We start from the raw sequence: 115343 nt of genomic DNA, 5'->3' as shown, positions 1-115343 counted from the left end.
CCATTAAGTGGCGAAATAGTCTGTGACATGATTGCCGAGGTGGACGCGACATTAGCTGAACAAAAAGCCAAAGAGTTTGGTTTTGCCCGTTCAACTGGCGATTGGCGCGATCTAGTAAACGACCCAAATATTGATGTCGTGGATATTTGTGCTCCCAATCATCTTCATAAAGACATGGCGCTTGCGGCCATTGCCTCAGGCAAACACGTTTATTCAGAAAAGCCTTTGGCACTAAACGCTGAAGACGCATTAATCATGACGCAGTCTGCAGAGGCAGCAGGTATTAAAACGCTGGTAGGCTTCAACTATATCAAGAACCCAACCGTACAGCTCGCCAAAGAAATTATCCAACAGGGGGAGATTGGCGATGTTGTGCATTTCCGTGGCACCTTCAACGAAGATTATCTTGCCGACGCCAATAGTGCTTTCTCTTGGCGCTTAAAACGAGAGTTTTCCGGTTCTGGCACCTTAGGTGATATGGGCTCGCACATTATTAATATGGCCCATTATCTGGTTGCTCCCATCACTCAAGTCTGTGCAGACTTACAAACCGTGCACACACAGCGTCCCTTGATGGGAGAGACTCACAGGATGGGAAAGGTCGAAAACGACGATCAAGTACACATGATGGTGCGCTTTGCCAACGGCGCTATTGGCACATTGGAGTCCTCACGTATTGCTTGGGGCCGTAAAAATAGTTTGTGGTTTGAGGTCACTGGGACCAAAGGCACCTTGATTTACGATCAAGAACGTTTATCAGAATTGCAGCTATACACCGCTGACGATGCCAAAAACCGACAAGGTTTTCGGCGTATCCTAACGGGTCCAGAGCACCCTGATTACGTGAATTTTTGCGTCTCAGCTGGTCACGGTTTGGGCTATAACGATATGAAAGCAGTAGAAATCCGCGACCTTATAGAAGGTATTTTAACGGATGCCCCACTCTGGCCGGATTTTCGTGCCGCTTATCAGGTTAATCAATTATGCGATGCGGCAGAGTTATCCTATAAAGAAGCCCGTTGGGTTGACATAAAACACTAAGCGTTGGGTACCACTGTTGGCGCAAATACTGGCACCCCCAACTCACTAAAATCTAATGTCATATGATGAAATCATCATCCGGTGCCAGTTTAAGCAAGACGGCTTGATTATATGATCAAAATAAGCGGGACTTATATTAATCAAAACCTACTCCTCCAATGAAAAAAGCATTTGATTTTCCCATTTAAAATCAAAATGTTAAATAGGCTTCTCATATTATCGTCAGAGATTATCTAAAGCAGGCACGTCTTATGCTTGCTCAAACAAGCAACCTTTTTTACTTTTGAAAATGACCGCAGATAATAACAATAAATCGGAGGATAATATTTTGCCACAAGACCAGTTCATCTCAGTTAATGGCTGCAATATTCGTTATCAGGACACGGGGGGAGAAGGGCCAATCCTACTGCTAACACACGGTATCGGCGCCTCCTTAGAAACTTGGCAGGAACCCTATGCCCTATTGGCAAAAGACAATCAGCTTCGTGTCATTACTTGGGATCTTCCTGGACACGGCTTATCGGATTTCGGAAACCAGCCTTATGGTGTTGAAGACTTTGCGCAAGCCGCTTGGCATTTTGTAGACGCGCTAAACATTGACCAGCCGATCACTTTAGGAGGTAACTCCCTCGGCGGTGCCATCAGTATCCATATGATGAACCTTCATCCAGATCGTGTTAATAAAATGGCTCTGCTTAATGCCGCCTCACTAGGGAAAGAATCACCTTTTCCCTTTCGTTTGATGTCACTTCCCCTATTGGGAGAGTTGATGAATAAACCGGGTAAGCAAGCCATCGATCAACAAATTCAGTCGATTTTTTATGAGCCAGAAAAACAACGACCAAAAATAGAAGCGGTCATCACCCGCAATGTGATGCGCCCAGGCGCGAACAAAGCATTTTTAAGCACTCTAAGATTCATGACAAACTTTTCAGGCCAACGCCCCGCCTTGTATAAAAAAACACTGTCCATGCTGAAAACCTGTCCTGTGCATGTGCTTTTTGTACATGGTACTCATGACATGGTCGTATCCATTGAACATAGCAAAAACGCTCAATCCATCACCCCCAAGTCGTCTTTATTGATTATTGAGAAATGTGGACATACGCCACAAATCGAGGCTCCAGAGAAAGTGGCCAATGTATTAACCGATTTGATCTTTAACAAATAAATCAATGATCTACACGGATGTAGATGATGGGCCACCATATCCGTAATAAAACCCTAAATAACTAAAGCAAACAATGGCGAGCCTATTACCATCGCGATCCCAGCAAAAATCATCGTTAAACTGGCAATCACGCCTTCCTCACTGCCAATTTCTCGGGCTTTAGCCGTCCCTGCCCCGTGGGATGCCGCCCCTAAGGCAATGCCTTTTGCTAACGTGGTGCGAATGCCAATATAGCGAAACACGGGCTCACAGATCACCATACCCACAATGCCCGTCATTAATACCAACATGGCCGTAAGGTCTGGGATACCACCAAAACTCACCGTGGCTTGCATAGCAAAGGGTGTCGACACAGAGCGCGACAACATGCTGTTTGCCAATTCAGGCGGCATAGGGAAAATATGCACAAGCACCCAAGACGATAGCATGCCCATCATTAATCCGGTGATCACCCCAATAAGTAGCGTTAAGGGGTAGCGTTTAATAATCGACCTTTGTTGATAAATCGGTACCGCAAAGGCAATCGTCGCAGGCCCTAACATCATCACCAAAAAATGGGTGTACAAAAAGTAATCGTCTAATGGAATGCCCACTAACAGCACAAAACCAATAATCGCCAACGGTGCCAATAAAATTGGCGCAAGGAAAAATACCTTTTTGCGGCGATAGGCCCATTTCGTCAAATAATAAAAACCAATAGTGGCGGCAAAACTGAGACAGGCTAACAGCGTATCAGACATGATTTTGCACCCCTATGCGATTCTTGCCATTTTCCCGATGACTGGCTCGAACGAGACGTCGGTCATTTATGCCTTTTTCAAGGGTATACACCCGATCCACTACCCAAGCGGTCACAATCAAAGCCGATAGAGTGCCCAATACAACGGTACCAGCAATCATCCAGCCATCGTCACGGATAAACACCTGATATTTCAAAATCGACACCACAGGTGGGATAAAAAACAGCAGCAGCTCACCCAAGAGCCAAGAAGAACCCGCTTGTATGGCTCGCTCCGGCACAACATGGGTTAACAGTAACAACACTAAAATACCTAACCCCAGCACACTGCCGGGAATGCTCCAATGCAAGAACGCAACCACTTGATTGCATAGCCATAACAAGCCACACAATGCCATCAATTGCATTAAACAATAAAAAAACACATGTTTTTTCAGAAACATAGAATGAAAAAAAGAACTGGGTAGCGTTCGCATGATATCTCTGGTTTGCACCTATAAAAGCATCGAAGAAGCATTCAGTATAAACTTGCTAAAAACATAGTTATAATGAATGTTAAATATTTAATTGATAACTAATAGTTAAGTAGTTACAAATAGATCTTCCTAGATCGTTAATAAGGGCATAACACAGTGGATCTTAGAGTGTTGCGTTATCTGGTTGCCATTGTCGATGGCGGCAGTTTTGGCAAAGCCGCCGATCAGGTACATATCTCCCAACCGGCGTTGAGTAAAGCCATACAGCAGTTAGAAGAAGAACTCAGCGCGACCTTATTAGAACGAGGCAAACGCGGTACTGCCATCCGCCTCACACCGGCAGGGAAGGTGGTCTATCAACATGCCCAGAGCTTGCTTGAGGGCCGCCAAAAAATGATTCAAGAGCTGAAAGCACTCAAACGTTTGGAGCGAGGCCATCTAAAAATCGGCCTATCGCCACTGGGCAGTGCCGAGCTACTGGCCCCCATCATCGCCAAATTTCGCGCCCGACATCCACAAATCGAAATAGAACTATTAGAGCGAGGTGGGGCAGAACAAGAAGCCGCATTACGAAATGGTGATATTGAACTGGCCACCAGCTTGATTCCTGACGATGAAGACCTCGCTTGGCTCACAATCCATGACGACCCTCTGAGGATTGTGTTACCCAATGGTCACCCATTAGCGCAACAAGCCAAAGTGAATTTGCGCGATTTAGCAGGCAGTGCTTTAGTCACCTTTGAGGCCTCTTTCATACTCAATAAATTGATTCACCAAGCCTGTCTTAGTGCGGGGTTCGAACCAACGGAAGTCACCTACGTCAGCCAACCGGATTTCGGCCTTGCTTTGGTCGCAGCGGGAACAGGAGTGATGCTATTGCCAGAACTGATTGCCGAACGCCATCTCACCCCAGGAACGATTATTAAACCTTTGGATAATAAAGACTTACGCTGGCAGCTTTCCATCGTTTGGCGTAAGGAAGCGGTGCTGTCTTTTGCGGGACAAGCCATGCTGGAGTTAATCAAAGAGCGTTTTGCCCGCGTCTTAAAATCGCCCTTGTAACGTGTAAAAAAACAGCACCTTTACTGCATAGAATATCAACAAAAAGTCGCTTGCTGCGATGCTTATCTAGGTCTATATTGCGAACATCCTGGCGATACTCTTATCGCCATTTCTCGCCTCTATGAAGCGCTTTTCCGTGTGAGGAATTTCATCGCAATGACAACAGACTCCTGTAGGCCCGTGGCGCCATTTGGCACCTTGTTAGGCATGGCCCCTGGCAATGTGCCCATTTACTCATCCGATTACGACTCCGCCGATGAAACAGAACTGCCCAACCGGCACGCCTACCGCAGTTATGTGGATGGTATTTTTATGGGCTACAAGTGGCAGTGTGTAGAGTTTGCTCGACGATGGCTGTATCTCAATAAGGGCTATATTTTTGACGATGTGGCCATGGCCTATGATATTTTTCGTCTCAACTCAGTGCGCCTAATTGCCGATGAAAGCCGCTTGCCGTTGAAATCATTTCGCAATGGTTCTTTACGCCATCCTGAGGAAGGCGCCTTGCTCATTTGGAATGAAGGGGGTGAGTTTGAAATCACGGGGCACGTGGCGATTGTCACCAAGGTATTAGCGGATCGCCTTTACGTCGTCGAGCAAAACGTAGGGCACCAAGTTTGGCCCGAAGGCCAAGACTATTCCCGTGAACTGGAAGCGCGTATTAGTGACGACGACGGCTATTGGCTACGTTGCTCCTATGGCGACGCTTCGATTCTCGGCTGGGTCATGCAAACCGACGACGATACACACGCCGAGATCATTGAACCAATCGACTCTGCACTGTTCAATTTGCAGCTACGTCACGTTAAGAAAACAGGCCAAGAAACACGTGCCTGGTTGAATATTGCCAACCCAAGCGAAGAAGCCTATGTGGCGATGATGAAAGGCCATAAACTCGCTTCACGCAAGGAAGACGATCACCAATACATGGTGATAAGCGAAGCCGCTGAACGTGAATTGAAACGCGCGACGAATGAGCTACACGCCTTATTTATGCACGCCACGGATTATGTTTTACAAAACGACGAGCTACTGTCTAGCTTCAATATTCCACCAGCATTATGGCCCAAAATACACCAGTCTTGGGACAACCGTCGCAACCAAATGATTACCGGTCGCTTTGATTTTAGCTTGTCAGAAAAAGGCATCAAAGTTTACGAGTACAACTGTGACTCTGCTTCTTGTTATATGGAAGCAGGCATTATTCAAGAAAAATGGGCCAAACATTATGGTTGCCAAGACGGTGAAAGCTCAGCAACAGAACTGGTAGATGAATTATTAGAAGCGTGGAAAAACAGTTCGGTAAAAGGCGTGATTCACATCATGCAAGATACAGACTTAGAAGAGAACTACCACGCCCTCTTTATGAAAAACGTCATGGAGAAAGCCGGACTGACGTGCAAAGTCATCAAAGGCGTCGGCAGTTTACGCTGGGATGAAGACGGCGACGTGGTTGACCAAGATGGCACCAAAATCCGCTGGGTATGGAAAACCTGGGCATGGGAAACCGCACTGGATCAAATTCGTGCCGAGTGCGACGACGATGAACAACGACTGCGTGATTACCAAACCGATATCCCCCGCAGCGCAGCGCCCCGTTTAGTGGATGTATTATTGCGTAAGGATGTGATGGTCTACGAGCCACTTTGGACACTGATTCCAAGTAATAAAGCCATTTTACCTGTGCTATGGACGCTATTTCCTAACCATCCCTATCTATTGGAAGCGTCTTTTGACTTGAGCGATTCGTTAAAAAATCATGGTTATGTGAGCAAACCGATTGCTGGACGCTGTGGTTTTAACATCAGCTTATACGATGGAAGCGATACCTTGATGGAAGAAACGGAAGGGCGTTTCTCCCATCAAGATCAAATCTTTCAGGCCCTATGGAAGCTACCGGATATCGAAGGTTACCGTTCGCAAGTCTGTACTTTCTCCGTGGCAGGACACTATGCGGGCAGCTGTATCCGAGTCGATCCCAGCTTGGTCATCACCAAAGACAGTGATTTAATGACCTTACGGGTCATTGAAAACGACGACCTCATGGATAAAAAATAATCCTCAGCACCAATACCCCAATGCGGTATTGGTGTTTCATGTGCAACATTGAAGGGAACATTGTGACCACTCAGCCTCGTATTGCCTTAATTCACGCCCTAGAAGAATCCATTGCCCCCGCCCGTGAGATCTTTGCTAAAGAGTGGCCGGAAGCCTTTTGTTTTGACCTACTCGATACTTCCCTTGCCATAGATTTAGCGGAGACGGGAACCCTTGATGACAACATGATGAAACGTTTTAGTGACCTGGCAGACTACGCCGCTCGAACCACTGGCAAAGCCGATACAACCGATGCCATTTTATTTACTTGCTCAGCCTTTGGCCCGGCCATCGACGGGGTGAAAGGTCAGTTATCCATTCCCGTATTACGTCCCAATGAATCGGCTTTTGCCGAGGCCATTGCCATGGGCAGTCGTATCGGCTTAATGGTGACCTTTGGGCCGTCATTACCCGCATTAAAAGCTGAATTGGAAGCCATGGCCGCCGAACAAGGCAAAGTTATCAGCATTTATCCGATACTCGTCGAAGGCGCCCTTACTGCGCTAAAAAATGGCGATGAAAACACCCACAACCGCCTAGCGGTGGAAGCTTGCTCCCAACTGCCCGATATCGACGTACTGGTATTAGGTCAATTTTCTCTAGCGAAAGCCGCCCCAAGTCTCCGCAAACAACTCACCCTTCCCGTATTAACCACGCCACAAAGCGCCGTCAATGCATTGCGAGCATTAGTCTGTGACTCTTTGAATTAAGCGATCTTTTTCGGAGAGTCAGTTTTCTATTTTATTTAACACTTGACTCGTTTGGAGTAGCCCCTTACATTTGAAAAAATAAATATAACACGTGTAACATTTTCTATGATTGCTAGAATGGTTCATCAAACCGAGGAAACTCGGGACAAAATCATCCATGTCGCAGAAGCACTTTTTATTGCCAACGGCTTTGCTGATACACAAATGAAGGACATCGCCAGTGCCATTGGTATGAGCCGCAATACGCTCTATCGCTATTACCAAGATAAATACGATTTAGGTTTCGCCATTCTGGTCGTGGTGCTGAAACGTAAAGCGGTCGTTTACGACAAAATCATGGATCAAATCGAGGCGGGCCACTACGCCAGTATACTGGATGGGCTTCAGGTCTTGATGAAAGCCTACTGCGACATTCAATACCAAGACGATGACCGTTTTATCGCCGAATTTGATGGCTACTACGCAGGCTCACGCATTCCTTCAGAGTTTCGAGCGAAACTCGCACAACGTTTACCCAATACCATCAACCACCGTCTTACCAATATCGTGTTATTGGGCCAAAAAGAAGGCTCTATCCGCGTGGATATTCCAGCCAATCAATTAGCCATCACCCTATTAAACGCCATACCCACTTTCTTCCGTCGCATGTTGCTACGTCATGATGCCCTAATGGAAGCCGATAATGACACGATCCCCTTGCTAACCCCTGTGCTCATTCAACTGTTACTGGATGGCATGAGGCCAGTGCCTACCCCCTAAAAATCAAGCTAAATAAGGATGGATATATGAGTGAAATAAAAATAACAGAACTCTTAGCCGAATTGACCTTGGAAGAAAAAGCCACCTTATGCACAGGAAAAGACTTCTGGCATTTACATGGTGTTGAGCGGTTAAATCTGCCTTCCATTATGGTAACGGACGGCCCACATGGCCTACGCAAACAAGCGGGAAAAGGCGATCATGTCGGCTTAAACGCCGCCGTTAAAGCGACCTGTTTTCCAACGGCTTCAGGCCTAGCGGCGTCTTGGAACCTCCCATTAATTGAGCAAATGGGCGTAGCCTTAGGCAAAGAGTGCCGCGCCGAAAACGTCTCGGTACTACTCGGCCCTGGCACCAATATCAAACGCAATCCGCTAGGGGGACGTAACTTCGAATACTTCTCAGAAGACCCTTTCCTCGCAGGTGAACTCTCCAGCGCTTGGATCAGGGGTGTACAGAGTCAGGAAGTCGGCACCAGCCTCAAACATTTTGCAGTCAACAATCACGAGCATTGCCGCATGACGGTGGATGCCGTCGTCGATCAACGTACACTTCGCGAAATCTATCTACCAGCCTTCGAAAAAGCCGTCAAAAACACTCAGCCTTGGAGCATTATGTGCTCCTACAACAAGGTCAATGGCACCTACGCCGCTGAACACAAGCAATTGCTCGACGATATATTGGTCAATGAGTGGGGCTTTGAAGGCATTGTTGTCACCGACTGGGGGGCCAATAACGATAGAGTGGAAGGCATTAAAAATGGTCAACACCTAGAAATGCCCAGCTCTGGTCAGTTAAATACGCAAAAAATCATTGCCGCCGTTAACAACGGCAACTTATCCATGGAAGCATTGGATCGCTCCGTTGGCCGAGTCTTAGAATTGATCATAAAATCTCGTGATGCCTTGCAAAGTGACCCAGTTCAGGTGGATTTACAGGATCACCACCAACTGGCCAGCACCATCGCTCAAGAAACCTGTGTACTGTTAAAAAATGACGGTTTATTGCCTGTCACAACGGGGAAAAAAGTCGCCGTCATTGGGGCGTTGGCAAATAACACCCGTTACCAAGGCGCGGGCAGTTCTAAGATCAATCCGTTCACATTAGAACAGCCTCTAGACGAAATCAAAAAGCAGTTTGGTGCCGAGAATGTCAGCTATACCCTAGGCTATCACCTAAACGATACGCATGACGGCAATGAAATCAGCAAGGCCGTGACTCTTGCCGAGCAAGCGGATGTGGTCTTCTTATTTGCGGGGTTAACACCTAAATACGAATCTGAAGGCTTTGACCGTCAGCATCTCAATCTGCCACAAGTTCAGCTGGATCTCATTCACGCCCTCGGTGAACAATTAGCGAAAACCGTGGTCATCCTACAAAATGGCGCGCCAGTTTTACTGCCTTTCGCCAACCAAACAGCCGCAATTCTAGAGGCCTATTTAGGTGGACAAGCGGGTGCCTCCGCTGTTGCTAAGGTCCTATCGGGTAAGGTCAACCCAAGTGGCAAATTGGCCGAAACCTTCCCGGCCCATTTAGACGATGTGCCAAGCCAGCCTTACTTTCCAGGTACCTCCAAGCAGGTGCAGTATCGTGAAGCCATTTGGGTAGGTTACCGTTACTTTGATACCAGCAATACGCCTGTACTGTTCCCATTTGGTCATGGCTTATCCTACACCACCTTTGACTACAGAAACCTACAAATAAAAGGCGACACTCAAACCATTTCTTTAGGTGAAAATGACACCCTCACACTCGCGGTGACCATTACCAACACAGGCAAGCGCGCAGGAGCAGAAGTTGTGCAGTGTTACGTTGGTCAGACCTCACCTTCCCAGCCTCGTCCAGCAAAAGAGCTCAAAGCTTTTAGTAAGGTGTTTCTCGAAGCCGGAGAAAGCAAAGAGATTGAACTGGCATTGGATTATCGAGCTTTCGCTTATTGGCACACAGAAAACGCGGCTTGGGTGGCAGAAAGTGGTGAGTATCTGATTCAGATTGGTGCCTCCGTCGCAGATATTCGCCAAACAGCTACTCTCACTTTGGACACGGGCACACCTCGCCAAGCCACCAATGAGGCGTTATCGACTTACTTTGAGCCCGCTAAACGAGACTTCCACGATGTGGCGTTCAGTGCATTGCTTGGTTATGACATTCCCACAGCAACCCCTCTCATCCCCTATACCCTGAATTCCACCTTGGGGGACATTGCTGAAACAACCTTAGGCAAACCTTACTTCGAGACCATGATCGATACGTTTACCAATATGATGGGCGGAGATAAAAACGACTCGGCGGCTGAAGCCGATCGTTTGATGGCTGCAGCCATGGTTAATGATATGCCACTGCGCAATCTGCCTATTTTTAATGCGGCCCACTATAGCGAACAAGAGATTCTTAACCTAGTCAGCTCTCTCAATAATCAGAGCGAAGCGTAACTTAAAAGTAACAAAAAAAACTGTAACCACGGATGGCAAGCGAATCAAACCAAGAGAACCTTGATCAACATTGTCATAAAGACTTGTGAATAAGAACAATAACGAGGAAAGCATCATGTCTCAGGATAGGTATGAAACCGGCCGTAAAGAACGGCTCAGTTACTACACGTTTTTTACCGGACAGAACATTATTTTTATGTTCGTAACCATTTTTATCAGCATTTACTACACCTCCGTCTTAGGTTTATCCGCAGGTGTGGTTGGCATCATCTTCCTGATTGCCAGAGTATGGGACACCATCAATGACCCCATGCTCTCAGTGCTGGTGGAGCGTAGTCGTTTTAAAGGAGGAAAGTTCAAGCCCTGGATCAATGCCATTGCATGGGCGGTGCCATTAGCGACGGTGCTTATTTTTGCCTTTGGTGACGAGATCGCTCAATTGCCAATGTGGATGCGAATTACCTACGCTTTCGTCACCTACGTGGGTTGGGGCATGCTATATACCATTTCAGACGCCCCCTCTTACGCGCTGGGCTCTGTGATGACAAAGAACAAAGAAGAGCGCAACGTCATCTATTCCTTTGTTCGCTTTGGTGGCTTTGTCGGCATGGTGATTGCCATGGTCGGCGCGCCACTCTTAGTCGATAAATTGGGAGGGAAATGGACGATGGCCGCCGTCATCATGTGCCTACTCGCCATGATGCTGATGCTAACCATTCGCACAGTGAAAGAGCGTCATGTGGTCGAGCAACAAATACCAACACTCAAACAAATCGTCAGTGCTGTAGCGAATAACCGATACTTGTTGCTGTTTATCCTCGCTTTTGTGTTTATCTCTGGCTCCAATTTTGCGTTTACCTTAATGCCATACGTTGCCCGTGATGTGTTTAACGACGCCACCCTGTCCAGCTTATTTCTATTTGCGATGATAGGACCCGCGATGCTGGCCTCTCCGCTTGTCCCCTTTGGCATTCGAAAGATAGGAAAAATCGCCACCTTTGCGTGGGCGGCTGTGGCGATGGCGGTGTTATCGATCATCACTTGGTTCGTCGGCTATGAACACATTGAGTTCTTCGTAGCACTCACCATGATCAAAGCCATCGCCCTAGGCGTGATTCTAATTATGCCCAGTATTTTTATTGCCGATTGCATCGAATACAGCCATTTGCAATCAGGACAACGCCTTGAAGCCGTCGCCTTTGCGACGCAAACCTTTGCCAATAAAGCATCTACGGCTTTAGGTGGTGCCATGGCCATGGGTTATTTAGCCATGGTGGGCTTTGTACAATCCACCGCAGGCGTCGTCGTCAAACAACCCCCAGAGGTTACCCAAGGCATGTGGGACGTGCTCAATCTCGGCAATGCCATTGGCGCAGTGATTGGACTGGTCATCTTTTTATTGGGTTATAAATTGACTGATCAGGTCCTACTCAATATGAAAGAAAACGCATTACCACAAGACAATACCTCAACTCACTTAGGCTTAGCAGCTAAATAGATCCCCATCGGCTATGGCTCGTATTTATGAGCTATAGCCGACTCTGTGAGACTTATCTCAATACAAGCCAATATCCTGCGAAAATGCTACACTGCTCTCTATGCAACTCCCTAATAGCCATTCCCTTAATAACACCCCTTGTATGAAAAGAGACCACACATGAGCTTTGCGTCGCTAGGACTTCACCAAGATATTGTTAACCGAGTCAGTGAACTGGGTTACGAGGCCCCCACACCGATCCAAACCGCGGCCATTCCGGCGATTCTTGCTGAACAGGATGTTATGGCTGGCGCGCAAACGGGCACGGGAAAAACGGCCGCGTTTGCCTTACCATTGCTACACCGTTTATTGACGCAAAAATTGTCCGACCCGACCGATTCAACGGTTATTCGAGTACTAGTGCTTACGCCTACTCGTGAGTTAGCGCAGCAAGTCCATGCCAGTTTTATCAACTACAGCCAAGGTTTACCCGTAAAAGCCGTGGTCGCTTATGGCGGTGCCAGTATCAATCCACAGCTCGATGCTCTGCGCCGAGGGTGTGATGTGCTGGTGGCCACGCCGGGGCGCTTGCTGGAATTGATTATGAAAAACTTGATCGAGTTAAGTGGCTTACAAACCTTGGTATTGGACGAGGCAGATCGCATGCTGGACATGGGTTTTATCATCGATATTCAGCGCATTTTGAAAAAGCTTCCCAGTGAACGTCAAACACTCTTCTTTTCCGCCACCTTCAATGACGAGATTTTTGCCCTGAGCAAAACCTTATTAAAAGACCCAGAATTGATCGAAGTAAACAGCCGTAACACCACGGCAACCCAAGTGGAACAAACCATCTATGCAGTGGATAATGATCGTAAAAGCGCGCTTTTATCTTACCTAATTGGTTCCAAAAACTGGCAACAGGTACTGATCTTCACCCGTACAAAACAAGGAGCGGATGAACTGGCGAAAGAAATGGGCAAAGATGGCATCGCCACTCAATCCATCCATGGAGATAAATCCCAAGGGGCACGTGACCGCATCTTGGCAGAATTTAAAGAAGGAAAAGTACGCGCATTGGTGGCCACTGATGTGGCGGCTCGTGGCTTGGATATTGAACAGCTTCAATATGTAGTGAACCACGAATTGCCTTACCATGCGGAAGATTACATCCACCGTATAGGTAGAACGGGACGAGCGGGGTTAACGGGCTTAGCCATTTCTCTGGTATCAGAAAAAGAAAACTATTTACTCACCGACATAGAGAAGCTAGTCGGGGAGCACTTTGTGCCCCAGTGGTTCCCAGGGTTCGAGCCGGATTTAAACAAACCGGCCCACACCCAAAAGCGACGTGAGCCTTCCAAAAAAGAATTAAGAGCCAAAGCCCTGGGTATCGATCTTAAGAAAAATAAAAAGGCCAAGCCGCGTCGTCGTTAGGATTTCGCGGCAAGGTCCACTTTATCGTAGCCACGCAGACGATAATTCACTAAAGAAACCAGCCAGCACACTAACATAATCGCGATAACCGCAAAGCCCGCGTCTCCTAAATTATCATTGATGGCCTCGACGCCATTCCAGAAGACACCACTTAAATTCAGCTGATCGCCGATCAACCCAAGGGCTTCTAAGCCACCAATAAACAAGGCCACCACCACAGAGGTCGCGGTAATCGTCATATTGTAATAGAGCTTACGTAATGGTTTTTCGAAGGCCCAACCATAGGCTTTCACCATCAGCAAATTATCCAGAGAATCAACAAAGGCCATTGCCACAGTAAATAGAGCAGGGAAGACCATGATCGACCAGGCTGACAAGCCACTGGATGACCCCGCTGCCGAAATGCCCAATAAGCCGACTTCGGTCGCCGTATCAAACCCAAGACCAAATAAGAAACCAACGAAATACATCTGCCAGCTTTGCTCAATCAAACCAAATAAACGACGATACAAGCGACTCATTAAGCCCCCAGAGACCATTAAGTCGTCGTTTTTGGTGGCATGAAGATGGCCCTGTTTAATCCCATGAAAACGTCGATACACATCGCGCAAAATGTACAAATTCACTAACGCCAATGCCAGCAAAAATAAGGCCGAGACACTGGTACCAATCAAACCGCCCACATGCTGAAACCATTCACCTTTTTCCATTAAGTGGCTGGTGGCCAGAGCAATGGCTAAGGAGGCGAATATCACAATCGTCGAGTGGCCCAAGGAAAAAAACGCTCCCACGGCAATGGGCCTTTTTTCTTCCTGCATCAGTTTACGGGTCACATTATCGATGGCCGCAATATGATCCGCATCCACCGCGTGGCGCAGTCCGTAAGTCCAAGCCAACAGGGCGGTGCCCATTAATGCCACATGCCCATGAAACGCATAAAATGCCCAACCCCATGCCGCAATATTGGCTAACACCAATAGGGACATCATCACCATTGCATGCCGTCGAGTGGATTGCCACGTAGATCGAACCATATCTTTTTCCTTATCTCAAAATCAGAAAATAAATTAAACCCCATAACCGAGCAGAAAAACATCAAATGTGACTCAAGCGCTCCGTCGCATCTTTCAAGGTGATGTCCTCTTTGGCAAAACACAGACGAATTAAGCGTTGACCAACAGGTGGTGTTTGGTAAAACACGCTAATGGGAATCGCGGCCACCCCTACTTCATCGATCAATCGCTTGCAAAAGGTCACATCGTCTTCATCACTGATGGCGCTGTAATCCAATAATTGAAAATACGTGCCTTCACAAGGTAGTAGGGTAAAGCGGCTGTCTTTTAACCCATTCCTCAATAGATCACGTTTACTGCGATAAAAAGCCGCTAGAGCGTCACAAGCTTCTGGTGCCTGAATAAGGTAATCACTTAGGGCTTTCTGCAGAGGGGTGGTCGTGCAAAATGTCACATACTGGTGAACTTTACGCAGCTCTGTACTGAGCGCTTTTGGTGCGACGACGTATCCTACTTTCCAGCCAGTGAGATGAAAGCTTTTGCCAAAAGACGAGACGACAAGGCTACGCTGGCGAAGTCCCTCATGTTTATGAACACTGACAGCACTTTCGATAAAGTGGATAAACTCATACACTTCGTCAGACAAGACAATAATAGGATGATCTTTAATGGTTTGCCAAAGCGACTCTAGATCCTCATTTCGCCAGCAACTCCCTGTTGGATTATGGGGCGTATTGATCAACACCATACGAGTCTTGTCTGTGATCAATTCTCCCACCGCTTGCCAGTCAGGGCGAAAATCCGGAGCGGTTAAAACAGCTCGACGACACACACCACCGGCTAATGTGACAGCAGGCTCATACAGATCATAAGCAGGATCAAACAAAATCACCTCATCGCCCACCTGAACTAGGGCGGCAATGGCATCGAAAATGGCTTCTGAGGCACCGCTGGTCACGGTGATGTCATCTTGCGGATCCACCGTGCGCTGATAATGACGATAAATCAACTGAGCAATCGCCTCGCGTAGATCCAGTAAACCTGTCATGGGTGAATACTGATTGCTACCGTTGAGTAGCGCATTCGAGGCAGCCTCGAGTAATCGAGCGTCAGGTCTAAAATCAGGAAAGCCTTGCGAGAGATTAATGGCGCCTTTTTCCGCAGCAAGAGCAGACATTGTCGTAAAAATTGTCGTCCCCACAGAAGGTAATTTTGAAGAGAGTTGCACAGCACTGACCTTTTAAGAAAATAAATAAATGAAGCCTCTCAAAGAGCACTTCTTGGTGAGCAGATTCTAATGCAAAAACCACCCCAACTTAAGAAAACAAATTGAGATAAGCCATTTGGGAATCCTATTACTCAACAGCTCTTTCCTTAACTTCATCTCTATTTAGCGAGCCATCTAGCTCTTTACCAAGTCTCTCACCAAAAAATCACAACATTCCGAAAAATTGAACAGCGACTCCCAGAACAACAAAAAATGCCTATTTATTTGTTTTGTAAAGTTTTTTAAGACAACACTATTTCTATGCAAAATTAAAATTAGAAAAAGTGTAAATTATTACTGACAAAAAACTAACAATTTATGGACAAACCACGAAAATACACGCTAAATTTACGTAAAATACTACACAGTAGTTAAATACCAATAATGTACGTTTTAATAGGAAATTTAAGATGATGTTAATTGGAGAGAACGTAGGGTCGCTTGAAGCAGCATCGGACCGAGAATGTGAGTTTTATATTCAGTATTTGCTGAGCCATGCCAAAAGTGTCTCGTTACGAAACTTGCGAGCAACCTCGAAAGAAGAACGCATGGAAAGGGTTAATGAAGAAATTCAATTATTGATTCGTAAAAATCGAGCGCCTAAAGATGTGATCTACCAAATGCAAGCCGCTTTTGAAGCGACTCAGGTGTCATCCGGTGACTTCAAATGGGTAGACAAAAGAAATGATCGCATGATGATATGGATGTGGCATTTTTTAAAACGCCAGACGGAATTGGCCCCCAGCACGCTGATTTTTCTCAATGAAGAGGAAGAAGCCCACTTTACGTTACTGTCTCCCTACCCTTTTAAAACCGAACGCAACACGCACTCCGAGCGTTTCGCTGATATCATGGCCGCTTTTCACTACTCCGAGGCGGAGCCAGAACAACAACAAGCCTTGATCAGTCTTTTAAAAGAAGAGTGGCAAACCGTCTTATTGGATAAAAGTGTGGTTGATTGGCTCGAAGAGGATAACCTTGCCCAATGGAAATGGGCATGGAAATACCTTGAAAATGTGACTCAACGCCCTTTAAAAAAGGCATGGGAACCCATCGACGATCAGCAATTGTATATGGCGATTATTGCCACCTTTGACTTAGCCGATAACCCTGATAGAAAGGCCTTACTGGTCGATAAAATGAAAAAAGCCTGGAGCCAAAAGAAATTTCGCGAAAAAACCAATGGAAAAAAGCCTTATAGTATTAGTATGACGTTGAGCACAAAACAACAACTTGACGTGATTGCGAAAGAAAAAGGCCTTAAAATCAATGATACCATCGAAGAATTGATTAAAAAGGAATATGCTAAACGAGGTGTTTAGAACGATGTTTCGTTTCTGTTATTTCTTCTCTACGCTAATCCCTGCATAAGGAGCAGCATGAAAATCCCGAAAAGAATCCAACCACTTATTGAAGATGGTTTGATTGACGAAGTACTGAGTCAATTAATGAGCGGCAAAGAAGCAACCGTGTATGTGGTTCGCTGTGGCTCAGATATTCGCTGTGCAAAGGTCTATAAAGACGCAGGTAAGCGCAGTTTTAAGCAAGCGGTGCAATATCGTGAAGGACGAAAGGTACGTAATACTCGTCGTGCTCGCGCCATGGAAAAAGGCTCTAAATATGGCCGAGAAGAGCAGGAAAGCCTATGGCACAATGCCGAAGTAGATGCCCTCTACAAACTCGCTAACGCCGGTGTACGCGTTCCTCAGCCTTATGGTTGCTTTGATGGCGTGTTACTGATGGAACTTATCACAGATGAAGACGGTGGTGTCGCTCCACGTCTTAATGACGTGACCATGTCGGCCGAGCAGGCCAGAGAAGATTTTCAGGTCATCATTCGTGATATTGTCAGAATGTTATGCGCTGGCTTGGTTCATGGCGATTTATCTGAATTCAACGTTCTGGTTGATGAAGACGGCCCTGTGATTATTGACCTGCCACAAGCCGTTGATGCCGTGGCAAACAACCATGCTGAATGGATGCTAGAACGGGATGTGAATAATATGCGTAACTATTACGCAATGTTTGCCCCCGAACTGCTAGAAACCCAATACGCAAAAGAAATTTGGGCCATTTACGAAGAGGGTAAATTAACCCCGGATACAGCCTTAACCGGGATATTTGCGGAGCCGGAGAGTGAAGCGGATGTGGACTCCGTGCTGTTGGAGATCAAAGAAGCTTTTGACGAAGAGCAAGCTCGGCTGGCGCGTATGAACCACTCCGACCAAGACGATAACTAGTCACCGTTTCCACTCGATGGGTACAGATTCTCCATCTTAGGCTAGGAGGGAAGCAGCCAATACTTTTGCCCTCTTAGCCGCTTCAAGGTCACCTGCAACATAAGCCTGAGCAATCGCCCCTTCTTTTAATAAACTGATACTGTGTGCCACTTCGGCAGACCGTCCTGGCACATTGGCTTGAATAAAGGTCGTCAGATTTTGCTTATGTTTTTGACAAATAGCATTAACGGGATGATCCGAAAACTCCCCATTGGCTTTGACAAAAAAACAACCTTTAAAAGGCAATAGCTCGGGCACTTTATTGTGAAACCAATCATCTAACGCATCAAACAAGGCTAAAATGGCGCTGTTCCCCTCCCCCGCTTGCATCATTCGCGATGTGAGCCAGTCGGTAAAAATCTGATCTCGATAGACCAATACCGCTTCTACCAGTGCATCTTTACTCGCAAAATGGTGGTAGAGGGTTTTTTTCGCTACGCCCGTTTCCGATAAAATGCGATTAATCCCCACCGCATGAATGCCATGTTTATAAAACAGTTCGAACGCTGTGTGTATCAATAAGTCGGGTTTCGACATGCCAAGCTCCGCTTCTAGAAAGCCCCTCTTTTAGAGACCATTTATAGGAATCACTTTTTATTGACGATCATATTGACACAAGTAGACCAGTCTGTCTATTCTAAAAAGAGACAAATTGGTCTACCATTTAACCCAGACAAACAGCGAGCTACAGCATGACAACTACTTTTTTGAAACGTTTTTATCAGTCACGTCTATTCACTATTGGGCTTGCGGGAGTAGGCGCCATGTTGTGTATTTTAGCGATTTCCACAGGCGCTCAGTTGGCGCCAAATTACCTTGGTATCATGGCGCCATTTGGCGCCACCATGGTGATTTTATTCGCGCTGCCGAAAAGCCCATTGGCTCAACCTAAAAACATTATCGGTGGTTATCTTATAACGACCCTAGTTGGCTTAATCACACTGCATTTTTGGGGCGTGACCCCCATGAGTATGGCGGTCAGTGTTGGACTCGGTGTGTCCTTGATGATGTTGACCAATACATTGCATCCACCAGCCGGGGCCAATCCGTTGTTAGTCTTATCGATCCATGCGCCTTGGGGATTTTTGCTCACACCGGTACTGTCTGGGTGCTTACTGATTGTTCTCTTTGGCTGGGTTTACCATAATGGCATCTCCCGCCAAGGTTACCGCTTTATGGCAAAATAGCTTCTATTCTAAAAGGTTTAGCAAGCAGTCGAGACAAAAATGGGAAGCCGATTTCAGCTTCCCATTTTCCTTTAAGAACAATGATATAATGCCTAGTTCATTCGTTCTAACAAACTACTTCAACAATGCCATAAACTGCGCCAACCAAGCCGGATGAGCAGGCCACGCAGGTGCCGTAACAAGGTTACCACTGGTAACGGCTTGATCCACGGGGATATCAGCGTATTCACCACCCGCTTGCTCAACTTCGGGGCGACAGGCTGGATAGGCTGAGCATTTTTTGTCTTTCAATACCCCAGCGGCACTCAAAATTTGCGCACCATGACAAACGGCAGCAACGGGCTTATTGGCAGTGAAGAAATGGCGAACCATGTCCAACACCGCTGGATTTAACCGTAAATATTCTGGTGCACGACCGCCAGGAATGACCAATGCGTCGTAGTTTTCCACTTGAATAGCGTCGAAATCAGCATTTAAAGCAAAGTTGTGCCCCGGTTTTTCAGTGTAGGTTTGATCTCCTTCAAAATCGTGAATGGCAGTCTTTACCGTCTCGCCACTTTTTTTATCTGGACATACAGCATGCACAGTATGACCTACGGCCTGTAGGGTCTGAAACGGCACCATGGTTTCATAATCTTCAGTGAAATCACCAGTAATCATTAATATTTTTTTACTTGTCATGACGGTCTCCTTATCTTCCAATAGAGAATATCTCCAATGGTATGAATAACGATAAACCTGCCGATATCAAGTGAAAAGCCATTCGTTTCACTTTCTCTGCGTTATTGTTAAATGGCGTTAACATTAACAAAAAAAATCCCATTGCCTCTTTTTTAACCAGATGTTTAATGTATAATCTCGCCCCCGCGATCACATGATTCCATGCGACACGGCATATAGACAATCAATATTGTCCGCCTAACCAGTAGTAGGTAATAGAACACATTTGATTTGGGTTCCCTCACCCCAAACTGACACTAAACGAATTTAAAAAAAAGGTCTGACATGAGCACTTTCACATCGGCACAACAAACCAAAGCTCTGCGCTACTTGGTGGCGTTTCATATACTCATCATTGCATCGAGTAATTATTTAGTTCAAATCCCCTTCACCATTTGGGGTATCCACACCACATGGGGGGCGTTTACCTTCCCATTTATTTTCTTGGCAACGGACTTAACGGTGCGCATTTTAGGAGCGCCTTTAGCACGTAGAACGATATTTTTAGTGATGATTCCATCACTGTTCATTTCCTACGTGCTGTCAGTTCTGTTTGCCCAAGGACAGTTTCAAGGATTGGCCTCCCTGACGACCTTAAGCTGGTTTGTTGCCCGTATTGCTATCGCCAGTTTAATGGCTTATTTGCTTGGGCAAATACTTGATGTACAGGTCTTTAATCGTTTACGCCAAATGAAACAATGGTGGGTTGCGCCAACGGCCTCAACCTTATTTGGTAATGGTTTGGACACACTGGCCTTCTTTGGCATCGCTTTTTATATGAGTCCAGACGCCTTTATGGCGCAACATTGGCCTGAAATAGCACTAGCCGATTACGGCTTTAAGCTCATTATTAGCCTCGGGTTATTCGTGCCTATGTATGGGGTTTTGTTGAATGTTTTGGTGAAGAAAATTACCGAAATAAAGCCGGATTTCCAATTGACCACCGCCAGAGTCTAATCAGCGTTACTCCAACAAACACTTAATGTTAGCCACCAAGCGCCCCAAAATGACCTTGGTGGCAAAGATAAAGTCGCAAATTAAACTCTAATCTAGGATAATTTTCTTCCATATGTAAGCAGAGTTTGTTATTGGGTTTTAATTCATTTTCCTATTTCCATGAAATAAGTGTGCGTACGCCAAGGGCTCCATTAATAACATGAGTTTTATCGTCATAAAGCACTTTACTAATTGGAGGAAAATTTTAATATGAGTATTTTCACAGCAACTATTCTTCTGTGTTTTTACCTTTGTAAAAACACCTAACTCATTGTTTTAATTATGAACAACATTCACTTAGATAAAACAAGTCACATCTCTTTTAGTACCGCTTAAAATCCATTGCCTACTGTCTATATAGCATACATCTCATCCCGTTTTTTATTAGATAAAAGGTTATATAAATAGATAAAAACCTTGTTCCCTCCTGTCAATAACGTCAAGTTTTAAACTAGTTTAAAGGCGAATATGAAAACTTGAGTAAAAGACGTAAGTTTTCGTTTAGATGACCAAATAACCGATAGATATATGTTAGCGTTAGTTTAATCACTGAATTATTAATTAAAGGAGACAGAGTCACTGCTGTAAAACAAATCGTGTGTTAGGACTCAGCGACAATGAAAAAGTTTTATCCAAAAACAACATGCAGTTTGTTGACTCTAGTCTTGCTTGCGGTACCCAACGTCAATGCACAAGATGACGGTGATTATTCGTCTAATGAAACAGGATTATGGCAAGGCTCAGCAGAATTTGGGGTCAGAAAAACCACTGGAAATACCAATATCAGTAGCTTCAATGGCAAGCTTAACCTTGTCCAAAATCTCACGTATTGGCGAAACACTTATACTTTCCAGTCTAACTACGCAACCACCAACGATTCGACCACCGCAGAACAGTACCGAGGCTCCATACAAAGTGATTATAAGTTTACTAATAAAGAATTCTTATTTGTCAAAGGGGAGGCCGAAAAAGACCGCTTTTCTGGTTATCGCTATAAAAGCAGCGTATCGACGGGGTATGGGAATCGGTTATGGCAAGGCGCAGACGGCTCTTATTTCGAAGCGTCGGCAGGTATTGGCTATCAACGTGAGCAACTGATACAGCCGCAAGCAAACAGCAGCGACTTTGATAATGGTTTGACGACTAATTTCGCGGCCAAGCTGGAAAAATATGTCTCAGACACCACCACATTCAAACAACATCTGAGTACACAAATTGATATGGAATATGGCAGCAATGAAATCGAATCCGTTACCTCATTACAAACCGATATCATCAGCGATATCGCAATGAAGATGTCTTATCGTGTGACCTATGATTCGCAAGTCCCAGTCGACAAAGCGCATACCAACACGGAAACATCCATTACTTTTTTATACTCTTTTTAAGACATAAATAGACTATTAGGGACAGATCTATGCCTTTAAAACACTCACTTTTAACTCTCGCTTTGCTAAGCGCTCCCTTAGTTTTTGCGGCCGATACGGACAACACATCGAGCACTTCCCCTAAGACAGAACCTTGGAAAGCCAGTGTGGAACTCGGTTTTCTGATGAATTCAGGAAACACCAACAGTACGAACTTTAATACAAAAGTCAATGCTACTCAGGATCTGCTCCATTGGCGCAATAATTACACCCTAGCTTCTCAGTACACCCGCTCAGATGATCAGAAAACAGCGGAAAACTACAATGGCTCAATCGAAGGTAACTACAAGTTTAATGATTCAGAGTTTTGGTACATTCGTGGTGGCTACAAAAAGGATTTATTTTCCGGATACGATTTCCAAAGCAATGTAGCAACCGGTTATGGTGATCGTTTTTGGCAAATGCAGGACGGCTCCTATCTAGAAGCCTCAGCGGGTGTGGGTTATCGTTACAATAAATTAGCCGAAGGGGCCACCACAACCGACATTGGCGCCGCTAAAACCCCCATTATTCGCTTTGCCTTAACAGGCCAAAAGCAGCTATCGGCGAGCGCGGTGTTCATCCAGACATTGGATTCCAGTATTGGTACAAAAGATGGCTCCTCTATATCGAAATCCGTCTCCTCACTGCAAGCCAATATCCGTAACGACTTGGCGATGAAGCTGTCTTACAGTGCGGAATACTCATCTACCGTCCCCACCGGCAAAGAACATACGGATACGGAAACCTCTGTGACCTTGCTTTACTCTTTTTAAAACGCCTTATCTGACGTCTCACTCTCGCTTTAGGCATTCTGTCAGCTTAAAGCGGACTCGCTGAAGGCGGCGGCCATGTAATTAATAAATAATCGAACCCTTAAAGGCATGTTCTTTCTATCTCGATAGAGCATGCTTAGGCGTCTGGGTTGACTCCCCCAATTCGGCAATAATTGCACCAGAAGCCCTGATTTGATCATTGGCTTAGCACTGTAGTCAGGTATATAGCCAATTCCTAACCCCGATTGAACCACTGGGAACAAAGCGCGCAAGTCATCGGTTTCGAAACGTACATTACTCCCTGGTGCAAAGTTGTAATGGGCATGGTTCTTTTTACATACCAATTCCCACTGCCTCATTGGGTAACATAAGACAATCGGATAATCGGCTAGCTGAGCGGGTTTGGTTATTTTCGACGTATCCAACGAGGGGCTTGCACAGACGATAAATTGGATGTCTGTCAGCGATTTGGCAATCCAATTATCCTCATTAACGTCGCCAACACGAAAGGCAACATCAATCCCTTCTGCTTCGATATCAATCAAATAATTAGATAGCTTCATCTCCAACTGGATATCAGGGTAATCCTGCATAAAACCACTGATCTGGTCACTTAATAGTTCAGACATCACATTTATAGGGCCGGCAATACGGATTCGCCCTCTGGCTTCATGCTTGTCCTTATGAAGATCGCTCGCCACCTCAACCAACGACTCAAATAAACCATGGGAGCGCGCAAAGTACTTCTGCCCTGTCTGCGTCAAGGTCACTTTATGGGCATCTCGGTTCAGCAAACGTATCGACAGATCCTGTTCTAATTTAGAAATACGACGGCTTAACGTAGAAAGTGGTATGTCTAACGCAAGGGCGGCGGCTTTAAAGCTGCCGTATTGGGCAACCGCACAAAAACATCGTAGATCGTCGAGCGAATAATTAAGTTTCATTTTTGGAATATTAGTTCTTTATTTTGCTTATGGTTTTCAATTTTAGAATCTATACACTAGCGAGTATTCCCTCATTTTACTAGAGAAAGATCATGACAATACCTTCATATACTAGAGCCGTTTTACTGCTTATTCTCTGTACTTTTTTTTGGGGAAGCAGTTTTCCTGTCGGTAAACACATTCTGACAGAAGTCCATGCCTACTCCATGGTGCTATGGCGTTTTGTCATCGCAGCCCTTTGTCTTCTTATTTATGTCAAGGTCGCACGGATTGCTTGGCCGAAACATTTGGCCACGCAACAATGGCTCTATGTTGTCATTGTCAGCATCATCGGTGTTGGAGGGTTAAACTTGGCGTTATTTTCGGGGCTAACCTATACCTCTTCCACCGATGGTGCTCTAATTATGGCGTTAAGCCCACTCTTCACGTCGCTTATTGCCTCCTTGTTCCATCGAACTATTCCTAGTATGGGCCAATTTATTAGCCTTGCCATCAGCTTATTGGGGGTACTGTTAGTCATCACCAATGGTCATTTGTCGCTCCTGCTTGGCCTACAGATCAACTATGGGGATAAATTGATTTTTTGCGGTATGTTAGCCTGGAGTTTATATACGTTTTTCACGCAAGGGATCAGCAAATGGATGCCGTTAATCCCTTATACTCTGGTTGGTATGATCTCTGGCGCCAGTGTCATTGGTTTGGTTTGTCTTTTTTCTCCCAATATCCATCCCTGGCATGAAGTCATTCACAGTTCCAGCAGTGTTTTTTATGGGGTCATGTACATTGGCATGTTCGCCACAGTAGCGGGCTATCTATTATGGATCAACGGCGTGAAGCAGTTAGGCTCAGCAAAGGCTTCGTTATTTTTCAACTTTGTCCCCGTGTTTGCCGTCCTAGTGTCCTTCCTATTTGGTCAACCTGTCACCTTGTTGCAAGTGATTGGCATGGTAGTGGTGATCTTTGGCCTTGTATTGCCCAACCTATGGTCATCACTGACATTCAAAACAAAGAAAGCTTATCCAGCCTGTAAAGTGACAAAGTAAGCCCCATCAAGTAATGCCATGAAAAAGGGCGCTAACCAAAGGTTTGCGCCCTGCTTTTCAAAGGTTTTTGCTTTGCCGCCTTCTGACTAAGACGTCGTCTTTTGTTGATGGAAAGCGAACATATCATCAAGCGAGTGAGCGAAACGGTCAGCCGTGTGCTTGCCAAGACGCCCTAGTTGCCAGTTGTCTTCAATAAAGCGCAGTACCGACCCTTGATCCAACATTTTATGCTCCACATAGTTATGTTTTGCCAAAGGAGACACAATTAAAAAGGGTAAGCGTGGCCCGTAACCCAAACCGATCATGCCTTTGGGTGCCTCCGGTGGCGTAATGTGATCATACCAACCATCTGAATTATTCCAAACCAACATCACCGCCGTATTTGCCCATTGAGGACTCTTCTGTAATCGGCTTATGAGGGTTTGTAGGAAGGTTTGTTCATCCAAAGGCGACGAGTTGCCCACATGACCATTTTGACCCGTTTTGGGGATGACAAAACTCACTGCAGGTAACTGCTGGTTGCGAATTGCCTTCCAAAATAAAGACAAGTCATATTGATGATTTGCTTGGTCACTCAAACCAATCGTCTTATCGGATAACGGCGGCAAATGGTGAGGGTTGGCCGTTGATTTGAAATATTGAAAGGGTTCATTGCTTGGTATGTAGTCTGGCTCAATAGAACCTTGCTGATTCAAAGAACGAGAAGCCATCACAGCACGGCCTGACACATGAGACGTTGGTGCAAAGCCGCCCACAAACGCCCCCCAGCTCACCTTATGTTGGTTCAGCAAGTCGCCAATGTTGGCCCGTGTCAAATGCACTAAACCTCGCCCTGAGCTGCCATCATCATAGAGAGGGTAATTATTACCGATCAGATCATCATGGTAGTCCACACCTGGCACTCTTTTCGGTAAGACGCCTTTGGTTCCTCCGGCGATTTCATTAATCAGACCCGACGCCGTCGAGGAATAATCACTGGCAAAAAAATGATCGGCTAAGGCGTAGTGCTGAGCGTACTCCCACAAGGCGTGAACCGTATTACCATCGTAATAGCCCATAACAGATTGTGGGAAACAACCATCATCATTGATACTGTTACTTGGTGCTTCGCTGTCCAACCAAATAAACATGTTGTTTTGACCATGATTATAAGAGGCTTTTTGCGCCAAAGGCCCATATCCTAAATCACAGGTTGGCTCCGCAGGCGCTAAGCGAAAAGGGTTGGTCAGGTTGGGGTTGTGAGTCATGACTTGTTTCGTAAAACCCGCCACTTTAGGTGTATTCGCCTTTGCATGAAACGCCACTTCACCAGGTTTGTTTTCCGCAATGGGATAGCGTCCAAAATAGCGATCAAAACTTTCATCCTGAAGCATCACCACAACCACATGTTTCACTGGTGTGGTTGGTACCTGTTGAATCGGTGCACTGTGTGCCATGGCACTCAATAAGCCGATTGATAAGGAGAGAATATGTCTAATAGCCACCGTTTTTTCCTGTTCCAAAAAAGTCGAATTGATAATGACGTACAAACGGTTTCCACCAAGGAAACACTCCAGGCCCTGCATTCTTAACAAGGAATAGGCCATTGACAGGAGGCGGGGAGTATTCGTTTGTCACAAAGTAGTGCCCAGGTCCATCCAGCTTTATATTACGCCCATAATGGGTGCCGCCTTGGGCCACCATGGGCAAATAATCCGCTTCATAACGCCAGTTACTATTGGCTTTGGTCAGAATAAAATGAATCTTTAGCCCAGGAATCCAGTCTGTCGCAGGAAACCCCTGCGGGTTGCCTGGTAAAGCATGCACATCGGTTTCCAAGTGTATGTCGGCGTGCTTGGGAGACCCCGCCATTTTCGGCGACATGATAATCCCTTGGATATAACTGGCTCCCACTTTCATACCATTGATACCGACATCGGGGCCGAAGACCACATCCAATGCCCACACTCGCATACTTAAACACAGGCACAAAGCCAGTAAACAATATCGCATCATGACGTTGCTCCTTTATGTATCTTACCCTGTGAATCCAGAGAGAAGGAGTAATTTAAATCAAACGGTTTCCACCAAGGCGCTACACCGGTTGCTTTATCGATATGACGATAAAAGCCATTTGCCCTAGGGGATTGGTAATGCACCGTCCACTGATATTGACCCGCCCCATCCAATACGGTGGCTTGACCATACTCAGGGCCGGTTTGTGTGAGGCGCATCGGCGCAATGAAGGATTGGTGCCAAGAGGTCCCCACCTTCTTTACCTCAAACGTCACCTTACAAAAAGAGACAAAATCGTTGGTAATATACCCATTGGGATTATACGCATTGGCCTTAGCGCGACTCCACAAAACCAGCTTCTTGCCTTCTAAACGCACGCCACTGGAAAGATTCATTCCATCTTTATCCATTGAAGCCAGCGTCGTATTCACCACCTCTTCAGCCTGTGCCGTGACACTTATCAGGCACGCACTCAATAACCCACAAAACACAATATATCGCATAATCTGATCCATTTAATGAAACAGTAAAGTTGGAAAAATACTCCAAAGGGTGGCAACAGACAGTAATGCACACCCAATCAAGAGCAAACCGTTTAATAGTATTCGGCGCGCCAAACTCACATCCTGAGCCGCTGTCCAGCGCCATGCGCTCACCCCATTGAACAGCAGCGCCATGACCAACAAGCCCAGTTCCAAAAACATCACATCATTGCCAACCGCCTGTTTTAGAGTGGCGAATAACGTACTGCCTAGGCCGAGCAAAATGCATAACATCGCCATCGGCGCAAACTGATAGCCAAAGGCCGCCATGCGCTGGCTTCGACGACTCTGATTAGCATGAAAAGCATAACTGGCCAGCCAAGAGCACAACAGCAAAGGCACTGCCAATAAAAGCGCAAAGCCCAACATGAATCCGCTGATCGAAAAGAAATCAAGCCACAGGTAATGCTGATTCAATGCCGCATTTTGATTCATTAACCAGCTAGGCCCAGCTTGCAACCAGCCATACCAGTGCTGAGATAGGGCAAATTGGCCCAGGGCTTGTCGAAAAGACACATACAGCGGGGTCTGAGCCCATACAAATCCGGCCACCGCCAACCCTGGCGCAAGCCAAATAAACCAGAGTTCAGACAAACAGGGAGCGTGACGATCAATCTCAATGATTTCTGTACCAAGCTGGCGTATCTGAACGGTCAAGCCGCCTTTAGACTCTGGGTTCACACATCGAGCGCACTTAATACAGTGACGAGCGGTTTGCTTGGTCGCCAGATCAATACTGGTTGGACATAAGCCGTTATCGCGATACCCTTCGCTAATGCGAGGAGTCTGATTCTTTGCTTGTTTGCGAACCAAGTTGACCACCCCTAAGCGGGAAAATACCCCAAGAATGGAACCAATAGGGCACAAGTGGCGACACCAAACACGCCGACCCTGTTTATGTTCACTGCCAAATAACAAGCCACATCCGACTGCCAGGGCGAAAATAAGCGCAAACAGCAACAGAGCAGCCCGTAAATCGTCGCGAACATCTAAGGTTTGCGCCCAAATCGTTACCCAAATAAAGCTCATGGCGGTCGTCATTGGGTGCTTGATAAAACCAGGAATCGGAACGCGGGCACCAATATGGCTGAACCATTCACTCATGGCGCCCAGTGGGCACAAGATGCCACACCACAAACGCCCCACCAGCAACACCGACAATAACGTGCCGGGATACCATATCGCCCACAACACCCATTCACTAAAAAGCTGACCATTATTCCATGGTGTTTGCCAGTGATATTGGGGAACGGCTCCAAACAAGGGGAGGACAAGTAAGCAAACCAACCCAATCAGCATAAATACTTGCCAGTAAAGACTGCGACGACCAAGCCGAACTAGGCCTTTGTCTAGCCAACGCCCAAGACGCGCTTTTTGAGTCATCCTCATTGTCACCCTCACAATTTAACCCAATAAAAATGTTAAATCGTCTTATTAACAAAAAAACGAAACGAGTGTTTGACTCGTTTCGTCCGTCCGACTCCTCCTTGAGACAATGCTTATTTTAAGAAGAAACTACTTCACCTGTTTTAGGGTTAAGCATCAGAGCATGGGTTCTGTGACCATGACCAAAGTGCAACATGTGATCCAAGGTACCCGAATGGGCATCCATAGAGTGGCCAGCTCGACCCAGTCTCCAGTTGTCTTCAATAAAGCGCATAATCGAACTTTGATCGGTCACATTGTGATCAACAAAGTTTCGTTTTGCGTAAGGAGAGATCACCAATAAAGGTAAGCGCGGACCATAACCATGACGGCCAGTGACATCAGCAAAGTGGTTTTTTGGCGGCATGACATGGTCGTAGTAGCCATCGGAATCGTCATAAGCAATGACGATTAAGGTGTCTTTCCAAGTAGGCAGTTTTTCAAGACGGTTAATCGTCTTAACCAAGAAACGCTGCTCATCTAATGGGTTTGAGTAACCAGCATGACCATCTTCAATGCCTTTCGCTTTCAAGAAAGCCACCGCTGGAAGATGACCTGAATCCGCCGCTTTCCAGAAAGTTTTCAAGCTGTACTGGTGATTCGCTTGATCTGTCTTACCCACCATTGCAATGCTAGAAGGTGGTAAGTGGTGAGGGTTGGCAGTGGATTGAAAGTATTGGAACGGTTCATGGTGAGGAATATAATCGCTTTTCACGCCACCGAATACATTGGTACTTTTCGCGCCACACACGGCAAAGCCGTTTTGGTAACTGGTTGGATCAAAACCGCCTTCAAACCAGCCCCAAGTGACGTGTTTCTTATTCAACAAATCACCAATGTTTTTCCCCGTCAATGCCACGCGTCTGTGAGGATCCACCAAATTTAAGTTCGTCTCAAATTTTTTCGCATTGGCAGCATTTTTATAAGCACAATCGTCTAGGCGAGGGTTATCATCGCTCACGAGATTGCCCCCTTCTACACCGGGCGTCGCCTTCTCGATCACAGGACCTGTGCGACCCGCTGCTAGGTTTAATGCCCCTGGGGTAGACGGACCAAAGATGGTACCGTAAGAGTTATCGCTCATCGCAAAATGTTGCGCATAATTCCACAACGCCGTCACACTATTACCATCGTAATATCCCATCACCTGACGCTGACCAACTTTGGAATATTTGTCCCCGGTTTTTTCATAAAACTGGTTCATCAAACCACCGTTGTAAGCATCTTGTTCCGCTTCATAACCGTGGTCTTGGTCAAATGGCTCTTGGTTGCGAGGCAGCAAGAATGGATTAAGCGCGTTAGGATTATGTGTCAGCAACTGTTTCGTTAAGGTGTTCACCGCAGGCGTGTTGGCTTTAGCATGGAAAGCGGGCTCACCTTTTGGATTGGTCGCATGGGGGTAAGTACCAAAGTAGTGATCAAAAGACACGTTTTCTTGGAAAATCACGACAACGTGTTTAATCGGTGTTTTCGTATGATGAGACATACTGGACGCATGGGCCACAGTAGATAAACACAAAGGCAGAGCGAGTGCAGTACACGCACTTAACAGCGATGGTTTGAGCAAACTCATTGGACGACCCTCTGATAGGCATTGATAGATAATATGAACAAGAGTAAGTAGGAATACTTACTTGGGGGTGAGACTAGAGAGGATAAATGACAGTATCATGTCATAAATGTGACCTAACGCCAGCTTACAGATAACTTACTATTATCCGAAAAAATCATGACGATAGGCCTATTTATATACACTTTGTAAATGATTCTTATGTTTTTTTGACTATTAATTTTCCATCATTAGGAACTTTTTCTAGGGAAAGTGTCGCCTGCTTTAATCCTTTTTATACACCACTTTAAAGGCTAATAGTTGCGTCACTTCCGATGCATTGAAATTATTATCAGATATGAGAACCAGTGTTCGTTGGCCATTCGCTAATTTGGGCCCAAATGTGATGCCTTCAATGTTATCGAGCTTCGGCAGATGCTTGTCATCATTCAAATTCAGCAACAAGTGTTTTTTCATCGGCTGATATTGTCCCGGCACCAAGGTTTGCACCCCAATAACGTTGGTCGCGTTATCAATATCCGCCTGATAGATGCGAATATAATCATGATAATGTCCTGCGGCATCCTGAATGCCTGCACGCTCCACGACCAATAACTGTTGGCTGTTCAACGCCAAAATTTCTGACACACCATTATCGGCATGTTTACCTGGCCCAGGCTTCGCCGGCAGCGGATCAATCGGATACACATATTCACCAATAACATCCCCCAGCTCGTCATAACGAATCACTCGGGAATACGCGCCCTTCGTTAAAGAAGGCAAGGCGCCATCTTGTTTTAAAGGCGCCTCCATTGCGGCAAAATACATTTTTCCATTAGGGGTAAAACTACTGCCTTCTAACGCAAGATTATCGCGAAAGCCCACTTTGCTATTGTGCGGATCATATTGGTAAGGTTGGGGGATAGGCAACTGATCAATGTAATAACCATCCATAAACGCATCACGGATAAACGGGTTCATCCCCAGAGCACGATCTCCTTCACTGGTATAACGAAAACCTGTCGTGAAGGGGTTAAAACGAATGGACTCAAAATCTGGCACCATTCCCTTATGGTTTTTCTCATAGCTTTCCTTGCTCGGATAAGGAGTGTCATTTGGCTGATAAAGGGAAATCATTTTCGTTAACGTCATCGGGCCGACTTTGTCTTTGGTAATCGGCATGCTCCCCAAATACGCACGTGCTGGCCCTTTACTGGCTCGGTCATCGCTGATCATCAACCATTGCTTGCGATCCGCACTGTAATCAATCCCTGACAAACCACCCACTAAAACATGATCAAACTTTGTGTCATTAGGAATAATGTATTCCCCAATATAGTCCAGTCGAGCGATGGGAAAATTAGACGAATTGTCATCCAACGCAGAGTCAGTATTAGAAGCAGCCTCTGCGGTTAGTGACATGCAACCTAGCAGCAAACACGCCGCTATATACGATTGTTTCATTGTTACTCCTTTCACTCTTACTCTTTTAGGATATTTCTCATTAACAACAATGTGTACTTGCCACTATCGACGGGCACAGTGTGACTCATAACAAATAGTGACTCATAAATAGAAACACGCAACAGCGCCTATTCATCAATGGATCTGCGCTTTTCGAACCGCCTCTTTAAACTCTTCGGTCTGCCTTAATACAGCTAAAATACGTTCGTACAACCAATTCAAGTGCCAGGGCAAACGACGCTTCACATCCAGTAATAACACCACCCGAGTCGATGGGGTAAAGTTAGACGCCCCATGGGGGAAGGCATCGTCCCACAACAGCCCTGTTCCTTCTGTTAAATCCACGCGCTGACCATTAATAGTAAGAAAACACTCACCAGAGTCCACAAACAAAGGCAAATGATAACGCATCACACCTTTATTGGGCCCTTTGTGAATGGGGACATCTTTTCCTGCTTCCATGCAGGAAATCAACGCACTACTAATGGTCTGGTCATTCTCACGCACCAATCGTACCAGAGTCGGACTGATGGACTCATTCATGTACACGCCATACATTTTGACAATGGCGGTTTTCCACTTGTGTGAGTCGGTATTGGCAATATCATATTGATGAGCATCTACTTGGCTAAATTCCGGTACCTGTTGCCATTTCGATTCTAGATAGTGCCCCACTTCATGTCTAATCTGTTGCCAGCTGTCTTCAAATGCCTGACCTTGCGGGAACAGCTGTGATTTATCTAATATTGGTTCATTACGAATCCATAGTCTGAAATACTTATCAACACAAAAAGCCAGCACACGCTTCATACAGCAACCTCCCAGTTACGCCCTTCAATGTAGTTAGACTAGTCCTAAATCATTACTGTTTTTTGAGGCTCACTATCGATTGCTCATCATCAATCATAGCTCTCATAATGCTTTCAACTGAGTCATAGTGTTTCGCAGGAACCTGTCGAACTTTTAAAATGAGTTCACGATCCACTACCATACTATGGCCTTTCAAATGATAGCTCGCCACATAATCGCCAACAGAATTACGCACATTCACATTTGGTGGCAAATCGTCAAAGCGATAACCTTTAGGTGGCGTGAGAGTAAAGTGCCAATACAAGTCTTTAGGCTGTAACATCACAGGATAACGACGCACCGCATCTTCCCGCAAGTATTGCTGTGGCGGATCTTGTGGGGCGAAGTTTGGCATATCCGGCAAGACAAATGCACGTGTTCCCACATGCAATGCTTTGCGCGATATCCAATCCATCGAAAATCTAAAAGGTACATCCAAATTATGAGGGTCCGTTGTTTTAATATGCCCAAAACCGTAGTGGGGTAACAAGGACAATGCCTGCTTCAATGCATCTTGTCGGTTCTCTTTATTCGACAACTGATAGCGTAAATAGGAGGCCAATATAGGCGACATGCTAACGTACGCTTTGCCTTTAATGGTGCCATCGCGACTAATTTTAATGTCGCCATTGGTGACAAAACGCGCCTCTCTAGGGGTCACTTTTGGCGTACGAGTCAGCTTTGGATGCTTGCCCACTAACAGGACTTGTTTATTACGCAAGCCATAATCCAGCACCCCAAACGGGGCACTTTGATCTGTCGGGTTAGCGTATAAGTTAAATTCTGGTAAATAGATAATCATGTGGTTAAAGGCTTCCACAGAAGGCGCTGGCCAATCCACATTGCGGTTACTCCAATTGATTATGGCAGGGTCGGACTTAATGCCTTTTGCGGTTAACAGGGCCTGCAATAACACCACATGATCTTTGCAATCGCCATAACCATTTTCCAATACTTGATTGGCGCTATGGGGAATCCAACTTGAGTTAGCGGTTAAATACATCGCCACATAACGAATGTTTTTCGTCACCCAGTCGTATAACGCGCGTGCCGCCGCTTTACCCTGTTTGCCTTGGGTAATGTGATTCGCCAACGCTTGGATTTCAGGAGTCACGTCCGCTTTGTCTGCCGATAAATGATAATAGTCCTTTGCCAACTCAAGGTAACTGGTGATGGTCGACACACTCAACAGAGGACTCAGGTCCAATGGGTTAGGCATATGATTTTCGTACAATGAAGGAGAAGCACCACGCATATGATATTGCCCCTTGATTACCCGACGGTCTCCTTCGATCTTATTGGTGTATTGAAAACCATTCTGAGCGCCGACACTCAAAGGCAGAGAGGCTGGAGCATAGAGCGTCACATAGACATCACCGTTGTGGAAAATACCCGCCGAAAACGCATCACTATAACCCAGTTTATAGGGCTTAAAGGTCGTGACCTTCACCTCCGCATGCACTTTAGAGCCGATTTTCACTTGCGGAAAAAGTATCGTCGCCGTCTTGGTGGAGACAAAGCCAGGCGCATTTTGTGCCGCCGCACTAGGACGGATTAATACACGGCTGGCTGGTACATTGATTTTTTGTCCATCGGGTTGAATAACCCAAGCATTCAACATTTTATAAGTCTGATTATGAGGGTCAAAGGTGGTCGAAAATTGCCCTGCATTATCAATGTCGGTCGCCCTTAGCACCGTGCGATCAAACGTCGTCACATCCGAATAGGTTTTATTTTTATGCAAATGCACCACATCATGAATCTGATATTCTGACGTTTTCACACTCGCCATGGCTGGCAAGCTTCCCCATGCAAACATCAACAACAAGCCTAACGCCGTCACTCGATGGAATCTCAACATATGTCTCTCTACTCACTTGTTTACTCAGTGATTGCTTGCACTCCGTGGTAGCACAACCACTGTATACAGATATAGCACAACCATGCTTTAGCCAATGTATCCGCTTGACTGACAAAAAGCCTCTTTAAAAAAACGGCGAACAACACTCTTCCTCTTTTATAGCATTTCTTTTGCTTATATAGACACGCAAAACAATAAATTGACGAAAGTTGACGACTTATTGTGACGCTCTTTTTTCACACCTGAGGCAATTCAAGAACGTTTCAATACGCCACCTCTCTAGAAATCAAGGGCGATACTCTCATATCCCATCTCTTGCTTATTACTACTTGAGGAAGCAACAAAGCATCACACCAATACTTAATATATCAGCATAAAAAAGCCCCAATGAAGAGAATTCATTGGGGCTTTTTTAAGTCCGTGTTAGGCATTACAACCAACCACGGTGTTTAAAGTACCAATAAGGCGCGAAGCCTGTACACACCATCAAGCCTAACGCCGCCGGATACCCATAGGTCCAGTTTAATTCAGGCATAACATGGAAGTTCATCCCGTAGATACTTGCAACCAAGGTAGGGGGTAAGAACACAACCGATGCGATGGAGAAAATTTTGATAATCTTGTTCTGTTCAATGTTGATAAAACCTTGGGTCGAGTTCATCAAGAAGTTAATTTTATCGAACAAAAAGGTCGTATGAGACATCAAGGTCTCCACGTCTCGCATAATCTCACGCAAGGTTTCTGAGTATTCATGGCGATTACGAAGATGACGCAATAAGAAAGAAATATCACGCTGGGTATCCATCAAACACAAACGAATTTTTCCGTTACTGTCCTCCAACTTAGCCAGCTTTTCAATGATGCTGTCTAGTTCGCTTTCGTTCTCTTCCAAAACAAGGTGACTGACCCCTTCTAATTGACGATGCAGGTCTTCCAATGTATCGGCGTGGTTCTCTACTTTATTTTCAAATAGCGTAACTAATAATTGCGCAGGAGAATCCACCGCTATCTGCCCACGACGAGCCCGCATGCGCAGTAACCGGAAATCGGCGACTTCGCTTTCACGAATCGTGATCAGTCGATCATTTTGCAAAATACAAGCAACCGTCGAGGTTTTATGACGCCCTTCCGTTTGATTTAAAAACAAGGAGTGAACGTGAATGCCAGCCTGATCAACAAAACAGCGAGCGGATGCCTCAATCTCTTCAACATCGTCCGATTCTGGTAAATCCGTACTCAAGATGGCTTGCAGTTGTAAACGTTCGTCATCATCCGGTTCCGCCGCGTCAATCCAGTCCGCATCTTTTTGTAATGTGGCAAAATTATCATCTTCTTTAGGAATTTCTTGAATCAAGCCGTTGTTGATTTTAAAAAATCTTAGCATACGTTTACCTCGGTATAATCGATACCTTATTTCAGTCAAGCCGTATTATTCAGTGCGTTTCTCTGCAAAGTATAAAGACGGAAAATGAGTATTTTATGACGGCGTAGCATTATCCGTTCGACCAGCGACGTCTGATTAGAATGATGCTGTGCATCATACTGATGACGCTCAAGGTCGTCACTCATTAATCAAGCGAAGCGGTGAAAAAAGATCAAAAAAGACCCAGTCCAATCATCACCTTTCAATAAACTAGGATTATACCCATGTTGGATGACACTTCTAATACGAATGTCATTAAGGAAGACACAAAGGCACTGAAAAACCACTAAAACGCACCGACTCTGGGAGTCGGCACATCCAGAGACTTAACAGTGAAGGCAGGCTACTCCACTTTCAGTCACTCAGTTTCCATTAAAAGCCGTAGCTCATCCTGCAATTCTTCAATTCGTTCGACTAAAATATGCTGTTGTGAATCTGGCACCTGAGCAATATCTTGCAAGGATATTTCTTCCAGGTCGTTAAGCAACTGCAGCAACTGTTCCATGTATTTCCCTTCTCCCTGATCGTCCGCAAAAAATCTCCATTAAGCTACCCTAAATCCCCGCTATTAACCCGTATAAATCAAGACAATAATGCACTCTTTTGTAAAAATAGCCCCTAGCGCTCCAAGACGCTAGCAAACAGAAAAATAAGTCCTCTCGGTATGATTAAGGCGCGATATAAGAGACACTATTACTATAAACACGTTATCTTGTCGGTCACAGATAACGTGTTTATAGACAGACTTGATATCTCAGGCTGCCCTCATCAACAAGGGAAACAGGAATGACGCTCACCGCTATCGTGTTGGTTTTGCTGTCCGCTTTTATGCACGCGGGATGGAACTTTTTTGGCAAAAAAACTAGCCCCACTCTTGGCTTCTTTCTGTTAACCATGATCGCTGGGGCGCTAGTATTTTCCCCTGTTATTATTTGGCAGTGGCCGTTAATTCGCGCCTTTCATCGCGACATTCTCTTGTTGCTGTTTGCTACAGGCTTTTTTCACTCACTTTACTTATGGGGACTAGCAGAAGCCTATCGTTCAGGGGATATGTCCATTGCCTATCCTCTTGCTCGCTCTTCACCTTTGATCATTGTTGCCATCTCAAGTCTCTTTCTGGGTCAACAAGACACTCTTTCTATCCAAGCGGTTGTGGGCATTGTCATGATTGTAGTCGGCTGTTTATTCATTCCATTACCCAGCTTTAGCGATTTTAGACTCCGCAATTATCAAAATCGCACCACTGTATTTGCGTTACTGGCGGCGTTCGCCACAGCAGGCTACTCCCTAGTGGATGATCGTGCCACGGCCTTAATGCGCGCCTTAACCAACGCGGCGGGTATGCCGCTAGCCAGTCCTTGGCAGGTGTCACTTTTGTATGTCACCCTACAAGCCGCCTTTTCGGTAATATGGATGATCTGGTTTGTCCTATTCACCCCAAAACAACGGCAGACGTTTGGCAGAATGTGTATGGCACAATGGCGTATTGGCTTACTAACAGGCGCTCTCATGTTAGGCACTTATTCATTAGTCATTTTGAGCATGGCTTTTGTTAGTAACGTCAGCTACGTGGTTGCCTTGCGACAATTGAGTATTCCACTGGGCGTATTATTTGCGGTGATCAGCTTTGGAGAATCCCTACGCGCGCCTAAAGTAATCGGTGTAACCATCACCGTTATCGGCTTAATCGCCGTCGCCTTAGGGTAAAGGCAAGATGCCCTTATTTTGCGGACTGACATTCAATTGTCATGTCTTTCTTTTTAACTGCGTTTTCATTCTCATCGTTTTGAAATTTTAAGGAACCACCATGGCACTGGCCTTTTTCGATCTTGATAATACCTTAGTCGCAGGCGATACCGCCCAAGCCTTTGCGGAATACATCGCCGCGAGCGACCTGCCGACACCCGACGACTTCCTAACCGTTAATCTTACTTTCATGGCTGAGTACGATGCTGGCACCCTAAACCTTGAAGACTACATGCGTTACACCTTATCACCTTTGTTTATTCTAGACGCGAAACAACGGGCCACATTAATCCATCAGTTTATTCAAGACGTCGTGAAAACGATGGCGCTTCCTAAAGCTTTCGACCTGTTAGCCCAACATCAACAAAACGGTGACGAACTTATCATTATCTCCGCCACGGGCTCCCATTTGGTCGCCCCTATTGCCGCTTACCTTGGTGTTAAGCACAGCCTTGGTGTTGATCTCGAATATCAAGATGGACGTATCACAGGGGCGCTCGTTGGTACCCCAACTTTTCGCGAAGGCAAAGTCATCCGCGCCGAACAATGGGCCAAAGACAATGGCCACACCATGGACAACATCTACTTCTACAGCGACTCCCACAACGATCTGCCTCTGCTGGAAAAAGCGCATTTTCCCATCGCAGTCGACCCCGATCCGACTCTAGAAAAAATCGCCACCGAGCGTGGTTGGAAAGTGATTAGCTTGCGGTAGCACGTCACTAGATTAGAGAAGTACCATCCATTAAAGTTAGGGTATCAGAATGGCTAACAATGCCTTTATAAGACAAAAGACACAGCAAAAAGGAGGCTCCCCTCATAAAACTTATCATCGCCAATAAAAACTATTCGTCTTGGTCATTGCGAGGTTGGATGGCACTAAAAGCATTCAATATTCCATTTGAGGAAATCAAACTTTCTTTATCTACTGAGGCTTTCTACAAAGAGCTTGCCCAATATACACCGATTGGCAAGGTGCCAGTTTTGTTGGATGGTGATTTGAGCGTATGGGATTCACTCGCCATTTGTGAGTACATCAACGAAACCTACTTAGATGGAAAAGGCTGGCCCGCCGATAAACACCTTCGCGCACGGGCTCGCTCTATTGTCGCAGACATGCATTCAGGCTTTTTTGGTATTCGCAACGAAATGCCCATGAACTGCCGGGCAAAACGTCGCGTTGAACTAAGCGATCAAGCTAAAAAAGAAGTGGACACACTCGATCGTGTTTGGGCGGAGTTGAGACAACATAACGCTACAAACGGCCCCTATTTATTTGGCGAATTCAGCTTGGCTGATGCCTTCTTCGCCCCGGTTATCTTCCGCTTTAAGACTTATGGTATTGAGCTATCGGATGCTGCTCGCGACTATCAACAAACCATGTTAGCTCATCCTGCAATGAAGTCATGGCTAGAAGACTCTGTTATCGAAACCGATATTGTCAAAGCGGGTGAAGCTGGCGAGCCCGTTTAACCCTTCAATAAAAAACACCCTGCTTTCACTAAGAAAATAGGGTGTTTATGTCTTTACTAAGAGCTAAGAAGCGTTTACCTCAGCAAATGACTTAATCAAACCGAAAGCTAGAGGCCGTCCAGCCCCCAAAGATCCCTTCATCGTGATAAACACAGCTTGCTTCGCCCTTTTCAGCGGCGCCAAGGGCGACCATCAAGGGAATCAAATGATCTTCTCTTGGATGACAAAGTCGAGCATAGGGGGCCTTGTCCCAGTCAATAACTCTTGCGCTGCGTTCACTTGGCGTGGAGTCTAGCAAGGTTTCTTGTAACCAGGCATCAAAGGCATTGGATGGTTTAATGGCTTGCGGGCCTCTTAATCCAAGGTTATGAAAACTCAAGCCACTGCCGACAATTAAAATGCCCTCTTCGCGCAGAGGCGCTAATGCACGGCCCAAAGCCAAATGCTCTTCAGGATCTAGATTCGATTTGAGAGAAAGCTGAATGAGTGGCATATCCGCTTCAGGGTACATCACCGCCATGGGAGCAAACGCACCATGATCGAAACCTTTTTTATCATCCAAATCCACCGGAAAACCAGCCCCTTTTATGAGTTCAGCGACACGAACGGCAACGTCTGGCGCACCAGGAGCTTGATATTTCACGTTATAGGTATGGGCTGGGAAACCGTAATAGTCGTATTCCATACCTGGTGCTGGATTGGATTGCACACCAAAGGTTTGTCGCTCCCAATGCCCAGAAATCATCAATATCGCTTTTGGCTTTTCAGGCAACTGCTTTGTCATATTCACCAATGACGTTTCAAGATTGATGAACATGGCTCGCATGTCTGGGATATAAGGCCAAGGGCCGCCGCCATGGGAGATAAAATAAGTCGGTAACATACTGTGACACCTCATAAAACTTTCTATTCAGTAATGATGCGCCAACTCGATATTAATCACTTAACATTAATCACATGAGGGCGCTTATCAGATAGGAAGAGTCTAGGTCTCGTACTCGTGTCAATCAACAAGCAAATTTTTAGCATTGCCTTCTAAAAATTTGAACACTCAAACTATTCGTTTAATTATTTGTCTCAAGCCATCTCTCTAAAACGGCTTGCAACGCCTCGACGGACTTCATCCGCCGAGGTCATCACCTCCCTCATAAACCAATACGTTATTCGGTTTTCTCATAGCAAAAAACACGTAGTCGATGCCCATCAAGATCCGTGACAGTAAACGTGAGACCAAAATCCATCTCTGTCGGTGCCTGAAGGATATTCACCCCAAGAGCTTGCCATTTGGAGTACTGAGCCTGTAATGCTGAGACACCTGATAGCATAAAAGCCATTTCCATCGCACCACCCTGTGCCGCCTCTACGGTAGGCTGCACCTCTGACTTCGCCCATAGGCCAAATTTATTCCCCGCATCACTGACAAAAAGCGCAAAGCCATCGCTCATTTCAACGGGCTCTCGCCCTAACAAGGGGCGATAAAAATCCACGCTGCGGGACACATTGTCTACATACAAAATACTAAAATTGGAAAGCTCCATGTTGATTCTCCTCTTTATCAATAATGATATTCGCGATCTAGAGCAATCTCGCCCCGTCACGTCACCGGGTCACAGCCCGATGTCCTAAAGAATAAAAGGAGGGTGTGTCAGAAACTGTCAGCAGAAATGTTTAAATCGATGAATTAGGAAGCGTTCAAAGTCGCGCGCCAATTTTTCAACAGCACATGACGCGGCGTTTTGTAGCGGTTTTCCTCTAACTGACAAGCAAGAATTCGGTCTGTTCGAAAATGACGAATCGCTTGTCGTAGTTCGCACCAAGCCACCAGCACACGAACTTCATCAAAATACCCCAGTGCAAAGGGCCAAACACGCCGCTCGGATTGGTTGTCTTTTAGGTCACGGTAGACAATAGACAGAATACGTTCATCTCGGATCGCTCGACGAATATCCGCCATATTGACAGAGTCTACTAGCGGCTCTTTACTTGGGCCGATCAATAGTGAGGTATCGTCTAGGATGTTTTTTAATTCAATCGGTAAAACGGCCGCAATTTTATTGAGCGCACTTTTCGCCCCCTCGCTTAATTGGGAGTCGGTTCGTTCAGCAACCCAACGGGCACCTAACACTAGGGCTTCAATCTCTTCTTCCGTAAACATCAAAGGAGGTAATAAAAACCCGGCACGCAACACATATCCCATGCCCGCCTCCCCCTCAATATTAGCGCCTTGTGATTGTAAGGTGGCAATATCTCGATATAGAGTGCGTAGACTAATACCTAATGTTTCAGCAAGATGTTTACCTGTCACCGGATAACGATGACGTCGTAATAAATCGATAAGAGCGATTAAGCGTTGGGCACGAACCATTTTAAAAAAACCTCACGTCCACATTTAATTCTTAGTGAGCACTATCATAGAAATAAATCTTCCTTAATCTCAAATAAAGAATCCTGTTTAACCATTTAGTAGACGACAAGAATGGCGTTTTACAGTTCTAAATTGTGTCACAATTAATTATTTTCACTTTTCAATTGAAAATCTCTTGTCATGACTTATCACTTTCCACCCATTTTCTTCCACGGGTTTTACAAGATCAGTGTTAGGGAAGTGCCTATTCAGTAAAGCCCCCGTCATGATTGCGATACAGCGTGTGTGGTGCTGGTTTTTTGTGCAATTTAGGGGGGCTTTTCAGACACTCAAAACAAGCCTAATGTAGATAGCAGATCAACAACAAACAGAAACAAATTGCACAAACAGATTGAAAGAAAAACTCGAAAGAAAACGAATTCTAATACTCTCTAATCAATCAGGGTTAATCAGGAGATAACATTATGTCTATACTATTTAGTAAACGCACTCTGTTCAGTGGCATCATTGCAGCATCATCTTTATCTACCATGGCTTTTGCTGCACAACCACAACAGGGCTTTACTGTCACACCCAGCATTGGTCATTATCATTTTAATAACGATACGCACATTGATGATAATACCTCTTACTCATTAGGACTAGGTTATCAGTTTAATAATCCTTGGGGAGTTGAGTTCAATTATCTCAATGCCAATACCAAAAAGAATGGTAATAAAGTCGACGTAAACCAATATCGTTTGGATGGTATCTATAATATTGAACAATTTAGTACCACAAAACTAACCCCTTACTTAGCCGCTGGTATTGGTGCAGTAAAATATAATAAGGGAATCGATACGACTCATACTCAAGTGAACTTTGGTGGCGGTGTCAAATATGCCCTAGCACAAAATCTAGCATTGCGTGGTGATTTCCGAGTCATCGAAGACACCAATGACAATAAACTGGATAATGTCACCTCTCTAGGTGTTCAGTACACCTTCGGTGGCCCCGCTCACGCGTCCACTATGAGCAATACATCAGATAGCAATCCCGCGTATTCTGAGCCGACAACGACAACTGCAACCATGGAGCAAACCTCTTCGGATACTCAGCCAGCGCCATCACAACCAAATGTTGCAGCAACCGCCAGCTCTGATCAGCCAGCAGCGACCGCTTCAACCGATAACCAACCTGCTGCAGCGGCAACGAATGACCAACCAGTCAAACAAAGCACAGTAGATGACTCAACAACGAGTACGGCTAAAACCACAACAGCGGCCGCTGCAGCTGCCACTGACCAAGCCAATACTGCGACCAAAGCAACCAAAGCAGTCGCAGCTAAACCAGAACCAGTCGAAATTAAGTTTCCAACAAATTCTGTATCCGTACCGCAAAGCGTGTACCCAAAACTACAGAAAATAGCGACTTATATGCAAGCCAATCCAAACACAAGCGCCCTTATTAAAGGTTACACTGATAACACAGGTAACCCTGTTTACAACGTAAAACTGTCTGAAGACCGTGCCCTTGCCGTGGCACAGGTATTAAACAGCACCTTTAACATCCCACAAAACCGTATGGAGACCGTTGGTTATGGTGAAGCGCAGCCTATAGTACCAAATGATACACCAGCGCATCGTGAGCAAAACCGTCGAGTCATTGCCGTTGTAGTTGACTCTGCGCAATAAGCTTTCATGCCCGACCCATCCTATGGATGGTGAGATTAAATTGCATTCCTTTAGGCCCAATAGACTCTCTATTGGGCTTTTTTTTATTTGAAGAAAAGTGCTTAAAAGTGCGAAATGACATCAAACTTTCCACACAGATCATCCTTAATCGTCTTAGTCCAATCACAATATTTTAGGGCAAATTTTAAGTGAAAAAAACATGTAATAGTTTTCACCTTTACTGATCGAATTCTCTCTATGAAAGTCGTTTTTCCCTAATTAAATCAACTGTTTTATATCGAATCAGTCAACCTAACGTCATGATTGCACAAGCTTCGTTTAGTTCCCATTTTTTGCGTATTTAGGCAGGGGTTTTCAGTCAGAAAAAATCCAGTATTGTAGTCAGCAGAACCGAACAACATCTTGTTCACTAAGGAGAAAAACATGTCTATTGCACTTAACAAACGTACTATTTTTGGCAGTATCATTCTTGCCTCTTCTTTATCTACAATGGCTTACGCTCACCCACAAGAAGGCTTCACTGTCACACCAAGTGTTGGCTATATGCATACAGATTCTGATTTACACCTTAAAGACAATGCCTCCTACTCTCTTGGACTAGGTTATCAGTTTGATAACCCATTTGGTGTCGAAGCCGTTTTCTTACGCTCAAACCAAAAACCCAGTGGTGGTGGGACTCACCAAGCGGTTGATCAATACCGTCTCGACGGTATCTACAACCTACCAACACTGCAAAGCGTGAATTTAACGCCTTATGTGGCTGCGGGTATTGGTAGTACTAAATACGGTAAACATACCGACTATGACAATGTCGATCTCAACGCAGGTGGCGGTGTAAAATACGCAATCAATAAAGACTTGGCAGTTCGTGCGGATTTCCGTCTTGTTAAGGACGTGGACGCAGGTCACCTTAATAACGTGACTTCTGTCGGTGTTCAGTACACCTTTGGTGCACCAGTGAAGCCCGTCACCTCAGGTGACTCTTCCAGTTCGAGTAACACAAGCTACTAGGCACCAATGTCAAATGAACACGTTTTTTCTTAATGCCCTTATAGATGATGGGGTGACATGTGCAAGCAACGGCGATGTGACCTAACAAGTAAGCAAAGAGATAGAACGCGCGACGGGAGAACGCCCAATGGCAACATTGGGCGTTTTTTCATGATCAGTAACAGAGAATAATGAACTGACTAGCGTGCCAGTCACTCCTGAGCCGCTAACCAGTCACACACGCCTCGCCCAGCTAATCGTCCAGTCGCAAAACACCCTGTTAGAAGATAACCACCCGTTGGCGCCTCCCAATCCAACATTTCGCCCGCACAAAACACACCAGGCATGTTAAGCAACATCAAGGCATCGTTCACACTCTGCTCGCATACCCCACCAGCACTGGAAATGGCTTCGTCAATCGGTTTCACGCTGTCAAACCATACAGGAAGGTGTTTCAAACAACGAGCCAGCGTGCGTGGCGTTTGAAACTCTGTTTTGGTGAAGGTTTCATAGAGCAAGGCGGCCTTCACACCGCTAATGCCGACGGTGCGCTTTAAATACTTACTGAAAGATTCCTTCGGTTTGGTATGTTGAAGTTTTTTAATGACCTGAGCGTCGTCTTGTAACGGTAATAAGTCTAGCGTTAATAACGCTTTACCATCTCGATTGATTCTATCTCGTAGGTATTTGGAAAAGGCATAAATAAGACTGCCTTCCATACCGTCGTGCGTCACAATACACTCGCCCTTACGACGGACGATATCACCGTTCTCCAAGGCAACCTGAAACGACACATCCTTTAATGGCTGACCTGCCCACTTACTCCGAAGATGCTCACTCCAATGGCTATGGAAGCCACAGTTGGCACTTTGTAAGGGAGCAAGCTCAATATCGGCTTGATCTAATACGTTCCACCATGCACCGTCTGAGCCAAGCTTAGGCCAACTGGCTCCACCTAACGCTAAGACAATGGCATCCGCGTGCGCCGTCACCGTCTCGCCAGAGCAATCAAAACTCGCCGAGTGCGCTGATACCTGAATCATTTTATGGCGCATATGAAACCTTACGCCGCCGTCTCGTAATCGCTTTAACCAATGACGTAGTAGAGGAGCGGCCTTCATATCCGTCGGAAAGACACGACCAGAGGAACCTATAAAAGTCTCGATTCCTAAGCCATGGATCCAATCGCGCAGTGCACCACTATCAAAATGGCGTAGCGATTTGTCCATCCAATCCGCTTTATCATAATAACGCTGGATAAATTCAGGATAAGCTTCAGAATGGGTAATGTTCATGCCCCCCACACCCGCCAGCAAAAACTTACGGCAGGCACTGGGCTTGGCATCATAAACGTGAACCTGATGGCCCTGTGCACAAATGTATTCCGCCGCCATCAAGCCTGCAGGGCCAGCACCAATGATCATAACGGTTTTTTGTGTTTGCACGCGCATCACCCTTTTCAAGACCCGACTAAAAACGGGCATGATAAAGAAAAACGGCACCCGCACCAATGCTTCCCAGCAAATTTCAACAAATCAAGTGCACAAAAATGGAACATGTTTGCTACCAACAAGCAGAACACGACCCCTACGGAGCGTCACGACCATTCTTTTGTGTCTTAAGCAACCTACTTAATCCTTAAAATCTCTTATTTTTCAAACCATTATTTTTTTCATCACAAAATATCGCCTCGGCACAGTTGTTGCTAATACATTTGTTACCAAAGATACGAATATGAAACATTTATCTCAGTCTTAAAAATATAAATAGGATCACTCTCAGCGCCAACACAAGCTAATGGAGAAAAACGCATGTTGAATTTTGTTCGTTCATCAATTATTGCTATCGCAATAGGAAGTTGTACTGCCGCCATGGCGGCCGACCATGTTACTTTTCAATTAGATTGGCTCCCTGGTGGCGATAAAGCGCCTGTCTATGTCGGTATTCAAGAAGGTTTTTTTCGCGCAGAAAATTTAGATGTCAAAGTCGCCACAGGACGAGGCTCAACCGATGCCATTACCAAAATAGCCACAGGGCAGGCTGATATTGGCATGGCCGACATTGGTGCACTCATGGCTGCCAAAGCACAAGATGATGTGCCAGTGAGTGCGGTAGCCGCCTACTTCACCCAAGCTCCTCATGCCTTTTTTGTGTTATCAAACAGCGGTATCCATAACATTAAAGATCTGGCAGGTAAGAAAGTGGCCACTTCGCCTTTTACCTCCTCTAATGCCTTTTTACCACTAGTACTCAAACAAAATGGCCTATCGGACAAGGATATTACTCTCATTAAAGCCGACCCTGGTGCATTGGGGCCAATGTTAATGACGGGAAATACCCAGGCAATTATTGCTTGGGTGACCAATACCGCTCTGTATAAAGCACAAGCAGCCCAAGCAGGAAAAACCATTACCGTACTACCTTGGTCAGAAGGCGGATTGTCTCTTTATAGTTCCTCTATTATCGCCTCAGATCGCTTTTTGTCAGAACGTCCTGAAGTAGCTAAGCGTTTTATCAAAGCCTTTGAAAAAGCGGTTGTATATACCTATGCACATCCTGAAAAAGCAGGGGAGGATCTACATGATATCGTGCCTGAGGTCGACCCTAAGATTGCTGCCGCGCAAATCCATTCTATTTATGATTTGGTCTACAACAAGATATCGCAAAGCGATGGATTTGGTGTGTTAACCGCAAAACGCCTTACCACTACATGGCAATACGTCGCCAAAGCCAACGACTTATCACCAGACTCCCTTAATCCTGAAAAAATAGTAAATAAAGCGTTTATGCCAACGCCAAATTAAAACGGCTTAGCATAGCGTTTCTCAGCAAAAACGATTTTTTGGGCGAGTTTAAGGAAGATAACAGTGAACGTGATGAATGCTTTTTCAACCCCTTCTATTGAGAACGTCGCACATAACAGCGACCAAGTGACTCAAAAAGAGACGCCACCAAACGCCTATGTCCGAATGGAAGACGTAGGCCACCGCTACGATCCAACTCCTGACGGCCCAATGGCTGTGCAACATATCAACCTCGATATTTATCGTCATGAATTTGTCGCTGTGGTTGGCCCATCTGGCTGCGGTAAATCGACGCTACTGCGCATGGTGGCAGGCTTACTGATTCCCAGTCATGGTGAGGTTTCCGTCTTTAATAAACCCGTCACTGAACCAAGGGATGACGTGGGTATTGTGTTCCAAAAACCCAATTTACTCCCCTGGCTTACGGTCAAAAAAAACGTGTTGTTCCCACTGAAGCACAAGTATGGTCATGTGAGCCTTGAGGATAAAAAGCGTGCCGATGAATTACTCACCATGACCGGGTTAGCCAGCTTCGCAGACAAAATGCCTGATGAGCTTTCAGGTGGTATGCAACAACGTGTTGGTATCGTGCGCGCCCTATTACTAAACCCAGATATTCTACTAATGGATGAACCCTTTTCCGCCCTTGATGCCTTAACAAGGGAACAGATTGGCTTTGATCTACTAGACATTTGGCGTGATCACCCCAAAACCGTGCTGTTTATTACCCATTCTATTAGCGAAGCAGTATTACTCGCTGACCGTATCTTGGTGATGAGCAAGCGACCTGGCACGGTCTTGGACCTGATCGACGTTAACCTACCCAGACCACGCACCGCAAAAGACATGAACTCTACGCGTTTCTGCGAACTTACCGAGACCATTCGAGGACATATTTATGAACCACACTCCCGCGCCTAAAGCGGCTCTTCGTGCGCCGCAACAGTCCCATAACTCAAAGACGACGGCCAGCACCGCCAGCGGAGTGAAACAGTGGTTTAAAAAGCAGGGTTATCGCTTTGCCCCTTGGCTTTTTTTCATCAGCCTTTTGATCCTCTGGGAGTCCATCTGCCGACTGGGCCATGTCCCCACTTATATTCTGCCGTCTCCTTCATCCATCATAAATGCGTTTTTTAATGTCAGCTTCTCCCGCTGGATGGTTCACCTATGGGCCACGCTGCGCGTTGCGCTATTGGGCTTTATTGTCTCCATTCTGATCAGTATTCCTTTATCCATTGCCTTAATCCGCTCAGAGTTGCTTAACCGTACCATTTACCCTGTTCTGGTGGTCATTCAGTCCACCCCTGTGGTGGCCGTTGCCCCCTTGATTATCGTCCTAATGGGGACAGGTGATGCGTCTCGCGTCCTAATTACCTGTTTGATTACCTTTTTCCCTCTGGTGGTTTCCACCACAACTGGCATGTTGGAAACACCGCAAGAACTGATCGAACTCAGCCAATCATTACGAGCCCCCCGTTATCGTGAGACTTGGCAAATTCGCATTCCTTATGCCATTCCGCATATTTTTAGCGGTTTGCGAGTCTCTATCACCTTGGCCATCATTGGAGCGGTGGTGGCAGAATTTGTCGCGGCTGAACAAGGATTAGGGTATTTCATTCAGTTTTCGACTTCGTTCTTTAAAATCCCTCAAGCCTTCGCGGGGTTAGTCTTTCTCTCAGCCATCAGTCTGCTGTTGTTTAAATCCGTACACTGGATTCAAGCTTGGCTGTTTCCGTGGAGCTTGCCAAAGAAAAAGTAATACTCAACCGAACACTGGTTACCATTTTGGCCCACATAAGTGGGCTTTTTTCTGTCTAAATTCCTCACTAGGTCAAGATATGAGGAATTATGTGCATAACGCCTGACGCTGAAATGGCTTATATTCATCAATGGATGAATTAATAAAGGAGCCTCATATGGCAACGCGAAAAGGTCGTCCTAAACGCATTGAGACGAATCAGGAGTCGGCGCGTCAAAGCTTGATCGACGCGGCAAGACAGAGCTTTGCCCAAGAAGGCTTTGAAAAGGTATCGATACGGAAAATCGCCCAAGTCGCCGGAGTCGATGCCGCCATGATTCGCTATTATTTTGGCTCAAAGGCAGGTCTTTTTGAGGCCACGGTACAAGAAACACTGGCCCCCGTTATCGCCCAGTTTCAAACCACCATTGATCCTCAAGTCCCCCTCAATCCGCTGCGTTTAATGCAGGCCTATTATCGAATGATTGCTGCGACGCCCATGTTGCCAAAGCTTATTCAACAGGTTCTTAATCAACAAGACAGCCCTGAAGCCTTTGCTATTTTATCCGCCTCAGTGGACAACATCATTAAGCGTTCAGAAAACTGGATCAAAGCATTTACCCAACATAACCAAATTAACCCCAATCTTAATCCCGATTGGATTCGTCTGAGTTTTATTAGCCTGATGGTGTTCCCCATACTCGCCCCTAAATACATACAGAATAAACTGGGTGTGGAAGTCAACGAAGACTGGCTAATGGCCCTAGCGGAACACAACCAGACTCTCCTCGAAGAAGGGCTTTTCACCTTTTCCAACCAATCCCCTAATGACAACAATGACCGGAGGGAGCCATGAAACCGCTACTCACCATTGTTCTATCGCTGATCCTGCTTGTTAGCGTCAGCGCCTGCCAATCAGACGAAGGACCACGAGCCATGGGAACCGTTGAGCGAGACCAAATTCGCTTATCGGCAACCGCCTCCGAACAAATCACCTCGGTCTATGTCCACGAAGGCCAAGTGGTACATAAAGGCGACCGTCTACTGCAATTGGATACTCGTCAAGCCGATGCATTGGTTCGCCAACGTCAAGCCGAACTGGCGCAGGCCAACGCCGCCCTTAACAAACTCATTGCAGGAACCAGACCCGAACAATTAAACGCGGCTTTTGCCACATTGCAATCCGCACAAGCGGCCAGTAGAGAAGCAGAGCTGACCTACCAGCGTAACGCCAAACTGTATAAAACCAAGGTCATTGGCAAAGCCGCCTTGGATAGCGCCAAAGCCAACAGAGACCGGACCAAGGCGGAGACAAAAAAGGCTTACGATCAATGGCTAGAATTGAAAAACGGTGCGCGAAAAGAAGACATCTTACAAGCCCAAGATCAGGTAAAAGCCGCCCAAGCGGCATTAGTCTGGCAAGAAAGAGCACGGGATAAGTTAACCATCACAGCCCCAAGCGATGGGGTGATCGACACATTGCCTTGGCACACCGGCGATTATGTCATCGCGGGGACTCAGCTGGTGAATCTGATCAAAACCGGCCATCCTTATGCCCGAATCTACTTACCTGCAACAGTGCGCACCCAGGTTCATGTAGGCGATAAAATTGCCGTCTTTGCTGATGGCATCAACAAGCCCATACAAGGTGTCGTACGTAATATCCGCTCGCAACCTGCCTACACGCCCTTCTATGCGTTAAACGAACGGGACAGAGCCCGTTTGATGTACCTTACTGACATTGATCTTGAGCATGCCAAGGCGCTCCCAACCGGGCTAGGAGTGGAGGTGCACTTGCCATGAACCGCGCGACACCCAATCAGCCACCTGAAATGACCTACGCCATAGAAAGCAAAGGGCTTACTAAACGCTTTGGAAACAGCATTGCCGTCAACCAATTGGATTTAGCAATTCCTAAGGGCTGCATCTATGGCTTTTTAGGCCCCAATGGCTGCGGTAAATCCACCACGATTCGCTTATTAACCGGGCTGCTTGTGCCCAGCGAAGGCGAAGTGAGCATCTTAGGGGCACCGTTAGCTGGCCATGAAGAGTCACTTAAAAACCGTATTGGTTACATGACACAAAAATTTTCCTTGTACGATAATCTCACCGTGCGAGAGAACCTCAACTTTGTCGGCGCCATCTATGGCTTTTCAGGGCGACGCAAAAAAGCCCGTATTGAAGAGCTCCTTACCCTTTACGACCTTGAACAACAAGCCAAACAGTTTGCCGGCTCCATGAGTGGTGGGCAGAAGCAACGGCTGGCATTAGCTTGCGCTACCTTACATTCCCCCGAGTTATTGTTTCTCGATGAGCCCACGTCAGCCGTTGACCCTGAAAACCGTCGCGAATTCTGGGAGCGTTTGTTCGATTTATCCTCCGCTGGTACCACTATTTTGGTGTCCACCCATTATATGGATGAGGCCGAACGCTGCCACGCCCTCGCGATTATGGAGCAAGGCCACAAACGCGCAGATGGTTCACCGCAAATGCTCATGGACACCATGCCAGCGGTGGTTGTAGAAATCAGAGGGGATCAATTACGTCAGTTAAAACAGCGCCTTACAGAGCAGAAACAAATCCTCTCTGCCGCGCAAATCGGCTCCAATTTACGAATATTGGTCAAAAAGGACGTGACAGACCCTCTGGCTTTTATCCAACAGTTTAGCGCTGACAGAGAGATCGCCCTGACGCGCCCCAGCCTTGAAGATGTGTTTGTCACTAGCACCGGAGGTCGTCATGTGGGTTAGAATATTGGCGGTATTTATCAAAGAGCTAAAACAGCTGTCACGGGATAGAATGACGTTCGGTATGATCGTGATGATCCCACTGGTGCAGCTGATGTTGTTCGGTTACGCCATCAATACCGACGCCAGACATATTCCCGTAGGCTTGGTAGACCTTAGCCAAACGGCAGAAAGTCGCGCCCTTGAGCAGGCAGTAACCGCCACTCAATCGGTCAATTTTGTCGCTCGCTACCGATCCATCAAGGACGCTGAAACCGCTTTAACAAGGGGAAACATTAAAGCCTTTCTCTATTTGCCCCCGGATATGACTCGCCGACTGTTTGGTCACCCCAGATATGATGCCAAACAAACAGACTCCCCACTGACTCGCCCCGTTGGGCAATGGGTCGTCGACGGATCGGATACGGTTATCGCCTCAGCCATTCGCGCCCTGAGGGACATGCCACTCAATGAGGTCGCGGATCATAATACTGTCAGACCAACTGCCAGCTTTGCGATCGTGCAGTATTACAACCCAGAACAGCGGACGGTGGTGAATATTGTGCCGGGGTTAGTGGCGGTGATTCTGACCATGACGATGATTCTCTTCACCTCAGCGGCCATTGTTCGCGAGCACGAACAGGGCAATATGGAATTCTTGATTACCACACCAGTGAGCCCCATGGAGCTGATGATTGGCAAGATTGCCCCGTATATTCTCGTTGGGCTGGTCCAAGTCGCCATTATTTTATCCATGGGCCATTGGGTCTTTTCTGTACCGATACAAGGCGGATTATTGTCACTACTAAGTGGGGCCATTCTCTTTATTTTTGCCAGTTTAACCCTTGGCTTAGTGATTTCCACGATCGTCAAAACACAATTACAAGCCATGCAATTGACCATCTTTATCTTACTACCATCGATTTTGTTATCTGGCTTTATGTTTCCTTATGATGCCATGCCAGTGCCTGCCCAATGGATCGCGGAAGCCCTGCCTGTCACGCATTTTATGCGCATGATTCGCGCCATCGTCCTACGCGACGCCAATATTGTCCTGTTAGGAAAAGATGCCCTGTGGCTCGGCTTATTTGCGGTTGGTGGACTGATCGTGGCGTCCTTGCGCTTTAAAAAGAAACTGGAATAACCATTGGAAGGGCGCACATGGTGAGAGGTCCTCAATCACAACAGACGATGTGAGCACCGTATGGCTTAGCTTTTGCTGTCTTTGTTACGAGTATCGGCTTGGATGCCCGCCGTGAGCGCCAGACGCATGGCTTCTTCCACGCCGATATCCAGCTCGGTTAAACGGTCTCTTGAAATATATAACGTAATGCCGCCGATTTGATAGCTCAAGGGCACATACACTCCCACTAAGTCTTGGTCACCAAACAAACGCTCTCCGGTTTTTTCCCCCGTGATAAACCCAATGACTTGTGCGCCATTCCATTCCAACGACACCACGCTTTTCATCTCTTTCTTTTCAGACAGATTGAACACCATCATCATGTCTTTAAACGCGCCATAAATGGATTTCACCAAAGGAATGCGCTCAAAAATATTCTGACTCAGTGTGACCAAATAACGAATGCCATAAAGATTGACTAGAAAGCCCACTAAAATCAGCATGCCAAGCGAGAACGCTAACCCCAACCCCGGAAAGTAGATATTGTGAGGTAACAGCCAAAGGACAATGGGCTTGGCTAAGGATTCTCCTGCCGCCAATAACCAGTAAATCAGATAAACCGTCAGGCCAAGGGGTAAAACCGCCACCAGCCCCTTTAGTAAGAAAGAAAGCACTCTATTCATTTTGTTACCTATTCTAAGAAGCAAACAGCATACCTTAAGCCTTGAACGCCACCAACGACTCAGTGGTGCCTTTGACAAAAATATTGCGGATCATTATGAGTCTTTATACGCTTTTCCACTATATTATTAGCAAGGCGTTATTTTATTAAGCGGCGTCTTCATTTCTCACGAGGAGTAATACGTTGAACCACAAACGTTTAGAAACCTTTGTCTGGGTCGCCACCTTGGGAAATTTTCGCAAAGCGGTAGACACTCGGTTCTAGATAAAAATGTTGCCAACCATCTCAAAAAAACAAGATTAGACCTTGTTCCAAAGGACGCTCTAATCTATAAAGGACGCCAATCAAGGCACAGTTAAGGACTCGACGCCATGAGACAGAGCTCGCCACTTTTACTAAAACAAACCCATGAGCTAAGAAGAGCCATCAGAAGTGCACAGTACAACGGCCCGACCAGCGGATTAGCAACAGGGGCAATGCAAGGTAAAGTGGTTATTTTACCAGCCGATTGGGCAAATGAGTTTCTCCTATATTGTCAAAAAAACCCAACATCTTGTCCGTTAATTGGCGTCTCAAAAGTAGGCGACTTTCGTTTGCCTGAGTTGGGAAGCGATATCGATCTGCGCTACGACATTCCTGAATATTGCATCTATCGTCATGGTAAAAAAGTCAACAGTTGCACAGACATTGCCGACCTCTGGCAGGACGATTTTGTCACCTTTATTCTAGGCAGCTCTTTTTCCTTCGAAAACGCGCTATCTCAAGCGGGGCTAACCCCACGTAACATAGAAGAGCAGGTCAATGTCCCCATGTATGAAACCAATATTGCAACGGTCCCTGTTGGACGTTTTTTTGGCAATACCGTCGTCACGATGCGTCCTTATACCCCAAAAGATGCCATTCGAGCCATTCAGATCACCTCACGATTTCCCAAAGCACACGGCGCTCCTTTGCACTTTGGCACACCAAGTGATATTGGTATTGACAATTTGGCACAGCCTGACTTTGGCGACGCGGTGAGCATTAAAGAAGGCGAGGTGCCCATATTTTGGGCTTGTGGCATCACTCCACAAATAGCCGTGCAAAATGCAAGGCCGCCTATTTACATTACGAACGCATCGGGAAAAATGCTTGTTACCGATCTATTGGATATGGATCTCGCTATCATTTAATATCAGACATCTATATTGAGAAGGATAAAAGGTATTTAACATGAAATTAAATTGCGATATGGGTGAAGCCTTTGGCTCTTGGAAAATGGGTTTGGACGATCAGATCATGCCTCATGTTGATCAGGCGAATGTCGCCTGTGGCTTTCATGCGTCCGATCCTCTCACTATGTCCAAAACCGTGGCCTTGGCAAAACAGCATAACGTTACTATCGGTGCCCACCCAGGCTACCCCGACTTGGTTGGCTTTGGTCGCCGTAACATGGACATTTTGCCGACGGAATTAAAAGCACTCATTCAGTATCAAATAGGTGCGTTAAAGGCGATTTGCGAAAGCCAAAACACTCAGGTGGACTATGTGAAGCCTCACGGTGCGATGTACAACCAAATGATGGCAGACGACGCCATTTTGGAAACCGTCATGGCCGCCGTCAGTGAGCTGGATGCCACTCTGCCCTTAATGGTCGGTGCAGTACCAGAAGCGCCGCAGATCAAAGCCATGGCAAAACGGTATGGTCTCACCGTTTGGTTTGAAGCCTTTGCCGATCGACTCTATACCGATGAAGGACGACTCACGCCTCGCAAAGAGCCAAACGCTGTGCACGCCAGTTTCGATTTGATCGAAGCGCAAGTGAAACAATTATGTGAATCTGGTACGGTGACCTCAGGATCAGGAAAAACCTTAGCTATTTATGCTGACACAATTTGCGTTCATGGTGATGGCGTTCATGCCGTGGAAGCCGTCACCAAGTTACGTACCATTGTGGACGAGTTTAACCGCTCTAACCAAAGCAACTACAATAGCAAGCTAAACAAAGCCTAAGCGAGCCATGCATGACGTCCCCTAAACCCACAATTGAACAGGTGAACGAAGAAGCCTATTTATTGCGTTTTGGAAACCACATCAATGAACAAACGGCGGATCAAATCCTTTGGACAACACGTCAGTTAAAACGCCTCCATGATATACAGGATTTGATCCCATCTTATACAACGATTTTGCTAACCCTCAAAACACAGGCAGAACAACAACACAAACTGATAAACGAAATCGAAAATATCCTTAACGCGTCAACGGAGCAAGCGGCGCTCCCCTTGGATCAACGCAAGACCGTCGTGATCCCTGTGTATTACGGCGATGATGTTGGCCCCGACCTACAGGAGGTCGCCAAGCATTGCCAGATGACACCAGAAGAGGTGATTCAGCGTCACAGCGCAATCCTCTATCGAGCCTATACCATTGGCTTTACACCTGGTTTTTCCTTTTTAGGCAGCACGCCTGATGAACTTCATATTCCACGCAAACGCACACCAAGACACCAAGTGCCCAAAGGCAGTGTTGCCATTGCAGAAAACCAAACGGCCGTCTACCCAAGTGTGACCCCGGGTGGCTGGCAAATCATTGGTCGCACGCCGATGGAACTTGTGGATTGGAACAGTGAACATTTAGGCCTCATCGCTACCGGAGATTCGGTCCGCTTCGAAGCGATTTCACGAGAAGCGTTTTTAGCGCAAGGAGGCAAGTTAGATGGCTTTTAATATTAAAAAAAGCGTCATGCTGGCATTGGTTCAAGACTTAGGCCGTTTTGGTTACCAAGCGGCGGGGTTAACCACAGGCGGCCCAATGGACGAAATGGCGTTTCGCTGGGGCAATGCGTTACTCAATAATGATGAAAACGCCTCGCAAATTGAAATCACCTTTGGTTTATTCTCGCTAGAAGCCCAAGCACCAACTAGTATCGCCCTCACTGGAGCGGACCTTGGTGCCACCCTAAACGGGCAATCCATTTTACCTTGGCAAACCTACGCGATCAAAGAAGGGGATATTTTAAGCTTTCATCAGCCCGTTTGGGGGTTGCGTGCCTATTTGTCGGTAAAAGGCGGCTTTCTCTGTCAACCCACCCTAGGTAGCACCTCGACGGTAGTACGCGAGCAGCTTGGCGGCCTTCATGGTAACGGAGCGAAGATAGAAGTAGGTGATTCCATTGCTTATGAAAGCAGCAACGAACATCGACAAATGCGCGTACCGCGACACCATATTCCCGATTATAGTCAACAGGACATCCCCGTTATTTTGAGTTATCAATCAGCGGATTTTTCTACCACCGATCATGAGACCTTCTTTTCAAGCCGCTACCGCGTCTCCAACCACTGTGATCGCATGGGCTATCGCATGGAAGGCACGCCGATTGGCAAAGACATCCGCGGAATTACCTCAGAAGGCATAGCCTACGGTGCCATTCAAATTCCACAAGATGGTCAACCCATCGTTCTGCTCAATGACCGACAAACCATTGGCGGTTATCCCAAAATAGGCTGTGTGACACGTGCCGGAGGCGATCTGTTGGCACAACGTAAGCCGGGGGATGTAGTTCATTTTGTAAATACATCGATTTCCCAAGCAACAACCGACCGCCTTCAACAACTCGACCGCATCAAACAGCTATTTTCAACCAACCGCTAACCATTCGACACACAGATGACAAGGCTTGTTCTTCCTAATATAAGAGAGAACGAGCTTTGCTATCCTGCGTCCTGCCCACTTTATTTATTAACGCCTGACGACATATTGTCACCAAAATACTCATGCATTTCTCTCAGAGATTACTAGACTGAAAGAAAGAGGTGAGTGAACAGCAAACGATCAAATCGATGACTTTTGTTTGCGTAACAATACAGAAGGCCTATGAAAACAAGAGCAGCAACCAAGACAAAAGCACAATGGGGGAAACTCATCACCATTCGACTGATTGGTTGGAGTGCGATTATCTGTCTGGTGTTTTCCATTGTGATGGCGCTGGGGGAATACAAGCTTGAGCAAGCTAAGTATCGGCAAACCGCCTTTGCCAATCTCCATAAAGCCATCGAATTATTCTCGCCCATGATTACAGAAAGTCTGTGGAATATGGACACTCAACTCGCCAATAATCAAATGAAAGCCGTAACGCATTTTGATAGTGTGGCTATTGCGATTCTGACAACAGAAGATGGTGGTGAATTGCGTTTCGGCACTCAACCGCTTGATATGGAAGCCTCATCTGTTTCTAAAGTTTTATTCTACAACGACGCAAAAAACCTACCTAAATTAGGAGTTTTGACTCTCTACACGGACCTAAGCCAAGGGACTCAAACAAACATCCCGCTGTTCTTTCATTATTTTGCTTTTTATCTAAGCATCAGTGTGATTATCGCCACTTGTCTGATCATTTTATCCCATCTGCTCACGACAAAACGTATTCGACATCTCACCCGCATCTTTGACAAGATCACAGAAGAAAGCATCACACACAACTCACCATTCAAAAATCAACTCAATAATACCTCAGCCAAAGACGAATACGATGAACTGGTTTATCAAGTGTATCGAGTCTGGAAAATGGGTCATCAAGCTATAAAAGAAAACCAGGCGAACCAGACCCTTATCCAAAAAATACATACGGATTATGAACAACTCAAACAACGCCTCCGTGACCAAGAAACGGCCGAATTGTCGCAACACCAAAAAGATATCCAAATGCTAAAAAGTGTGATGAATGCCTTGCCTTATCGTATTGCTTGGCGCGATCCAGACTTAATCATTCGCGGCACCAACACGGCTTATTTAGCGGACATGGGAATTGAGGACGAATCCCTCGTTATTGGTACAAAAGGAGAAAGTTTCATTCCAATTGAACAGCAAAAGCTATATAACGCTGATAATAGCTCTGTGTTAAACACAGGCTATAAACAAATCGATATGGAAGAACAGTTTATGTTTCCAAACGGTCATTCAGGCACTCGAACTATTAGCAAGGTTCCACTCTATAACGAACAAGGAGAATTGATTGGCTTGTTAGAGTATTACTTCAAAAAGGATCAGACAAATGAGTGACATTAGAGGATTGATTATCTTTGTCTTGCTCTTCCGGAAAGCTCCCTGTTGGCTGATGATGAGTACGGTCTTTGGCGTCACGTCACCGGTTTTCGCGGGGCCCACACTGGGCTCAAGCATGCCGTTCTCAGGGCTCAATGGCAATATGGGGCAAGAGGTCCAAACGGGTATAAGAATAGGACTACAGCGTTATCAAAATCAGTACCATATCCCCCTCGATATCATCCATAAAGACGACGCCTATGACCCCCAAAAAACGGCGAAAAATATTCGCGAAATGATCGAAAAAGATCATATCATCGGGATGATCAATAATGTTGGCACCCCCACCGCTGTCGTCAGTTCCAAGATTGCCCAACAAGAAAGAATCCTGCTATACGCGCCTATTAGTGGCTCCAATTTTTTAAGGCCACCAGTCGAGGACCCGAGCTTTCGCTATATCATTAATTATCGCAGTAGCTATGAAGAAGAAGTCATACAGGTTTTCAATGCATTAATGGCAGCCACGCCTTTTTCATCACAAGATTTAGTCCTTTTCTCTCAAGGCAACACCATCGGATACGGTGGCGCCAATTGGCTGGATCATTTATTACAACAACACCTTCATGAACCCGACCCACAATACCTAAAAGTCAGTTACGACCGAGATGCCGCCTTAGTGGAAAGTGCGGTTGCGGACTTACTGATGGTCACGCCAACGCCAAAATATATTTTTCTTATTGCCAGTGGCAAACCCGCTGCAAAATTCGTCCGTCTGGTTCGACACTATGGTCTAGATCCCGTGTTTATCGGTGTCTCTTTTGTTGGCACAAGCACCTTTGCCGATTTACTCCAAGATAGTGATGCGCGAGTCTTCATAACTCGCGTTGTTCCTCCTTTGGAGCAAACTGATTTACCGATTGTTCAAGAGTTTTTGGCCGACACAAAGTCCTTCTTAGCCACGTTACCTAAAAGTAAACAAGACTCTTTTACCCCTTCGGCTCTGATGTTTGAGTCTTATATCAGTACTCGTATTCTTATTAAGGCCTTGGAAAAACAACCCTATATTGATCAAGACAACCTCATTGATGCCCTAGAAGGTCTCGGAGAGTTTGATTTGGGACTAGGCGCTCCACTGCGATTAGATGCAACCCATCACCAAGCGAGTCACAGCATTTGGCTTACTTATTTAAAAAATGGGCAATATATTCCCATTGAATTCGAACACATGGGTCAACTCTTGTCAGCAGGTCCAAATAATGAAAAGTGACTTTTTCTCTAGAAAACGTGGCGTTAACTTTTTAGTTTGGCTGCTTGCCAGTGTCGCGCTTGTTACGACGTTAATGGCCGCTGTCGTTTTATATAATAGTGTGACAGAGTTAAGAGCAAGCCAGCGAAAAATCACGACCATACAAGAAAACCTACTCTTCGCCACAACGGAGTTACGGGAACTGTTTCCGCAACAACAAGCCGTTTTAAATAATATGCTGGATAGCGATAGCCCCTATCAATCTCCCAACGCAGCCATATTAAACCGCATTAACCGAGCGCTGGATATTTTAAATAACGTTGCAAAAGACCACCCCAAACTCGTTAAAGTATTGACCGACATTGATGAAGTAACACAGAAGATTCAAAACATCACTTTTGATATACAAACATGGAAAATGAAAAAAACCGCTTTTGTAGACGACTATCAACAGCTTCACTTACTGGAGCATACCGAGACTTATCTGCATAACTTAGGATTACTATTTCAGAAAATATATGGGGAAAATCGCTTACATGAAGCCATGTATGTATACAAATATAACCACGCAACAAGGGCAGAAAAAGCACAAATTGCCATTGACCATATGGAACATCATAAGGAAATCTTGAGCAGCGGTTTGTATATGGCACAAGCTAGAATTGCCGAGCTAAGATTGGTCATCAATCAATTAATGCTTGATTCGAATCTGGATACGTTAGATGACATCAAAAATAATCGAATACTTCCCGCTTTGAACCATCTATCTCAGCTCAATATGTTGCTCAAAGAGAACTACCCCATTTATTATCAGCAAACATCACAGCTACAAGAGAAACTTTTCAAGACACTGTTTGGAAACAATTATCAAGTTATCAAAAAGCGTAATATTATTATTTCCAATGGTACCAGCCTATACCTCAAACGCTATCAGGAATTACAGTTAGAGGCCCAGCGTAAAGTGCTGATAACTCAATATAACCAAGCGTTTCATACGTTACCCCACTACCTCGATGAGATCGGAGCAGAAGTTCAGACACAATCGAAACTCGTTAACCACGCCGTGCAACAACGCTTAAAAGCCCTAGCTAATACCATGTTTAAAGGAGCACTATTCAGCATTGTGCTGCTGCTGATTATTTCCATTTTGATTTCCAGACGCATGTCTAAACAGTTTGCTACGCTCGCCGAAAGCGAGCATCGCTTCCGATCCATGTTTGAACTCTCTCCAGACCCTGTGTGGATACTCAGTGAACGCAAAGTCGTGGAATCAAACCAAGCGGCTTGCAATCAACTTAAATACGCATCGATAGACGATCTGAAAAACATGCCGATAGAAGATCTCAGCCCACTATTTCAACATGACGGCACGTCGTCGAATAGCAAATTTGAACACCTCATCAATACGGTTCAAGACGAAGGGTTTCATCGCTTCGAGTGGACCTTCCAAGACAAAGAAGGCAGCACCATTGATGCGGAAGTCATCATGGCGGCTATCGTTCTTTCCAATACCCCTGCTGTGCTTTGTAGCTGGCACGACATCAGCCAACGAAAAGCGGCAGAAGACATGCTAAAGGCCCACCAAGAAGAGTTAGAAAGCGAGGTACAAAACCGTACCAAAGAGTTAGAAGTAGCAAAAAACATAGCAGAAAAAGCCAGCTTGGCGAAGAGTGACTTTTTAGCGAATATGAGCCATGAAATACGCACTCCGATGAATGCCATTATCGGTATGTCCCACCTGGCCTTACTCACCGATTTAAATGACAAGCAGCGAAACTATATCGAAAAGGTCAGCACGTCGGCGGAATCTTTGCTGGGCATTATTAATGATATTCTCGACTTTTCTAAAATAGAAGCGGGTAAGTTAGAAATCGAAGAAACGCTCTTTAACCTAGAGAATGTCTTCAAAGATGTGGCCAACATTTTGTCTTTGAAAGCAGAAGAAAAATCACTGGAACTGCTTTTTAATATACCACCCGAGCTGCCATCAGACTTAGTCGGGGACCCAACACGGCTGCGGCAAATTTTATTAAACTTGGGCAATAATGCGATTAAGTTCACGGAAAAAGGGGAAATCATCATCGATATCGCCTTATTTAAGCAAAATAAAAATCAAGTCATTCTGCATTTTAGCGTCAAGGACACGGGCATTGGTATGACCCCAGAGCAGTGTCAGCGACTGTTCCAATCCTTCTCACAAGCAGACAGTTCCACCACCCGACGATTTGGCGGAACTGGCCTTGGATTAGCCATTTGCAAACAACTGGTACAAGTCATGAAAGGGGATATTTGGGTGGAAAGTAGTCCAAATGTGGGCAGCCAATTTCATTTTACACTCCCTTTTGACCTCGGTACGACACTCTCTCCTGACTATCAGTTACCAAACCAGCATAAAATTCTCATTGTCGATGATAACGACACAGCACGAGACATATTACAAAATCTTGCGAACAGTTTTGGCCTCAGCTCAACCTTGGCAAAATCAGGGCAAGAAGCGCTTACGTTAATCCAAAACGCCCCAGAAAACGCCCCGTTTACGGTGATTCTAATGGATTGGAAAATGCCAGAAATGGATGGCATAGAAGTATGCCGTGCATTGCAATACTACGCAGAATCTAGCGCCCACTCTCCGAAAATTCTGATTGTTACCGCCTATGGACTAGAAGAGGCCAGAAACGCCAGTCAAGACGTCAATATCAGTGGTTACCTAACTAAACCCGTTACCCCATCCACTTTGTATGAAGCCCTACAGCAAGCGTTAGACCTAAAACAGCGTCCAATCCAGTCTCAATCCATAAGCGCCAGCCAACATCGCACGTCATTAATCGGCGCGCATATTCTGCTCGTCGAAGATAATGCTTTTAATAGTGAAATTGCCACGGAGCTACTCACTCAAAATGGCCTAACCGTTGACACAGCGAGCAATGGACAAGAAGCGATCGACAAGCTCCAACATAATGACTATGACGGCATTTTGATGGACTGCCAAATGCCCGTTATGGACGGCTATACGGCCACTAGACTGATTCGACAAATGCCTGAATACCAAGACTTACCCATTATCTCCATGACAGCAAACGCTCTCACAGGCGACAAAGAAAAAGTCTTAGAATGCGGCATGAACGATCATATATCGAAGCCCATTCAAGTCGACAACATGTTCTTTACACTAAGGAAATGGATTACACCTAGAGTGAAACAGTCAGAGCCAAACAACGCCATCGAACAGCCACCTACCTCACTCAACACAGAGCAAGCCAACAAGCAGGCACCGCCAAGTTCAGAGGAACAACCCGACCTCCATGACCTAGAAGGCATTGACCTCAATGTCGCGCTCAGCATTACACAAAATGATGAAGCCTTCTTATGGCGCCTGTTATTTCGCTTCCACGATAAGCAGAGAGACTTCGTCGATCAATTTCATCAGGCGATCCAATCCGATGATCCAGAAGAAGCCCCTCGTCTGGCCCATACCCTCAAAGGCAATGCGGGAAACATCGGGATGACAGAACTCATGCATCGCGCCGCCGAGTTGGAAAAAGCCTTTAAAGCAGGAGACTACAGCACCGCTTTAAACGCATTGGATGAAGAGTTACAGCGTATTATTACAGCCATTGTGCGACAAAAAAATCGCACTACCTCTTAGCGTTCCTTTCTTAGCAAAACAAGGTGGCGAATAAGAATGAAAAAGCACCATCACAAGATGGATGACAAAACACATCGCCAATCAATAGTTTTTCCTAATCAAAGATCTAAAAAATAACAATTTTAATAATTTTAATAAGCCTCCTATTATAAACCTCGTTGGTAACACAAAAACGATTTAACTAGGAGCAATACAAAATGATCAATACTCAAATCAAACCATTCAATGCAACAGCGTTCAAAAATGGCGAATTCGTAGAAATTTCTGAAAAAGACGTACTAGGCAAATGGGCTGTATTCTTCTTCTACCCAGCTGACTTTACTTTTGTTTGCCCAACTGAACTTGGCGATGTTGCTGATAACTACGCAGAACTTCAAGCTCGTGGCGTAGAAGTATTCTCTGTGTCTACAGACACTCACTTCACTCACAAAGCGTGGCACGACAGCTCTGACACCATCGGCAAAATCCAGTACTACATGGTTGGTGACCAAACAGGCAACATCACAAACAACTTTGGTGTGATGCGTGAAGGCCAAGGTCTTGCGGACCGCGCAACCTTCCTGATCGATCCTGAAGGTACGATCCAAGCAATGGAAATCACTGCTGAAGGTATCGGCCGTGATGCACAAGACCTACTTCGCAAAGTAAAAGCGGCTCAATATGTTGCTGCTCACCCAGGTGAAGTATGTCCAGCGAAATGGAAAGAAGGTGAAGAAACTCTTGCTCCTTCTTTGGATCTAGTTGGCAAAATCTAAGCTGACTTGATCTAGGCTGCTCCTTCGAGTCCCCTCTGGGAGGGGCAGTCTCCTCTTACTTCGCTTAGAGCACCAAGCGAACAGCGTACTTCCAGAACAATCTGGTACTACACAGTAAAACACTCAGAATAGACGGATTACTAAATCATGTTAGATTCAAATCTTAAGCAACAACTGGACACTTATCTTCAGAACATTATTAATCCTATTGAGATTACTGTGTCCATCAATGGCTCTAATAAAGCTGAAGAATTATTAAGTTTAGCTCGTGAAATCAGCGAATTAAACGACAAAATCGATCTAATTGTCGACGAAAACCCACAAGGTCGTGCGCCACAAATGGCCATCGCCCCTAAAGGTGAAACACCACGGGTACGCTTTGCAGGCATTCCAATGGGACACGAGTTTACCTCTCTTGTGTTAGCCCTATTACAAGCTGGCGGCCACCCTTCTAAAGCGGATAAAGCGCTTCTTGAGCAAGCGAAAGGCTTGACCAGTACTCTAAATTTCGAAATCTACATTTCATTGACTTGCCAAAACTGTCCAGAAGTCGTGCAAGCCATGAACTTGATGGCGGTATTAAACCCGAATGTCACGACCACCATGATTGACGGTGCCTTATTCCAAGACGAAGTCAACGAACGCGAAATCATGGCTGTACCATCGGTTTACCTAAACGGCGAGCTATTTGGCCAAGGCCGTATGTCATTAGCCGAAATATTGAATAAAGTAGATACAGGTGCCAGTGAGAAACAAGCGGCCGCGTTGGCTGAAAAAGCCCCCTACGACATGCTAGTGGTTGGTGGTGGCCCCGCTGGTGCATCCGCTGCCATTTATTCTGCTCGTAAAGGCATTCGCACTGGTGTGGTGGCAGAACGCTTTGGTGGGCAAGTGAGTGACACCATGGCCATCGAAAACTTTATTTCGGTCAAAGAAACCGAAGGACCAAAACTGGTCGCCAATTTAGAACAACACGTTCTCGATTACGATGTGGATTTGATCAAAACGCAAAAAGCGGTTCGCATTGAGAAGAAAGACTTTATCGAAGTAGAACTCGAAAACGGCGCGGTACTCAAGAGTAAAACCATCGTACTCGCAACCGGTGCTCGCTGGCGTGAAATGAACGTACCAGGTGAACAAGAATACCGCAATAAAGGCGTCGCCTACTGCCCACATTGTGACGGTCCATTATTCAAAGGCAAAAATACTGCCGTTATCGGTGGGGGTAACTCGGGTATCGAAGCAGCCATTGACCTAGCGGGTATCACCAAACATGTTACCGTTTTGGAATTTAGCGACACTTTACGTGCTGACGATGTCTTGGTGAAAAAAGCAGAATCCCTGCCAAACGTTACCATCATCAAAAATGCCATGACCACCGAAGTACTTGGTGACGGTCAACGGGTTATCGGCTTGAAATACACCGACCGCCGTACCGATGAGTCTCATCTGGTGGATGTTGCAGGCATCTTCGTACAAATCGGCTTGGTACCGAATAGCGAGTTTCTAAGAGACACATTAGAACTTAGCAATCGTGGAGAAGTTATTGTCAACGCACATGGGGAAACCTCTATGCCAGGCGTGTTTGCCGCAGGCGATGTAACGACAACGCCATACAAACAGATCATCATCTCAATGGGATCTGGTGCCACGGCAGCCCTTGGCGCGTTTGATTACCTAATTCGCCATTAACCTTAGGAATGAAACATGGGACTAAGACTAAGCGACTCGATTCATTCAGTTGACTTAGTTTAGTCCACAAGTTTTACCTCTTGCCATCCTAGAAAGAGGTAAAAACGCAACCAGCACCCATCCCCTCCCGGATGCTGTTTTGTTGCCTTTTTAATCGGTCTTGTGAAAGCCAAGGCCGATTTTTTTTATGCGATATCACCATCCCTTATTAAATTTTAAGACAATCGGCGTTGGTCTAACAGAGACTTTAATGCCTGTAATCCGGCTATCAAGTGCTGATCTTCTGAAATGGCCATAAGAGAAAGACGTACCGCCGGAATAGGCAGGCCATCATAATGGAAAAAATGGCCTTCACTGACCGTGATCCCCCGCTCTTTTGCGATGGCAGTCAACTCGTCAGCGTCCCAAATTTCAGGAAGCGTTAGCCAGATGTGATAACTCGTCTCTTGGGAGAACAACATCTCACCCTGCAAAATGGATAGGGCTAATTGTTGCCTGTGCGCCGCAATCTTTTTTTGTCCTTCCGCTAATTCGAACGCGGAACCGGACTGTATTAAGCGACTGGCAACTTCAAAGCTGATCGGGGAAATATGCCAAATCATAGTGCGGATATACGACGCTAATCGATTCAACTGGCTCTGCGGCGCCTTCACAAACCCACAGCGTAAACCTGGACTGATCGCCTTAGACAGGCTGGTGATATAAAAGCTCTTCTCTGGCACAAAATTACTAATGGGAGCCATGACATCGGCGTTTAGAAAACAATATAAATCGTCCTCTAATAACCAAACTGAGTGTTTTTGAATCACGCTCGCGATGTCTTTACGACGCTCAATTGGCATCGTACTGGCTGTCGGATTTTGATGGGAAGGAACAACAATCACCAGACTTGGTTTATCACTAAGACAAATTTCATGCAAACGGTTTGGGAGCATCCCAAATTCATCCATCTCAACGCCAATCGGTTTTCTGCCCAGCGCTTGAATAATCGATAGTATTCCCGGATAGGTCAGTTCCTCTACCGCAACATAATCACCCGGCTTAGAGTACAGTTCGATAAGCGTCGAGAGAGCATGCTGAGCGCCATTTGTCAGCAATACCTGCTCAGGCGATCTCACTTGTAGGCCATAATGCTGCATCCATTTCATGCCACTTTCTTTATGCGCCAAACTACCAGTATCTTCAATATAACCGAATAAAGAAGGAGTAAATGGCTCACTGGCGCATTGTCCGAATTGACGATAGAGCGCATCAAGATGACGGCTAAAACACGGCTGAAGAATCGAAAAATTCCATTCATTCTCTGCCTGATCAGAATGAATGGCCTGTTTTAGATAGGAGGTATTTTTAACAAAGCTTCCCCGCCCAACAAAGGATTCTACATGACCTTGTTCCGCTAACAGCTTATAAGCTTTCGCAATCGTCACCGCCGTTGTCTCATACTTAGAGGCTAACGCTCTGTGGGTAGGTAGCTTAGAACCTTCCTCGTAATGACCTATCTCAATCAGCTTTTCAATCTCACGAGCAATCTCGCGATATTTCGATTCCGACACCTAGCAACCCTTTTTTGAACGTTTCGAGGAGTGTAATGCAAGGCCTTTATAATTACCATCGAGATATATGTGTCAATGTTAATCAAACTTTATAATTGACATATGTCATTTAGATAAAATATGATCAAGTCACTCACTCAAAAGCAAAAAGGATGCAATCATGGATCAGTTAACCATCACCTTTCTTGGTCTAGGCGTTATGGGTTACCCAATGGCAGGTCATTTAGCAAAAGCAGGACACGCCGTCACTGTCTATAACCGCTCAGCGGCGAAAGCGCAAAAATGGGTAAATGAGTATTCAGGCAGCGCAGCAGACACACCGGCTCAAGCCGCAAAAAACGCCGATATTGTGTGCATTTGTGTTGGCAACGATGACGATGTGCGTAGCGTGGTGTACGGAGAAGACGGTGCCTTAGCCGGCATGAAACAGGATGCGATTTTGATCGATCACACCACCACCTCGGCCTTATTAGCCGAAGAACTCAACCTCGCATGCCAAACTCATGGCCTCCACTTTATCGATGCCCCAGTATCTGGCGGCCAAGCGGGTGCCGAAAATGGCCAATTAACCATTATGTGTGGTGGCGATCAGCAAACCTTTAACAGAGCCAGCATCGCGATGAATGCCTATGCAAAACAAATACAACTTATGGGGGTTGCAGGTCAAGGACAACGCTGCAAAATGGTCAATCAGATTTGCATTGCAGGTGTCCTTCAAGGTCTAAGCGAAGCGCTCATGCTCGCCGAAGCCTCCAATCTAGACATCCCTCAAGTCGTCAACACCTTACAACATGGCGCAGCAGGCTCATGGCAAATGGCCAACCGCTTAGAAACCATGGCAAAAGATGAATTTGATTTTGGTTTCGCGATTGATTGGATGCGTAAAGACTTAGGGATCGCCCTTGATGAAGCCAAGCAACACTCACTTGATCTAACAATGACCCATGAAGTAGATCAACACTATGCCAAACTTCAGCAACAAGGCCTTGGTCGTATGGATACATCGGTTCTAGTCAAAGCCATCAAGCAGAGTTCACAGGCAGAATAGAGAACCAAATCATGGCTTGGGCACGTTCAAGGCACTTAACATGCCTTCTAACCAACCCTAGAAAGACCTCCGATATTAAACGTGAGGTCATTTTTATCGTTAATACCTTTAGATCCATCGATCTCCATAACATAGATCAAATAATAATCAATTAACGTCTAAAGCTTTAGCTTACCGTCAGCATAGGGCGTATGGTGAAACCAAAGGGATTGCACACTTGTGTCTGTTTTATTTGTTTTCGCAGCACGATTCATAATAAACCTAACAGGAGAAAGCGATGAAATGTAACGTAGGTAAGACAGATCGAATAGCGAGAATCATAGCAGGCGCCATCGTTCTTGCACTAGGCATCTATTTTCATTCATGGTGGGGCTTGATCGGTGTTGTTCTCATTGGCACAGGCATCGTTAAAATTTGCCCAGCTTACATCCCGTTTGGCGTTTCAACCTGCGACAAAGAGGAGTAACTCGGCCTTAAAATAACGGCCCTAACAATCAAAACCGACATCAGATAACACTGAGAGTCGGTTTTTTGGCTTTTAAATTGCACTTATCCATAGAAATAAATAGGCTACATCAATACCTATAAAATTGACGCGATCGAAGTATGAAGACAATAAACGAAGACGAATTAGCAACCAATCTTGAAAAGGTGCTTGATAAAGTGATCAACCAGAAACCTGTTATTGAGCGAAAAAATGGCAAATACGAAAAATGCAGCGTGCTTAAATGAAGCGATTGCAGAAATGAAAAACACTCATGAATCACTAAACCGCTCCCGTTCCAACAAATCAATAACGATTATTTCTAACTCCTGAACTCCAGGATAGTTTTCAGCAATACTCAGCCAATAGGTTTTAAGCGCTCCTGAAAGCTCACTCAAATAGGCTCTTTTATCATTGATCATCCAATATTTAGATGGTTTTAAATTTTGAGACACTAAAAGGAAAACGCCACACCCAGCACCTTCCTCTCGGAGATAATCGCCCGCGAGCTGGTTTCGTAAGCGCTCACATAAATCTGGTCCAGACCAAGATTTATCTAATAGCTTTAGCTCAACAGGAACAGGAGATTGAACATTTGTATTATGGAGCCAAATATCCATGCGTTGGCCATTTGCAAGTTCAGACTCTTGGGCTGTTGTGTATTGGCCATGGCTGTTTTGGTTCAGCCAGCCAGCGATCAAAGTTCGCATTTCTGTTTCGCCCTCGGTTCTTTTCCAAGTCCGCCATGGGCTGTCATTACCGCGCTCTAACCAGTTTTTTAAATCGTTTAGTCGATTCACCGTATGATCAAAAAGTTGGCGATGTGTTGCAGGTGTTACTGTCTGATTTTTATCAAACTGACCAAACTGATCTATCGTCCAGAGCTCTAAATCACCATCCACCATTGCTCTTTTATATGCTTGTTGAGCCATCCATTTTCGATACTCAGGCTCGGGGTGTTCTTCAATCAGTTTTTTGATAGCTGCATAACTAGCAAAACCAGTCATATTACATAGAAGGGAAAACAATGCACTCCGAGCGCTTTGTGCATCATCTCTCAACTCTGGAGAATATACTCCGCCGTCGGCACGGTTTATATCCTCTTTGGAAGGAATATGTTTATGCATGAGGACATAGAGCTTTTTCAAATACTCTGGCGTCTTGAAGTAACCTACGTTAGGCACACTGAATGATCTATAGCTTTCACCAACAAGGGCTGTAACAAAAATCTGAGCCGCTCGACTGACTAGCTCATGATCAATCCCTTCTAACCATTGTTCAAGCTGAGGAATGCCATTAGCTGGGTCACAATCGATAAAAAGCGCGTACCAGCAAGCAATATTGTCTAAATCGTTACTTTGATCTATTTCTTGTTTTGCAATATTTACAAGACGTGTCGCATCACTATTCCCAGAAACTAGAAGATGGATACAATCTTTTCGATTCTTCGGATTTAGTTTATTTGGGTTGACTTCTAACCACTCTAAAAGGGGAGTAGCAATATCCTCATGTAACCAAGGTGCGCCGAAAACAAGTGAACTCAATATACGGTAATGTAAATCTAGCTCTGCGTTTTCTAGCTCCCAAATAAGTTCTTGGATAACAGCTTCAGTAACCAATGTAGGGAATGCGCGATACATACACTCAAGCCAACTGGGAAAACCATTTAACGCCCATGTGATATACCGTAATGCATTATGAACTTCTGATTCATCTAAGTGATGTGGAAATTCCGGATGTGCTACTGCTTCAATTTCCAACCCTGCCACGGCAAAAATCAAAGCAGAGTCAACTGAATTATTTCTTCTACCACTTTCAGATTGAAGAGAAGGGGTGTAGTTTCTCCAATGATTCATCGCTGCATCACGATAAGCAAGGGCAACATTTTCACCAAAGTCCGCAGTAAGATATTCCCAATCAGCTTCCTCACTTCGACTTGCCCGCATAGAACTTCCCGATATTTCATCCATCAGCCAACAATGTTCATTAGTGATTTCTCCTGTGCTATTAGGCACTATTAATCGATGAAAGTTGATTTTCAAATCAGCTATCCAAGCATCACGGGACGCTTTTTTCTGTTCTTTTATAACATCGAATTTTCGCCTACGCTTCTCATTCTCCTCTCTGTGTTTTTTCTCACAATATGATATTGGAGGATCAATTAGCACATCTAACTTATTAGCCAAAATGGCGCTATGCTCTACGCTCGTTTTTAACTTCGCCAACATATCCGTTGGCTTATCAAGCTTTTCGTAAAGACGAAAGGCGGCACTTAGCGCAATAGACCGATCATTCTCTAATTCACAAGATCGGATGTATGAAATTAGCCTTAAAAAATCTTCCTTTTCTCGAAACGCCCAAAAATGGCCTTGCCAAGAAATAGGCAAATCTGAGGTTAAAGGTTCACTTTTAGGGTTGGACAGTAGCTGTATTTTTTCCCGTTCAATACAAGCCCAATAAAGCCGATCATTCAATTCACCCCAATGCGGTATCAGTTCGGCTAAGTTACTTTCATAATCATCAAAATGCTCTTCACCCCAAAAATGATGAAGAGGTAGCATCATTAGGATAAATAGGCTTTCATCATCAAGTGAAAGTGGGTGCCTTATTTCAATTAATCTCTCTACAAGATGAACAGCGATACCAAGTAGCCACGAGTTAGCTTTTGAAACCCTACACTCTTTTTTCTCAATATATGGAGGTATATTGAGATAGCCGATTAAACCTGAAATGAACGATTTATATATTGGTGTATTTCCTACAATAGGCATCCGAACAACAAGCCGATGAAGCCCTCTTCGCAAACCATTAGCTTCAAAACGTTCATTCGGAGACGATTGCAATCTGCCAAGCGAGAGAAGAATGTTCTGAATATTCTCACTGGTTGGCTCAGCCTCTTCGATTAGTTCTGCCAATAAGCGACGTGGAATCATGTCCTCACTGTGGTTGAGACCTTGCCATAAAGATTGTATTTGCTCATTAGTACCGCAAGTCATGACAGCTCGGACAGAGGTAAGTCGAGCGTAAATCCCTCGGATAGGGTCAAGAGATATTTCCAACAAAGGTGCAACGCAATCGGTCATTTTTCCTTGCCAGACTAGTCTAGCTAAAAAGAAAATGACATTATCATTTTCTCTGTATTGATTAATCAAAGACATAGTCTCTGTCATCAGAGCTGAATCAGCAATTCTTGCAATTGCGCTGTTATCGCCTCCTGTACTATTGTTTTCATCTTGTAAAATACGTTGAACTATATTTTTAAGAATGGTTTTTCTTTCGGGTAAAGGAAGTTTGGATGGGTCACCGCCTTCAATAGCAACTTCAGGGGCAATACGTAAAGCGGCATTTCTAATGTCGCCATCCCACAAGATTAACCAAGGCAAGATAGATCGTAGCCTTGGCCTAATGATTGTCTCGCCATATTTTTCGCCAATAAATAAACGCCCTATAGACAAACGACTGTTGCCAGTAGCCATCAGGTAAGCAAACCATTTGGCTGCGAGTAGCTCCCTGATATCACGATGCCGAAAACGAACCGCTCCGTATATGACGTCGCTGAAAATACCTCGCTCCAAAAGGGCATTCACATCATTCGGATGCCAATCAGAAAGTACAGCTTTTGCATCTATTCCCAACTTTTCGGGCAAGGCGTCTGGAATGTTAATATTTGATTGGCCGCTCATGACGACAGCGGCAGCCAAACGCTGTGCACCCTTATGAGCTTGCTCTAAGTTTAACGGCTGACGTTGTGCTCTATCTATATTATGTTCATCGCTCAACTGCTCATTTATACTGTGTTCTAGTAGATCTAGACGGCTACCAAGTTTTTTATCCTTTCTCCATTTGGATAAAATACTATCTAAATCAAGAGGCCGTTGAGCCAAACTCCAAATACTCGCTCTATCAATTTCCCTTAAGAGTTCATCGATGTCATTCACTGACCTTTTTTCACAGAAACAGCGAATTCTTTCCTCATCTAAAGGCCTCATTCCGTATACAGTCAAAGCACTTTGAGGTTGAGTGAGATTATCTTCTGTATTGTCATCCTCATGTTTCTTTGCAGCTAAAAATAAATATCTATTCAGCAACTCTCGATCAGCTTCTGGTCGCCAAGAGTAAGGACGGCTGGAAACATAAAGATGCGCTCTATGAGCACCTTTTTTGATGCCTTTAGATAATTGCTTTAACGCTAATTCAAGAGCCCTCGGGGTTTCTAACCTTGCTTCATCGACCGAATCCAAAAAGAACCAAGCTTCTTCTGTCGATTCTAGCCAAGCGTTAAATTCATCTTCTGTTCCAACCTCAAAGGCGTCATAAAAATCTTGCTCGATATCTTCAATACGAATAAAAAAGGATGGTTTGCCTTGTTCCGATAACGCTTTAGATCTATTACGTAATTCCTCCGTCTTGCCAGCGCCCGCTTCAGCTAAAATGACACAGCGATACTCACTCTCTAAATCAGCCCAAGTTTTTAGCGCTGAATGACCTAAAGAAAAAAGCAATTCATTATTTTCTTGATCTTCTTGATCCTCTGAAACAATTGAAAATTGACGATCTAATGGAATGTACTTTTCTTTAGTCATAGACAATAAATTCGCTTCATCAACAAAAAAACAAAAGGGTCTCATATAGTTACTAGACCTAACAATAGCGCTAACGCGTTAAGGCTCCAAGCTGAATTTCTTCCATCTAAGCCACCACGTAAAACACAACTATACAGGCTTGTACCATTTATGGTACAAATCAAGCATGAATAATATAAAACACAAGAAAGTGTCTGTTCGCTTCTTCCAAGCGGTGTCGGGAAGTGAACCTGTCAGGGAATGGCTATTATCTCTTACAAAAGAAGATAGAAGCGCCATAGGACAGGATATAAAAACAGCAGAATATGGTTGGCCTGTCGGTATGCCTATATGCCGCTCCATGGGTGATGGGCTGTGGGAAGTACGCACTAACTTAGAAGGCGGACGTATTGCTAGGGTGTTATTTTTCTTTAGGAACAACGAATTGATTTTACTGAATGGCTTTATGAAGAAATCCCAAAAGACACCCAAATCTGAACTAGATTTAGCTAAAAAACGAAAAAGTGAGGCTGAAAATGACTAACAAACACATCGGATCTTCCTTTGATGATTTCTTAGAAGAGGAAGGCATACTGGCTGAAACCAATGCAATTGCTATAAAACGAGTCGTTGCATGGCAGATTCAGCAAAAGATTGAGCACGAGCATTTATCCAAAACAAAGATGGCAAAGTTAATGAAAACAAGCCGCTCTGGATTGGAGAGGCTTCTTGACCCAAACAATACTTCCGTCACGTTGCATACCTTGGATAATGCTGCGAAAGCGTTAGGTAAAAAGCTCAAGTTAGAGCTAATTTAGAAGTAAGGACAACCTTAGGACGATGATGAAAGTCTCATTTCTAGCCGATCAAAAACACTTTATTCCCACTATTGCTCAGTGGTATTTCAGTGAATGGGGGTATTTAATGCCGCCAGGCAAGTCCGTTGTCGATGTTGAGAACAAGGTCTCCACCATGGCGCAAAGCCGGCAAGCGTTTCCTCTAACGTTTGTGCTGCATGATAAAGAGACACTGCTCGCGGTGGCAGAATTAAAGTTTCACGAGCATTCTGGCTACCCAGACTACCAACACTGGCTTGGAGGGGTATATGTTCCACCAGCGGAACGGGGTAAGGGCTACGCGTCCGTTATTTTAACCCACGCGTTTGCTCATGCGAAAACGCAGGAGATTCCTTCTCTTTACCTGCAATGCGAACAACACAATACGGCCCTGTATTTAAAACACGAATTTACAGTGTTACACACAATACAGGATAAAGGGGTCGATAAGGCCATTATGGTGCGCACCTTCTAAAGCCTCGCTTTAGGCGACCTGAAATTTTATTTGCCCAGTTTCGCTAGCATCTCAGGTTTCATAAATTTGTGGATCACCACCATGAATAAAATAGAGGGTACCAGCAGAATCAGAGCAGTAATCGAGGCAATTTGATAGTTACCTTCCATACTTGCACTGTAGAGAAGAAGTGGCAGCGTCGTGATGTCTGGTGCCCCCACAAAGAAAGTGCCGGTAAACTCGTCCAACGACTCTAAGAACACAAAAATACAACTCGCCATAATCCCCGGTGCCGCTTGAGGCAGCACGATATGAAAAAAAGTATAAAACGGCCCTGCGCCCAAGTTACGTGAGGCACGCTCCAACAAGGGGTCTGTTGCTGAAAACGCCGCCACACTGATCCAAACGGAAAACATTAAGCCGTGAACACTGTGAACCAATACCACGCCCAATAACGTGCCATTTAAGCCAAAGCCATAGAAAAGACGGGCAATGTTCATGTACACGGTTAAGTTCGGGAAGGCTTGTGGGATCAAAAATAACAACATCCAAAAAACACGCCATGGCATGCTGCGCTTCGATAATGCATAACCCGCCGGAACAGACACCAATAAACACACCCCAACGGTCAATACAGCAATCAGCAGGCTGGTTAACAGGGAGCCAGACACATCGCTGTAAGGGTTAAAGACCTGATGCCAATATTTGAATCCCCATTGAGTCGGTAGGGCATGGGGGAAGTACCAGACCTCGGTGACGGTCCAAATCAATAAGTTGATAATAGGGCCAAACAATAACAAAGAAAAAATCAGAATAAACAGCATCTGTAGCCAAAAGCTACTTGCAAACGGCAGACGTTTTAACCGCTTTAACACTATGTTGTTCGAGACACTTTGCGCCACCATCATGCTGCAGCTCCTTTGTCTTTTAGGCTTTGGCGTAGATAAAACCAGGCCAGCCCCGCACAAATCAGGTAAGACACCAAGCCTAAGGCATTCGCCACATGATAGTCTCCGTAAGAGTCCACTCGGAAGGCCATATCCGCGCTGATCATGGTTGGTGTACCCGTACCAATCATCATGGGCACTGACAAAACAGACATCATGGTGACGGTCGATAAGACCAACGCTACCCCTAGAGAAGGGGCGATTTGCGGTAAAATGATGCCAAATAAAATACGCAACCGTGATGCCCCCAAATTACGTGCCGCTCGAATTTGCGCGTCATCCAACGCCGCCATGGCACCAGAAATTAATAACGTCGAAAAGGCCAACTGCTTCCACACAAAGGTGATAATAATGCCACTCCAACCCAAAAAAGAGATGGTATCCATGGGCGTCATCAATCCTGAGGCCACAAACGCATTATTCATTAAGCCATTTTTGGCCAAAAAGGTGCGCATCATTTGCGCGGCCACAATAAAAGGAATAAACAAAGGCAGTCGGTATAAAAAACCCAATATGCCCACCACCGAACGAAAGGGCGACAGGGTAATCAATGCCGCAATGATAATCGATAAAATAGCCAATAACGTCACGGACACCAGCACAATAATGACGGTAAACAGCATGTCCTTTGAGTACAGCTCAAACGCCTTATCCAAGTGGCTTAAAGTTAGCGCTCCATCTAAAGTCACTGCTGAACAAAGCGAAAAGCACAAAGGGTATAAGAAGAAAAGACTCACCATGAGAGCGGCGGGGGCAATGAGCCAAAGTTTCTGCGCTTCTTTTTGTTGCATAAGATAAAACCTGTGTCTCTCAATCGATGGAGTTCAAATCAATAGCAAGCGAGTCACATATTGCTCGCTTGCTATGTTAGTCATGCTAACCGTATTAATTTGACACTTGGCGCTCATAACCCTCTTTGATGTCATCAAAATACTGAGAAATAGGGAAACTTTTGCCATATTTCGATAAATCTTCGGGGGTAATTTCGGCAAACAATTTGTTCCAAGTCGCCTTATCCAGCTTACTTTTCACGTATTTCGCATCAATCCCTGGGTACCAATTAAAGCGCTTCACAATGCCCTGTGCTTGCACTTCTGGGCTGGTCGCCAGTTCAATAAATTGACGAGCCAATTCGGGATGAGCCGCTTTTTTGGGAATCACATAATACATAGGTTGGCCAGGCATACCGGGGGCAATCAAGCTCAGCTTCATCGAAGGGGGAATTTTGCCTTGAGCTTTCCAGCTATAGAACATATCGACCCAAACGGGGCCCATGAAAATCTCTCCGCGGTTGAGCATATCTAACGTCCCAGCATTGCCCGGCGTGAAGGTAACGTTTTTGTTGAACGCTTTAAGCTTTGCAAACGCACTCTTCCAATTGGCCTCATTCGCCTTATTGTAAGGTTCGCTCGATAAGGTTTTGGCATTGGTACCGTAGGCGTAAATCCAACCTGTCACAAAACTCACCCCTGACATGCCATTTTTAATGCCGTTATAACCAAACGCCTTTGGATGCTGTTGCGTCCAGGTCACCAGCTGGTTGTAAGAGGTCGGCGGGTGCTTCACAAAATCACTGTTGTAGGCAATGGCTGTTTGGCTGTGAAACATCGGCATAACATAGCCATTAACGTTTGTTCCTAGGGCATTTTTAGCACTGTCACGAGACACTAATTTGCCAGTGTCGATCTGTGAACGATACTTCGCAAGCAGGTCATCTTTGACCATTTCGCCACCCATTTTTTGGTGGACAACGGCGACATCGATGTCCCATGTTGGCTGGTTACTGTCTTTTTGAGCCGACAGTTTTTCATATATTTTCTGTGATCCTGCATCACCAGGGCCTGTACCAATGACGTTGATTGTCACCCCCGGATGCGTCGCCTCGAATTTTGGCGCTAGATAGGTTTTGACATAATCCACCATATTTTGGCTACCGGCAGAGGCAACATTTAATACGGTTTCCCCGTGGGCGGCACTGATCACTGAAGTAAGACCGATGGCGGCAAACACGGCAATGCTAGTTCTAGTAAACATGATTATCCCTCATGGATTAGACTGATACGGCGTTAGAGAGTGGCGCGTTGCTTGCTTCGCTTGGATGATCGAAGATATGCAGCGCATGAGCTGGAACATGTAGTCTGACGGAGGTTGCTTCCGGCAAATTATCTTGGTAATTCGCCTGAAAAGTGTGCGCTCCGCAACGCACACTAATTCGGTAGTCATGACCTAAAAACGCACTGTGCATGACTTCCCCTAGGATTATTAGCCCGCTTATTTTGTCATCATCGGTGAGACGAGGGGACAGCGATACATCCTCGCTGCGAAAGTAGATTTGGCACTGTCTCTGTTGGGATACGTCAGTATGAGAAATAGTAATCGCCGATGAATCCCCCTCCATTGATGGATGAATGGGCCAAGTCAGATGATTGTCCGCCCCCATAAAATCCGCCACAAAGGCGCTAGCAGGGGCATGGTAAATCGCTTCAGGTGTCCCCACTTGCTCAATATTGCCCTGGTTCAAAATGGCGACGCGATCTGCCATCACTAAGGCTTCTTCTTGGTCATGGGTGACAATCAGCGAAGTAAAGCCTAGTTGTTTTTGTAAGGCTTTGATTTCATGGCGAACCGCCAGCCTGACTTTGGCATCCAGATTGGATAGAGGCTCGTCCAATACCAGCACATCAGGACGAATCGCTAACGCTCGGGCGAGCGCCACTCGCTGACGTTGTCCACCGGAGAGTGCCGTCACTTTCTCTTCTTCTAAGCCCGTTAATTTGACAATATCGAGTAACGCTTTAACCCGTGTTTGGATCTCTTTCTGTTTGATCTTTTGTACCTTTAAGCCATACCCGATATTTTGCGCTACCGTCATATGCGGCCAAAGTGCATAGCTCTGAAACACCATGGTGATATTGCGTTTTTCCGCAGGCAGGTGACTGATCGTCCGTTGTCCTACAAAAATATCACCTTGTTTTATTGGCAAAAAGCCACACAATGCGTTTAACAATGTCGTCTTACCGCAACCTGATGGACCAAGTAGCGCCATCATCTCGCCTTGCTCTACCGTCAAGCTGATGTTGTTTAATATCCGCTTATTACCGTAGCCAACTTGCAGGTTATCGATATGCAAACGCGTCATACTTCACTCCAAAGTGTGCCAATACGTGGTCGCTTTAAAAGAATGAACACGTGTTCATTTCTTTGTAAAAAAAATGCAATCTCTAAGCGACATTATTGGTGCCTACTTTGTCGGAACTTTGTGACATTTTAATTAAGTTAAAAAGACAGTATGGTGAGCAGAAATGAAAATCGACGTAATCGGTTGCGGTAGTGCCTTTTCCAAAATCCATAATACCTCTTCTGTGCGGATTGAGGATAAGCATAAAAACCAATGGCTTATCGACTGTGGACCAACGGTGCCAAGGGCTCTGTGGCAACACCATACTGATATAAATGCCATTCAAGCCATTTATTTCACTCATATCCACCCTGATCATTGCTCTGGTTTGGCGGCCCTAATCAATCAGTGGAAAAGTATGCAGCGCACACAAGCACTCGATATTTTTTGTCAAAAAGAACAACAGGAGCCGTTGGAATCCTTAGTCGCGCTCGCAGTCTGGCCGGAGCGCCATGTTTGTTTTGAGATTCGTTGGCACGAGATTGAAGAAGACTTCCAGTGGCGTCACTGGTCGATAAAAACCGCCCTGACGCAACATGAAATGGCGAATCGAGCCATTCGCTTAACCATCGATGACCGACACTTTTTCTACAGTGGAGATGGTCGACCTACCCCTGAGAGTGAAGCATTAATGCTCAATACAGATTTGGCGTTTCAAGAATGTGCGGCTTTTCATTCATTGCCAAAAGAGGCATCCCATGGGGATTTACCGGATTGTTTACGCTTATTAGCACGATCCAATATAAAAAAGTTGGGCCTGTACCACTGCTTTGATGAAGCATTACCCCAGATTCGCCAGAGCATCACTAACGAGCCACGATTATTTCTGAGTCAGGATGGGCAAACATTCGATTTAACCTAGAGTAACGCATCCCGTTTACTGGCTAGCAATGCCTTGATTTTATTCACTCATACAGCCCTGAAAGGATCATCATGTCCGAGAAAAAACATCAAACCGTCACCGCACAAGACGTTGCCAACAAAGCCGGCGTTTCTAGAGCGGCGGTCTCCCGTACATTAACGAACAATGGCAGTGTGTCACAAGCAACACGAGAAAAAGTACAAAAGGCCGCCGAAGAATTAGGCTACCAAGTTAACTTTCTTGCCCAAGGCCTGAACCGCAAGCGCAGCCAGTTAATCGGCGTCGTCGTGGCCCATTTAAGCGATCCCTTTCGCAGCAGCCTACTGGAAGGCCTGTTAACGGAAATTCAACAGCAAGGCTATCAAGCCTTAGTCACTGAGGTAACAAGCCAGCAAGATTTAACCGAAACCATTCGTCGATTTACACAGTTTCGGGTGTCTGGCGTCATCGTCACATCCGGCCAACCCCCTGTTAATTTAATCAAAGAATGCGTTCAGCATAATATTCCCGTGGTGGGCATTAATCGTCATATGGCTCTCCCTGAAGTCGATTTTGTTTGTTCGGATAACACCATGGGAGCCACGCTAGCGGCCGATCAACTGATTCGCTCTGGTTGTCAGACTATTGGCTGGCTGAATTATAAACACTCTACTTGGTCCGGCGTGAGTCGAGGTAATGCCTTTCGTCAGACCATTGACGATCGACGTTTACAGCAAAATGAAGCGCTTTGTTTACTCTCTATTGAAGCCCCTGAAGAGGGCTACCAAGGTGGACGAATCGCGGCCCACAGAATCTTTCAATCGGGGCAAACCATCGACGGCCTCTTTTGTGCCAACGCACAGCTGGCCTGTGGTTATTTAGATGGCATGCGTGAACAGGGTCTAGACGCTCCCCATGACTTCCACTTAATTGGTTTTGACGATACGCCCCTCACAGCTCAATACAGTTATCAATTAACCACCATTTCCCAAAACATCAAGGAGACCGCGCTAAGAGCACTCTCGTGCTTAGAAGCCAGAGGACGCGACGCAACCAAAGCACAGCAGCTAGAGAGAATCCCCGTGCAACTGATCGTAAGAAAAACCTCCCCAAGCATAGCGAGCAACAACAAATAACATGCTACAAGCAAACAAGATGATGTTTCGAACCAATGGCACGCAGTAGAACAAAACCATTATTTTATCCTACTCCTCGCGCCATTCGAGAGTAATCTCTATCGGCTTACTTCAGTTAACTTGATATCGTAAGGGCTGACCGCTTCAGGACGATAGCATTTACCATCTTTCTCATCCCAGTCCACGTCGTTTAACGCGATCGCGGTCACTTGTGGCGATTCATAAAAACGAATACAGAACACGCCATTGGTTAAGTCTTTGCTAACCACCCACTGAGTATAATCTTCTCCAGCCCCTTCATTTTGAGGCTCGACCACTAGGCCTTTAGGAATGTCCACAGTATTCATAATATGAAACCCTATATTCAGTGCTTCATTCGAATCTTTCCCTTGGTTCACAAAACCCGACGTGAAAGCTGTCTTAATAAATCGGCTCGGTGGTGTTGGATCACCAGGAAGTCCTTTTAAGCCAGATCCATTACCCGTTGATGTAAAGTCATAACCCTGCAACGTCGCGCTTTTGACATTCTCTCGTTGAAGATTCACATAGTTGCGTAGATTACTCATATGAAAAGGAAACTCTGGCGAATTGGTGCAGGTATGTACTGGATTATTGTATATACGAACTTTTCCATTAATGAATTCAATGACAATTGAATGGCCCGTTTTGTCGTGAAGAGGGAAGTGAATAGGGTAAATCCCTGAAGGCCCACTTCTATCCAATTCTTGGTAGCTAATCGGCGTAACTTGCACTTGAGGCTGGAAGTAAATGGAGTCTCTGTATTCAAAAAAAGTGTTTAGTGGACTCTCTTCATCCACTATTTTTCCCATCGCTAACACCACTTCGTTGCAGTTGGAAAAACTACTTAGCACCCACTGCAAAAAATCAAGATTACTAATGGTATTGGCAGGGTTGGTACTTTGGGGGTACTCGCTTTCAGGCAACCACAAGGCCCCCCCAGACAGCCCCTCGGTATTGATACCATCAGATACACAGTCTAGACCTAACGCATTGACGCCCACATAACTGTATTTGCCAGTCCAAATAAATTGCGCGCGGCTAGGTCTATTTTCGTTTAAAAATCGATAACCCGCTTTCCTAAAAAAAATATTTGACCGTAAATCTTCGGCAAACTCCATGGTTCGCCCATTGATGAAAGCGCCATCTTTCGCACTTATTGTAAAGTCAGTACACATTGTCACACTCTCCAGAATATTTTACATGCCATCCACTAGGCCATAATCCAGAAAGAGTTATATAGAAACATCAAGCAAAATGGTATTACACGGCATTACACAAAGAGTATGAGGAGCGATACGACTCTGCAAACTATTGATCTAATATCCGGATTCTACTTATTTTGTTTTACACATAGTGGATGCTCCCCATGAATACGGCATAGCTATTAGGTCATATATCATTACTTAAGAATAAAGCTTAATGCTCTTCAAAGATTTGCTTAGTACACTCCACAAATGCACTGATTGCGCTGGAAGGGCTGTCTTTGCGGGACACTAGATAGGTGGGGGCATTGGCAATATCTGGCTCGACGGTGCGGAAGGTTAAGCCTTCGGTTTGGTGTAGCGCTAGCAGCGAACGCGGTACCATGCCAATGCCCATTCCGGCAATCACACAGCTGATCATGGTGTAGTAGCTGGGAATCTCGATAATGCGCTCGCAGGTACGCTCATGACGCTTTAGCCACTTTTCTAAACGATCACGATATGAGCAGCCTTTGTTATAGCCCACCATGGTGAGGGCCTCTGGCAAGGTTTCCAGTTCACCCCAAGCGGCAGGCATGATCAATACCAATTCTTCTTCAAAGCAATAAGTACAGGATAATCTGGGATCGTCCGGCGGATCAGAGCTCATCACCACATCCAACGTCCCTTCTAACACACGCTCAATTAAAGGCATGGAAGCGGCGGTCATCAGCTCAATTTGCACCGCTGGGTAGGCATCGTGATAGTAGGTTAGAATGCGAGGCAAACGTGATGCGGCACTGCTTTCCATGGATCCCAAACGTAATAATCCAGACGGTTCTGCTTGGGTTAATTCCGCAATGGCGCTTTTTTGTAGTTGTAAAATTTTATCGGCGTAGTCCAACAATCTCAAACCAGCAGACGTGACGGAAAGTCTGTTATTCTCTCGCAAAAACAAGTCTACATTCAGTTCGCTTTCCAATTTTTTTAGCCGTGCGGTGACATTGGACGGCACCCGATGAAGCGCTTGTGCTGCACGAGTAACGCCTTTGTGCTCGACCACCGCTTTGAAAACCAAAAGATCTGAAATATCCATTTAGCAACTCTTTCATTTTTAGTGAATGACTTGTTCTTAATTATTCATTATTAATGAAAACCCCATCACTTTATACTGTCTAAAACTTAAAGGAAAGAGGGTATATTATGCAAAATTCGACAATGGAAACCTCCTCCTTGCCAATCAAAGGGCTAGCGTATGCACTAGCAGCGGTGGCAATTTGGACAGGTTTTATTTTGGTTTCTAAAGCTGGAGCACTCGGTTCATTAGCGCTGCCCGATATGATGATAGTGCGTTTTGGCACGGCCTTCATTTTGTTTTCGCCTTTTATCTGGCAGCACCGTAAGACCATTTTGCAATGGCGTATGTTTGTTCTGGGCAGTATTGGCGGTTTAGGCTATGCCTTATTCGTTTATAATGGTTTTCAGCATGCACCGGCGACACACGCGGCGTTACTTTTACCCGGTTTAATGCCGATTATGATCGCGGTATTCGCCTATTTCTTAGCGAATGAACGCCATTCGGCAGCATCTTGGATCGGTATCCTAGTAAGCAGTTTAGGGATTCTCGCCCTACTAATAGAGACCATGCTGTCAGGCGCTCCCTATTGGCTAGGCGATATTAGCTTTGTGATTGCCTGTGTTTTCTGGGGTATTTTCACGGTATTGCTACGCCGTTGGAAGTTTGCCCCTTGGCACGCGACACTGGGCATTATTACGGTGACGACCATACTATTTACGCCCGTGTATGTGTTTTTCTTACCACACCATTTAGGCGATGCCTCTTGGCAAATGCTCGGTATCCAGGCGTTTTACCAAGGGATTATGGCGACGGTAGTACAGATGATTTTTTATGGTCGTGCCGTACATATCATCGGTGCCACTAAGATGGGCAGTTTGATGGCATTGGTGCCAGTGTTTGCCAGCGTACTGGCTGTCCCTCTATTTGGTGAGCACTGGACCAGCGGCTTAACCATTGCGCTAGTATTGATCCTCGTCGGAACCTTGATTGGTTATATTAATTTTCCTAAACGCTGCAAATTGCGCAATAAGGAAAACGAAAAACTAGCTCTAAAAAGTTGATGCCTAGCGAATCAAAGGACAAAAAAAACCGCCTTAGCGATAATGTGTTAAGGCGGTTTTTTATGGTGATAAGGAAACCTTAAGACATTTTTTTCACAAACTTAGATTTCAGCATCATGTCGCCACCGCCATCCAATTTACAGTCAATATCATGATCACCGCCGACTAGGCGTTTGATGGTCGCTTTGGTGCCGATTTTAAGCACTTGAGACGAGCCTTTTACTTTTAGATCTTTTGCCAAGGTCACTTTGTCACCTTCTTGTAGCAGATTGCCACCTGCGTCTTTGATAATAAGCGCGTCCTCATCCACAACCTCTTCATTCGGGTTCCATTCGTGGGCGCACTCTGGACAAATCAGCATGGCTTGATCTTCATAGACGTAAGAAGAATTACATTGCGGGCAATTTGGAAGACTCATCGTTTTATAACAACCTTTGACGTTAACAGAAATAATGCCGCCTATTATAACCTCATTTTCACTATGGTTTTTGCTCGCCAATAAAAAAATAATCATATTTTCTCGCTAAACTGAATCAATAAAATACTCTTCCTAAAAAAGTCATGGACAAAATTAAGGATTTTCTCAACACTGAGTGCATAGCAATAACAGACTTTCAGTGAAGGTAAGGATTTTCAATGATTACTCCCATTTACGCGGCATTACTGGTTTTTCTCTACATTTTCTTGAGTTTTCGCGTCATCAAGTTGCGCTTAAAATACAAAGTGGGCATTGGTGATGGCGAGCAATCCCTGTTGACCAGAGCGATTCGCGTACATGGCAACTTCGCGGAAAACGTTCCCTTTGCTTTATTGCTGGTTTGGATGTACGAAAGTACGGGGGGCTCTACATTGTTAGTGAACATAATGGGCATTTTACTGTGTCTTGGTCGCTTGTCCCACGCCTACGGTGTAAGTCAGCCAAAAGAGCCGCTCATTTATCGACAAAGCGGCATGGTGATGACCTTCTTGGTGATGCTCAGCGCCGCCTTGTTGATCCTGACTCATCTTGCTCTTGGTTACCGGTTCTAAATTAAACCAAGCCTGACATCCAGAATGCCGCCATCGCATCGAGTGACGCTTCTGTTAAATAGCCTTGAGCAGGGCGTTGGTTGGCGGGGGTATGAAAAATGGCTTGGGCAATATGTCTTCCCGTCATTTGAATGGCCGCTGTTTTCTCCAAACGCTGCTGTTGAAAGCGAGCAAACAGACGGTCTGTGGTGGCTTCCTCTTGCATAAGTTTGGCGAGCAACCAAGCATCTTCTAAAGCTTGGCAGGCACCCTGCCCAGATGTAGGCAATGCTGCATGGGCCGCATCGCCGATCACCATGCATTTCCCACGATACCACGATGCCATTGGATCAAGGTCATGAACATAAACAGTATGCAAGCTGCTTTGTTCTGCCTGCTGCAATACATTAATCACCTCATTTGGCCATTGGTTGAAACGCTCAGTTAACACTGAAAATGTGAATTTATTATTTGACAGATCCTCATCTTCCGCCCATCCCGCCGCCCAAAAGCATGTCGATGCATCAATCGGCACTATGCCAAAACGTTCCCCATCTCCCCAGTAATCTTGAATAGACTGGCGATTAAATGGCCTTGTCGGGCTTGAATGCGATATACCAATCACATTCACAAAGCCTTGATAAACGGGTTGACTGACAGGACTTATTTTCTTGCGTAGCGTAGAATTCATCCTTCCATCAGCGCCAATCACCCAGTCGTATTGGCGCTCCAATTCAGACAACTTGTCTAGATTAATTGCTTCACCAAAATGAATCTGAACACCCGCTTGATCAGCACCAGCATACAATATTGCCATTAAATCACGTCGTAATATGGTGAGTGTGTTAAAACCCGCAGATTGGTTCAGGCCACGAATTGACAGTTCACCTTGCACTCCAGCTGTAAGGTCATAGCGGGTCATACTCGTAGGCTCTCCAGATGCCTTTTGAATCGTTTCCAGTAACTCCATTCGAGTTAAAACAAAAATGGCATTTGGCCAAAGCGTCACACCCGCCCCTAGGTCACTGCCCGCTTGAGATCGACGTTCAAATATATCGACTTGATGACCTTGCTTTGCCGCCAATATCGCAAAGGCTAAACCAGCCACTCCCGCACCTACGATGGCAATCCGTTTCGACATACTGTGTTCTCCTGAATGAAAAAAGAGTCTTCAGTATCCATCAAGATTTTTACATGATAAATATGGGTTTATTGGATTAATTATCCCAAATAGAGAAATAATTATGATTGAAAAAATAGAACTTTCTTGGTTACTCAGCTTTCAAGCGGTATTTGAAGAGCGCAGTTTTAAACTGGCATCAGAGAAGCTAGGGCAGCCCTCTTCTAACGTCAGCCGCCACATTACTCAGCTTGAAGAGGCACTAAACGTACGACTTTTGGAGCGCACAACTCGGCGAATGTCGCCCACCGAGGCAGGACAAACACTGTATGAGCAAAACTTGCCGCTACTTCGTTCTCTTGATGATCAACTTGAAGCCATTAGCGAGCAGAGTGACAAAGTATCTGGTCATTTACGTATATTAATGCCGGATTTACCCTTTATCGCCCAGCAAATTGCCAGTTTCTGCGCGCTTTACCCTAAGCTCAAGTTAAGCTGTGAAACAGGCCTAGTACCACATCAAGGCTTACTCGATGGTTTCGATTTGGTGATGCAGTTTGGTCGCGGAGAATTAATGGATTCCGACTGGGTGGCAAAAGAACTGATTCGTTGGCCCAGTGTCATTGTCGCCTCACCTGAGTTTGTTGAGCAGCATCAGAATCATTTGTCATTTCAGAATTTACCGTCCTTACCTTGCATCACGACCCTCAGTGCATTACAAGGTTCGCCATGGATCTTCAAAGACGGCCGACATTCGACAAGAATACATGTCACATCTCAGTATCGAGCCAACAGCGCCAATATGGCAAAAGAAGCGGCTATGGCGGGATTGGGTATGGCGATTTTAGCCGAACCATCATGTCAAAAAGAAATACACCAAGGCACACTGGTTGCTATCGAGCTTGAAAAGACACCAGAAGATCTCGTCCTTTATGCGTATTCAGGCAAGTTAAAATACTCTGCCCAAAAGGTAAAAGCCTTGCTAGATCACTTTAACTTTGCGAACCTGTTCAACGAGCTCGACTGAAATCAATCCAAATTTCCCAGTAAAACGTACTAAAATCTAGAGATAGACAGTACGGATGACGAAGGAGTAGGGCGATGAAAGTAGGCGTAATTTGGTTTGGGGATGATTTACGTTGTTCAGATCAAAGCATGTTGTGGAAAGCCGCTCAAGAAATGGACTATCTTGTCTGTTTGTATTGTGATGAACCCCATCATCGGCGTCCTAGCCGTTATTCGACACAAGGTATGTCAACCATTCGTCGAGGCTTTTTAGTACAAGGTCTCAATGATCTTGCGATTAAACTAAACTCTCTTGGGCAAACCTTGTTTGTCAGCGCCATGGATGCCGTCACCAGCTTGGGGCTCCTATTCGATGCGGCGCCTATTACTGATTTATATCGTAATCACCATGGTGGTTGGGATGAGCAGCAGTCACTCAATCGTCTTGCGAAGCTCTATCCTGATGTCCAGCTTCATGTTGATCATGGCTTAAGTTTATTTTTATCTTCACAGCTTCCTTTTGCAGAATCGACATTACCAGACACCTTCACACAGTTTCGCCACTTGGTTGAAGAGGTCGCGCCCCCTTCTCCACTCCCAACACCAAGGACACTGCCTCCAGTCCCTCGTTTTGATATGCCATTAATTCGCCCTTGGCAAATTGAGCACGTCGAAAGTAGTGGAGCATTTACGGGGGGAGAATACGCCGCCGTGAGTCAGTTAAGCGACTATTTTTCGACAACACTACCGAGTCACTATAAAGACGTACGGAATTCGCTGGATGGCTGGGAAAACTCCACTAAATTCTCCCCTTGGTTGGCGCAAGGCAGTTTATCCCCTCGTCAAATTAAAGCCAGTCTCGATGCATATGAACGGGACCATGGGGCGAACGAGTCGACCTACTGGATTTATTTCGAGTTGCTGTGGCGTGAGTATTTTCATTGGTACGCGACTTGTTATGGTAAACAACTTTTTTTACCTGGCGGTCTATCTGGCAAACAGACTCACGGCAGTTATTATGCGGAACGATTCCGTAAATGGTGTCAGGGCAATACACCTTACCCATTAGTTAACGCTTGCATGAAGCAACTTAATCAAACGGGCTTTATCAGCAATCGTGGCCGACAACTGGCTGCCAGTTGTTTAATCAATGAGTTAGGCATCGACTGGCGCTACGGCGCCGCCTATTTCGAAGAACAATTGATCGATTATAGCGTTGGATCAAACTGGGGGAATTGGCAATACATTGCAGGGGTTGGTGCTGACCCAAGAGGTGGACGTCACTTTAATTTAGCAAAACAAACCGAGCAATATGACCCAAACCATCACTTTATAAACAAATGGCAAGGCCACCGTTTTGACGAATCATTAGATTCAGTCGATGCCGCCGACTGGCCCATTTACCCAACGTCTTAGCGCTTAGGAACCATGGATACAAACCGTTCTTACCATACACTGCGTGTTATTCTTGGCGATCAATTAAACGCAGCCCATTCTTGGTTTCAAAAAAGAGATCAGGGCATCCTATATTTGATCGCAGAACTGCACCCAGAAGCGACTTATGTCACGCATCATATCCAAAAATTGTGCGCCTTTTTTCTCGCTATGGAACGTTTTTCAGAGGCTTTAAAAGACCATGGTCATCAGGTGTGTTATCTCACGTTGGATGACACGCAAGGACAAACGCTTGATGAGGTCATCCTGACACTGGCGAGCCAGCACAAAGTGCAGCATATTGAATTGCAGCGCCCTGATGAATATCGTGTATTCAAGCAATATCAAACCCTTATCACCCAACAGTCGGTCCCTTCCGTACATATGGTCGATAGTGAGCATTTCTTATTGCCGTTCAATGAAATTCCCCATTATTTTCAAGCCAATCATCCGGTTCGAATGGAGCACTTTTATCGTAGAATGCGCCAGCGTTTTAATGTCTTGATGGCAGGGGAAGGCCAGCCAGAAGGAGGAAAGTGGAACTTCGATAGTCATAATCGTAATAAACTCAAAGAGCACGATCTGGGCAATATCCCTGCCCCTTTATGTTTTCAGCACGATGTAACACATTTGCTTGAGCGCATAGAACGTCATGACATTGACTCCCTTGGTACGGTAGAAGCCAGCTTAGCTTGGCCAGTGACCAGTCAAGATGCGCTAAACTTACTGGCGTTTTTTTGTGAACATTTATTGCCCAACTTTGGTCGTTTCCAAGATGCAATGTCTCATAAAAGTCCCCATAGTTGGAGCTTATATCATTCACGTTTATCCTTTGCTCTCAACAGTAAGTTGATTAGTCCAAAACACGTTATCAAAGCCGCTATTACGCACTATCAACACAATGATGCCATCGACATTGCGCAAATTGAGGGCTTTGTCCGGCAAATACTGGGGTGGCGAGAGTATATGCGGGGAATGTATTGGATTAATATGCCGAATTATCGACAACAAAATGTGTTAAAAGCAGAGCGAAACCTCCCCCGTTATTTTTGGCATGGACATACTAAGATGCGTTGTCTGGCTAGTGCTATTGGCCAATCGCTCCACTATGCTTATGCTCATCATATTCAGCGGCTTATGGTGACAGGAAACTTCTGCTTACTCACAGGCATCGCCCCAGCTCAAGTGGATGAGTGGTATTTGGGCATTTATGTCGATGCTCTAGAATGGGTCGAGCTGCCAAATACTCGGGGGATGAGCCAGTTTGCTGATGGGGGTTGGATAGCCTCTAAACCTTACGCCGCCAGCGGTCATTACATTCAGAAAATGAGCGATTACTGCAGTGATTGCCACTATAACGTCAAAGAGAAAGCCAGTGAAAAAGCCTGTCCGTTCAACAGCCTTTACTGGCACTTTATGATCAGACATCGCTCAAGGATCGCCACCAATCCACGTATTGGCATGCTTTATGGTCACTGGGATAAGCAACCCAAAGCACAAAAGCACGCGGTATTGGCGCACGCCGAATGGTGTTTGGATAATATTGAAGCATTGTAACATCAGCTCATCGCTCTACTTTCTTGGGGACAGTCTTTTGTGCTTCCTCAAGTTTAAAGTCTATATTACTATAAAAATAAGAACGCTTTAGGCCCTTGATAATGAATAAGCAGATTACACATGACCTGGTCACCTAGAAGAGAAGACAATGAGTACGTTGCAAGAGAATGATCTCATCTCTGATATCTATGGCTGTGTGGATGCGCCTCAGCAATGGGTTAGTGTGTTAAATCAATTAAAAAAGATACTAAACGCCTCCAGCGTCGCACTACAAGTCTATCGTCGTGAGATCAATAATGCCTATACCCTTAAATGGAGTGTTCGCGATGCCTTTTCTCTACAACACGCTGAGCTTCATGATAAATGGGTGAATAATAGCGATAACCCACGTCACGAGATTCCGTTACAAAGTCCGATTCAAGTCGTCTGCGATGATGATTACTTTTCGCCTCATAGCCCTCGCTTTCAACGCTTTCAACACCAACTCTCGAATGCAGGGCTAGGCAAGGCTATTATGCTAGACATTCAAGGAGAGTCTAAGGCTTATATCTGCTTAATCGCCCATCATTTAGTGGGAGAAGACAGGGGCTTTTCACCCGATATTCAAGGTTTGCTCATGCGACTCGCTCCCCATATCAAACAAGCGGTTTCGTTGACTGAAAAAATGAATGCCACGCTGCATATTCATAGCCATATGACCAGTGCGATGAATCAATTACGCACTGGGGTGTTACTCTTAGACAATGAGGCTAACATATCTTGGTGTAACACTTGTGCCCACCAGCTTATTGACCAATCGAGTGATCTATCACTTATCAACCAAAAGCTCGTATTTAAGCAATCACAAGACTTACAAGAGTTCAAAACACATTTCCAACGGATCGTTTCTTCCTCTTACCGAAGCATTAGACCCATTGCAGTATTAGGCAAGAATAGCGAGCAGCCAATCGAAGTATTGCTTTCACCTGTCGACCAAAACCCTTCCTTGTGTGTGGATTTGAATATGGTGGCTAAAAATAATGTCATTATGTTTTTAAAAGGCAAAGACACAACGAGCTTACAGCAAAAGGAAATTCAAACGCTCTTTGGCTTAACACCGACAGAATCTCTGTTGGCCATAGCCCTTGCTGAGGGACATTCATTAAACGATTATGCTGAACGTCGTGGCGTCTCAGTAGGTACGGCTCGTATCCAGCTAAAAAGCGTCTTCTCAAAAATGCGTATTAATCGACAATCCGAGCTGGTACAACGACTCTGGTCGTCCGTTTCTGCCAGCACCTCACACTATTTCTAACATTTTGAACGATTTCTCGCCCCTCAAATTATCTATCGTTCAATAATTTAAATAAGACGACCCTCAAGAAGCCGAAAAGATATCCCATATGGGAGATGATATTTATCGGCACAATTCAGATGATAGAGAATACCGTCTTATTGAAAACAGTCGTTATTCTCAGACAATAACGGTCTCTACATAAGAACAATTTCTATCAGGAGAGCGCCCTATGTTGGCAAATAAAACCATCAAAAACATGCCTATCGACGATACATCGCCCAGCACATTATCATCCGATTCTATCTCGACTCATGAGGAAAACCCTAATCAGGTAAACCCTTTAGTCGCTAAAGTCGGACCGGTTTCTGACGTCCCTGTCGCGATCCAGAATCTACGCTGGGCCATGTTAGATGGCGATGTAAACACGCTCACCTTTCGTTCTATGGACACGCTATTTACCACACGCCAAGTCGGGCATTCTGGTCCCGTATCGGTATTGCCCCGGGAAGACGCCAACATGGCGTTGACCTATTCGTTTGAAGGTAAAAACTACACAACAAACGACTTTCTAGATCGCACCTATACCAATGCCATGTTAGTCATGAAAGACGGCAAAATCGTTTACGAAAACTATCTTAACCATATGCAACCAAATATTCGTCACATGGGATGGTCTATGACCAAGTCATTAGTGTCCATTTTGGTTGGTATTGCTTATGAAGAAGGTCGTATCGAATCCTTAGACGAGCTGATTACTCACTACCTGCCTGAACTAGCAACGGGTGCCTATGAAGGCGTTACTATTCGCCAAGTGTTGGAAATGACCTCCGGCGTAGACTACGAAGAACGTTACGATTTTATTCATCCAGGCATAGCCGCCAAAAACCACATATTAGCCTTAGTCAAAAATGTCGCCCGCTTTGCAGACACCGCCAAGACTTTAAAACGCAAACATACACCAGGTACGGTATCTGAGTACAAAACCATTGATACTGCCGTATTAGGTGTTTTACTCGAAAAGGTACTAAAGGGCGAAAACCTATCTTCTTATATGGCACGAAAAGTTTGGGAGCCCATGGGCATGGAACAAAATGGCTTCTTCATCATGGATGGTCAGCCAGGTGTGGGTCGCGAATTCACAGGTGCTGGTTTTAATGCCACACTTCGCGACTGGGCACGAATCGGTCAGCTTATGCTCAACAAAGGCGAATTTAATGGTCATCGCATTATCAGCGAACAGTATGTTGATCTAGCCACTCGCTCAGTCTTGCCTGAAGACCCACAAAGCGGTGGTTATGGCTACCAATGGTGGACCATGCCAAACAGCAAGGCCTACTCAGCCATTGGGTTACAAGGTCAGTTTATATTCGTCGATCCAGACACCAAAACGGTCATTGTAAAACTAAGCTATTTCCCACAAGAAACAATGATTGAAGCGGAAAAAGAAGCCCTTGCCTTCTTCAAGAAAGTTTCTCATTGGACACCCGCTAAGTAACACTTCCATTGCAGAATAACCCGTGAGAATAGTCTAAGTGTTATGCATCAAAAGACACTTAGACTTCTTTTCTAATCTACAAAGGTGACATACATTGTCTTTATGCGGTTGCTTTCGTCGATAGACCACGAACTTGCCGATACATACCCACCCCAGAGAAGGCGCCGAGCAGTGCCAAGCCTAACCAAACCCACTGATGACTAAGGCCATTCAATGATAACAACCAGCCTATAATAACGTTTCCCAAAAAGGCGGCTACACCTCCTACACAGGAATAGAGTCCGTAGTAACTCCCCAACTCAGATTTATCACAAAAGAGCGGAACGTACGCGCCCAATAGCGGTAACAACAGCATGGATCCCAAACTAAATAGGACGCCGTAAGCAATAAAGTTGAGCCAAGGCAAACCGGTCACATCGATTAAAAAGCACAGAAATGATCCGCCCATAATAAACAAACCTAATCCCATGGCTTTAGCACTACCGATGGTACGAGAGACCCAATGACTGATCGGCATTTGCAACGTAATCCCTAAAATCGACGTGGTCATAAATACCCAAGTAATCACATAAGCGCCAAGACCACGGCTTGAGACTTCATTCGGCAAAGACAAATACAATTGCTGAAAAAACAAATGGAACGCACAAGCACAGAGGATAAAGCCCATAAAATGCTTATTTTTTACCATGCTCGACCACTGTTGCCAGAAGCGTTGTTCCGCAGAAGAGCGCTTCACTTGCTCACTCAGCTCGGGCAAAAAGCGCCACTGAATGAAAAATAACGCCAGAAACAACAGCGCCGAGACCAAGCCAACCCATATAAAGCTGACGGCCATAAAGGAAACACCAACCAAAGGCCCAAGCAGTAGCCCGCCTTCCCGCGCCCAGTTTTGCATGGCAAAAATACGGTTTCGTTGCACTTGATCGGCTGCCTGATAGGCCAAATACGCGTTGCTAGAGGGCGTAAATAGCGCCCCCGCAAAGCCAGTGAAAAAAGCGCCCAGTAACAACAACGGCAAGTTTTGTGCGAGCCCCAATAGAGCAAAGCCCAATACCCGAATCAAGCAGCCTAACAGGATCAAACGTTTATAGCCTAAGTAATCCCCCAGTGTCCCCCCAATTAGGAACAGGCCTTGCTGGCTCAATACGCGCAGACCAATGACCAAACCGACATACCAAGGGCTCAACCCCAATGACCGCTGCAGATGATCCGCGAGATAGGGCAACAGCATGTAAAAACCAAGGTTGAAGGTAAAGCTGTTAATAATCAAGACGCGACTGGCAGCCGACAAGCGACGCCAGTCATTAAGAAAGTCAGAGGTGTTCATGAATAATCTATTGGGATACTCTTGGATAAGGAAGGGGTGAAAACAGCAGAGTTTACACCACCGCAGCTAAAGGCGCTTCATGTCCGTTGCGTTGTGTTCGAATAAAAGGGACGCCTGCACTATCGAGAATGACATCGGCTTTGACGCCATACACTGCTTTCACTAACTCTGGAGTTAATACCTCTTTAGGCGAGCCATGAGCCACAAGCTTACCGCCCTTTAATACCAACAAGTTATCGGCATACTGTGCTGCCAGATTCAAATCGTGTAGGACCATCACTGAAACCCAGTCTTTCGCCTTCGTTTGTGAATCTAAATGATCCAGCATGACTTGCTGGAAATGCAGATCCAACGCACTGACGGGTTCGTCCAGCATAAGAATTTTCGGCTGACGCATCAGGGCTTGAGCAAACAGCACCATCTGGCATTGTCCACCACTCAATGTCCGCACATCGCGATTAGCAAGGTGTACAAGCCCAATTTGATGCAAGGCGCCAAGCGCTTCTTCTAGCAAGCTATCGCCAAGTTTTAAGGATAAAGCATCAAGCTGACCAAGCAGCACCACTTCTAATACACTCAGGCCCACATCCAGACGAATGTCTTGGGGCATATAACCAAAATGTTGACGCCACTCACCAAGATGTTTGCGGTCTATTTCTTGATCCTGAAAGAAAATACGTCCTTGCTGAGGCACTAAATCGCCAAATAAAGCTTTCAGCAACGAGCTCTTACCTGTGCCATTGGGGCCAATGATCACATGAGTTTGCCCAGCCTTAAGGGTAAAGCTCATATCATCCGCGAGCACCAAATCATCAAAGGCGAGATGTAAATGACGAACTTCCAACATATTTAGCGTCTCTTACTCATGATCAACCAGAAGAAAAACGGCACCCCGATAATGGCCGTCACAATACCAATAGGAAACAGCGCCCCAGGTACAATCACTTTGGACAATACCGACGCACTGGATAATAAAAACGCCCCCACAAGAAAGGATAAAGGCAAAAAGTAACGTTGATCTTCCCCCACCAACATACGAGCGATATTGGGCGCGACAATGCCGATAAAACCAATGATACCAACAAAACTGGTGACAGTAGCCGTCATAATGGCGACAAGCACCAGAGTTTTTAGCCGTAGGCGTGTCACGTCAACCCCTAAGCTTTTTGCCCTCTCTTCCCCTAAACGTAAGGCCGTCAGCTTCCACGAGTCTTTTATCAACATGATCAGACACAGAGTGATCATGCCAGCGGTAATACTCACATTCGTCCAACTGGATTTCGTTAAACTACCAAACAACCAAAACAAAATTTGCTGACTCAACTCTGGCGAAGACACAAATTGCACCAACGAGAGTAGTGATTGAAATAAGAAGAGCAGGGCAATCCCCGCTAGAATCAACTGGCCCGAGGTAATATGGCGCATCATTGCCAGTCCAAACAACAAACTCGCGGATAACATACAGCATACAAAGGCACCGATGGGCACCGCCACATTCGATTCCAAACCAAGGGAACCTAAATACAACATCAAAGCCGCCCCAAAGCCTGATGCCGCCGCCATCCCTAAGGTGTAAGGGCTCGCCATTGGGTTATTCAGTAAGGTTTGCATCTCAGCCCCACCGACCCCTAATGAGCCCCCTACGACCACCGCCATGACGGCCATGGGTAAGCGCAGGCTGGACACAATAATTTGTGTCGTATTCGCTACCTCAACGGGGAAACCAAACAAGTGCGCTAAGGCATGGGTGACATCCAGCACACTGATCATGGATGGGCCAGTGGCAATATCGAAAACAAAAGACAATACCAATAGCAGGGCCAGTAAACTGATTATCAAAAACCGTCGTCGTTCATAGCTTCTCTGAGCCTTAAGGGCGCTATGAACTATATTTGAATCTATCATGTATTTTTATCCTGTATTGCCCGTGAACCTTGGATAACACCATCGTGACCTAAGGCAATACACCTTTTCGTTAGGAAAACCATCGCTAAAACGCCTTGTTCTTCGCTTACTTGCTTCTCAATAACACAAATTGAGCCGCCTATTATCGCGTTTCTACAAAATCATTAAAGGGCTATTCGCAATATAATTAGAAAAAGCAATGATAATGATTTGCATATGTATTGTAATTGAACGTAATATTCGCACAAGTGATTCTTGTGTTTTTACGGCCTTTTCTAAAGCCGCCCTTATTCGTAAGTTAAAAAAAATGTGTTGATGATTTCTTAAGGATACTGTTCATGCTTAAAAAACTACTCTGTACTGCAGCGCTGTTGTTCTCAACCCTCAGCGTCGCTCAGACCACTACCATTACCGACGTTTTAGGACGACACGTCACCTTTGATGCGCCAGCAAAACGCGTCATTGTTGGTTTTTACCCTGAAGACTATATGGCCATCGGTACCGAAGCCGCCTACGACCATGTGGTTGGTATGTCAAGATACATTTGGCAAGCCCGCAAAGCAAACTGGGACATGTATGTCAAACACCGCCCTTCATTGGCCAAGATCCCAGCTATTGGCCGAGTGGATACAAAGACTTTCTCGGTAGAAAAGGTCATCAGCTTAAATCCAGATCTTATTATGCTGGCCGCTTGGCAATACAAAGCGCTTGGTGACGATGTAAAACGCTTGGAAAATGCTGGCATTCCTGTCGTGGTGGTGGACTACAACGCCGAAACCTTAAAGCGCCATGTGTTAAGCACCAAAATCATTGGGGTGATAACAGGCCAACAGAAGCGTGCCGAAGAAATCGCCAACCAGTACGCTCATACCGTCCACTTGATTAAGAGTCGACTCGCTAAAGCCAATTTACCTAAGCCAAAAGTCTACACGGAGTTTGGCGCCTCTGGGGTCAATGACATTGGCTATACCTTTGGTAAAAACATGTGGGGAGCCATCAGCACCATCGCAGGGGGTGATAATATTGCCGCCCCTTATGTGGAATGGTGGGGAAAAATGAACCCAGAGCAAATCATTGCCTCTAACCCTGACGTCATCGTGATAACAGGATACGAAGTAGGAAAAAGTGATGGCATGCTGATGGGTCAGGGGATTTCTAAAAAAGTGGCCAGAGAGCGTTTAGCCGGATTCAAAAATCGTACTGGCTGGTCGACTCTATCCGCCGTCAAAAATAATCGGATGTATGGTGCCTATCATGGCGCTTGTCGTACCATTATGGACGGAGCCATGATCGAATTCTACGCGAAAGCCCTGTATCCCAAGCTGTTTAGCGATTTGCACCCACAGCAGGATTATATAAACTTCTATAAAAAATACCTGCCAGTTGTGCCAAAAGGCACCTTTATGGTTAAGATATAATTGTCTCGTCCTAAAATACGTTGACGATTTTTGTTAAGCCAGTATGGATGCCATACTGGCTTTTTCTATGAAATGGGTTGCAACCGACAGCTCAAAACGACTCAGGATGTCACGAAGTTGTCTTTTGACGTAGATAACGAACCCCAAATCCAACCGCAATCAAAGCCGACAAGCCACCGATACCGACTCCCCAGCGAGGCCCCAGCCAATCGGCCACTGCTCCGACTACAGGGCCGCCCAGTGCCGTGCTGCCCAAGGCCGTGGCGATCACAATCGCCATTACCCGCCCCCGATAGTGACGCTCCGTTGACAGCTGCATCAGTGTATTAGACGAGGTATTAAAAGCTTGTAAACTCAACCCTAAAAAGACCAAAGCCACACAAAAACCATAGAAGCTCGTGCAATACGCCGCCACGATACTACTAATCGCCACCCCTGAGGCCGCAATAGTGATAAACAGCATGGTCGGCTGTATTCGCCTCGCGGTGATCACCGCCCCTGTCATCGAGCCGATGGCCATGGTAGAAATCAAAAAACCATATTGATCTGAATGGCCTTTAAATACATGCACTGTCATAGAAGACAAGTACACAGCGAAGTTCATACCAAATGAACAGATCAGGAACGTCATCAAGGCCACAGTGGTCATTTTTCTGCTTTTGGCGACGTAGCGGAAGCCATCGAAAAAGTTCGACGCAAACCCAGCTCCCCCGACATCTACCGTCACGACATTTTCTCTTTCTGGCAAATGCAAGCGCAAACGATATAAGGAGGTTAACATGGGAATAAAAGATACGGCATTAAGCAAAAACACCCATCCCGCGCCAATCCATGAAATCAACAACCCAGCAATCGCCGGTCCAACAAGGCGCGCCGTATTAAAGGACAGAGAATTCAACGATACCGCATTAGACAACTCTTTTTCGTTGACGATATCGGACACAAAGGATTGGCGAGCAGGCGCATCAAACGCCGCGACACAACCTAATAAAAAAGCACAGACACACACCTGCCACAGGGCTACCACATTACTCAATATCAACAGCCCAAGAACCAATGCCAATAACGCCATTAACACTTGCGTCACCATGAGAATTTTTCGACGGTTGAATTTATCAACAGTCCAACCCGTGATCGGCAGCAGCAGAATTTGCGGTGCAAATTGTAAAAAGACCACCAGACCAACAGCGGAAGCATTTTTATCCGACAATTGCGCGATCACAATCCAGTCTTGAGCGGTACGTTGCAACCAGGTACCGATATTGGAGATAACCGCCCCGATGAACCACAATCGATAATTCGGGTTCGATAGGGATCGAAAAGTTTTGCTCAATCATCGCCTCCTAGCAGGAATAATCAATATTCGATAAAGAAAAGCGCTGGCTTTAGAGAAGAGTTTCCCCATTAGGGAAGAAAAGAGAGGTCAGCGTTTCACTCCTTGATGTTGTGACGTTAAATTAACAAGTTTAACGCCACAAAAGAATAACTAACATGGCTTATAGGGCGGTTATCCCTAATGTTTCCTTACACAGAGACTGGCCCAAAGTTAAACAGGGTCCGAGCTCAACTCTATCATTAAGTCACTGCCTATACGTTCCAACGCCGCTTCAATATCCGACACTTGCAAGCCATCGGGCACCCGCAACACAAGATCCGCCTTGAATAACATGTCAGAGCTCATTGGTGCAGGTTCGCAGGAAGTATGCAGCTCTTTAACATTGACCATCAACGCATGCAGCACTTGTGAGACTTCCTGAACAATGCCTGGTTTATCGTTACCCACTACGGACAAATACAAAATCTGCCCGCTACTGGCAGGGACATTGGCTTTTTCTACCGTCACACTGACGCCCTTTTGATCAAAGGCTCGCAAGGCTTGAATAAGCGCCTCTTGCTGATCCGCTGGAACCGTTAACGTCAAAATACCCGCAAACTTATCCGCCAGATGCGCCATACGACTTTCCAACCAATTACCATGATGGCGACGAATCACATCCGACAAGCTCTCCACCATACCTGGCTTATCATCGCCTATAAAACTCAGTACCAAATGCTGCGTCATGATCTGCTCCTGATTATTTTTTTATTCCGATTATTGTGCTTTCACTATAGAACACTTTGCTCTGTCGATCTTTTTATACACCACGGTTTTAATGTGATAAGGCTAAAAAGATTTAACTCGCCTCCACTTTAATCAAGCGTCGACGATATACTCGATACACAATGGCTAATAAAAAGCACAGTGTGGCAGGAATCGCCAACGCTTTAAAACGGTATGAGTCGAATACCAAGGTGCCAAAAGAACCACCAGAAATAAAACCTGTTACGATGGTCACCAAAAGCCAAGCTTTACGCTTATCGACCTGTTTGCCGCGAAAAGCACCGCCGAGCATAATGCCTAAATCCGTAAAAATTCCGGTCAGATGGGTCGTTCTCACCACCGCACCACTATAGGTCGTCGCCAGCGCATTTTGTAAGCCACACGCGGTCGAAGCAAAGAAGGGCCCGATATCATTACCCTGCATTAAAAAATACATGGAAACCAGTAACAGACAGGCCTCTAGAGTCAGCAGCACATCATAGAAACGCCCCAGCTTAAGTGATGAGCTGGTTAGCATAAAACCAGAAATGGCCGACCCCAATAAAAAGCTCAACAGAATGCCCACTAAGCGGAGTAGCTCTCCTGTGTCATTCACTATCTGACTGCCCACTAATGTCGCCGTCCCAGACACATGTGAGACCGCTTGATGTTCAAACCCTAACAAGGCTACAGCATTGACAAAGCCTGCAACCATCGCTAGTAAAAATGCACCGTACTCCACCCACTTTGGCAAACGCGATAACACGATAGACTCCCATCCAACCCAACAACGATGTAACCACTCCCAGTGAAAATCATACGCTTATATTAGCACTCAGTGTCATAGTGTCGTTTAAGTTTCATGATTTATGACCTAAAAGGATTTTATCAGTCAGAGAAAAATACACAGCATTGCCATCTTTTTGTTGAATTCAATAGCAATTAGAAGAAAGATAGTTTAACAATAAAACAAAATACATTCGAAAAATGAATCATAAGGACACCATTATGCCAACATCTACCCATCAACTGACCCTTAGAATGCACATCATGGCGAAAATCACCCCACCCGTTGAACTGGGCAACACACCAGACGGCATCCGTATGAACTATCCCATCATAGGGGGTGAGTTCTACGCGATTTGTGACGATCAATCGAAGGTAAAAGGGGTGGTGTTACCCAATGGGGCAGATTTTTTTCGTGAGCGGGTCGACAAAGTAGGAATACTGAATGCCATCTATTCCCTACAAACCGAAGCGGGTCAAGTGATTAACATCCAAAATACAGGGCTAATTCGTAACACCCCAAAAGGCCAAGAGATGGTTGAGCAAGGCATTTGGCCCATTCCAGAAAGTGAGTATTACTGCCGCTGTACGCCCGTTTTTTCCGCACCAGAAGGGCCTCTATCCTGGTTAAACGACAGTATTTTTACCGGTTCGGTTACCTATCCAGCAGCCGACACAGTGGACATTAAAGTCTTCGAACTAACCTGATCACACAACCTTCCTTAATTAGATAGTCAAGAAGCGTCCAACAGTACGAAAAAGAACAGGCCATCAGACCTGTTCTTTTTCGATGCTAACTACACCTCCATAGCGATTTTTGTTTTTTGTCGATTCACTAAGCCATAAATAATGCCTACCGTTAGCCAAGTACCTCCCAAGATCATCGCAAAACGATCCATACCAGAGAATACAGCCAGCACAATCGCCCCCCCCACAATAGGTACAATAATATGGACAAACCATTTACGATCGGGATTATTCAACCCAAAGCGAACAAACACCGCCACATGCAGTAATAAAAAGCCGGATAAGGCACCGAAATTAACCAGAGAGGCTAAAATGCCCAGGTTATCTTTCATAATCAAGGCCGTTGCAAGGGTGATTACCGTTGCCACCACCATTGCCATATAAGGGGTTTGAAATTTAGGGTGTAATTTAGACAAAAAATGCGGCAATTGACGATCACGTCCCATTGCATACAACACACGCGCCACACTAGACTGCATCGGTAACGTATTAGAAAAGCCCACAATAATCGCCAACAACCACGCCAAGGTCGTCGATGCCCAAGGGCCCACTTGAATGGCTAAAATTTCAAAAATAGCAGTAGCAGGATTCGAGTACTCAATGCCCTTCATCAGGTTACCAATCACCAAGGTCGTCACCGTAAATACCACACCACACAGAGCGAGAACAATCATAATGGCACGGCCAATCTGCTTCGCATCTTTCGTTCGAGTTTCTTCTCCTAATGTGGTGATGGCATCAAACCCTAAAAAGGACAAAACACAAATAGAAGCACCCGCTAACACATAGTGCCAGCTAAAATCCACGCTGTTATAGAGGGGCTCTAAAGTCACTGCGCCGGTACCTTTGCCATCCTGTAAGGCAAAAATCGCCAAAGCAACTACGCCACCTACCATTAAAAACTGCGCAATAACCGCGTACAAACTGGCTTTCGCCGTAACATTGACACCAAACCAGTTAATAAGAAACGACGTCCCCACTAAGATTAAGATCCAGTTTTCACGACTAATCGATGGCACTAAAATATGAGTACTGAATGACATCAGTACAAATACCAAGGCGGGAATCAATAAGTAGTCCAATAAAATCATCCAACCACCGATAAACCCCGCAAAATTGCCCAAGCCAAATCGGACATAGCTGTATATAGAACCAGCAGATTGAACTTGCTCCGACATGGTGACATAGCTTCTTGCTGTAAAGTACATACAAATAGTAGCCACCACATACGCTAGAGCGATAAAGCCGCCCGAGACATTCCACACAAAACCAAAAGTAGTCAGTGGTGCAACGGGGGCAATAAAGGCTAAACCGTAGGCCACTAACTCTTTCAAGCCCAGTGATCTTTTCAGTGATTGCACGTCATCAGATTGCTTGATGCCTTGTTTCGTTGTTGCTTCTAATACTGTTTCGTTCATGATCGGTACCTTGATTTATTATGGTTTTTTATTTTTTGAAGCCATAGCACACGGCTGTGGCAGGCTTCTTTTTATTGTTTTGGATACTGCATTGCTAAACGTTGAGAACTAACACACGTTCTGGGACTGTTTTTGTTTCTTTTTTTCCTCCTCAAGGTCCGTCAGAACTTTCGCCAATACCTTTTCAAGGGATAACTCAAAGATCTCTCTTTCATGGGGCGTTAATGTGGCTAGCATGCTCGCGATCCCTTCATTAGAGAGTTTTTTGGCTTTTTGTGCTGTTTTAACGCCTTCTGGCGTTAAAAAGAGTTGAGTTTGGCGGGCATCTTTGTCGTTCACGACCCTGTTCACTAAGCCCGATTGACACAATTTTGTGACGGTTCTAGAAACGATCGTCCGTTCTAAAAAGGAGTTTTCGACCAGGCTATTAATATTAATGCCCGTCTCATCGGCGATCAGAATAATCAACCGAACTTCACGCAAGGTGAGGCCCAACTGGGATTCGTGGCGCATGCTTCCCACTTCTTTCGCCCGAGAATTTAATTCATCCAATCTGAGAGTAATATATTTACTAGCCATTAATTGCCTCCGAAAAAATATGTGCAATTTACGCTATGTGATATGTGCACATAATTAAGTTTTTTAATCCACATTTCGTGCCATTTTTATCACGGTATATAAAACAAACATTATTGTTATTTAAAACAACAGTTTATTTACTAAACACCCTCTTTGGTTCTATGTAATTCCCTCGCAGGAACGCCCAATGCTGGACCATATTGGGTGGAATTGACCCAAAGAGGGTGAACCTTTAGTCCTCTCCTAGTTCACAGCCTGATGACGATGCTTCACGTTTAAAACCTCAAGAATTTCTTCTGCAACGCGCTCTGCCGATTGCAGTGCCCCTTCCATATAACCCGCCCATTGTGAGGCGGTTTCAGTCCCCGCAAAGTGGATACTATTAATTGGTTGACTAACCGCCTCGCCAAAAATGCTCCAAGCGCCTGGTGGCAAGTAACCACCATAAGCACCACGCGAGTACTCTTCTTGCGCCCAATCTAGCTCTTTATATTCGGTGTAACGATCGACTTGCGGGCCAAAATAGTCGCGTAGACATTCGATGACTTTTTGCTCACGCTCTTGGGCTGTTTTGGTTCCCCAATAGCGACCTTCATCCGCCTCCATAAAGCCAACCAAAATGCCACAGCTCCCATCTTGCGGTGAGTTGTCATAGGTCAAACTCAATGGCAAAGCGGTAGACGACGCCAAACCACTAAGCTCCTCGTCACGCCAGAAAGGCTTCTCAAATGTGACGATCACTTTGATGACAGCCCCCATGGCAGTGCGTTGTGTTAATTGATCACGAATGCCTGGAAGCGCGGGCTTATAAGACAAGCGACCCGCCAACGTTGGAGGCAAAGCAACAACAACGCGTTTGGCGTTCACTTGCAGGGAATGGGTAGACACCACCACGTGATGACTGAAATGCTCAATACAGGTGACAGGCTGATTCAGTAGCACATCGTCACCAAGACGTTTCGCTAAGCCGATTGGTAACTGTTGTGCCCCATTGGTAAAACGAAGCTCTTGCGCCCCGTCTTCTGTGCCAATTAGAGTATCAATGCCTTCGCCTGACGCAACATAGAATAAGACATGCAACATTGACAGCTCATGGGCTTCTGCCGAAAAGATCGACATGGCAATGAACGTCATAGCATTCCTGGCAATATCAGACGTCGTATTCTGACGAATCCAATCGGCGTATGTGATTTTATCGTATGCTCGGTGCTCTTCTTTTGCCCATGGCTTCGTCGTATCGATTTCAAAAGCCAGCTCGTTCAAACGAGCCATAGCGCGTTCAATTTCTTCTGCGACATCGTCGTCCATCTCAGGGAAAAAACTGTCTCTTACTTGTTTTTCTCCCGTCATCATGAAAACGTTCTTTCCTTTGTTATAAGTCGGAAATAACTCTTCACCTAATGACTTCACAATTTTATGAGCACGATGGTGGGTTGCTCCAAGCCATTGGCCACCGAGGTCAACTCGAGCCCCATTTTTCAATGTGTGGCTTAACAAACGGCCACCCACACGATCACGCGCTTCTAATACAAGAACAGACAATCCTTGTTCTTTTAAAAGGGTGGCGGTTTGCAGACCAGAAAGCCCGGCTCCGACCACAACAACATCACATTCTTTTGTTATTCCCATTATATTTACTCCTAAGCAACAGACTTATCTAATGACAGTGGTGGGCAAGAAAACGGATTAAGCTGTCTGGCAGCCATTTCCGCAAACGCCAAGGTAGTATTATCCTGGTAGAGATCACCGAGAATCTGTATCCCAGCAGGTAAACCATTAACCAAATATCCTGTCGGCATGGCTGTCGCCGGCAAGTTGGCTAACGTGGCCAAACCTGGCCACGACAAGTTATAGAGATAGGGGGCTTGTTGACCGCTGATGGTCAATACACGACCAATCTGAGCACTAGGGCCATGGCCTTCCAATTGATGCTCGAAAGCAACCGTTGAGGTAACAGGGCAGATCAATACGTCATACTGCTGGAAGAAGTGCTGCCATTTTTCATTATTTTCTGCGCGAGCTTGGTTGACGGATTCACTTTCATGGGCAGGATGTTTGGTATATTCATACAATTCTTTCGCAAATGGCTTGCCTTCGAAGGACTGGGCTTGTGCTAAAAATGCCTCTTTCACATCCGGTTCCATGCGGCTACCAATGACACCAAACAGTGTTTTTAAATAGGTATCATGAATATCTTGCGGATCAATGTCTGGATGAACACCGACATCTACCTTGACGCCTTCTTGGCGAAGGTCTTCGACAAATTGCAAAATCGCTTTGGCATAGCCTTCATCAAGCGGAAATGCATCCAACCAAACCCCCACTTTGTATTCATGTAGAGTTTGATAACGCTGTGGTGGAAGATGGGCAGCCGCCGAATCATCGGATTCGTGTAACCCACACAGTACACCAAACAACAAACGTAAATCCGATGCATCACGCGCCAACGGCCCCATAACGCTCAAAGGCGAGGGTGAAGTCGAAAATGGTCCCGGAGGAATATGGCCGGCCACTGGCAACACACCGTAAGTGGGTTTATGACCAAACACACCACAAAAATGCGATGGACAACGAATAGAGCCCCCAATATCACTACCAAGCTCCAAGGCTGTAAAACCCGCTGCGAGTGAGGCGGCAGACCCACCAGAAGAGCCACCTACGGTATGTTTGATACTCCACGGGTTATTGGTTACGCCATAAATATCGTTATAACTTTGGTGATCTCCACACCCAGCAGGTAAATTAGTTTTACCAAAGATAGAGGCCCCTGCGTCACGGATCCGCTTCACCAGAATCGCATCCTTCTTTGGCCGATGGTTGGCAAGGTGCGGTAAACCGCAGGTTGCTTTCATACCGACGACCTCAAATGAGTCCTTTATGGTCATCGGAAGCCCCGCTAGAACCCCAATGGGTTTATTTAATGCACGTAGACGATCCACCCGTCGTGCTGCCGCCATCGCTCGTTCTCTATCCTGATCAACAATAATATTTAGTTGGTCGTTTAATTGATCGACGCGGTTAAAATGCCACTCTAATAGCTCTGTGGCACTGAATTCTTTTTCTCTAAGCCGCTTTAGCATTAAATGAGCAGGGCCTGTTAACACAGCGGTTTTCTCATCGACTAAAGTCGACATTTTTGAAGCAACCGCCGCATTCTTGTTAATAGAGTAATCAGTCATAATTTTTCCTATTATTTGTTTAATCTTCTCAAACAGGAATTTCGATTCATTCCTGATAACCCATCAGTCACCACAGCCATTTCAATAAAGGGGACGATACATGGGCAAATCACCTACGATTTGGCTTTTTCATGCCAAAACGGAAAACACTGCAACATGCAAAAATACGTGCAATTTGAAATATGTGATAAATGCACACATTTGTTTTAATCCATTTTTCATGCCACCTTTCCATTTTGTTATACAAAACAACAATTTGAGGATAAAACAGAGAGTCAGTCAGAATTCTGTGCCGTTTTAAATGCACAATTTCGAGTCATTCTGGGTGAAATTGACCCAAAGTAGACAATAAGTCCGTACCGCTTTACCCATGTGAAAACACCCCATGACAAGCCACACAAAGCGCGCATTTCACATCATAAAATGGTGAAACGGCGTTAGGACTGGACAGTGCTTTTTAATGGAAGCAATGGGGTGGCAAGAGAAAGCCTAAAGTAGAATGTGTTGTTGATACATTGTGGTAAGGGTCGCGATTTTTCTGGCCGCCACTATGGCTATAAAACCAGACGATAGCCGTCACGCCTACCATTAAGACGTTGCGGCTAACCCCAAATCAGGTGATCGTGTTTTAGATATAACAAAGGAATGGGATGTTCTAGTACAGCGTTTTGCGATCAATAAATAGTCTCGGTAAACGAAGGGAGGAAAAAACATTATAGCGTTACGCTAAGTAACGCTATAGGGAGGTTCTCGGTTACTTTTTCTTCGGTTGACGTCCGTGATAAATAGCAAAACCTTTATCTCGTAAAAGGCGACTATGGGAACCTAATGCGGCATCTAGCAAGGGCGGGTAGCGTAAGAAATCATTAGCCACCACAAACAACTCCCCATTGAGTGTCAGATGATCTTTCACGCCCATAAAGAAGTACTCAGCAACGCTATAGTCCGTATTAATGCCTGAATGAAAAGGCGGATTGGTAATCACATAATTAAAACGACCTTTCACCTCTTTCAGACCATTGGATGCAATCACCGTCAATGCCTGGCTCGCCTGATTGGCCGCAAACGTCAACTGCGTTGCCTTGATTGCCAGAGCACTGTCATCTAACGCGGTAATAGGCGCGCCCGTTTTGCAATAAAGCCAAAGGGCAATAATGCCATCACCACAACCGAAATCGAGCAAGCGAGCATTTTTCACATCACTCATAAAACGATGGCTGCTCAGTTGCTCTAGTAATAGCTCCGTCCCTTTATCGAGTTTTTTATGCCCAAAAACACCGGGCAAGCTGCATAACACCAGCGATTGGCCAGCCACCTCCAACGACCAAGTGGTCACCCATTTTTCCAAAACAAAAGGCTCGGCAGGACGACGTTTATAACCTTGATACAGCAAGCAGTGCTTCGCACTGTCCACCTTCCCAATCTCGTCTACGCTCGCTTCTAAATATTTGGTCGCGGATTTCACACCACTTTTATTGTCACCCACCAGCCAGACTTGTCCGCCTTCTTTTAAATGCGGCAGCGTCACTGCTAAAAGATAGGACAAAAGCTCTTTTGCCTTGGGTTGATAAATAATGACATGATCAAAATCACTGCCTAGATGCGCGTCCCATTGCTCGCTAAACAACAATTTACTCTCGTCAAACCCCACTTGTATGAGCGCATCATATTGCGTTTTGGATTGGCTCCAAGCATACACATCCGCTAAGTTGTTCAACTCTTGTGCATAGGTGTCTTCGGGGTTGGCAAACAACACTTTGCCAGTCAGTTCAGATTCATTGCGTGCCAATAATTGACTCGTCGAATTAAAGTTCATAGGTTACAGATAACTCTTTAGTGGAAAGGGTAGTGACAGGTGCTAATAGCCGATTCAAGCGCTCTGTAGACAGATCTCGCTGAACGCGGGGATAGCGTGGGGTTTGTCGATCATTTAGCAATGGCGCATTCCAGCCCTTAGTTTGTGCTAAGAAATCTTGTACAAAGGCATCACCATGTTCCAAGCAGCCCGATAAAATCACATCGACATAACTTAAAGCAATGGGACAGTCAGAGTGCGGGGGAACCACATCGGCGGTGTGATAGACCCAATAGGTCCCATCAGGAAGCGGATCATCTTGATAAGCGGTTAATTGAGATAACGTAATTTGGGCGCGCTCATAGCCTCTCTCACGTTCATCAAATAGCGGCAATTGATCAACGGGGACTTCCACTAACACTCCGTTACAGGCCTGTGTTGGCGACTGAATCACCGCGACAGAGCTCATACCAAACTCGGCAGACATGACAGACCAATGGCGTTCAAACCCTTGTAATTTCACAGGCCAGACTTGCCCCGTTTCCCCTGTTTTGGCACGACTTTGACTGTTGATTAGACTGCCATAACCTAAAATAAAATGTCGATTATGTGAATTCATCCTCGCCTCCTAAGACCGCCGCCTTGATACGTTATATGGCCAAGCATAATAGCTTGCGAGCGCTAGAAGTACTAGGGATAGACGTATCAGACAGGACGTAGAATTGACTCAAACCATTGAGACAGGACACGACGCCCCATAATAGACCATTGATTTGCACCAACTTAATCCAATGTTGCGCGATAATGCACCATATCATTGTCGACACAAAAAATAACCACTCGGTTAAGTTTTGTAAAATATGCCTATAAATACATTATCTTATCATCGAAATGAAATATAAATTTCATGCTGGCACACCTGTTGCAATTCTGCGTTGACCATCACCCCCCTCAAATAAAGGAGCCCCCATGGGTATGAAATCTTTTTTCAGCAAAGTACTTATTATTGCAGCGTCTTTAGGTTCTATCGCCGTCGCTCAAGCAGATTCGTTACACGATATTCTGCAACGTCATCTCATCCGTATTGCCGTCCCTCAAGACTTTCCCCCCTTTGGTTCTGTCGGACTCAATATGCAGCCGCAAGGTATTGACATTGATATGGCCAACTACATAGCTAAACAGTTGGATGTAAAACTGCAACTGGTACCAGTAACCAGCGCCAACCGTATCCCTTATCTTCAAACCCACAAAGTAGACCTAGTCATTTCCAGCCTCGGGAAAAACCCAGAACGCGAAAAGGCCATCGATTTTTCCAAAGCTTATGCACCGTTCTTCCTAGGGGTATTTGGTGAAAAAGACATCCCAGTTCATGACGCGGCTGACCTTGCGAATAAAACCGTTGGGGTGACCCGTGGAGCGATAGAAGATCTGGAACTCACCAAAATTGCCCCTAAAAGCACCACAATACAGCGTTTTGAAGACAATAATACCACTCTATCGGCTTACTTATCTGGGCAGGTCAATCTTATCGCAACAGGCAACCTTGTCGCCGCCAATATTGCCAAACGCGATCCAAGCCATGCCCCCGTTAGTAAGTTTGTATTGAAAAACTCGCCTTGCTACATCGGTATGATGAAGAACGAGCCAGCGCTCAAAGCCAAAGTAAATGAACTGATCAGCAAGGCGCTAAAAGACGGCACCCTCAACAAAATCTCTCTTAAATGGTTAAAAGCACCGTTACCGAAAGGCTTTGGTGAATAACCTCCATGTTAGATTTTGCTGCTCTTTTACCCTATAGCCATGTGTTTATACATGGCTTAATAACGACCGTAGAAATCAGTCTGTTGGCAACGGTTTTGGGCTTGATATTGGGGGTCACATTTGCTGTGGCTCGCCAATACGGCGCAACTTGGTTGTCACGCGTCGTCAATGTCTACGTAGAACTCATTCGTAATACGCCCTTTATCGTCCAACTGTTTTTTATCTTTTTTGGTTTACCGAGTATTGGCTTAAAACTCTCTGCCTGGGAAGCGGGCATCATTGCGATGGTGGTGAACCTTGCCGCCTACAGCACAGAAATCATTCGTGCTGGTCTTGCTTCCACACCAAAAGGGCAATGGGAGGCTGGTAAAGTCCTTGGCTTAAGTTTTAAACAAACCTTGTTTCGTGTTGTCATCATTCCTGCAATCGAAAAGATCTATCCGGCCCTTACCAGCCAATGCATTATTGTCATGCTAGGCTCAGCGGTACTGTCTCAAATTTCAGTACAGGATCTGACCTATGCTGCTAACTTTGTGCAATCCCGTAACTTTCGCAGCTTTGAATGTTATCTGGTCACCGCTCTCTTGTATTTGTTTTTAGCCATTCTCATGCGTAAAGCCTTTAACCTCATTGGAAAGAGATTGTTCTCTTATCGAGCTGAAAGATGATTGAGTTTTCTAACTACGACATTATTCGTAACTTATTAATTGCCACTCAATGGACAGTTTTGTTGTCGCTGGCCGCGTTTGCTGGTGGTATCAGTGTTGCCTTATGCTTGACAGCCGCTCGTTTGACCAAGAATCCAGTGCTGACAGGCCTGATCAAATTTTATGTGGAAGTGTTTCAAGGGACGCCACTATTAATGCAGATGTTCCTTTGCTTCTTCGGTTTATCTTTGGTGGGGCTGAATATTTCAGCGTGGAACGCCGCCGTCCTTTCTTTGACCTTGTTCACCAGTGCTTTCTTGGTAGAAATTTGGCGTGGTTGTATCGACACCTTACCAAAAGGCCAATGGGAGGCCTCCCGTTGTTTAGGACTGAGCTTTCTACAAACCCTGCGCTATGTGGTATTGCCACAAGCGTTTAAAGTCGCCCTTGCTCCTTCTATCGGGTTTTCCGTACAGGTTGTCAAAGGCACGGCCTTGGCGTCAGTCATTGGTTTTGTAGAGCTCACCAAAGCTGGAACTATGCTCAATAATGCCACCTTTGAACCATTCAAAGTCTTTGCCTTTGTCGCCCTCATTTACTTTGCACTGTGTTATCCCTTATCGCTGACCAGTAAAATTTTGGAGAAGAAATTCAATGTCTCTCGTTAATATTCATGAAGTACACAAATACTACGGCGATCTGCACGTTTTAAAAGGCATTAACCTCGATATTAAAGCGGGTGAAGTGATCTCTATCATAGGTCGTAGTGGATCAGGGAAAAGTACTTTATTGCGCTGCATGAACGGCTTAGAAAAATACCAAAAAGGCGGCATCACAGTCGATGGTAAAGAAGTGACGACGGAAGAGATTCAAGTCAGAATATTGGCCCGTAGCGTCGGGATGATTTTCCAAAGCTTTAACCTTTTCCCTCATTTGACGGTCGGCGAAAACATCATGTTAGCGCCCACCATCGTTCTTAAAAAAAGCAAACAAGAAGCACAGGAAACGGCCAAAGCCATGCTCGACAAGGTCGGCTTAGCGGATAAGTTTGATAGTTTCCCAGAAAAGCTTTCTGGCGGCCAGCAACAACGTGTCGCCATCGCCCGTGCGTTAGCCATGAACCCGAAAGTGTTATTGTGTGATGAAATCACCTCGGCACTTGATCCAGAGCTGGTTGGCGATGTGCTAAAAGTACTAGAACAACTTGCCAAAGAAGGCATGACACTGGTGCTGGTGACCCACGAAATGAACTTTGCTCGAGATGTGGGCGATCGAGTCGTCTTTATGCACCAAGGTAAAGTCTGGGAAGAAGGCCCAGCGAAAGAGGTCTTTGCCAATCCACAAACCGACGAGCTGAAAAACTTTGTGAATTCCGTACTCTAATTCGCTAGATCATCATTGAAAGAATCAGCAGGCGCTAATGGAAAACACCATTGCGCCTTTTTCGACAAATAACCTGCTCTTTTACTGGGCTTTTTTGGCCTCTCCCTTGATTAAAAAGACCAAAGGCAAAGCACAAATCGCGACCCACATCACAAACCGAAAGTCTTGCAAATACGCCAAGGTCATCGCTTGTGTATTCACCATTTGATTAAGCGAGGCCAAGCCTTGAGTCGTATGTGTATTCCACATGCCCTCTTGTTGTGCCACATTCAAATTCAGGTTAAAAGGCGTCATATAATCAGCAAACGCAGAATGATTAATCTGTACACGCTGTGCAAGATAGGTGGTCACAACCGAAATACCAATACTACTACCTATGTTACGTAACAGACTAAACATCGCCGTCCCTTCATTGCGGAATTTAGGATTCAAGGTCGCAAAAGTGACAGTAGACAACGGAACAAACAAGAAGCCTAATCCCGTTCCTTGTATGATGCCGCTATAAATAATCGTGAACGCGGTAACATCAGCCGTAAACTGCGTCATTTGCCACAAAGAGATAATAACTAGCACTAAACCAAGGGAGATCATATAACGTGGATCCACCTTACCCGACAGCCTCCCCACCACCAACATGGCTGCCATGGTACCAAAACCACGAGGCGCTAAAATCGTGCCGACAGATACCACAGGATAGCCCATAAGATCCTGCATAAAGGGAGGCAAAAGAGACATGGACGTGAGTAGAATCACCCCCACGATAAAAATAAAAATCATACCTACCGTAAAGTTTCGGTCCCGAAACATCTCCGGATCAACGAAGGGGTGGCTATGAGTAAACGCATGTACAATGAACATGTAGCCAGTGATTACCGCGAGCATACACTCAATGATAATTTCTGGACTACTAAACCAGTTCTGAGACTGCCCCCGATCCAGCATCAGCTGCAATGCACCAATACAAGTCCCCAACAACGCAAAACCAAATAAATCAAACTTACGTGACAGATCAATTTCGGTTTCTTTCACATACCGAGCGATCCCAAGCCAAGCGATAATGCCAAATGGAACATTGATGTAGAACACCCAACGCCAACTGTAATATTGCGTCAGAAGCCCTCCCAGATAAGGCCCCAAAATTGGTCCTACCATGACTCCTACGCCCCACATCGCCATGGCAGAGCCATGTTTTTCTTTGGGGTAGGTATCCAATAAAACAGACTGAGACAAAGGCACTAGGCTAGCACCAAACACCCCTTGTAACAGGCGGAACAAAACAATCTGATCCAGCGATTGTGCGGCCCCGCATAGGATAGAAGAAATGGTAAAACCAACCACCGAGGCCATAAACAGACGTTTACGACCAATTCGTGATGCCACAAATCCCGTCAAGGGCATGCAGATTGCTGCCGCCACAATATAGGAAGTCAACACCCAGGAAATTTGATCCTGAGTCGTCCCCATGGATCCTTTCATATGTGGCAAAGCCACGTTGGCAATCGTCGTATCCAGTGCCTGCATGATGGTCGCTAACATCACAGAGAACGTGATCATCAGGGTATTGATGGTCATCTGAAAGCCACCGTGACTGGTTGAGGACTGATTATTCGTCATAGACACACCTTACAGTTGGAGACCAAATAAGCTGCGGTGATGATTCGTATAAATTGTGACCTCAGCACTCATACCATCACGCAGTACTGGCATACCAGGTTTATCTTGAATACTGATTCGAACGGCCAAGCGCTGCGCGACTTTCACCCAATTTCCCGTGGCATTTTCCGCAGGTAATACAGAAAACCGAGAGCCGGTAGCCGGACTGATGCTTTCTACGGTGCCTTTCCACACCACGCCTGGGTAGGTATCTACAGAAACATCGACGCTTTGCCCAGGCTTCACATAAGTTAACTGTTTCTCTGTGAAGTTCGCTACGATGCGTTTATGATCTGATACCAACATCATTCGAGTCGCCCCTGTATCCGTGTATTCCCCCACGAAAGGCAGGTGCGCGACAATGCCATTACTTGGTGCAACGACCTTGACATAACTTAAGTTCAACTTGGCTTGATCCAGCGCAGATTGATAGATTTTATAGTTGGCCTGATCTTCAACGGGCATGTCTGGATTGCCACCCAAATCCGCTTTCAATTCTTTAATCGTGTTTTTCAGCTCAGCCACATTCAAGGCACTGACACGTACTGCTTCTTGCGCTTTATCGTAATCAGAGTCTGAAATGAAATGCTTTTTAAACACATTTTCTTGGCGCACTTCCTCACGTTGATTAAAAGCCAATTGCGTTTTGGCTAATTCGAGCTTGACCAATGCCTGTTGATAATCCGCTTTCTTAGCTAATAAATTATTCCGGACTAGGTCCAATTGACTTTTGGCCTTATCCACGGCCAGTTGGTAAGGTCTCGCATCAATGCTATACAGTAATTGCCCTTTTTTTACGGCTTGGTTTTCTTTCACATCCACCGTTTTGATGAGCCCAGACACTTGGTTCGTAATGGCCGTCATATTCGCTTGCACATAAGCATCATCCGTTTCCACGTCGCGCCCACCCAGCATATAGATGACGGCTGACACCAAAACGATCAAAAGAGGAACGCCTATCAGTAAGATACGACGCTTTCCTCTATTGGCAGATTGCTTTGTCTCGATTGGGTTATTATCTTGTTCACTCATGTTATTTAGCTCTCCAAAAAGAGTCGATCTTGTCGCTTTGGTTGAATTAAGGAGCCGGTAGCGCTAAGAGGCACTCTCAGATGGGTCGTCTTGCAAATTATGGTGTATCTTTTCCAACAAACCTTTCAGTTGCTCTATTTCAAGCGCGGTTAACCCATCAAATGCTTTCAGTCTCACTTCACCAATCGCTTGGTTTATATGCATCAATTGCTCGGCAGCCGCGTCGGTCACATACAAGCAATAAGCCCGACGGTCAGCAGAATCCGCTCGTCTTTCCACCAAGCCCGCTTTGGCTAATTGATCAATTAAACGAGCCAGAGAAATCGGCTGAATTTCCAAGTGCTCAGCCAAGGTAACTTGTCGAATCCCCGGATAACGGGAGACGGAAAGCAATGTTTTCGCCTGCATCAGTGTCATAGCCGTTGAGTTTTTGTTGTACTCACGACGCATCAAACGCAGCACATCTGTCATTAAGAAACCGATACTGTTACCTAGGTTTTTATCCACCATATTCTCCCCAATTCAGTATGCTTTGAT

General features: G+C 45.5%; 105 protein-coding genes (1 of these 105 cut by a window edge). 58 read left to right on the top strand and 47 right to left on the bottom strand.

Features of this window, described 5'->3' with window-relative positions:
- Nucleotides 1-1041, top strand: partial view of a Gfo/Idh/MocA family protein gene (locus AC0VYG_RS01060; RefSeq protein ID WP_475430513.1) — the 3' portion only. 87 nt of this gene lie to the left of the window's left edge; only the last 1041 of its 1128 coding nucleotides appear in the window; its start codon lies off the left edge, out of view; the stop codon is at nt 1039-1041.
- Nucleotides 1042-1369: 328 nt separating this feature from the next.
- Nucleotides 1370-2212, top strand: a complete 843-nt coding sequence (locus tag AC0VYG_RS01055; RefSeq protein WP_475430512.1) for an alpha/beta fold hydrolase — start codon at nt 1370-1372, stop codon at nt 2210-2212.
- Nucleotides 2213-2265: 53 nt separating this feature from the next.
- Here the strand turns inward: AC0VYG_RS01055 and AC0VYG_RS01050 are convergent, their stop codons facing one another.
- Both AC0VYG_RS01050 and AC0VYG_RS01045 read right to left on the bottom strand, forming a co-directional pair.
- A complete protein-coding gene (locus AC0VYG_RS01050) occupies nt 2266-2952 on the bottom strand; it encodes an LrgB family protein (protein ID WP_475430511.1) in 687 nt (228 codons plus the stop codon).
- A complete protein-coding gene (locus AC0VYG_RS01045) occupies nt 2945-3427 on the bottom strand; it encodes a CidA/LrgA family protein (RefSeq protein ID WP_475430510.1) in 483 nt (160 codons plus the stop codon). Before AC0VYG_RS01045 ends, AC0VYG_RS01050 begins: the two co-directional genes overlap by 8 nt.
- A 168-nt stretch (nt 3428-3595) precedes the next feature.
- Between AC0VYG_RS01045 and AC0VYG_RS01040 the strand changes: the two genes are divergently transcribed.
- The 7 genes from AC0VYG_RS01040 (at nt 3596) to AC0VYG_RS01010 (ending at nt 13401) form a co-directional block, all read left to right on the top strand.
- Nucleotides 3596-4489, top strand: a complete 894-nt coding sequence (locus AC0VYG_RS01040; RefSeq protein ID WP_475449885.1) for a LysR family transcriptional regulator — start codon at nt 3596-3598, stop codon at nt 4487-4489.
- Nucleotides 4490-4645: 156 nt separating this feature from the next.
- On the top strand, nt 4646-6547 hold the full coding sequence (gene gss / locus AC0VYG_RS01035; RefSeq protein WP_475430508.1) for a bifunctional glutathionylspermidine amidase/synthase: 1902 nt from the start codon (nt 4646-4648) through the stop codon (nt 6545-6547).
- A 38-nt stretch (nt 6548-6585) separates the two neighbouring features.
- Nucleotides 6586-7296 (top strand): aspartate/glutamate racemase family protein, encoded by a 711-nt coding sequence (locus AC0VYG_RS01030; RefSeq protein ID WP_475430507.1) that lies wholly within the window; start codon nt 6586-6588, stop codon nt 7294-7296.
- A 117-nt stretch (nt 7297-7413) separates the two neighbouring features.
- Nucleotides 7414-8055: a TetR/AcrR family transcriptional regulator gene (locus AC0VYG_RS01025; protein ID WP_475430506.1), complete on the top strand. Its 642-nt coding sequence runs from the start codon at nt 7414-7416 to the stop codon at nt 8053-8055.
- 26 nt (nt 8056-8081) lie between these two features.
- A complete protein-coding gene (locus tag AC0VYG_RS01020; RefSeq protein ID WP_475430505.1) occupies nt 8082-10487 on the top strand; it encodes a glycoside hydrolase family 3 C-terminal domain-containing protein in 2406 nt (801 codons plus the stop codon).
- Between the two features lie 115 nt (nt 10488-10602).
- Nucleotides 10603-11985 carry an MFS transporter gene (locus AC0VYG_RS01015; protein ID WP_475430504.1) on the top strand — a complete coding sequence of 461 codons (1383 nt, stop codon included), beginning with the start codon at nt 10603-10605 and terminating at the stop codon, nt 11983-11985.
- A 159-nt stretch (nt 11986-12144) separates the two neighbouring features.
- On the top strand, nt 12145-13401 hold the full coding sequence (locus AC0VYG_RS01010; protein WP_475430503.1) for a DEAD/DEAH box helicase: 1257 nt from the start codon (nt 12145-12147) through the stop codon (nt 13399-13401).
- Here the strand turns inward: AC0VYG_RS01010 and AC0VYG_RS01005 are convergent.
- Nucleotides 13398-14435: a HoxN/HupN/NixA family nickel/cobalt transporter gene (locus AC0VYG_RS01005; protein WP_475430502.1), complete on the bottom strand. Its 1038-nt coding sequence runs from the start codon at nt 14433-14435 to the stop codon at nt 13398-13400. The two genes, AC0VYG_RS01010 and AC0VYG_RS01005, sit on opposite strands and share 4 nt — an antisense overlap.
- A gap of 61 nt (nt 14436-14496) precedes the next feature.
- A complete protein-coding gene (locus tag AC0VYG_RS01000; RefSeq protein ID WP_475430501.1) occupies nt 14497-15642 on the bottom strand; it encodes a methionine aminotransferase in 1146 nt (381 codons plus the stop codon).
- Nucleotides 15643-16091: 449 nt separating this feature from the next.
- Here AC0VYG_RS01000 and AC0VYG_RS00995 point away from each other — a divergent pair, with 449 nt between their 5' ends.
- Together AC0VYG_RS00995 and AC0VYG_RS00990 are read left to right on the top strand one after the other, a co-directional pair.
- Complete coding sequence (locus tag AC0VYG_RS00995) at nt 16092-17003, top strand: hypothetical protein (protein WP_475430500.1); 912 nt, start codon at nt 16092-16094, stop codon at nt 17001-17003.
- 57 nt (nt 17004-17060) lie between these two features.
- Complete coding sequence (locus AC0VYG_RS00990; RefSeq protein ID WP_067012143.1) at nt 17061-17921, top strand: PA4780 family RIO1-like protein kinase; 861 nt, start codon at nt 17061-17063, stop codon at nt 17919-17921.
- A 36-nt stretch (nt 17922-17957) separates the two neighbouring features.
- Here the strand turns inward: AC0VYG_RS00990 and AC0VYG_RS00985 are convergent, their stop codons facing one another.
- On the bottom strand, nt 17958-18497 hold the full coding sequence (locus AC0VYG_RS00985) for a TetR/AcrR family transcriptional regulator (protein WP_475430499.1): 540 nt from the start codon (nt 18495-18497) through the stop codon (nt 17958-17960).
- Between the two features lie 155 nt (nt 18498-18652).
- Here AC0VYG_RS00985 and AC0VYG_RS00980 point away from each other — a divergent pair, with 155 nt between their 5' ends.
- A complete protein-coding gene (locus AC0VYG_RS00980; protein ID WP_475430498.1) occupies nt 18653-19147 on the top strand; it encodes an HPP family protein in 495 nt (164 codons plus the stop codon).
- A 114-nt stretch (nt 19148-19261) separates the two neighbouring features.
- Here AC0VYG_RS00980 and AC0VYG_RS00975 read toward each other — a convergent pair whose 3' ends face one another.
- A complete protein-coding gene (locus tag AC0VYG_RS00975) occupies nt 19262-19828 on the bottom strand; it encodes a DJ-1/PfpI family protein (protein WP_475430497.1) in 567 nt (188 codons plus the stop codon).
- A 324-nt stretch (nt 19829-20152) separates the two neighbouring features.
- Between AC0VYG_RS00975 and AC0VYG_RS00970 the strand changes: the two genes are divergently transcribed.
- The 3 genes from AC0VYG_RS00970 to AC0VYG_RS00960 all read left to right on the top strand — a co-directional run bounded on the left by AC0VYG_RS00970 (nt 20153) and on the right by AC0VYG_RS00960 (nt 23045).
- On the top strand, nt 20153-20824 hold the full coding sequence (locus AC0VYG_RS00970; protein ID WP_475430496.1) for a 7-cyano-7-deazaguanine/7-aminomethyl-7-deazaguanine transporter: 672 nt from the start codon (nt 20153-20155) through the stop codon (nt 20822-20824).
- 656 nt (nt 20825-21480) lie between these two features.
- Nucleotides 21481-22251 (top strand): DUF481 domain-containing protein, encoded by a 771-nt coding sequence (locus AC0VYG_RS00965; protein WP_475430494.1) that lies wholly within the window; start codon nt 21481-21483, stop codon nt 22249-22251.
- A 29-nt stretch (nt 22252-22280) separates the two neighbouring features.
- Entirely contained in the window at nt 22281-23045 is a 765-nt protein-coding gene (locus AC0VYG_RS00960; RefSeq protein WP_475430493.1) for a DUF481 domain-containing protein, read from the top strand.
- 41 nt (nt 23046-23086) lie between these two features.
- Here the strand turns inward: AC0VYG_RS00960 and AC0VYG_RS00955 are convergent, their stop codons facing one another.
- Nucleotides 23087-23989 carry a LysR family transcriptional regulator gene (locus tag AC0VYG_RS00955; protein ID WP_475430492.1) on the bottom strand — a complete coding sequence of 301 codons (903 nt, stop codon included), beginning with the start codon at nt 23987-23989 and terminating at the stop codon, nt 23087-23089.
- A gap of 92 nt (nt 23990-24081) precedes the next feature.
- Here AC0VYG_RS00955 and AC0VYG_RS00950 point away from each other — a divergent pair, with 92 nt between their 5' ends.
- Nucleotides 24082-25032 (top strand): DMT family transporter, encoded by a 951-nt coding sequence (locus AC0VYG_RS00950; protein WP_475430491.1) that lies wholly within the window; start codon nt 24082-24084, stop codon nt 25030-25032.
- Between the two features lie 86 nt (nt 25033-25118).
- On the opposite strand, the gene AC0VYG_RS00945 is transcribed toward AC0VYG_RS00950, so the two are convergent.
- The 10 genes from AC0VYG_RS00945 to AC0VYG_RS00900 all read right to left on the bottom strand — a co-directional run bounded on the left by AC0VYG_RS00945 (nt 25119) and on the right by AC0VYG_RS00900 (nt 36645).
- Nucleotides 25119-26516: an alkaline phosphatase family protein gene (locus AC0VYG_RS00945; RefSeq protein WP_475430490.1), complete on the bottom strand. Its 1398-nt coding sequence runs from the start codon at nt 26514-26516 to the stop codon at nt 25119-25121.
- Complete coding sequence (locus AC0VYG_RS00940; protein WP_475430489.1) at nt 26506-27027, bottom strand: iron transporter; 522 nt, start codon at nt 27025-27027, stop codon at nt 26506-26508. Before AC0VYG_RS00940 ends, AC0VYG_RS00945 begins: the two co-directional genes overlap by 11 nt.
- Nucleotides 27024-27530 carry an iron transporter gene (locus tag AC0VYG_RS00935; protein ID WP_475430488.1) on the bottom strand — a complete coding sequence of 169 codons (507 nt, stop codon included), beginning with the start codon at nt 27528-27530 and terminating at the stop codon, nt 27024-27026. The genes AC0VYG_RS00940 and AC0VYG_RS00935 overlap by 4 nt, the downstream gene beginning before the upstream one ends.
- A 12-nt stretch (nt 27531-27542) precedes the next feature.
- The gene (locus AC0VYG_RS00930) at nt 27543-28952 is read right to left on the bottom strand and encodes a 4Fe-4S binding protein (RefSeq protein ID WP_475430487.1); all 1410 of its coding nucleotides are present in this window, start codon (nt 28950-28952) and stop codon (nt 27543-27545) included.
- A gap of 121 nt (nt 28953-29073) precedes the next feature.
- The gene (locus tag AC0VYG_RS00925; RefSeq protein ID WP_475430486.1) at nt 29074-30567 is read right to left on the bottom strand and encodes an alkaline phosphatase family protein; all 1494 of its coding nucleotides are present in this window, start codon (nt 30565-30567) and stop codon (nt 29074-29076) included.
- Between the two features lie 261 nt (nt 30568-30828).
- Nucleotides 30829-32007, bottom strand: a complete 1179-nt coding sequence (locus tag AC0VYG_RS00920) for an esterase-like activity of phytase family protein (protein WP_475430485.1) — start codon at nt 32005-32007, stop codon at nt 30829-30831.
- 135 nt (nt 32008-32142) lie between these two features.
- Nucleotides 32143-32817, bottom strand: a complete 675-nt coding sequence (locus AC0VYG_RS00915) for an aspartyl/asparaginyl beta-hydroxylase domain-containing protein (RefSeq protein ID WP_475430484.1) — start codon at nt 32815-32817, stop codon at nt 32143-32145.
- A gap of 52 nt (nt 32818-32869) precedes the next feature.
- On the bottom strand, nt 32870-34717 hold the full coding sequence (locus tag AC0VYG_RS00910; RefSeq protein ID WP_475430483.1) for a DUF3857 domain-containing transglutaminase family protein: 1848 nt from the start codon (nt 34715-34717) through the stop codon (nt 32870-32872).
- A gap of 430 nt (nt 34718-35147) precedes the next feature.
- Nucleotides 35148-36101: a magnesium/cobalt transporter CorA gene (gene corA, locus AC0VYG_RS00905; protein WP_475430482.1), complete on the bottom strand. Its 954-nt coding sequence runs from the start codon at nt 36099-36101 to the stop codon at nt 35148-35150.
- A 397-nt stretch (nt 36102-36498) separates the two neighbouring features.
- On the bottom strand, nt 36499-36645 hold the full coding sequence (locus tag AC0VYG_RS00900; RefSeq protein WP_475430481.1) for a hypothetical protein: 147 nt from the start codon (nt 36643-36645) through the stop codon (nt 36499-36501).
- Nucleotides 36646-36926: 281 nt separating this feature from the next.
- Between AC0VYG_RS00900 and AC0VYG_RS00895 the strand changes: the two genes are divergently transcribed.
- From AC0VYG_RS00895 to AC0VYG_RS00885, 3 genes are all read left to right on the top strand, one after another.
- Nucleotides 36927-37847, top strand: coding sequence for an EamA family transporter (locus AC0VYG_RS00895; protein WP_475430480.1), 921 nt, complete (start codon nt 36927-36929; stop codon nt 37845-37847).
- A gap of 100 nt (nt 37848-37947) precedes the next feature.
- Nucleotides 37948-38601 (top strand): HAD family hydrolase, encoded by a 654-nt coding sequence (locus AC0VYG_RS00890; protein WP_475430479.1) that lies wholly within the window; start codon nt 37948-37950, stop codon nt 38599-38601.
- 104 nt (nt 38602-38705) lie between these two features.
- Nucleotides 38706-39359, top strand: a complete 654-nt coding sequence (locus AC0VYG_RS00885; RefSeq protein ID WP_475432569.1) for a glutathione S-transferase family protein — start codon at nt 38706-38708, stop codon at nt 39357-39359.
- Between the two features lie 91 nt (nt 39360-39450).
- Here AC0VYG_RS00885 and AC0VYG_RS00880 read toward each other — a convergent pair whose 3' ends face one another.
- The 3 genes from AC0VYG_RS00880 to AC0VYG_RS00870 form a co-directional block, all read right to left on the bottom strand.
- The gene (locus tag AC0VYG_RS00880) at nt 39451-40242 is read right to left on the bottom strand and encodes a DODA-type extradiol aromatic ring-opening family dioxygenase (protein ID WP_475430478.1); all 792 of its coding nucleotides are present in this window, start codon (nt 40240-40242) and stop codon (nt 39451-39453) included.
- A 277-nt stretch (nt 40243-40519) separates the two neighbouring features.
- Nucleotides 40520-40897, bottom strand: coding sequence for a VOC family protein (locus tag AC0VYG_RS00875; protein WP_475430477.1), 378 nt, complete (start codon nt 40895-40897; stop codon nt 40520-40522).
- Nucleotides 40898-41040: 143 nt separating this feature from the next.
- Nucleotides 41041-41724 (bottom strand): helix-turn-helix transcriptional regulator, encoded by a 684-nt coding sequence (locus tag AC0VYG_RS00870; protein ID WP_475430476.1) that lies wholly within the window; start codon nt 41722-41724, stop codon nt 41041-41043.
- 464 nt (nt 41725-42188) lie between these two features.
- Here AC0VYG_RS00870 and AC0VYG_RS00865 point away from each other — a divergent pair, with 464 nt between their 5' ends.
- Together AC0VYG_RS00865 and AC0VYG_RS00860 are read left to right on the top strand one after the other, a co-directional pair.
- Nucleotides 42189-43397, top strand: coding sequence for an OmpA family protein (locus AC0VYG_RS00865; protein ID WP_475430475.1), 1209 nt, complete (start codon nt 42189-42191; stop codon nt 43395-43397).
- A 423-nt stretch (nt 43398-43820) separates the two neighbouring features.
- The gene (locus AC0VYG_RS00860; RefSeq protein ID WP_475430474.1) at nt 43821-44408 is read left to right on the top strand and encodes a porin family protein; all 588 of its coding nucleotides are present in this window, start codon (nt 43821-43823) and stop codon (nt 44406-44408) included.
- A gap of 191 nt (nt 44409-44599) precedes the next feature.
- On the opposite strand, the gene AC0VYG_RS00855 is transcribed toward AC0VYG_RS00860, so the two are convergent.
- Complete coding sequence (locus AC0VYG_RS00855; protein ID WP_475430473.1) at nt 44600-45832, bottom strand: TIGR03862 family flavoprotein; 1233 nt, start codon at nt 45830-45832, stop codon at nt 44600-44602.
- A gap of 366 nt (nt 45833-46198) precedes the next feature.
- Here AC0VYG_RS00855 and AC0VYG_RS00850 point away from each other — a divergent pair, with 366 nt between their 5' ends.
- The 7 genes from AC0VYG_RS00850 (at nt 46199) to AC0VYG_RS00820 (ending at nt 52799) form a co-directional block, all read left to right on the top strand.
- On the top strand, nt 46199-47191 hold the full coding sequence (locus AC0VYG_RS00850; RefSeq protein WP_199475585.1) for an ABC transporter substrate-binding protein: 993 nt from the start codon (nt 46199-46201) through the stop codon (nt 47189-47191).
- A gap of 72 nt (nt 47192-47263) precedes the next feature.
- The gene (locus AC0VYG_RS00845; protein ID WP_475432568.1) at nt 47264-48112 is read left to right on the top strand and encodes an ABC transporter ATP-binding protein; all 849 of its coding nucleotides are present in this window, start codon (nt 47264-47266) and stop codon (nt 48110-48112) included.
- The gene (locus tag AC0VYG_RS00840; protein ID WP_475430472.1) at nt 48090-48950 is read left to right on the top strand and encodes an ABC transporter permease; all 861 of its coding nucleotides are present in this window, start codon (nt 48090-48092) and stop codon (nt 48948-48950) included. Before AC0VYG_RS00845 ends, AC0VYG_RS00840 begins: the two co-directional genes overlap by 23 nt.
- A 157-nt stretch (nt 48951-49107) precedes the next feature.
- Nucleotides 49108-49785 (top strand): TetR/AcrR family transcriptional regulator, encoded by a 678-nt coding sequence (locus AC0VYG_RS00835; RefSeq protein WP_475430471.1) that lies wholly within the window; start codon nt 49108-49110, stop codon nt 49783-49785.
- Entirely contained in the window at nt 49782-50732 is a 951-nt protein-coding gene (locus tag AC0VYG_RS00830; RefSeq protein ID WP_475430470.1) for an HlyD family secretion protein, read from the top strand. The genes AC0VYG_RS00835 and AC0VYG_RS00830 overlap by 4 nt, the downstream gene beginning before the upstream one ends.
- On the top strand, nt 50729-51679 hold the full coding sequence (locus tag AC0VYG_RS00825) for an ABC transporter ATP-binding protein (protein WP_475430469.1): 951 nt from the start codon (nt 50729-50731) through the stop codon (nt 51677-51679). The genes AC0VYG_RS00830 and AC0VYG_RS00825 overlap by 4 nt, the downstream gene beginning before the upstream one ends.
- On the top strand, nt 51669-52799 hold the full coding sequence (locus AC0VYG_RS00820; protein WP_475430468.1) for an ABC transporter permease: 1131 nt from the start codon (nt 51669-51671) through the stop codon (nt 52797-52799). Before AC0VYG_RS00825 ends, AC0VYG_RS00820 begins: the two co-directional genes overlap by 11 nt.
- A 65-nt stretch (nt 52800-52864) precedes the next feature.
- Here the strand turns inward: AC0VYG_RS00820 and AC0VYG_RS00815 are convergent, their stop codons facing one another.
- On the bottom strand, nt 52865-53461 hold the full coding sequence (locus AC0VYG_RS00815) for a DUF502 domain-containing protein (RefSeq protein WP_475430467.1): 597 nt from the start codon (nt 53459-53461) through the stop codon (nt 52865-52867).
- 370 nt (nt 53462-53831) lie between these two features.
- Here AC0VYG_RS00815 and AC0VYG_RS00810 point away from each other — a divergent pair, with 370 nt between their 5' ends.
- The 9 genes from AC0VYG_RS00810 to ahpF all read left to right on the top strand — a co-directional run bounded on the left by AC0VYG_RS00810 (nt 53832) and on the right by ahpF (nt 65821).
- Nucleotides 53832-54632, top strand: a complete 801-nt coding sequence (locus tag AC0VYG_RS00810) for a putative hydro-lyase (RefSeq protein ID WP_475430466.1) — start codon at nt 53832-53834, stop codon at nt 54630-54632.
- A gap of 40 nt (nt 54633-54672) precedes the next feature.
- Nucleotides 54673-55452 carry a 5-oxoprolinase subunit PxpA gene (locus tag AC0VYG_RS00805; protein WP_475430465.1) on the top strand — a complete coding sequence of 260 codons (780 nt, stop codon included), beginning with the start codon at nt 54673-54675 and terminating at the stop codon, nt 55450-55452.
- 11 nt (nt 55453-55463) lie between these two features.
- The gene (gene pxpB, locus AC0VYG_RS00800; RefSeq protein WP_475430464.1) at nt 55464-56168 is read left to right on the top strand and encodes a 5-oxoprolinase subunit PxpB; all 705 of its coding nucleotides are present in this window, start codon (nt 55464-55466) and stop codon (nt 56166-56168) included.
- Complete coding sequence (locus AC0VYG_RS00795) at nt 56158-57093, top strand: 5-oxoprolinase subunit C family protein (RefSeq protein ID WP_475430463.1); 936 nt, start codon at nt 56158-56160, stop codon at nt 57091-57093. The genes pxpB and AC0VYG_RS00795 overlap by 11 nt, the downstream gene beginning before the upstream one ends.
- A gap of 222 nt (nt 57094-57315) precedes the next feature.
- Nucleotides 57316-58500 carry a PAS domain-containing protein gene (locus AC0VYG_RS00790; protein ID WP_475430462.1) on the top strand — a complete coding sequence of 395 codons (1185 nt, stop codon included), beginning with the start codon at nt 57316-57318 and terminating at the stop codon, nt 58498-58500.
- Nucleotides 58493-59749 carry an ABC transporter substrate-binding protein gene (locus AC0VYG_RS00785; RefSeq protein WP_475430461.1) on the top strand — a complete coding sequence of 419 codons (1257 nt, stop codon included), beginning with the start codon at nt 58493-58495 and terminating at the stop codon, nt 59747-59749. Before AC0VYG_RS00790 ends, AC0VYG_RS00785 begins: the two co-directional genes overlap by 8 nt.
- A complete protein-coding gene (locus AC0VYG_RS00780) occupies nt 59739-63374 on the top strand; it encodes a PAS domain-containing hybrid sensor histidine kinase/response regulator (RefSeq protein ID WP_475430460.1) in 3636 nt (1211 codons plus the stop codon). The genes AC0VYG_RS00785 and AC0VYG_RS00780 overlap by 11 nt, the downstream gene beginning before the upstream one ends.
- Nucleotides 63375-63571: 197 nt before the next feature.
- On the top strand, nt 63572-64129 hold the full coding sequence (ahpC, locus tag AC0VYG_RS00775; RefSeq protein WP_199475603.1) for an alkyl hydroperoxide reductase subunit C: 558 nt from the start codon (nt 63572-63574) through the stop codon (nt 64127-64129).
- Nucleotides 64130-64276: 147 nt separating this feature from the next.
- Nucleotides 64277-65821, top strand: a complete 1545-nt coding sequence (gene ahpF / locus AC0VYG_RS00770) for an alkyl hydroperoxide reductase subunit F (RefSeq protein ID WP_475430459.1) — start codon at nt 64277-64279, stop codon at nt 65819-65821.
- A gap of 215 nt (nt 65822-66036) precedes the next feature.
- Here ahpF and AC0VYG_RS00765 read toward each other — a convergent pair whose 3' ends face one another.
- The gene (locus tag AC0VYG_RS00765; protein ID WP_475430458.1) at nt 66037-67374 is read right to left on the bottom strand and encodes an aminotransferase-like domain-containing protein; all 1338 of its coding nucleotides are present in this window, start codon (nt 67372-67374) and stop codon (nt 66037-66039) included.
- Nucleotides 67375-67534: 160 nt separating this feature from the next.
- Between AC0VYG_RS00765 and AC0VYG_RS00760 the strand changes: the two genes are divergently transcribed.
- The 3 genes from AC0VYG_RS00760 (at nt 67535) to AC0VYG_RS00750 (ending at nt 69154) form a co-directional block, all read left to right on the top strand.
- Complete coding sequence (locus AC0VYG_RS00760; RefSeq protein ID WP_475430457.1) at nt 67535-68422, top strand: NAD(P)-dependent oxidoreductase; 888 nt, start codon at nt 67535-67537, stop codon at nt 68420-68422.
- Nucleotides 68423-68699: 277 nt separating this feature from the next.
- Nucleotides 68700-68888, top strand: a complete 189-nt coding sequence (locus AC0VYG_RS00755; protein ID WP_475430456.1) for a YgaP family membrane protein — start codon at nt 68700-68702, stop codon at nt 68886-68888.
- A gap of 140 nt (nt 68889-69028) precedes the next feature.
- On the top strand, nt 69029-69154 hold the full coding sequence (locus AC0VYG_RS00750) for a hypothetical protein (protein ID WP_475430455.1): 126 nt from the start codon (nt 69029-69031) through the stop codon (nt 69152-69154).
- A 24-nt stretch (nt 69155-69178) separates the two neighbouring features.
- On the opposite strand, the gene AC0VYG_RS00745 is transcribed toward AC0VYG_RS00750, so the two are convergent.
- Nucleotides 69179-73489 (bottom strand): NACHT domain-containing protein, encoded by a 4311-nt coding sequence (locus AC0VYG_RS00745; protein WP_475430454.1) that lies wholly within the window; start codon nt 73487-73489, stop codon nt 69179-69181.
- Nucleotides 73490-73655: 166 nt separating this feature from the next.
- Between AC0VYG_RS00745 and AC0VYG_RS00740 the strand changes: the two genes are divergently transcribed.
- Genes AC0VYG_RS00740 through AC0VYG_RS00730 form a run of 3 tightly spaced genes read left to right on the top strand, consistent with a single transcriptional unit; the run spans nt 73656 to nt 74779 of the window.
- The gene (locus AC0VYG_RS00740; protein ID WP_475430453.1) at nt 73656-74012 is read left to right on the top strand and encodes a type II toxin-antitoxin system RelE/ParE family toxin; all 357 of its coding nucleotides are present in this window, start codon (nt 73656-73658) and stop codon (nt 74010-74012) included.
- Nucleotides 74005-74286: a Fis family transcriptional regulator gene (locus AC0VYG_RS00735; protein WP_475430452.1), complete on the top strand. Its 282-nt coding sequence runs from the start codon at nt 74005-74007 to the stop codon at nt 74284-74286. The genes AC0VYG_RS00740 and AC0VYG_RS00735 overlap by 8 nt, the downstream gene beginning before the upstream one ends.
- 22 nt (nt 74287-74308) lie before the next feature.
- A complete protein-coding gene (locus AC0VYG_RS00730) occupies nt 74309-74779 on the top strand; it encodes a GNAT family N-acetyltransferase (protein ID WP_475430451.1) in 471 nt (156 codons plus the stop codon).
- A gap of 26 nt (nt 74780-74805) precedes the next feature.
- Here the strand turns inward: AC0VYG_RS00730 and AC0VYG_RS00725 are convergent, their stop codons facing one another.
- The 4 genes from AC0VYG_RS00725 to AC0VYG_RS00710 form a co-directional block, all read right to left on the bottom strand.
- Entirely contained in the window at nt 74806-75666 is an 861-nt protein-coding gene (locus AC0VYG_RS00725) for an ABC transporter permease (protein ID WP_475430450.1), read from the bottom strand.
- Nucleotides 75663-76496 carry an ABC transporter permease gene (locus AC0VYG_RS00720; protein WP_475430449.1) on the bottom strand — a complete coding sequence of 278 codons (834 nt, stop codon included), beginning with the start codon at nt 76494-76496 and terminating at the stop codon, nt 75663-75665. The genes AC0VYG_RS00725 and AC0VYG_RS00720 overlap by 4 nt, the downstream gene beginning before the upstream one ends.
- 94 nt (nt 76497-76590) lie before the next feature.
- Entirely contained in the window at nt 76591-77739 is a 1149-nt protein-coding gene (locus AC0VYG_RS00715; protein ID WP_475430448.1) for an ABC transporter substrate-binding protein, read from the bottom strand.
- Between the two features lie 16 nt (nt 77740-77755).
- Nucleotides 77756-78844 carry an ABC transporter ATP-binding protein gene (locus tag AC0VYG_RS00710; protein WP_475430447.1) on the bottom strand — a complete coding sequence of 363 codons (1089 nt, stop codon included), beginning with the start codon at nt 78842-78844 and terminating at the stop codon, nt 77756-77758.
- Nucleotides 78845-79007: 163 nt separating this feature from the next.
- Here AC0VYG_RS00710 and AC0VYG_RS00705 point away from each other — a divergent pair, with 163 nt between their 5' ends.
- A complete protein-coding gene (locus AC0VYG_RS00705) occupies nt 79008-79745 on the top strand; it encodes an MBL fold metallo-hydrolase (protein ID WP_475430446.1) in 738 nt (245 codons plus the stop codon).
- 71 nt (nt 79746-79816) lie between these two features.
- Complete coding sequence (locus AC0VYG_RS00700) at nt 79817-80860, top strand: LacI family DNA-binding transcriptional regulator (protein WP_475430445.1); 1044 nt, start codon at nt 79817-79819, stop codon at nt 80858-80860.
- A 98-nt stretch (nt 80861-80958) separates the two neighbouring features.
- Here AC0VYG_RS00700 and AC0VYG_RS00695 read toward each other — a convergent pair whose 3' ends face one another.
- Nucleotides 80959-82056, bottom strand: coding sequence for a linear amide C-N hydrolase (locus AC0VYG_RS00695; RefSeq protein ID WP_475430444.1), 1098 nt, complete (start codon nt 82054-82056; stop codon nt 80959-80961).
- Between the two features lie 241 nt (nt 82057-82297).
- Entirely contained in the window at nt 82298-83158 is an 861-nt protein-coding gene (locus AC0VYG_RS00690; RefSeq protein WP_475430443.1) for a LysR substrate-binding domain-containing protein, read from the bottom strand.
- A 107-nt stretch (nt 83159-83265) separates the two neighbouring features.
- Between AC0VYG_RS00690 and AC0VYG_RS00685 the strand changes: the two genes are divergently transcribed.
- The gene (locus AC0VYG_RS00685) at nt 83266-84201 is read left to right on the top strand and encodes a DMT family transporter (RefSeq protein ID WP_475430442.1); all 936 of its coding nucleotides are present in this window, start codon (nt 83266-83268) and stop codon (nt 84199-84201) included.
- A gap of 79 nt (nt 84202-84280) precedes the next feature.
- On the opposite strand, the gene AC0VYG_RS00680 is transcribed toward AC0VYG_RS00685, so the two are convergent.
- Entirely contained in the window at nt 84281-84619 is a 339-nt protein-coding gene (locus AC0VYG_RS00680; RefSeq protein WP_475432567.1) for a zinc ribbon domain-containing protein YjdM, read from the bottom strand.
- A 218-nt stretch (nt 84620-84837) separates the two neighbouring features.
- Here AC0VYG_RS00680 and AC0VYG_RS00675 point away from each other — a divergent pair, with 218 nt between their 5' ends.
- Nucleotides 84838-85230 carry an MAPEG family protein gene (locus AC0VYG_RS00675; RefSeq protein WP_475430441.1) on the top strand — a complete coding sequence of 131 codons (393 nt, stop codon included), beginning with the start codon at nt 84838-84840 and terminating at the stop codon, nt 85228-85230.
- Nucleotide 85231: 1 nt separating this feature from the next.
- Here AC0VYG_RS00675 and AC0VYG_RS00670 read toward each other — a convergent pair whose 3' ends face one another.
- On the bottom strand, nt 85232-86350 hold the full coding sequence (locus AC0VYG_RS00670; RefSeq protein WP_475430440.1) for an FAD-dependent monooxygenase: 1119 nt from the start codon (nt 86348-86350) through the stop codon (nt 85232-85234).
- 103 nt (nt 86351-86453) lie between these two features.
- On the opposite strand from AC0VYG_RS00670, the gene AC0VYG_RS00665 reads away from it, so the two are divergent.
- From AC0VYG_RS00665 to AC0VYG_RS00645, 5 genes are all read left to right on the top strand, one after another.
- A complete protein-coding gene (locus tag AC0VYG_RS00665) occupies nt 86454-87356 on the top strand; it encodes a LysR family transcriptional regulator (protein ID WP_475430439.1) in 903 nt (300 codons plus the stop codon).
- A 74-nt stretch (nt 87357-87430) separates the two neighbouring features.
- Nucleotides 87431-88750, top strand: a complete 1320-nt coding sequence (locus AC0VYG_RS00660; RefSeq protein ID WP_475430438.1) for a DASH family cryptochrome — start codon at nt 87431-87433, stop codon at nt 88748-88750.
- A gap of 12 nt (nt 88751-88762) precedes the next feature.
- Nucleotides 88763-90325, top strand: a complete 1563-nt coding sequence (locus AC0VYG_RS00655) for a cryptochrome/photolyase family protein (RefSeq protein WP_475430437.1) — start codon at nt 88763-88765, stop codon at nt 90323-90325.
- 148 nt (nt 90326-90473) lie between these two features.
- Entirely contained in the window at nt 90474-91619 is a 1146-nt protein-coding gene (locus AC0VYG_RS00650; RefSeq protein ID WP_475430436.1) for a helix-turn-helix transcriptional regulator, read from the top strand.
- Between the two features lie 211 nt (nt 91620-91830).
- Nucleotides 91831-93096: a serine hydrolase domain-containing protein gene (locus tag AC0VYG_RS00645; protein WP_475430435.1), complete on the top strand. Its 1266-nt coding sequence runs from the start codon at nt 91831-91833 to the stop codon at nt 93094-93096.
- A 100-nt stretch (nt 93097-93196) separates the two neighbouring features.
- On the opposite strand, the gene AC0VYG_RS00640 is transcribed toward AC0VYG_RS00645, so the two are convergent.
- From AC0VYG_RS00640 to AC0VYG_RS00630, 3 genes are read right to left on the bottom strand one after another with little or no spacing between them, the layout of a single operon-like run.
- On the bottom strand, nt 93197-94423 hold the full coding sequence (locus tag AC0VYG_RS00640) for an MFS transporter (RefSeq protein WP_475430434.1): 1227 nt from the start codon (nt 94421-94423) through the stop codon (nt 93197-93199).
- Between the two features lie 52 nt (nt 94424-94475).
- On the bottom strand, nt 94476-95270 hold the full coding sequence (locus tag AC0VYG_RS00635) for an ABC transporter ATP-binding protein (RefSeq protein WP_475430433.1): 795 nt from the start codon (nt 95268-95270) through the stop codon (nt 94476-94478).
- A 2-nt stretch (nt 95271-95272) separates the two neighbouring features.
- On the bottom strand, nt 95273-96328 hold the full coding sequence (locus AC0VYG_RS00630) for a FecCD family ABC transporter permease (RefSeq protein WP_475430432.1): 1056 nt from the start codon (nt 96326-96328) through the stop codon (nt 95273-95275).
- Between the two features lie 338 nt (nt 96329-96666).
- Between AC0VYG_RS00630 and AC0VYG_RS00625 the strand changes: the two genes are divergently transcribed.
- Nucleotides 96667-97746 carry an ABC transporter substrate-binding protein gene (locus AC0VYG_RS00625; protein WP_475430431.1) on the top strand — a complete coding sequence of 360 codons (1080 nt, stop codon included), beginning with the start codon at nt 96667-96669 and terminating at the stop codon, nt 97744-97746.
- Between the two features lie 109 nt (nt 97747-97855).
- On the opposite strand, the gene AC0VYG_RS00620 is transcribed toward AC0VYG_RS00625, so the two are convergent.
- The 3 genes from AC0VYG_RS00620 to AC0VYG_RS00610 form a co-directional block, all read right to left on the bottom strand.
- Complete coding sequence (locus tag AC0VYG_RS00620; protein WP_475430430.1) at nt 97856-99079, bottom strand: MFS transporter; 1224 nt, start codon at nt 99077-99079, stop codon at nt 97856-97858.
- Between the two features lie 213 nt (nt 99080-99292).
- Entirely contained in the window at nt 99293-99808 is a 516-nt protein-coding gene (locus tag AC0VYG_RS00615) for a glycine cleavage system transcriptional repressor (RefSeq protein ID WP_475430429.1), read from the bottom strand.
- Between the two features lie 112 nt (nt 99809-99920).
- Complete coding sequence (locus AC0VYG_RS00610; RefSeq protein ID WP_475430428.1) at nt 99921-100592, bottom strand: YoaK family protein; 672 nt, start codon at nt 100590-100592, stop codon at nt 99921-99923.
- 242 nt (nt 100593-100834) lie between these two features.
- On the opposite strand from AC0VYG_RS00610, the gene AC0VYG_RS00605 reads away from it, so the two are divergent.
- Nucleotides 100835-101320 (top strand): DUF3237 domain-containing protein, encoded by a 486-nt coding sequence (locus AC0VYG_RS00605; RefSeq protein WP_475430427.1) that lies wholly within the window; start codon nt 100835-100837, stop codon nt 101318-101320.
- Between the two features lie 89 nt (nt 101321-101409).
- Here the strand turns inward: AC0VYG_RS00605 and AC0VYG_RS00600 are convergent, their stop codons facing one another.
- The 6 genes from AC0VYG_RS00600 to AC0VYG_RS00575 all read right to left on the bottom strand — a co-directional run bounded on the left by AC0VYG_RS00600 (nt 101410) and on the right by AC0VYG_RS00575 (nt 108949).
- Complete coding sequence (locus AC0VYG_RS00600) at nt 101410-102777, bottom strand: APC family permease (RefSeq protein ID WP_475430426.1); 1368 nt, start codon at nt 102775-102777, stop codon at nt 101410-101412.
- A 108-nt stretch (nt 102778-102885) separates the two neighbouring features.
- Entirely contained in the window at nt 102886-103356 is a 471-nt protein-coding gene (locus AC0VYG_RS00595; RefSeq protein WP_475430425.1) for a MarR family winged helix-turn-helix transcriptional regulator, read from the bottom strand.
- A gap of 243 nt (nt 103357-103599) precedes the next feature.
- A complete protein-coding gene (locus tag AC0VYG_RS00590; protein ID WP_475430424.1) occupies nt 103600-104985 on the bottom strand; it encodes a flavin monoamine oxidase family protein in 1386 nt (461 codons plus the stop codon).
- Nucleotides 104986-104996: 11 nt separating this feature from the next.
- Nucleotides 104997-106535, bottom strand: coding sequence for an amidase family protein (locus tag AC0VYG_RS00585; RefSeq protein WP_475430423.1), 1539 nt, complete (start codon nt 106533-106535; stop codon nt 104997-104999).
- A gap of 754 nt (nt 106536-107289) precedes the next feature.
- Nucleotides 107290-108351, bottom strand: a complete 1062-nt coding sequence (locus AC0VYG_RS00580) for a methyltransferase (RefSeq protein ID WP_475430422.1) — start codon at nt 108349-108351, stop codon at nt 107290-107292.
- On the bottom strand, nt 108341-108949 hold the full coding sequence (locus AC0VYG_RS00575; RefSeq protein WP_475430421.1) for a gamma-glutamylcyclotransferase family protein: 609 nt from the start codon (nt 108947-108949) through the stop codon (nt 108341-108343). The genes AC0VYG_RS00580 and AC0VYG_RS00575 overlap by 11 nt, the downstream gene beginning before the upstream one ends.
- Nucleotides 108950-109305: 356 nt before the next feature.
- On the opposite strand from AC0VYG_RS00575, the gene AC0VYG_RS00570 reads away from it, so the two are divergent.
- The 4 genes from AC0VYG_RS00570 to AC0VYG_RS00555 are packed head-to-tail and all read left to right on the top strand — an operon-like array spanning nt 109306 to nt 112121.
- Nucleotides 109306-110091 carry a transporter substrate-binding domain-containing protein gene (locus tag AC0VYG_RS00570; RefSeq protein ID WP_475432566.1) on the top strand — a complete coding sequence of 262 codons (786 nt, stop codon included), beginning with the start codon at nt 109306-109308 and terminating at the stop codon, nt 110089-110091.
- 5 nt (nt 110092-110096) lie between these two features.
- The gene (locus tag AC0VYG_RS00565; protein ID WP_475430420.1) at nt 110097-110759 is read left to right on the top strand and encodes an amino acid ABC transporter permease; all 663 of its coding nucleotides are present in this window, start codon (nt 110097-110099) and stop codon (nt 110757-110759) included.
- Nucleotides 110756-111406: an amino acid ABC transporter permease gene (locus tag AC0VYG_RS00560; protein ID WP_475430419.1), complete on the top strand. Its 651-nt coding sequence runs from the start codon at nt 110756-110758 to the stop codon at nt 111404-111406. The genes AC0VYG_RS00565 and AC0VYG_RS00560 overlap by 4 nt, the downstream gene beginning before the upstream one ends.
- Entirely contained in the window at nt 111393-112121 is a 729-nt protein-coding gene (locus tag AC0VYG_RS00555) for an amino acid ABC transporter ATP-binding protein (RefSeq protein WP_475430418.1), read from the top strand. The genes AC0VYG_RS00560 and AC0VYG_RS00555 overlap by 14 nt, the downstream gene beginning before the upstream one ends.
- Before the next feature lie 81 nt (nt 112122-112202).
- Here the strand turns inward: AC0VYG_RS00555 and AC0VYG_RS00550 are convergent, their stop codons facing one another.
- From AC0VYG_RS00550 to AC0VYG_RS00540, 3 genes are all read right to left on the bottom strand, one after another.
- The gene (locus AC0VYG_RS00550) at nt 112203-113735 is read right to left on the bottom strand and encodes a DHA2 family efflux MFS transporter permease subunit (RefSeq protein WP_475430417.1); all 1533 of its coding nucleotides are present in this window, start codon (nt 113733-113735) and stop codon (nt 112203-112205) included.
- A gap of 9 nt (nt 113736-113744) precedes the next feature.
- Complete coding sequence (locus AC0VYG_RS00545; RefSeq protein ID WP_475430416.1) at nt 113745-114806, bottom strand: HlyD family secretion protein; 1062 nt, start codon at nt 114804-114806, stop codon at nt 113745-113747.
- A gap of 63 nt (nt 114807-114869) precedes the next feature.
- The gene (locus AC0VYG_RS00540) at nt 114870-115316 is read right to left on the bottom strand and encodes a MarR family winged helix-turn-helix transcriptional regulator (protein ID WP_475430415.1); all 447 of its coding nucleotides are present in this window, start codon (nt 115314-115316) and stop codon (nt 114870-114872) included.
- Between the last annotated feature and the right edge of the window lie 27 nt (nt 115317-115343).

This window comes from Marinomonas sp. 63XJN7_7_ISO-PGPR-S23-202 (assembly GCF_056173505.1).
This window is presented reverse-complemented; position numbering and strand designations above follow the sequence as displayed.

What these genes read in the sequence shown, in the direction of transcription:
- AC0VYG_RS00655 (WP_475430437.1), top strand. Translation starts at nt 88,763, where the DNA reads ATGGATACAAACCGTTCTTACCATACACTGCGTGTTATTCTTGGCGAT.
- AC0VYG_RS01010 (WP_475430503.1), top strand. Translation starts at nt 12,145, where the DNA reads ATGAGCTTTGCGTCGCTAGGACTTCACCAAGATATTGTTAACCGAGTC.
- AC0VYG_RS00820 (WP_475430468.1), top strand. Translation starts at nt 51,669, where the DNA reads ATGTGGGTTAGAATATTGGCGGTATTTATCAAAGAGCTAAAACAGCTG.
- AC0VYG_RS00605 (WP_475430427.1), top strand. Translation starts at nt 100,835, where the DNA reads ATGCCAACATCTACCCATCAACTGACCCTTAGAATGCACATCATGGCG.
- AC0VYG_RS00735 (WP_475430452.1), top strand. Translation starts at nt 74,005, where the DNA reads ATGACTAACAAACACATCGGATCTTCCTTTGATGATTTCTTAGAAGAG.
- AC0VYG_RS00915 (WP_475430484.1), bottom strand. Translation starts at nt 32,817, where the DNA reads ATGAAGCGTGTGCTGGCTTTTTGTGTTGATAAGTATTTCAGACTATGG.
- AC0VYG_RS00940 (WP_475430489.1), bottom strand. Translation starts at nt 27,027, where the DNA reads ATGATGCGATATTGTTTACTGGCTTTGTGCCTGTGTTTAAGTATGCGA.
- AC0VYG_RS00850 (WP_199475585.1), top strand. Translation starts at nt 46,199, where the DNA reads ATGTTGAATTTTGTTCGTTCATCAATTATTGCTATCGCAATAGGAAGT.
- AC0VYG_RS01045 (WP_475430510.1), bottom strand. Translation starts at nt 3,427, where the DNA reads ATGCGAACGCTACCCAGTTCTTTTTTTCATTCTATGTTTCTGAAAAAA.
- AC0VYG_RS00550 (WP_475430417.1), bottom strand. Translation starts at nt 113,735, where the DNA reads ATGACGAATAATCAGTCCTCAACCAGTCACGGTGGCTTTCAGATGACC.
- AC0VYG_RS00990 (WP_067012143.1), top strand. Translation starts at nt 17,061, where the DNA reads ATGAAAATCCCGAAAAGAATCCAACCACTTATTGAAGATGGTTTGATT.
- gss (WP_475430508.1), top strand. Translation starts at nt 4,646, where the DNA reads ATGACAACAGACTCCTGTAGGCCCGTGGCGCCATTTGGCACCTTGTTA.
- AC0VYG_RS00675 (WP_475430441.1), top strand. Translation starts at nt 84,838, where the DNA reads ATGATTACTCCCATTTACGCGGCATTACTGGTTTTTCTCTACATTTTC.
- AC0VYG_RS00745 (WP_475430454.1), bottom strand. Translation starts at nt 73,489, where the DNA reads ATGACTAAAGAAAAGTACATTCCATTAGATCGTCAATTTTCAATTGTT.
- AC0VYG_RS00540 (WP_475430415.1), bottom strand. Translation starts at nt 115,316, where the DNA reads ATGGTGGATAAAAACCTAGGTAACAGTATCGGTTTCTTAATGACAGAT.
- AC0VYG_RS00585 (WP_475430423.1), bottom strand. Translation starts at nt 106,535, where the DNA reads ATGACTGATTACTCTATTAACAAGAATGCGGCGGTTGCTTCAAAAATG.
- AC0VYG_RS00760 (WP_475430457.1), top strand. Translation starts at nt 67,535, where the DNA reads ATGGATCAGTTAACCATCACCTTTCTTGGTCTAGGCGTTATGGGTTAC.
- AC0VYG_RS00715 (WP_475430448.1), bottom strand. Translation starts at nt 77,739, where the DNA reads ATGTTTACTAGAACTAGCATTGCCGTGTTTGCCGCCATCGGTCTTACT.
- AC0VYG_RS00925 (WP_475430486.1), bottom strand. Translation starts at nt 30,567, where the DNA reads ATGAGTTTGCTCAAACCATCGCTGTTAAGTGCGTGTACTGCACTCGCT.
- AC0VYG_RS00860 (WP_475430474.1), top strand. Translation starts at nt 43,821, where the DNA reads ATGTCTATTGCACTTAACAAACGTACTATTTTTGGCAGTATCATTCTT.
- AC0VYG_RS00575 (WP_475430421.1), bottom strand. Translation starts at nt 108,949, where the DNA reads ATGAATTCACATAATCGACATTTTATTTTAGGTTATGGCAGTCTAATC.
- AC0VYG_RS00640 (WP_475430434.1), bottom strand. Translation starts at nt 94,423, where the DNA reads ATGAACACCTCTGACTTTCTTAATGACTGGCGTCGCTTGTCGGCTGCC.
- AC0VYG_RS00980 (WP_475430498.1), top strand. Translation starts at nt 18,653, where the DNA reads ATGACAACTACTTTTTTGAAACGTTTTTATCAGTCACGTCTATTCACT.
- AC0VYG_RS00890 (WP_475430479.1), top strand. Translation starts at nt 37,948, where the DNA reads ATGGCACTGGCCTTTTTCGATCTTGATAATACCTTAGTCGCAGGCGAT.
- AC0VYG_RS00875 (WP_475430477.1), bottom strand. Translation starts at nt 40,897, where the DNA reads ATGGAGCTTTCCAATTTTAGTATTTTGTATGTAGACAATGTGTCCCGC.
- AC0VYG_RS00700 (WP_475430445.1), top strand. Translation starts at nt 79,817, where the DNA reads ATGTCCGAGAAAAAACATCAAACCGTCACCGCACAAGACGTTGCCAAC.
- AC0VYG_RS00630 (WP_475430432.1), bottom strand. Translation starts at nt 96,328, where the DNA reads ATGATAGATTCAAATATAGTTCATAGCGCCCTTAAGGCTCAGAGAAGC.
- AC0VYG_RS01030 (WP_475430507.1), top strand. Translation starts at nt 6,586, where the DNA reads ATGTGCAACATTGAAGGGAACATTGTGACCACTCAGCCTCGTATTGCC.
- pxpB (WP_475430464.1), top strand. Translation starts at nt 55,464, where the DNA reads ATGACGTCCCCTAAACCCACAATTGAACAGGTGAACGAAGAAGCCTAT.
- AC0VYG_RS00580 (WP_475430422.1), bottom strand. Translation starts at nt 108,351, where the DNA reads ATGAACTTTAATTCGACGAGTCAATTATTGGCACGCAATGAATCTGAA.
- AC0VYG_RS00690 (WP_475430443.1), bottom strand. Translation starts at nt 83,158, where the DNA reads ATGGATATTTCAGATCTTTTGGTTTTCAAAGCGGTGGTCGAGCACAAA.
- AC0VYG_RS01050 (WP_475430511.1), bottom strand. Translation starts at nt 2,952, where the DNA reads ATGTCTGATACGCTGTTAGCCTGTCTCAGTTTTGCCGCCACTATTGGT.
- AC0VYG_RS00935 (WP_475430488.1), bottom strand. Translation starts at nt 27,530, where the DNA reads ATGCGATATATTGTGTTTTGTGGGTTATTGAGTGCGTGCCTGATAAGT.
- AC0VYG_RS00665 (WP_475430439.1), top strand. Translation starts at nt 86,454, where the DNA reads ATGATTGAAAAAATAGAACTTTCTTGGTTACTCAGCTTTCAAGCGGTA.
- AC0VYG_RS00955 (WP_475430492.1), bottom strand. Translation starts at nt 23,989, where the DNA reads ATGAAACTTAATTATTCGCTCGACGATCTACGATGTTTTTGTGCGGTT.
- AC0VYG_RS00680 (WP_475432567.1), bottom strand. Translation starts at nt 84,619, where the DNA reads ATGAGTCTTCCAAATTGCCCGCAATGTAATTCTTCTTACGTCTATGAA.
- AC0VYG_RS00900 (WP_475430481.1), bottom strand. Translation starts at nt 36,645, where the DNA reads ATGGAACAGTTGCTGCAGTTGCTTAACGACCTGGAAGAAATATCCTTG.
- AC0VYG_RS00625 (WP_475430431.1), top strand. Translation starts at nt 96,667, where the DNA reads ATGCTTAAAAAACTACTCTGTACTGCAGCGCTGTTGTTCTCAACCCTC.
- AC0VYG_RS00840 (WP_475430472.1), top strand. Translation starts at nt 48,090, where the DNA reads ATGAACCACACTCCCGCGCCTAAAGCGGCTCTTCGTGCGCCGCAACAG.
- AC0VYG_RS00810 (WP_475430466.1), top strand. Translation starts at nt 53,832, where the DNA reads ATGAGACAGAGCTCGCCACTTTTACTAAAACAAACCCATGAGCTAAGA.
- AC0VYG_RS00985 (WP_475430499.1), bottom strand. Translation starts at nt 18,497, where the DNA reads ATGTCGAAACCCGACTTATTGATACACACAGCGTTCGAACTGTTTTAT.
- AC0VYG_RS00865 (WP_475430475.1), top strand. Translation starts at nt 42,189, where the DNA reads ATGTCTATACTATTTAGTAAACGCACTCTGTTCAGTGGCATCATTGCA.
- AC0VYG_RS00825 (WP_475430469.1), top strand. Translation starts at nt 50,729, where the DNA reads ATGAACCGCGCGACACCCAATCAGCCACCTGAAATGACCTACGCCATA.
- AC0VYG_RS00805 (WP_475430465.1), top strand. Translation starts at nt 54,673, where the DNA reads ATGAAATTAAATTGCGATATGGGTGAAGCCTTTGGCTCTTGGAAAATG.
- ahpF (WP_475430459.1), top strand. Translation starts at nt 64,277, where the DNA reads ATGTTAGATTCAAATCTTAAGCAACAACTGGACACTTATCTTCAGAAC.
- AC0VYG_RS00645 (WP_475430435.1), top strand. Translation starts at nt 91,831, where the DNA reads ATGTTGGCAAATAAAACCATCAAAAACATGCCTATCGACGATACATCG.
- AC0VYG_RS00730 (WP_475430451.1), top strand. Translation starts at nt 74,309, where the DNA reads ATGATGAAAGTCTCATTTCTAGCCGATCAAAAACACTTTATTCCCACT.
- AC0VYG_RS01020 (WP_475430505.1), top strand. Translation starts at nt 8,082, where the DNA reads ATGAGTGAAATAAAAATAACAGAACTCTTAGCCGAATTGACCTTGGAA.
- AC0VYG_RS00545 (WP_475430416.1), bottom strand. Translation starts at nt 114,806, where the DNA reads ATGAGTGAACAAGATAATAACCCAATCGAGACAAAGCAATCTGCCAAT.
- AC0VYG_RS00920 (WP_475430485.1), bottom strand. Translation starts at nt 32,007, where the DNA reads ATGAAACAATCGTATATAGCGGCGTGTTTGCTGCTAGGTTGCATGTCA.
- AC0VYG_RS00750 (WP_475430455.1), top strand. Translation starts at nt 69,029, where the DNA reads ATGAAGACAATAAACGAAGACGAATTAGCAACCAATCTTGAAAAGGTG.
- AC0VYG_RS01015 (WP_475430504.1), top strand. Translation starts at nt 10,603, where the DNA reads ATGTCTCAGGATAGGTATGAAACCGGCCGTAAAGAACGGCTCAGTTAC.
- AC0VYG_RS00795 (WP_475430463.1), top strand. Translation starts at nt 56,158, where the DNA reads ATGGCTTTTAATATTAAAAAAAGCGTCATGCTGGCATTGGTTCAAGAC.
- AC0VYG_RS00570 (WP_475432566.1), top strand. Translation starts at nt 109,306, where the DNA reads ATGAAATCTTTTTTCAGCAAAGTACTTATTATTGCAGCGTCTTTAGGT.
- AC0VYG_RS00930 (WP_475430487.1), bottom strand. Translation starts at nt 28,952, where the DNA reads ATGACTCAAAAAGCGCGTCTTGGGCGTTGGCTAGACAAAGGCCTAGTT.
- AC0VYG_RS00845 (WP_475432568.1), top strand. Translation starts at nt 47,264, where the DNA reads ATGAATGCTTTTTCAACCCCTTCTATTGAGAACGTCGCACATAACAGC.
- AC0VYG_RS00650 (WP_475430436.1), top strand. Translation starts at nt 90,474, where the DNA reads ATGAGTACGTTGCAAGAGAATGATCTCATCTCTGATATCTATGGCTGT.
- AC0VYG_RS00740 (WP_475430453.1), top strand. Translation starts at nt 73,656, where the DNA reads ATGAATAATATAAAACACAAGAAAGTGTCTGTTCGCTTCTTCCAAGCG.
- AC0VYG_RS00835 (WP_475430471.1), top strand. Translation starts at nt 49,108, where the DNA reads ATGGCAACGCGAAAAGGTCGTCCTAAACGCATTGAGACGAATCAGGAG.
- AC0VYG_RS00970 (WP_475430496.1), top strand. Translation starts at nt 20,153, where the DNA reads ATGAGCACTTTCACATCGGCACAACAAACCAAAGCTCTGCGCTACTTG.
- AC0VYG_RS01005 (WP_475430502.1), bottom strand. Translation starts at nt 14,435, where the DNA reads ATGGTTCGATCTACGTGGCAATCCACTCGACGGCATGCAATGGTGATG.
- AC0VYG_RS00785 (WP_475430461.1), top strand. Translation starts at nt 58,493, where the DNA reads ATGAGTGACATTAGAGGATTGATTATCTTTGTCTTGCTCTTCCGGAAA.
- AC0VYG_RS00635 (WP_475430433.1), bottom strand. Translation starts at nt 95,270, where the DNA reads ATGTTGGAAGTTCGTCATTTACATCTCGCCTTTGATGATTTGGTGCTC.
- AC0VYG_RS00565 (WP_475430420.1), top strand. Translation starts at nt 110,097, where the DNA reads ATGTTAGATTTTGCTGCTCTTTTACCCTATAGCCATGTGTTTATACAT.
- AC0VYG_RS00965 (WP_475430494.1), top strand. Translation starts at nt 21,481, where the DNA reads ATGAAAAAGTTTTATCCAAAAACAACATGCAGTTTGTTGACTCTAGTC.
- AC0VYG_RS00615 (WP_475430429.1), bottom strand. Translation starts at nt 99,808, where the DNA reads ATGACGCAGCATTTGGTACTGAGTTTTATAGGCGATGATAAGCCAGGT.
- AC0VYG_RS00670 (WP_475430440.1), bottom strand. Translation starts at nt 86,350, where the DNA reads ATGTCGAAACGGATTGCCATCGTAGGTGCGGGAGTGGCTGGTTTAGCC.
- AC0VYG_RS00950 (WP_475430491.1), top strand. Translation starts at nt 24,082, where the DNA reads ATGACAATACCTTCATATACTAGAGCCGTTTTACTGCTTATTCTCTGT.
- AC0VYG_RS00880 (WP_475430478.1), bottom strand. Translation starts at nt 40,242, where the DNA reads ATGTTACCGACTTATTTTATCTCCCATGGCGGCGGCCCTTGGCCTTAT.
- AC0VYG_RS00910 (WP_475430483.1), bottom strand. Translation starts at nt 34,717, where the DNA reads ATGTTGAGATTCCATCGAGTGACGGCGTTAGGCTTGTTGTTGATGTTT.
- AC0VYG_RS00830 (WP_475430470.1), top strand. Translation starts at nt 49,782, where the DNA reads ATGAAACCGCTACTCACCATTGTTCTATCGCTGATCCTGCTTGTTAGC.
- AC0VYG_RS00720 (WP_475430449.1), bottom strand. Translation starts at nt 76,496, where the DNA reads ATGCAACAAAAAGAAGCGCAGAAACTTTGGCTCATTGCCCCCGCCGCT.
- AC0VYG_RS00710 (WP_475430447.1), bottom strand. Translation starts at nt 78,844, where the DNA reads ATGACGCGTTTGCATATCGATAACCTGCAAGTTGGCTACGGTAATAAG.
- AC0VYG_RS00600 (WP_475430426.1), bottom strand. Translation starts at nt 102,777, where the DNA reads ATGAACGAAACAGTATTAGAAGCAACAACGAAACAAGGCATCAAGCAA.
- AC0VYG_RS01025 (WP_475430506.1), top strand. Translation starts at nt 7,414, where the DNA reads ATGGTTCATCAAACCGAGGAAACTCGGGACAAAATCATCCATGTCGCA.
- ahpC (WP_199475603.1), top strand. Translation starts at nt 63,572, where the DNA reads ATGATCAATACTCAAATCAAACCATTCAATGCAACAGCGTTCAAAAAT.
- AC0VYG_RS00790 (WP_475430462.1), top strand. Translation starts at nt 57,316, where the DNA reads ATGAAAACAAGAGCAGCAACCAAGACAAAAGCACAATGGGGGAAACTC.
- AC0VYG_RS00555 (WP_475430418.1), top strand. Translation starts at nt 111,393, where the DNA reads ATGTCTCTCGTTAATATTCATGAAGTACACAAATACTACGGCGATCTG.
- AC0VYG_RS00595 (WP_475430425.1), bottom strand. Translation starts at nt 103,356, where the DNA reads ATGGCTAGTAAATATATTACTCTCAGATTGGATGAATTAAATTCTCGG.
- AC0VYG_RS00660 (WP_475430438.1), top strand. Translation starts at nt 87,431, where the DNA reads ATGAAAGTAGGCGTAATTTGGTTTGGGGATGATTTACGTTGTTCAGAT.
- AC0VYG_RS00695 (WP_475430444.1), bottom strand. Translation starts at nt 82,056, where the DNA reads ATGTGTACTGACTTTACAATAAGTGCGAAAGATGGCGCTTTCATCAAT.
- AC0VYG_RS00975 (WP_475430497.1), bottom strand. Translation starts at nt 19,828, where the DNA reads ATGACAAGTAAAAAAATATTAATGATTACTGGTGATTTCACTGAAGAT.
- AC0VYG_RS00685 (WP_475430442.1), top strand. Translation starts at nt 83,266, where the DNA reads ATGCAAAATTCGACAATGGAAACCTCCTCCTTGCCAATCAAAGGGCTA.
- AC0VYG_RS00725 (WP_475430450.1), bottom strand. Translation starts at nt 75,666, where the DNA reads ATGATGGTGGCGCAAAGTGTCTCGAACAACATAGTGTTAAAGCGGTTA.
- AC0VYG_RS00815 (WP_475430467.1), bottom strand. Translation starts at nt 53,461, where the DNA reads ATGAATAGAGTGCTTTCTTTCTTACTAAAGGGGCTGGTGGCGGTTTTA.
- AC0VYG_RS00960 (WP_475430493.1), top strand. Translation starts at nt 22,281, where the DNA reads ATGCCTTTAAAACACTCACTTTTAACTCTCGCTTTGCTAAGCGCTCCC.
- corA (WP_475430482.1), bottom strand. Translation starts at nt 36,101, where the DNA reads ATGCTAAGATTTTTTAAAATCAACAACGGCTTGATTCAAGAAATTCCT.
- AC0VYG_RS00995 (WP_475430500.1), top strand. Translation starts at nt 16,092, where the DNA reads ATGATGTTAATTGGAGAGAACGTAGGGTCGCTTGAAGCAGCATCGGAC.
- AC0VYG_RS00590 (WP_475430424.1), bottom strand. Translation starts at nt 104,985, where the DNA reads ATGGGAATAACAAAAGAATGTGATGTTGTTGTGGTCGGAGCCGGGCTT.
- AC0VYG_RS00870 (WP_475430476.1), bottom strand. Translation starts at nt 41,724, where the DNA reads ATGGTTCGTGCCCAACGCTTAATCGCTCTTATCGATTTATTACGACGT.
- AC0VYG_RS00705 (WP_475430446.1), top strand. Translation starts at nt 79,008, where the DNA reads ATGAAAATCGACGTAATCGGTTGCGGTAGTGCCTTTTCCAAAATCCAT.
- AC0VYG_RS00895 (WP_475430480.1), top strand. Translation starts at nt 36,927, where the DNA reads ATGACGCTCACCGCTATCGTGTTGGTTTTGCTGTCCGCTTTTATGCAC.
- AC0VYG_RS00560 (WP_475430419.1), top strand. Translation starts at nt 110,756, where the DNA reads ATGATTGAGTTTTCTAACTACGACATTATTCGTAACTTATTAATTGCC.
- AC0VYG_RS00755 (WP_475430456.1), top strand. Translation starts at nt 68,700, where the DNA reads ATGAAATGTAACGTAGGTAAGACAGATCGAATAGCGAGAATCATAGCA.
- AC0VYG_RS00780 (WP_475430460.1), top strand. Translation starts at nt 59,739, where the DNA reads ATGAAAAGTGACTTTTTCTCTAGAAAACGTGGCGTTAACTTTTTAGTT.